At 75.0% G+C, this 110,510-nt stretch carries 117 protein-coding genes, 1 tRNA gene, 1 pseudogene and 1 riboswitch (2 of these 120 cut by a window edge); of the genes and pseudogenes, 54 read left to right on the forward strand and 65 right to left on the reverse strand.

Going from position 1 to position 110,510, the window contains the following annotated elements; translation table 11 throughout:
- The 3 genes in view from ACGBYP_RS08975 to ACGBYP_RS08985 are tightly spaced (each overlapping or abutting the next) and all read right to left on the reverse strand, a layout consistent with a single transcriptional unit that may run on beyond the window.
- Nucleotides 1-797, reverse strand: the 5' portion of a protein-coding gene (locus tag ACGBYP_RS08975) for an amidohydrolase family protein (protein ID WP_411583170.1). It extends 442 nt beyond the left edge of the window; 797 of the gene's 1,239 nt are visible here — the first part of the coding sequence; its start codon is at nt 795-797; the stop codon falls past the left edge of the window.
- The gene (locus tag ACGBYP_RS08980; RefSeq protein ID WP_411583173.1) at nt 794-1,321 is read right to left on the reverse strand and encodes a GAF domain-containing protein; all 528 of its coding nucleotides are present in this window, start codon (nt 1,319-1,321) and stop codon (nt 794-796) included. The genes ACGBYP_RS08975 and ACGBYP_RS08980 overlap by 4 nt, the downstream gene beginning before the upstream one ends.
- Nucleotides 1,318-2,760, reverse strand: coding sequence for an MFS transporter (locus tag ACGBYP_RS08985; RefSeq protein ID WP_411583175.1), 1,443 nt, complete (start codon nt 2,758-2,760; stop codon nt 1,318-1,320). The genes ACGBYP_RS08980 and ACGBYP_RS08985 overlap by 4 nt, the downstream gene beginning before the upstream one ends.
- A 106-nt stretch (nt 2,761-2,866) precedes the next feature.
- Between ACGBYP_RS08985 and ACGBYP_RS08990 the strand changes: the two genes are divergently transcribed.
- Nucleotides 2,867-3,790, forward strand: a complete 924-nt coding sequence (locus tag ACGBYP_RS08990) for a MurR/RpiR family transcriptional regulator (protein WP_411583177.1) — start codon at nt 2,867-2,869, stop codon at nt 3,788-3,790.
- A gap of 7 nt (nt 3,791-3,797) precedes the next feature.
- Here ACGBYP_RS08990 and ACGBYP_RS08995 read toward each other — a convergent pair whose 3' ends face one another.
- Both ACGBYP_RS08995 and purB read right to left on the reverse strand, forming a co-directional pair.
- Nucleotides 3,798-4,676: a phosphoribosylaminoimidazolesuccinocarboxamide synthase gene (locus tag ACGBYP_RS08995; protein ID WP_411583179.1), complete on the reverse strand. Its 879-nt coding sequence runs from the start codon at nt 4,674-4,676 to the stop codon at nt 3,798-3,800.
- On the reverse strand, nt 4,673-5,980 hold the full coding sequence (purB, locus tag ACGBYP_RS09000; RefSeq protein WP_411583181.1) for an adenylosuccinate lyase: 1,308 nt from the start codon (nt 5,978-5,980) through the stop codon (nt 4,673-4,675). Before purB ends, ACGBYP_RS08995 begins: the two co-directional genes overlap by 4 nt.
- Before the next feature lie 93 nt (nt 5,981-6,073).
- On the opposite strand from purB, the gene ACGBYP_RS09005 reads away from it, so the two are divergent.
- Nucleotides 6,074-7,534, forward strand: coding sequence for an AI-2E family transporter (locus ACGBYP_RS09005; RefSeq protein ID WP_411583183.1), 1,461 nt, complete (start codon nt 6,074-6,076; stop codon nt 7,532-7,534).
- Nucleotides 7,535-7,540: 6 nt separating this feature from the next.
- Here the strand turns inward: ACGBYP_RS09005 and ACGBYP_RS09010 are convergent, their stop codons facing one another.
- Complete coding sequence (locus tag ACGBYP_RS09010) at nt 7,541-7,951, reverse strand: hypothetical protein (RefSeq protein ID WP_411583185.1); 411 nt, start codon at nt 7,949-7,951, stop codon at nt 7,541-7,543.
- On the reverse strand, nt 7,944-9,206 hold the full coding sequence (purD, locus tag ACGBYP_RS09015) for a phosphoribosylamine--glycine ligase (RefSeq protein ID WP_411583187.1): 1,263 nt from the start codon (nt 9,204-9,206) through the stop codon (nt 7,944-7,946). Before purD ends, ACGBYP_RS09010 begins: the two co-directional genes overlap by 8 nt.
- Before the next feature lie 193 nt (nt 9,207-9,399).
- On the opposite strand from purD, the gene ACGBYP_RS09020 reads away from it, so the two are divergent.
- Nucleotides 9,400-10,446: a glycerophosphodiester phosphodiesterase family protein gene (locus tag ACGBYP_RS09020; protein WP_411583189.1), complete on the forward strand. Its 1,047-nt coding sequence runs from the start codon at nt 9,400-9,402 to the stop codon at nt 10,444-10,446.
- A gap of 77 nt (nt 10,447-10,523) precedes the next feature.
- Here ACGBYP_RS09020 and ACGBYP_RS09025 read toward each other — a convergent pair whose 3' ends face one another.
- Nucleotides 10,524-11,810, reverse strand: coding sequence for an adenylosuccinate synthase (locus ACGBYP_RS09025; protein WP_411583191.1), 1,287 nt, complete (start codon nt 11,808-11,810; stop codon nt 10,524-10,526).
- A gap of 66 nt (nt 11,811-11,876) precedes the next feature.
- On the opposite strand from ACGBYP_RS09025, the gene ACGBYP_RS09030 reads away from it, so the two are divergent.
- From ACGBYP_RS09030 to ACGBYP_RS09040, 3 genes are all read left to right on the forward strand, one after another.
- On the forward strand, nt 11,877-12,494 hold the full coding sequence (locus tag ACGBYP_RS09030) for a hypothetical protein (protein ID WP_411583194.1): 618 nt from the start codon (nt 11,877-11,879) through the stop codon (nt 12,492-12,494).
- A 142-nt stretch (nt 12,495-12,636) separates the two neighbouring features.
- The gene (locus ACGBYP_RS09035) at nt 12,637-13,692 is read left to right on the forward strand and encodes an ABC transporter permease (RefSeq protein ID WP_411583196.1); all 1,056 of its coding nucleotides are present in this window, start codon (nt 12,637-12,639) and stop codon (nt 13,690-13,692) included.
- Entirely contained in the window at nt 13,689-14,510 is an 822-nt protein-coding gene (locus ACGBYP_RS09040; RefSeq protein ID WP_411583199.1) for an ATP-binding cassette domain-containing protein, read from the forward strand. Before ACGBYP_RS09035 ends, ACGBYP_RS09040 begins: the two co-directional genes overlap by 4 nt.
- Before the next feature lie 33 nt (nt 14,511-14,543).
- Here the strand turns inward: ACGBYP_RS09040 and ACGBYP_RS09045 are convergent, their stop codons facing one another.
- The 5 genes from ACGBYP_RS09045 to ACGBYP_RS09065 form a co-directional block, all read right to left on the reverse strand.
- Entirely contained in the window at nt 14,544-14,690 is a 147-nt protein-coding gene (locus ACGBYP_RS09045) for a GPGG-motif small membrane protein (RefSeq protein ID WP_411583202.1), read from the reverse strand.
- 172 nt (nt 14,691-14,862) lie between these two features.
- On the reverse strand, nt 14,863-15,264 hold the full coding sequence (locus tag ACGBYP_RS09050) for a DUF3151 domain-containing protein (protein WP_411583205.1): 402 nt from the start codon (nt 15,262-15,264) through the stop codon (nt 14,863-14,865).
- A 3-nt stretch (nt 15,265-15,267) separates the two neighbouring features.
- Nucleotides 15,268-16,296: a class II fructose-bisphosphate aldolase gene (gene fbaA / locus ACGBYP_RS09055; protein WP_411583207.1), complete on the reverse strand. Its 1,029-nt coding sequence runs from the start codon at nt 16,294-16,296 to the stop codon at nt 15,268-15,270.
- A 110-nt stretch (nt 16,297-16,406) separates the two neighbouring features.
- Nucleotides 16,407-16,964 carry an orotate phosphoribosyltransferase gene (pyrE, locus tag ACGBYP_RS09060; protein ID WP_411583209.1) on the reverse strand — a complete coding sequence of 186 codons (558 nt, stop codon included), beginning with the start codon at nt 16,962-16,964 and terminating at the stop codon, nt 16,407-16,409.
- A gap of 50 nt (nt 16,965-17,014) precedes the next feature.
- Nucleotides 17,015-17,686: a fasciclin domain-containing protein gene (locus tag ACGBYP_RS09065; protein WP_411583212.1), complete on the reverse strand. Its 672-nt coding sequence runs from the start codon at nt 17,684-17,686 to the stop codon at nt 17,015-17,017.
- A 119-nt stretch (nt 17,687-17,805) separates the two neighbouring features.
- Between ACGBYP_RS09065 and ACGBYP_RS09070 the strand changes: the two genes are divergently transcribed.
- Nucleotides 17,806-18,285 (forward strand): hypothetical protein, encoded by a 480-nt coding sequence (locus ACGBYP_RS09070; RefSeq protein ID WP_411583214.1) that lies wholly within the window; start codon nt 17,806-17,808, stop codon nt 18,283-18,285.
- Between the two features lie 2 nt (nt 18,286-18,287).
- Here the strand turns inward: ACGBYP_RS09070 and ACGBYP_RS09075 are convergent, their stop codons facing one another.
- Together ACGBYP_RS09075 and ACGBYP_RS09080 are read right to left on the reverse strand one after the other, a co-directional pair.
- Nucleotides 18,288-19,073, reverse strand: coding sequence for a hypothetical protein (locus ACGBYP_RS09075; RefSeq protein ID WP_411583216.1), 786 nt, complete (start codon nt 19,071-19,073; stop codon nt 18,288-18,290).
- On the reverse strand, nt 19,070-19,558 hold the full coding sequence (locus ACGBYP_RS09080; protein ID WP_411583219.1) for a hypothetical protein: 489 nt from the start codon (nt 19,556-19,558) through the stop codon (nt 19,070-19,072). Before ACGBYP_RS09080 ends, ACGBYP_RS09075 begins: the two co-directional genes overlap by 4 nt.
- Nucleotides 19,559-19,772: 214 nt before the next feature.
- Here ACGBYP_RS09080 and ACGBYP_RS09085 point away from each other — a divergent pair, with 214 nt between their 5' ends.
- Nucleotides 19,773-20,426, forward strand: a complete 654-nt coding sequence (locus tag ACGBYP_RS09085) for a DUF4190 domain-containing protein (protein ID WP_411583222.1) — start codon at nt 19,773-19,775, stop codon at nt 20,424-20,426.
- A 63-nt stretch (nt 20,427-20,489) separates the two neighbouring features.
- Here ACGBYP_RS09085 and clpB read toward each other — a convergent pair whose 3' ends face one another.
- Complete coding sequence (gene clpB / locus ACGBYP_RS09090) at nt 20,490-23,084, reverse strand: ATP-dependent chaperone ClpB (protein ID WP_411583223.1); 2,595 nt, start codon at nt 23,082-23,084, stop codon at nt 20,490-20,492.
- A gap of 221 nt (nt 23,085-23,305) precedes the next feature.
- Between clpB and ACGBYP_RS09095 the strand changes: the two genes are divergently transcribed.
- The gene (locus ACGBYP_RS09095) at nt 23,306-23,764 is read left to right on the forward strand and encodes a MarR family winged helix-turn-helix transcriptional regulator (RefSeq protein WP_411583226.1); all 459 of its coding nucleotides are present in this window, start codon (nt 23,306-23,308) and stop codon (nt 23,762-23,764) included.
- A 119-nt stretch (nt 23,765-23,883) separates the two neighbouring features.
- Nucleotides 23,884-24,324, forward strand: coding sequence for an OsmC family protein (locus ACGBYP_RS09100; RefSeq protein WP_411583228.1), 441 nt, complete (start codon nt 23,884-23,886; stop codon nt 24,322-24,324).
- A 90-nt stretch (nt 24,325-24,414) separates the two neighbouring features.
- Here the strand turns inward: ACGBYP_RS09100 and ACGBYP_RS09105 are convergent, their stop codons facing one another.
- Nucleotides 24,415-26,073: an MFS transporter gene (locus ACGBYP_RS09105; RefSeq protein ID WP_411583230.1), complete on the reverse strand. Its 1,659-nt coding sequence runs from the start codon at nt 26,071-26,073 to the stop codon at nt 24,415-24,417.
- A gap of 68 nt (nt 26,074-26,141) precedes the next feature.
- Nucleotides 26,142-26,612, reverse strand: coding sequence for a MarR family winged helix-turn-helix transcriptional regulator (locus ACGBYP_RS09110; RefSeq protein ID WP_411583232.1), 471 nt, complete (start codon nt 26,610-26,612; stop codon nt 26,142-26,144).
- Between the two features lie 204 nt (nt 26,613-26,816).
- On the opposite strand from ACGBYP_RS09110, the gene aceB reads away from it, so the two are divergent.
- Complete coding sequence (gene aceB / locus ACGBYP_RS09115) at nt 26,817-28,418, forward strand: malate synthase A (protein WP_411583234.1); 1,602 nt, start codon at nt 26,817-26,819, stop codon at nt 28,416-28,418.
- A gap of 13 nt (nt 28,419-28,431) precedes the next feature.
- Here the strand turns inward: aceB and ACGBYP_RS09120 are convergent, their stop codons facing one another.
- The 5 genes from ACGBYP_RS09120 to dnaK form a co-directional block, all read right to left on the reverse strand.
- A complete protein-coding gene (locus tag ACGBYP_RS09120) occupies nt 28,432-28,974 on the reverse strand; it encodes a MarR family winged helix-turn-helix transcriptional regulator (RefSeq protein ID WP_411583236.1) in 543 nt (180 codons plus the stop codon).
- Between the two features lie 44 nt (nt 28,975-29,018).
- Nucleotides 29,019-29,369 (reverse strand): heat shock protein transcriptional repressor HspR, encoded by a 351-nt coding sequence (locus ACGBYP_RS09125; RefSeq protein WP_411583702.1) that lies wholly within the window; start codon nt 29,367-29,369, stop codon nt 29,019-29,021.
- Between the two features lie 77 nt (nt 29,370-29,446).
- Nucleotides 29,447-30,688 carry a molecular chaperone DnaJ gene (gene dnaJ / locus ACGBYP_RS09130; RefSeq protein WP_411583238.1) on the reverse strand — a complete coding sequence of 414 codons (1,242 nt, stop codon included), beginning with the start codon at nt 30,686-30,688 and terminating at the stop codon, nt 29,447-29,449.
- Nucleotides 30,689-30,767: 79 nt separating this feature from the next.
- Nucleotides 30,768-31,550 carry a nucleotide exchange factor GrpE gene (grpE, locus tag ACGBYP_RS09135; RefSeq protein WP_411583704.1) on the reverse strand — a complete coding sequence of 261 codons (783 nt, stop codon included), beginning with the start codon at nt 31,548-31,550 and terminating at the stop codon, nt 30,768-30,770.
- On the reverse strand, nt 31,547-33,430 hold the full coding sequence (dnaK, locus tag ACGBYP_RS09140; RefSeq protein WP_411583240.1) for a molecular chaperone DnaK: 1,884 nt from the start codon (nt 33,428-33,430) through the stop codon (nt 31,547-31,549). The genes grpE and dnaK overlap by 4 nt, the downstream gene beginning before the upstream one ends.
- A gap of 211 nt (nt 33,431-33,641) precedes the next feature.
- Here dnaK and ACGBYP_RS09145 point away from each other — a divergent pair, with 211 nt between their 5' ends.
- The 3 genes from ACGBYP_RS09145 to ACGBYP_RS09155 all read left to right on the forward strand — a co-directional run bounded on the left by ACGBYP_RS09145 (nt 33,642) and on the right by ACGBYP_RS09155 (nt 36,575).
- Nucleotides 33,642-34,202, forward strand: coding sequence for a hypothetical protein (locus ACGBYP_RS09145; RefSeq protein WP_411583242.1), 561 nt, complete (start codon nt 33,642-33,644; stop codon nt 34,200-34,202).
- Between the two features lie 67 nt (nt 34,203-34,269).
- Nucleotides 34,270-35,235, forward strand: a complete 966-nt coding sequence (locus ACGBYP_RS09150; RefSeq protein ID WP_411583244.1) for a DUF389 domain-containing protein — start codon at nt 34,270-34,272, stop codon at nt 35,233-35,235.
- 50 nt (nt 35,236-35,285) lie between these two features.
- Nucleotides 35,286-36,575 carry a CynX/NimT family MFS transporter gene (locus ACGBYP_RS09155; RefSeq protein ID WP_411583245.1) on the forward strand — a complete coding sequence of 430 codons (1,290 nt, stop codon included), beginning with the start codon at nt 35,286-35,288 and terminating at the stop codon, nt 36,573-36,575.
- On the opposite strand, the gene ACGBYP_RS09160 is transcribed toward ACGBYP_RS09155, so the two are convergent.
- Nucleotides 36,572-37,345 carry a methylase gene (locus tag ACGBYP_RS09160; protein ID WP_411583247.1) on the reverse strand — a complete coding sequence of 258 codons (774 nt, stop codon included), beginning with the start codon at nt 37,343-37,345 and terminating at the stop codon, nt 36,572-36,574. The genes ACGBYP_RS09155 and ACGBYP_RS09160 overlap by 4 nt on opposite strands.
- 94 nt (nt 37,346-37,439) lie before the next feature.
- Nucleotides 37,440-38,024, reverse strand: coding sequence for a dCTP deaminase (gene dcd, locus ACGBYP_RS09165; protein WP_411583249.1), 585 nt, complete (start codon nt 38,022-38,024; stop codon nt 37,440-37,442).
- Between the two features lie 92 nt (nt 38,025-38,116).
- Here dcd and ACGBYP_RS09170 point away from each other — a divergent pair, with 92 nt between their 5' ends.
- The 3 genes from ACGBYP_RS09170 (at nt 38,117) to ACGBYP_RS09180 (ending at nt 39,820) form a co-directional block, all read left to right on the forward strand.
- The gene (locus tag ACGBYP_RS09170) at nt 38,117-38,695 is read left to right on the forward strand and encodes a PAS domain-containing protein (RefSeq protein WP_411583251.1); all 579 of its coding nucleotides are present in this window, start codon (nt 38,117-38,119) and stop codon (nt 38,693-38,695) included.
- Nucleotides 38,692-39,651 (forward strand): methyl-accepting chemotaxis protein, encoded by a 960-nt coding sequence (locus ACGBYP_RS09175; protein WP_411583253.1) that lies wholly within the window; start codon nt 38,692-38,694, stop codon nt 39,649-39,651. Before ACGBYP_RS09170 ends, ACGBYP_RS09175 begins: the two co-directional genes overlap by 4 nt.
- A 98-nt stretch (nt 39,652-39,749) precedes the next feature.
- A tRNA-Gly gene (locus tag ACGBYP_RS09180) sits at nt 39,750-39,820 on the forward strand.
- Between the two features lie 15 nt (nt 39,821-39,835).
- On the opposite strand, the gene ACGBYP_RS09185 is transcribed toward ACGBYP_RS09180, so the two are convergent.
- Genes ACGBYP_RS09185 through ACGBYP_RS09205 form a run of 5 tightly spaced genes read right to left on the reverse strand, consistent with a single transcriptional unit; the run spans nt 39,836 to nt 45,376 of the window.
- Complete coding sequence (locus ACGBYP_RS09185) at nt 39,836-40,903, reverse strand: CDP-glycerol glycerophosphotransferase family protein (protein ID WP_411583255.1); 1,068 nt, start codon at nt 40,901-40,903, stop codon at nt 39,836-39,838.
- Nucleotides 40,900-42,546, reverse strand: a complete 1,647-nt coding sequence (locus ACGBYP_RS09190) for a glycoside hydrolase family 13 protein (RefSeq protein WP_411583257.1) — start codon at nt 42,544-42,546, stop codon at nt 40,900-40,902. Before ACGBYP_RS09190 ends, ACGBYP_RS09185 begins: the two co-directional genes overlap by 4 nt.
- A gap of 1 nt (nt 42,547) precedes the next feature.
- Complete coding sequence (locus ACGBYP_RS09195; RefSeq protein WP_411583258.1) at nt 42,548-43,534, reverse strand: ABC transporter substrate-binding protein; 987 nt, start codon at nt 43,532-43,534, stop codon at nt 42,548-42,550.
- Between the two features lie 37 nt (nt 43,535-43,571).
- Entirely contained in the window at nt 43,572-44,600 is a 1,029-nt protein-coding gene (locus ACGBYP_RS09200) for an ABC transporter permease (protein ID WP_411583260.1), read from the reverse strand.
- The gene (locus ACGBYP_RS09205; RefSeq protein ID WP_411583262.1) at nt 44,597-45,376 is read right to left on the reverse strand and encodes an ATP-binding cassette domain-containing protein; all 780 of its coding nucleotides are present in this window, start codon (nt 45,374-45,376) and stop codon (nt 44,597-44,599) included. Before ACGBYP_RS09205 ends, ACGBYP_RS09200 begins: the two co-directional genes overlap by 4 nt.
- Nucleotides 45,377-45,675: 299 nt before the next feature.
- On the opposite strand from ACGBYP_RS09205, the gene ACGBYP_RS09210 reads away from it, so the two are divergent.
- Entirely contained in the window at nt 45,676-46,221 is a 546-nt protein-coding gene (locus ACGBYP_RS09210; protein ID WP_411583264.1) for a GNAT family N-acetyltransferase, read from the forward strand.
- Between the two features lie 45 nt (nt 46,222-46,266).
- Here the strand turns inward: ACGBYP_RS09210 and fdhA are convergent, their stop codons facing one another.
- A complete protein-coding gene (gene fdhA / locus ACGBYP_RS09215) occupies nt 46,267-47,490 on the reverse strand; it encodes a formaldehyde dehydrogenase, glutathione-independent (protein ID WP_411583266.1) in 1,224 nt (407 codons plus the stop codon).
- A gap of 271 nt (nt 47,491-47,761) precedes the next feature.
- Between fdhA and ACGBYP_RS09220 the strand changes: the two genes are divergently transcribed.
- Genes ACGBYP_RS09220 through dhaM form a run of 4 tightly spaced genes read left to right on the forward strand, consistent with a single transcriptional unit; the run spans nt 47,762 to nt 50,737 of the window.
- Entirely contained in the window at nt 47,762-48,694 is a 933-nt protein-coding gene (locus tag ACGBYP_RS09220; protein WP_411583268.1) for an MIP/aquaporin family protein, read from the forward strand.
- Nucleotides 48,691-49,692 (forward strand): dihydroxyacetone kinase subunit DhaK, encoded by a 1,002-nt coding sequence (gene dhaK, locus ACGBYP_RS09225; protein WP_411583270.1) that lies wholly within the window; start codon nt 48,691-48,693, stop codon nt 49,690-49,692. The genes ACGBYP_RS09220 and dhaK overlap by 4 nt, the downstream gene beginning before the upstream one ends.
- On the forward strand, nt 49,689-50,327 hold the full coding sequence (gene dhaL, locus ACGBYP_RS09230; RefSeq protein WP_411583272.1) for a dihydroxyacetone kinase subunit DhaL: 639 nt from the start codon (nt 49,689-49,691) through the stop codon (nt 50,325-50,327). Before dhaK ends, dhaL begins: the two co-directional genes overlap by 4 nt.
- On the forward strand, nt 50,327-50,737 hold the full coding sequence (dhaM, locus tag ACGBYP_RS09235) for a dihydroxyacetone kinase phosphoryl donor subunit DhaM (RefSeq protein WP_411583273.1): 411 nt from the start codon (nt 50,327-50,329) through the stop codon (nt 50,735-50,737). The genes dhaL and dhaM overlap by 1 nt, the downstream gene beginning before the upstream one ends.
- Before the next feature lie 29 nt (nt 50,738-50,766).
- Here dhaM and ACGBYP_RS09240 read toward each other — a convergent pair whose 3' ends face one another.
- From ACGBYP_RS09240 to ACGBYP_RS09250, 3 genes are read right to left on the reverse strand one after another with little or no spacing between them, the layout of a single operon-like run.
- Nucleotides 50,767-51,798 (reverse strand): type III polyketide synthase, encoded by a 1,032-nt coding sequence (locus ACGBYP_RS09240; protein ID WP_411583275.1) that lies wholly within the window; start codon nt 51,796-51,798, stop codon nt 50,767-50,769.
- Nucleotides 51,795-52,535 carry a methyltransferase domain-containing protein gene (locus ACGBYP_RS09245; RefSeq protein WP_411583277.1) on the reverse strand — a complete coding sequence of 247 codons (741 nt, stop codon included), beginning with the start codon at nt 52,533-52,535 and terminating at the stop codon, nt 51,795-51,797. Before ACGBYP_RS09245 ends, ACGBYP_RS09240 begins: the two co-directional genes overlap by 4 nt.
- A gap of 10 nt (nt 52,536-52,545) precedes the next feature.
- Nucleotides 52,546-52,896: a DUF3140 domain-containing protein gene (locus tag ACGBYP_RS09250; protein WP_411583279.1), complete on the reverse strand. Its 351-nt coding sequence runs from the start codon at nt 52,894-52,896 to the stop codon at nt 52,546-52,548.
- A gap of 109 nt (nt 52,897-53,005) precedes the next feature.
- Here ACGBYP_RS09250 and ACGBYP_RS09255 point away from each other — a divergent pair, with 109 nt between their 5' ends.
- The 8 genes from ACGBYP_RS09255 (at nt 53,006) to ACGBYP_RS09290 (ending at nt 58,523) form a co-directional block, all read left to right on the forward strand.
- Nucleotides 53,006-53,515 carry a DUF6328 family protein gene (locus ACGBYP_RS09255; protein WP_411583281.1) on the forward strand — a complete coding sequence of 170 codons (510 nt, stop codon included), beginning with the start codon at nt 53,006-53,008 and terminating at the stop codon, nt 53,513-53,515.
- A gap of 34 nt (nt 53,516-53,549) precedes the next feature.
- The gene (locus tag ACGBYP_RS09260; RefSeq protein ID WP_411583282.1) at nt 53,550-54,467 is read left to right on the forward strand and encodes a ribokinase; all 918 of its coding nucleotides are present in this window, start codon (nt 53,550-53,552) and stop codon (nt 54,465-54,467) included.
- Nucleotides 54,468-54,504: 37 nt separating this feature from the next.
- The gene (locus ACGBYP_RS09265; protein ID WP_411583284.1) at nt 54,505-54,675 is read left to right on the forward strand and encodes a hypothetical protein; all 171 of its coding nucleotides are present in this window, start codon (nt 54,505-54,507) and stop codon (nt 54,673-54,675) included.
- Nucleotides 54,676-55,380: 705 nt separating this feature from the next.
- Complete coding sequence (locus ACGBYP_RS09270; RefSeq protein WP_411583286.1) at nt 55,381-56,004, forward strand: TetR/AcrR family transcriptional regulator; 624 nt, start codon at nt 55,381-55,383, stop codon at nt 56,002-56,004.
- Between the two features lie 49 nt (nt 56,005-56,053).
- Nucleotides 56,054-56,473 (forward strand): hypothetical protein, encoded by a 420-nt coding sequence (locus ACGBYP_RS09275; RefSeq protein ID WP_411583288.1) that lies wholly within the window; start codon nt 56,054-56,056, stop codon nt 56,471-56,473.
- A 66-nt stretch (nt 56,474-56,539) separates the two neighbouring features.
- Complete coding sequence (locus ACGBYP_RS09280) at nt 56,540-56,731, forward strand: hypothetical protein (RefSeq protein WP_411583289.1); 192 nt, start codon at nt 56,540-56,542, stop codon at nt 56,729-56,731.
- A 34-nt stretch (nt 56,732-56,765) separates the two neighbouring features.
- The gene (locus ACGBYP_RS09285; RefSeq protein ID WP_411583291.1) at nt 56,766-57,677 is read left to right on the forward strand and encodes a 3-methyladenine DNA glycosylase; all 912 of its coding nucleotides are present in this window, start codon (nt 56,766-56,768) and stop codon (nt 57,675-57,677) included.
- Between the two features lie 18 nt (nt 57,678-57,695).
- Nucleotides 57,696-58,523: a tyrosine-protein phosphatase gene (locus tag ACGBYP_RS09290; protein WP_411583293.1), complete on the forward strand. Its 828-nt coding sequence runs from the start codon at nt 57,696-57,698 to the stop codon at nt 58,521-58,523.
- A 91-nt stretch (nt 58,524-58,614) separates the two neighbouring features.
- Here the strand turns inward: ACGBYP_RS09290 and ACGBYP_RS09295 are convergent, their stop codons facing one another.
- Together ACGBYP_RS09295 and ACGBYP_RS09300 are read right to left on the reverse strand one after the other, a co-directional pair.
- The gene (locus ACGBYP_RS09295; protein ID WP_411583295.1) at nt 58,615-58,770 is read right to left on the reverse strand and encodes a hypothetical protein; all 156 of its coding nucleotides are present in this window, start codon (nt 58,768-58,770) and stop codon (nt 58,615-58,617) included.
- A 289-nt stretch (nt 58,771-59,059) separates the two neighbouring features.
- A complete protein-coding gene (locus ACGBYP_RS09300) occupies nt 59,060-60,772 on the reverse strand; it encodes a phosphoenolpyruvate--protein phosphotransferase (RefSeq protein WP_411583296.1) in 1,713 nt (570 codons plus the stop codon).
- A 242-nt stretch (nt 60,773-61,014) separates the two neighbouring features.
- On the opposite strand from ACGBYP_RS09300, the gene ACGBYP_RS09305 reads away from it, so the two are divergent.
- The 4 genes from ACGBYP_RS09305 (at nt 61,015) to ACGBYP_RS09320 (ending at nt 65,245) form a co-directional block, all read left to right on the forward strand.
- A complete protein-coding gene (locus tag ACGBYP_RS09305) occupies nt 61,015-61,782 on the forward strand; it encodes a DeoR/GlpR family DNA-binding transcription regulator (protein ID WP_411583298.1) in 768 nt (255 codons plus the stop codon).
- On the forward strand, nt 61,779-62,744 hold the full coding sequence (locus tag ACGBYP_RS09310) for a 1-phosphofructokinase family hexose kinase (protein WP_411583300.1): 966 nt from the start codon (nt 61,779-61,781) through the stop codon (nt 62,742-62,744). The genes ACGBYP_RS09305 and ACGBYP_RS09310 overlap by 4 nt, the downstream gene beginning before the upstream one ends.
- Before the next feature lie 68 nt (nt 62,745-62,812).
- The gene (locus ACGBYP_RS09315; RefSeq protein ID WP_411583302.1) at nt 62,813-64,942 is read left to right on the forward strand and encodes a fructose-specific PTS transporter subunit EIIC; all 2,130 of its coding nucleotides are present in this window, start codon (nt 62,813-62,815) and stop codon (nt 64,940-64,942) included.
- A gap of 42 nt (nt 64,943-64,984) precedes the next feature.
- Entirely contained in the window at nt 64,985-65,245 is a 261-nt protein-coding gene (locus ACGBYP_RS09320; protein WP_411583304.1) for an HPr family phosphocarrier protein, read from the forward strand.
- A 159-nt stretch (nt 65,246-65,404) separates the two neighbouring features.
- Here the strand turns inward: ACGBYP_RS09320 and ACGBYP_RS09325 are convergent, their stop codons facing one another.
- The 4 genes from ACGBYP_RS09325 to pdhA are packed head-to-tail and all read right to left on the reverse strand — an operon-like array spanning nt 65,405 to nt 70,101.
- Nucleotides 65,405-66,586, reverse strand: coding sequence for an AGE family epimerase/isomerase (locus ACGBYP_RS09325; protein WP_411583306.1), 1,182 nt, complete (start codon nt 66,584-66,586; stop codon nt 65,405-65,407).
- Nucleotides 66,587-66,588: 2 nt separating this feature from the next.
- Nucleotides 66,589-67,989 carry a dihydrolipoamide acetyltransferase family protein gene (locus ACGBYP_RS09330; protein WP_411583308.1) on the reverse strand — a complete coding sequence of 467 codons (1,401 nt, stop codon included), beginning with the start codon at nt 67,987-67,989 and terminating at the stop codon, nt 66,589-66,591.
- A complete protein-coding gene (locus tag ACGBYP_RS09335) occupies nt 67,989-68,966 on the reverse strand; it encodes an alpha-ketoacid dehydrogenase subunit beta (protein WP_411583310.1) in 978 nt (325 codons plus the stop codon). The genes ACGBYP_RS09330 and ACGBYP_RS09335 overlap by 1 nt, the downstream gene beginning before the upstream one ends.
- Before the next feature lies 1 nt (nt 68,967).
- Complete coding sequence (gene pdhA, locus ACGBYP_RS09340) at nt 68,968-70,101, reverse strand: pyruvate dehydrogenase (acetyl-transferring) E1 component subunit alpha (RefSeq protein WP_411583312.1); 1,134 nt, start codon at nt 70,099-70,101, stop codon at nt 68,968-68,970.
- Nucleotides 70,102-70,312: 211 nt separating this feature from the next.
- Between pdhA and ACGBYP_RS09345 the strand changes: the two genes are divergently transcribed.
- On the forward strand, nt 70,313-70,801 hold the full coding sequence (locus tag ACGBYP_RS09345) for an Lrp/AsnC family transcriptional regulator (protein WP_411583314.1): 489 nt from the start codon (nt 70,313-70,315) through the stop codon (nt 70,799-70,801).
- A 2-nt stretch (nt 70,802-70,803) separates the two neighbouring features.
- On the opposite strand, the gene ACGBYP_RS09350 is transcribed toward ACGBYP_RS09345, so the two are convergent.
- Nucleotides 70,804-71,055 carry a DUF3253 domain-containing protein gene (locus ACGBYP_RS09350; protein ID WP_411583316.1) on the reverse strand — a complete coding sequence of 84 codons (252 nt, stop codon included), beginning with the start codon at nt 71,053-71,055 and terminating at the stop codon, nt 70,804-70,806.
- Between the two features lie 79 nt (nt 71,056-71,134).
- Here ACGBYP_RS09350 and ACGBYP_RS09355 point away from each other — a divergent pair, with 79 nt between their 5' ends.
- On the forward strand, nt 71,135-71,761 hold the full coding sequence (locus ACGBYP_RS09355; RefSeq protein ID WP_411583318.1) for a hypothetical protein: 627 nt from the start codon (nt 71,135-71,137) through the stop codon (nt 71,759-71,761).
- Nucleotides 71,762-71,804: 43 nt separating this feature from the next.
- A complete protein-coding gene (locus ACGBYP_RS09360; RefSeq protein ID WP_411583320.1) occupies nt 71,805-72,323 on the forward strand; it encodes a hypothetical protein in 519 nt (172 codons plus the stop codon).
- A gap of 317 nt (nt 72,324-72,640) precedes the next feature.
- On the opposite strand, the gene ACGBYP_RS09365 is transcribed toward ACGBYP_RS09360, so the two are convergent.
- The 4 genes from ACGBYP_RS09365 to ACGBYP_RS09380 all read right to left on the reverse strand — a co-directional run bounded on the left by ACGBYP_RS09365 (nt 72,641) and on the right by ACGBYP_RS09380 (nt 76,415).
- On the reverse strand, nt 72,641-73,357 hold the full coding sequence (locus ACGBYP_RS09365) for an aspartate/glutamate racemase family protein (protein ID WP_411583322.1): 717 nt from the start codon (nt 73,355-73,357) through the stop codon (nt 72,641-72,643).
- 7 nt (nt 73,358-73,364) lie between these two features.
- On the reverse strand, nt 73,365-74,693 hold the full coding sequence (locus ACGBYP_RS09370; protein ID WP_411583324.1) for a serine hydrolase domain-containing protein: 1,329 nt from the start codon (nt 74,691-74,693) through the stop codon (nt 73,365-73,367).
- A gap of 9 nt (nt 74,694-74,702) precedes the next feature.
- The gene (locus ACGBYP_RS09375; protein WP_411583326.1) at nt 74,703-75,050 is read right to left on the reverse strand and encodes a DUF3817 domain-containing protein; all 348 of its coding nucleotides are present in this window, start codon (nt 75,048-75,050) and stop codon (nt 74,703-74,705) included.
- Nucleotides 75,051-75,185: 135 nt separating this feature from the next.
- On the reverse strand, nt 75,186-76,415 hold the full coding sequence (locus ACGBYP_RS09380) for a C40 family peptidase (protein ID WP_411583328.1): 1,230 nt from the start codon (nt 76,413-76,415) through the stop codon (nt 75,186-75,188).
- A 16-nt stretch (nt 76,416-76,431) separates the two neighbouring features.
- Nucleotides 76,432-76,602, reverse strand: a riboswitch (cyclic di-AMP (ydaO/yuaA leader).
- A gap of 152 nt (nt 76,603-76,754) precedes the next feature.
- Between ACGBYP_RS09380 and ACGBYP_RS09385 the strand changes: the two genes are divergently transcribed.
- The 3 genes from ACGBYP_RS09385 to ACGBYP_RS09395 are packed head-to-tail and all read left to right on the forward strand — an operon-like array spanning nt 76,755 to nt 78,645.
- Nucleotides 76,755-77,294, forward strand: coding sequence for a hypothetical protein (locus ACGBYP_RS09385; RefSeq protein ID WP_411583330.1), 540 nt, complete (start codon nt 76,755-76,757; stop codon nt 77,292-77,294).
- An 8-nt stretch (nt 77,295-77,302) separates the two neighbouring features.
- Entirely contained in the window at nt 77,303-77,761 is a 459-nt protein-coding gene (locus ACGBYP_RS09390) for a GNAT family N-acetyltransferase (RefSeq protein ID WP_411583332.1), read from the forward strand.
- Between the two features lie 47 nt (nt 77,762-77,808).
- Nucleotides 77,809-78,645 carry a YhjD/YihY/BrkB family envelope integrity protein gene (locus ACGBYP_RS09395; RefSeq protein ID WP_411583334.1) on the forward strand — a complete coding sequence of 279 codons (837 nt, stop codon included), beginning with the start codon at nt 77,809-77,811 and terminating at the stop codon, nt 78,643-78,645.
- Here the strand turns inward: ACGBYP_RS09395 and ACGBYP_RS09400 are convergent.
- The 3 genes from ACGBYP_RS09400 to ACGBYP_RS09410 are packed head-to-tail and all read right to left on the reverse strand — an operon-like array spanning nt 78,635 to nt 81,942.
- Nucleotides 78,635-79,489 carry a PPK2 family polyphosphate kinase gene (locus ACGBYP_RS09400; protein ID WP_411583336.1) on the reverse strand — a complete coding sequence of 285 codons (855 nt, stop codon included), beginning with the start codon at nt 79,487-79,489 and terminating at the stop codon, nt 78,635-78,637. The two genes, ACGBYP_RS09395 and ACGBYP_RS09400, sit on opposite strands and share 11 nt — an antisense overlap.
- 9 nt (nt 79,490-79,498) lie before the next feature.
- A complete protein-coding gene (locus tag ACGBYP_RS09405; protein ID WP_411583338.1) occupies nt 79,499-79,864 on the reverse strand; it encodes a YrdB family protein in 366 nt (121 codons plus the stop codon).
- Nucleotides 79,865-79,881: 17 nt separating this feature from the next.
- Entirely contained in the window at nt 79,882-81,942 is a 2,061-nt protein-coding gene (locus ACGBYP_RS09410) for a HelD family protein (RefSeq protein ID WP_411583340.1), read from the reverse strand.
- 100 nt (nt 81,943-82,042) lie between these two features.
- On the opposite strand from ACGBYP_RS09410, the gene ACGBYP_RS09415 reads away from it, so the two are divergent.
- A complete protein-coding gene (locus ACGBYP_RS09415) occupies nt 82,043-82,837 on the forward strand; it encodes a YsnF/AvaK domain-containing protein (RefSeq protein ID WP_411583342.1) in 795 nt (264 codons plus the stop codon).
- A gap of 54 nt (nt 82,838-82,891) precedes the next feature.
- Here the strand turns inward: ACGBYP_RS09415 and ACGBYP_RS09420 are convergent, their stop codons facing one another.
- The 6 genes from ACGBYP_RS09420 to ACGBYP_RS09445 all read right to left on the reverse strand — a co-directional run bounded on the left by ACGBYP_RS09420 (nt 82,892) and on the right by ACGBYP_RS09445 (nt 89,785).
- A complete protein-coding gene (locus tag ACGBYP_RS09420; protein WP_411583344.1) occupies nt 82,892-83,908 on the reverse strand; it encodes an SDR family oxidoreductase in 1,017 nt (338 codons plus the stop codon).
- 95 nt (nt 83,909-84,003) lie between these two features.
- Nucleotides 84,004-84,609, reverse strand: coding sequence for an alpha/beta hydrolase (locus ACGBYP_RS09425; RefSeq protein ID WP_411583346.1), 606 nt, complete (start codon nt 84,607-84,609; stop codon nt 84,004-84,006).
- A 142-nt stretch (nt 84,610-84,751) separates the two neighbouring features.
- Nucleotides 84,752-85,414, reverse strand: coding sequence for an acVLRF1 family peptidyl-tRNA hydrolase (locus tag ACGBYP_RS09430; protein ID WP_411583348.1), 663 nt, complete (start codon nt 85,412-85,414; stop codon nt 84,752-84,754).
- The gene (locus ACGBYP_RS09435) at nt 85,411-86,664 is read right to left on the reverse strand and encodes an alpha/beta fold hydrolase (RefSeq protein WP_411583350.1); all 1,254 of its coding nucleotides are present in this window, start codon (nt 86,662-86,664) and stop codon (nt 85,411-85,413) included. The genes ACGBYP_RS09430 and ACGBYP_RS09435 overlap by 4 nt, the downstream gene beginning before the upstream one ends.
- Nucleotides 86,661-87,875: an MFS transporter gene (locus ACGBYP_RS09440; RefSeq protein ID WP_411583352.1), complete on the reverse strand. Its 1,215-nt coding sequence runs from the start codon at nt 87,873-87,875 to the stop codon at nt 86,661-86,663. Before ACGBYP_RS09440 ends, ACGBYP_RS09435 begins: the two co-directional genes overlap by 4 nt.
- A 95-nt stretch (nt 87,876-87,970) precedes the next feature.
- Nucleotides 87,971-89,785 carry a phosphoenolpyruvate carboxykinase (GTP) gene (locus ACGBYP_RS09445; protein WP_411583354.1) on the reverse strand — a complete coding sequence of 605 codons (1,815 nt, stop codon included), beginning with the start codon at nt 89,783-89,785 and terminating at the stop codon, nt 87,971-87,973.
- 180 nt (nt 89,786-89,965) lie between these two features.
- Between ACGBYP_RS09445 and ACGBYP_RS09450 the strand changes: the two genes are divergently transcribed.
- Nucleotides 89,966-91,135 (forward strand): NADH:flavin oxidoreductase/NADH oxidase, encoded by a 1,170-nt coding sequence (locus ACGBYP_RS09450; protein ID WP_411583356.1) that lies wholly within the window; start codon nt 89,966-89,968, stop codon nt 91,133-91,135.
- Nucleotides 91,136-91,197: 62 nt separating this feature from the next.
- On the opposite strand, the gene ACGBYP_RS09455 is transcribed toward ACGBYP_RS09450, so the two are convergent.
- Nucleotides 91,198-91,689, reverse strand: a complete 492-nt coding sequence (locus ACGBYP_RS09455) for an SRPBCC family protein (protein ID WP_411583358.1) — start codon at nt 91,687-91,689, stop codon at nt 91,198-91,200.
- Between the two features lie 83 nt (nt 91,690-91,772).
- Between ACGBYP_RS09455 and ACGBYP_RS09460 the strand changes: the two genes are divergently transcribed.
- From ACGBYP_RS09460 to ACGBYP_RS09480, 5 genes and pseudogenes are all read left to right on the forward strand, one after another.
- Entirely contained in the window at nt 91,773-92,012 is a 240-nt protein-coding gene (locus ACGBYP_RS09460; protein ID WP_411583360.1) for a hypothetical protein, read from the forward strand.
- 103 nt (nt 92,013-92,115) lie between these two features.
- Nucleotides 92,116-92,358 (forward strand): acyl carrier protein, encoded by a 243-nt coding sequence (locus ACGBYP_RS09465; RefSeq protein ID WP_411583362.1) that lies wholly within the window; start codon nt 92,116-92,118, stop codon nt 92,356-92,358.
- Nucleotides 92,359-92,544: 186 nt separating this feature from the next.
- Nucleotides 92,545-92,595 (forward strand): annotated as a pseudogene (locus ACGBYP_RS09470) (hypothetical protein); the annotation flags it as partial.
- Between the two features lie 77 nt (nt 92,596-92,672).
- Nucleotides 92,673-93,011: an FBP domain-containing protein gene (locus ACGBYP_RS09475; protein ID WP_411583706.1), complete on the forward strand. Its 339-nt coding sequence runs from the start codon at nt 92,673-92,675 to the stop codon at nt 93,009-93,011.
- 37 nt (nt 93,012-93,048) lie between these two features.
- A complete protein-coding gene (locus tag ACGBYP_RS09480) occupies nt 93,049-94,011 on the forward strand; it encodes an NAD(P)H-dependent flavin oxidoreductase (RefSeq protein WP_411583708.1) in 963 nt (320 codons plus the stop codon).
- Here ACGBYP_RS09480 and ACGBYP_RS09485 read toward each other — a convergent pair.
- The 3 genes from ACGBYP_RS09485 to ACGBYP_RS09495 form a co-directional block, all read right to left on the reverse strand.
- On the reverse strand, nt 94,008-94,700 hold the full coding sequence (locus tag ACGBYP_RS09485) for a DsbA family oxidoreductase (RefSeq protein ID WP_411583364.1): 693 nt from the start codon (nt 94,698-94,700) through the stop codon (nt 94,008-94,010). The genes ACGBYP_RS09480 and ACGBYP_RS09485 overlap by 4 nt on opposite strands.
- Nucleotides 94,701-94,729: 29 nt before the next feature.
- Entirely contained in the window at nt 94,730-95,779 is a 1,050-nt protein-coding gene (locus tag ACGBYP_RS09490) for a cation diffusion facilitator family transporter (protein ID WP_411583366.1), read from the reverse strand.
- 67 nt (nt 95,780-95,846) lie between these two features.
- Complete coding sequence (locus ACGBYP_RS09495) at nt 95,847-96,215, reverse strand: MerR family transcriptional regulator (RefSeq protein WP_411583368.1); 369 nt, start codon at nt 96,213-96,215, stop codon at nt 95,847-95,849.
- A 98-nt stretch (nt 96,216-96,313) separates the two neighbouring features.
- Between ACGBYP_RS09495 and ACGBYP_RS09500 the strand changes: the two genes are divergently transcribed.
- Nucleotides 96,314-97,024 (forward strand): SDR family oxidoreductase, encoded by a 711-nt coding sequence (locus ACGBYP_RS09500; RefSeq protein WP_411583370.1) that lies wholly within the window; start codon nt 96,314-96,316, stop codon nt 97,022-97,024.
- 98 nt (nt 97,025-97,122) lie between these two features.
- Here ACGBYP_RS09500 and ACGBYP_RS09505 read toward each other — a convergent pair whose 3' ends face one another.
- Nucleotides 97,123-97,500 carry an FKBP-type peptidyl-prolyl cis-trans isomerase gene (locus tag ACGBYP_RS09505; RefSeq protein WP_411583372.1) on the reverse strand — a complete coding sequence of 126 codons (378 nt, stop codon included), beginning with the start codon at nt 97,498-97,500 and terminating at the stop codon, nt 97,123-97,125.
- 1,242 nt (nt 97,501-98,742) lie between these two features.
- On the opposite strand from ACGBYP_RS09505, the gene ACGBYP_RS09510 reads away from it, so the two are divergent.
- The gene (locus ACGBYP_RS09510) at nt 98,743-100,368 is read left to right on the forward strand and encodes an ATP-binding protein (protein WP_411583709.1); all 1,626 of its coding nucleotides are present in this window, start codon (nt 98,743-98,745) and stop codon (nt 100,366-100,368) included.
- Nucleotides 100,369-100,371: 3 nt separating this feature from the next.
- Here the strand turns inward: ACGBYP_RS09510 and ACGBYP_RS09515 are convergent, their stop codons facing one another.
- Genes ACGBYP_RS09515 through ACGBYP_RS09525 form a run of 3 tightly spaced genes read right to left on the reverse strand, consistent with a single transcriptional unit; the run spans nt 100,372 to nt 103,409 of the window.
- Entirely contained in the window at nt 100,372-101,637 is a 1,266-nt protein-coding gene (locus ACGBYP_RS09515; RefSeq protein ID WP_411583374.1) for an amidase, read from the reverse strand.
- A gap of 57 nt (nt 101,638-101,694) precedes the next feature.
- On the reverse strand, nt 101,695-102,489 hold the full coding sequence (locus ACGBYP_RS09520) for a lysostaphin resistance A-like protein (protein WP_411583376.1): 795 nt from the start codon (nt 102,487-102,489) through the stop codon (nt 101,695-101,697).
- On the reverse strand, nt 102,486-103,409 hold the full coding sequence (locus ACGBYP_RS09525) for an NAD(P)H-binding protein (RefSeq protein WP_411583378.1): 924 nt from the start codon (nt 103,407-103,409) through the stop codon (nt 102,486-102,488). The genes ACGBYP_RS09520 and ACGBYP_RS09525 overlap by 4 nt, the downstream gene beginning before the upstream one ends.
- A gap of 102 nt (nt 103,410-103,511) precedes the next feature.
- Between ACGBYP_RS09525 and ACGBYP_RS09530 the strand changes: the two genes are divergently transcribed.
- From ACGBYP_RS09530 to ACGBYP_RS09540, 3 genes are all read left to right on the forward strand, one after another.
- Complete coding sequence (locus ACGBYP_RS09530) at nt 103,512-103,937, forward strand: DUF2237 family protein (RefSeq protein ID WP_411583379.1); 426 nt, start codon at nt 103,512-103,514, stop codon at nt 103,935-103,937.
- Between the two features lie 34 nt (nt 103,938-103,971).
- The gene (locus ACGBYP_RS09535; RefSeq protein WP_411583381.1) at nt 103,972-104,466 is read left to right on the forward strand and encodes a glutathione peroxidase; all 495 of its coding nucleotides are present in this window, start codon (nt 103,972-103,974) and stop codon (nt 104,464-104,466) included.
- 81 nt (nt 104,467-104,547) lie between these two features.
- On the forward strand, nt 104,548-105,000 hold the full coding sequence (locus ACGBYP_RS09540; protein ID WP_411583383.1) for a nuclear transport factor 2 family protein: 453 nt from the start codon (nt 104,548-104,550) through the stop codon (nt 104,998-105,000).
- 18 nt (nt 105,001-105,018) lie between these two features.
- On the opposite strand, the gene ACGBYP_RS09545 is transcribed toward ACGBYP_RS09540, so the two are convergent.
- Nucleotides 105,019-105,420: a VOC family protein gene (locus ACGBYP_RS09545; protein WP_411583385.1), complete on the reverse strand. Its 402-nt coding sequence runs from the start codon at nt 105,418-105,420 to the stop codon at nt 105,019-105,021.
- A gap of 271 nt (nt 105,421-105,691) precedes the next feature.
- Here ACGBYP_RS09545 and ACGBYP_RS09550 point away from each other — a divergent pair, with 271 nt between their 5' ends.
- Nucleotides 105,692-106,120: a hypothetical protein gene (locus ACGBYP_RS09550; RefSeq protein ID WP_411583387.1), complete on the forward strand. Its 429-nt coding sequence runs from the start codon at nt 105,692-105,694 to the stop codon at nt 106,118-106,120.
- Nucleotides 106,117-107,379 (forward strand): glutathionylspermidine synthase family protein, encoded by a 1,263-nt coding sequence (locus tag ACGBYP_RS09555; protein ID WP_411583389.1) that lies wholly within the window; start codon nt 106,117-106,119, stop codon nt 107,377-107,379. Before ACGBYP_RS09550 ends, ACGBYP_RS09555 begins: the two co-directional genes overlap by 4 nt.
- Before the next feature lie 74 nt (nt 107,380-107,453).
- On the opposite strand, the gene ACGBYP_RS09560 is transcribed toward ACGBYP_RS09555, so the two are convergent.
- Nucleotides 107,454-108,455: a DUF2332 family protein gene (locus ACGBYP_RS09560; protein WP_411583391.1), complete on the reverse strand. Its 1,002-nt coding sequence runs from the start codon at nt 108,453-108,455 to the stop codon at nt 107,454-107,456.
- 10 nt (nt 108,456-108,465) lie between these two features.
- Nucleotides 108,466-110,510, reverse strand: the 3' portion of a protein-coding gene (nhaA, locus tag ACGBYP_RS09565; protein ID WP_411583393.1) for a Na+/H+ antiporter NhaA. The gene runs 601 nt beyond the window's last position; 2,045 of the gene's 2,646 nt are visible here — the last part of the coding sequence; its start codon lies off the right edge, out of view — the gene reads right to left on this strand; its stop codon occupies nt 108,466-108,468.

The raw sequence follows: 110,510 nt of genomic DNA on the forward strand, positions 1-110,510 counted from the left end.
TTCTCGCGGAGGAGCTCGACGCTGCGGTCGTCGATCAGGTTGCCGTGCTCGATCGACCGGATGCCGACCTCCAGCGCCCGGTTCACCGACCGCGCGGTGTAGGCGTGCGCGGCCACGTACCGGTTCGCCGCCTCGGCCTCCTCGACCACCGCGCGCAGCTCGTCCAGCGAGTACTGGGTGGAGTCGATCCGGTCCGTCGGCGAGGAGACCCCGCCACCGGCCATCACCTTCAGGTGGTGGGCGCCGGTGCGCAGCTGGTCGCGGGCGGCGATGCGCAGGGCCTCCACGCCGTCGACCACCCGGCCCATGCTCACGCAGCAGCCGGGCTCCTCCGACGCGCTCTGACCCGGCCCCCGGACGTCGCCGTGCCCGCCGGTCTGGCTCAGCGCCTTGCCGCCGAACACCAGCCGCGGGCCGCTGATCAGCCCCTCGGCCTGCGCGCGGGCCATGCCGAAGTCGGCGCCCCCGGTGTCGCGGACGGTGGTGAAGCCGCGGGCCAGCATGGCGCCCATCAGCCGGCCGACGTGCGCGGCCACGTAGCTGGGCGCCCAGGTGGGCAGCGCGGCCAGGTCCGCGGTCGCCGCGGTCACGTGCACGTGCCCGTCGACCAGCCCGGGCAGCACCCGGCGCCCGGCGGCGTCCAGGACCCGGGCGCCCTCCGGCGCGGTCAGCCCGCGGCCGACCTCGGCGATGCGGCCGTCCACGGCGAGCACGTCGGTGCCCTCGAGGTACTCCCCGGCCGCGACGTCCAGGACGTCGGCGCCGCGGACCAGCAGGGCGGGGGTGGGGGTGCTCAACGGTTCTCCTCCGGGGTGGGGACGGCGGTGCGGGCGGCGTGCCAGGCCAGCAGCGGGGCCACCGCCAGCGCGGCGACCGGGGCCGCCCGGTCGACCGAGCCCTCGTCGTAGGTGCCCTCGGCGTCCAGCAGGCTCAGCGCGCCGATGGTGCGCCCGTCGGCGACGACCGGCAGGTTCAGGGTGGCCCCGCAGCCGAGCGCCTCGATCGTCGGCCAGTCGGCGAAGACCGCCGCCACCGACGCGGGGTCGACACCCAGGTACGGCTGCTGGCGCACCAGCACCTGCTGCGGCCAGGGCGCGTCCCGGGGCATGGTCTTCTCCCCGCCGACCGGGTACTCGGCGGGGTGCGAGGTGTGCACCCGCGCCAGGACGCCGCGGTCGTCGTCCCAGGCGAGCACGGTGAACAGCCGGGCGCCGACCAGCCGGCGTGCCTCGGCCTGCACCGGGTCGAGACCGGGCGCGTTGGCGGCGGGTGGCCCGTCGGGCCGGGTGATCAGGGTGTCGGGTGCGGACGGGGTGGTCATCGCTCTCCTCCTGCGGCGGGGCGCGGGAGGGACCCGCCGGCGTGCGCCGCGGTCTCCTGCGCCCGGTGGACGTCGTCGGTCTCGGTGAGCTCCTCCAGCGACCGTCCGGACGTGGACAGGCCGAACACCAGCACCGCGGCCACGCCGACCGCCAGCACGACGGTGATCATCGTGAACACGCCACCGAAGCCCAGCGAGGCCGAGGTGAAGCCGATGATCGCCGGCGCCGAGATGCTGCCGATCCGGCCGAAGGCGCTGGACAGCCCGGTGCCGGTGGCCCGGATCCAGGTCGGGAAGACCTCGGGGGTGTAGGCGTAGAGCCCGGAGTACACGCCGTTGAGGAAGAACGACAGCACCGCACCGGAGACGACGATGCCCAGCGAGGAGTCCATCTGGCTCAGCGCGAAGGCGCTGACCGCCGACCCCACCAGGTAGAGCGCGATCGTGCGCCGGCGGTCGAACCGCTCGTTGCACCAGGCCGCGGAGAAGTAGCCCGGGATCTGCGCCAGGTAGATGACGATGGAGAAGGTGAAGCTCTTGGACACCGTCAGGCCGCGGTCGACCAGCAGCGTCGGGATCCAGGAGAAGAAGCCGTAGTAGGCGAAGGTGATGACGAACCAGACCGTCCACACGACGGCGGTCCGGCGGGCCATCGCGGGGCTCCAGAGGAAGCGGAGCGCGGAGAACAGCGTGGGGCTGGCCTGCTCGACGACCGGGGCGGGTGGGCCGGTCGGTGCGGGCAGGGGCGGCAGCGCACGGCCGGTGGCCGCCTCGACCCGGCGCTCGAAGTCGACGACCACCACCTCGGCCTCGGCCGTGCGCCCCTTGAGCAGCAGGAAGCGCGGGGACTCCGGCAGCGAGCGCCGCCACCACAGCAGCATCAGCACGGGCACGGCGGTGATCACCTGCGCCCAGCGCCAGCCCTCGTCCAGCCCGGGGACGACGAACCGGCCGATCAGCGCGGCCCCGACGTAGCCGAAGGAGAAGAAGCCGGCCAGCGCGCCGATGAACCAGCCGCGCCGCTTGGCCGGCACGAACTCGGCCAGGAAGGGGGCGATGATCGCGCTCTCGGCGCCGGTGCCGATGCCGGCGACGACCCGGGCGACGACGAAGAACTCGAAGTTCGGCGACACGGCCGCGACCAGGGTGAAGGCGGCGTAGAAGGCCAGCGACCACATCATCACCCGGCGCCGGCCGATGCGGTCGGCGAGCAGCCCCGCCACGGTGGCGCCGATCAGGTAGCCCAGCGGGGTGGCGGAGCCGATGATGCCGGCCTGCCCGGAGCTCAGGCCCCACTCCTCGCGCACCGAGGGCAGCAGGAAGGCGACGATCGCGCCGTCCATGCCGTCGAAGGTGTACCCCAGGCCGCCGATCAGCAGCAGCAGGTGGTGCGGCCGGCTGAGCGGCAGCCGGTCCAGGCGTTCCAGCAACTGCGACATCGCATCTCCTCTGACCGGTCGGGCGACCGCGTCGCTGCAACGTATGACGCAGAACACCATCATTGCAACGGTTCTTGCAGAGTTGACGCCGACGTAACGTGCAGCCGTGCCCTCTCGCCCCACCCCGGCGTCGCCTCCCGGTCCGCAGGAGGACGACGGGCGGTCGGCCGAGCCGCTCGCCGCCTGGCTGGAGTCCCGCGGTCCGGCCGGCGGCCTGTCGACCAAGTCGAGCGCCGTGGTCCACGTGCTGCGGACGATGCCGCGCACCGCCTCCTACGGCGGGGCGGGCGAGATCGCCGCCGCCGCCGGCGTCAACGTCGCCACCGTGACCCGGACGGCACAGGCGCTCGGCTTCCCCGGCTGGCCCGCCCTCCAGCAGGAGCTGCGGGCCCGGTACCTGTCCTCGCTGAGCGCCCCGCAGGTCGCGGCCGAGCACGGGCCGCTCACCGACGCCCCCGGGGCCGCCTCGCTGCGCCGTGACATCGACGACCTGGCCGTGCTGTCGCGCGGCACCGACCTGGCCGCGCTGCGGTCGCTGGCGCAGGCCATCGCCGGCGCGCGGCGCACCCTGGTCGTCGCCTCCGGCAGCTACACCGCGGTCGGCCAGGCGCTCGCCCACAACGCGACGCTGGCCGGCTACGACGTGCACCTGCACGACGGGTCCACCGCTGCGATGGTCAACGCGCTGGCCGCCACGGAGCCGGGCGACGTCGTGCTGTCCATCAGCTTCTGGCGGCTCTACGCCAGCGCGGTGCAGGCCGCCCGGGTCGCCGGCCGGCAAGGCGCGACCGTCTGGGCGCTGACCGACAGCGCCAGCGGTCCGCTGGCTGCCGCCGCCCAGCACGTGCTGGTCGTGCCCGCCGAGGGGGTCTCCTTCTTCCCCTCGCTCACCCCGGCGCTCGCCGTCGTCCAGGCGCTGTGCGCCGAACTGGCCGCCGTCGACCCCGCGCGCACCCGGGCGCGGGTGGCGGCCGCGGACGCGATGTGGGACGAGTTCGGCCTGCTCGACCGCGCCCCGCACCGCCGGTGAGCGGGGGTCAGCTCCAGCTGCGGCCGGTGAGCTTCTCGTAGGCGGTCACGTAGCGCTCGCGGGTGGCCGCGACGACGGCCTCGGGCAGCTCGGGCGGGGTCGAGACGCGGTCCCAGCCGGAGGTGGTCAGCCAGTCGCGGACGTACTGCTTGTCGAACGAGGGCTGCGGCGCCCCCGGCGACCAGGTGATCGCCGGCCAGAACCGCGAGGAGTCCGGGGTGAGCACCTCGTCGCCCAGGACGAGCGTGCCGTGCGCCGTCCCGAACTCGAACTTGGTGTCGGCCAGCACGATGCCGGCCTCCTCGGCGATCCCCGCGCCGCGGCGGTACAGCGCCAGCGTGAGCGCGCGCAGCGCCTCGGCCCGCTCGGTGCCCACGGCGTCGACGACCTGCGCGAAGCCGATCGCCTCGTCGTGCTCGCCCACCTCGGCCTTGGTGGAGGGGGTGAAGACCGGCTCGGGCAGCTTCGAGCCCTCGACCAGCCCGGCGGGCAGCTCGACGTCGACGATCGCGCCGGTGTGCTGGTACTCGACCGTGCCCGAGCCGGAGAGGTAGCCGCGGGCCACGCACTCGACCGGCAGCATCTCCAGCCGGCGCACCAGCATCGACCGGCCGGCGAGCTCGGCGGGCACGCCCTCGGCCAGCAGCGCGTCGCCGGTGGCCAGCAGGTGGTGCTCAGCGCCGTGCGCGGCCAGCACCGGCGCGAGCTGCTCGAACCACCACACCGACAGCGCGGTGAGCACCCGGCCCTTGTCCGGGACGGGCGTGGGCAGGACGACGTCGTAAGCGGAGATGCGGTCGCTGGCGACCAGCAGCAGCCGGTCGGCGTCGACGGCGTACACCTCGCGGACCTTGCCGCGGGCGACGAGCTCGAACGGGACCGTCACGACAGCGCGGCGAGCCGGTCGAAGAGCGGGCCGAGGTTGGCCACGTACCGCTCGGGCCGGCAGATCTCGTCCAGCCGGGCCTCGTCCAGCGCCACGCCGTCGGCATCCGCCCGCTCGCGCAGGGTCTGCCGGAACGGCGTCCCGTCCTGCCACGTGCGCATGGCCGCGGACTGCACCAGCGCGTAGGCCTGCTCGCGGCTCATCCCGCCCTCGACCAGCTCCAGCAGCACCGAGGAGGTGTAGATCAGCCCGCCGGTGGACTCGAGGTTCGCCCGCATCCGCTCGGCGTCCACGACCAGGTTCTCGACCAGCCCCGCCGTCAGGTCCAGCAGGTAGTCGGTGGTGATCGCGGCGTCGGGGAGGAACACCCGCTCGGTGGAGGAGTGCGAGATGTCGCGCTCGTGCCACAGCGGGATGCCCTCCATGACCGGCACGATCGCCGCGCGCACGACCCGGGCCAGGCCGGCGATCCGCTCGGAGCGGATCGGGTTCTTCTTGTGCGGCATGGCGGAGGAGCCCTTCTGGCCCGCGCCGAAGGCCTCCGAGAGCTCGCGCACCTCGGTGCGCTGGCCGTGCCGCACCTCCAGGGCGATCGCCTCGCAGACGGTGGCGATGATCGCCAGCGCCGAGACCCACTCGCTGATGCCGTCGCGCAGCACCACCTGGGTGGAGGCGTCGGCGGCGCGCAGGTGCAGCGCCTCGGCGACGGTGACCTCGACCGAGGGGTCGATCAGCGAGTACGTGCCGACCGCACCGGAGATGGCGACGACGCCGACGGCCTCGCGGGCGCGGCGCAGCCGGTCGCGGGAGCGCGCGGCGGCGAAGGCGAGGTCGGCGACCCGGTGGCCCCAGACGTCGGGCTCGGCGTGCACGCCGTGCGTGCGGCCGACCTTGATGGTGTCCCGGTGGGCCAGCCCGTGGTCGCGCAGCGCGGCGACCAGCCGGTCGGCCTTGGCCAGCAGCACGTCGGTGGCGTCGGTGAGCTGGACGGCGAGGGCGGTGTCCAGCAGGTCGGACGACGTCATGCCGTGGTGGACGTAGGCCGCGGCCGAGCGGGGCTCGGTGTTGTCGGCCCACGCGGTGAGGAAGGCGATGACGTCGTGCTGCGTCGTCTGCTCGATCTCCGCGACCCGCTCGGGGGTGGGCGGCGGGGCGTTGCGCACCGGCTCGACGACGTCGGCGGGCACCCGCCCGGCGGCCGCGTGCGCCTCGAGGACGAGTGTCTCCACCCGGCACCACAGCTCGTACTTGTGCTGATCGCTCCAGACCCGCCCCATCTCGGGCAGGGTGTACCTGTCGATCATGCGGGTACCGCCTCGGACCGCTCAGCTCGTCGCGCCACGGCCCCATCCTCTCGCACCGCTGCGGGCGGGCCCCCATCCCCTCGGAGGACGTCGATGTTGCACCGGGCCACCCATGCGGCCCGCCGGGCCCGGGAGCGGATCAGGGCGGCGCGCGAGCACGACCCGCACGCCTGGCCCGAGGGCACCGTGCTGGTGCTCGAGGACGGCAGCCGCGCCGTCGTCGACCACGTCGAGGAGGCCGGGTCGGCGGCCCGGCCGAGCACTCCCCGCACCTTCGCCGTCCCCCCGGCCGGCGACGCCTCCGGCGGCGACCACCCGGTCGGCAGCCCGCACCCGGCGGCCGGCGACGCCCCGGACGGCGTGAGCGGGCCGCCCGCGCCGGGCGGGCGACCGCCGGCCGGCGGTCGCGACCCCAGCAGCGGCAGCCTGCTGGGCCCCGACGGGGCGCTGCGGTCGGCCGAGCGCGACGTCCCCAACGGGCTGCGGATCGCCGCCGCCTGGTCGTGGCGGTCGATCGCGGTGCTGGCCGCGCTGTACCTGCTGCTGCGGGCGGCCGGCTACGTGGCCGTGGTCGTCGTCCCGGTGATCGTGGCGCTGCTGCTGGCCGCGCTGCTGCAGCCCGGCGCGGCCTACCTGTACCGGCGCGGCTGGCCGGCGTCGCTGGCCGCGCTGACCATGCTGGTCGTCGGGGTCGGGGTGGTCGCCGGCATCGTCACGCTGGTCGTGGAGGAGTTCGCCGCCGGCTACGACGACCTGGCCTCCCAGGTCGACGAGGGCCTCACGCAGGTGCAGGACTTCGTCACCCGCACCTTCCCGATCACCGACGGCCAGATCACCGACGCCGTCGAGAGCGCGAACCAGGCCGTCGTCGAGAACCGGGACCTGCTCACCTCCGGCGCGCTGACCACCGCCGCCACCGTCGGCGAGGTGCTCACCGGCACCCTGCTGACCCTGTTCACGCTGTTCTTCTTCCTGATGGACGGCCGGCAGATCTGGCTGTGGGTCGTCGGCCTGACCCCGGCCAACTCCCAGGCCCACCTCGACGAGGCCGCCCGCCGCTCCTGGCGCACGCTCATCTCCTACGTGCGGGCCACGGTCGGGGTGGCCGCCTTCGACGCGGTCGTCATCGGCATCGGCCTGCTGTTCCTCGGGACGCCGCTGGTGGTGCCGCTCGCGGCGCTGGTGTTCCTCGGCGCGTTCATCCCGATCATCGGGTCGTTCCTGGCCGGCACGGTGTCGGTGCTGGTGACCCTGGTGGCGGTCGGGCCGGTGCGGGCGCTGATCGCGCTGGGCATCATCGTGCTGGTCATGCAGCTGGAGAGCCACGTGCTGCAGCCGCTGCTGCTGGGCCGCGCGGTCTCGGTGCACCCGCTGGCCGTGGTGCTGGGCATCGCCGGCGGCCTGCTGGTCGGCGGCATCTTCGGCGCGCTGATCGCGGTGCCGGTCATCGCCTGCGCCAACGTCGCGGGCACCTACCTGTCCCGGCGCAACGAGGGGCCCCGCCCCCCGCAGCCGGACACCCGCCGGGCGAAGCGGCTGGTCTCGGCGGGCTGAGCCCGCTCAACCGCCGATCGGTGCGTACGCCTCCGGGTTGCGCTCGAGGTGGCTGCGGAAGGCCCGGTCGATCGTCTCGTCCCCTTCGGCGAGCGCCGCCCGGTAGAGCCGGTCGGCCTCCTCCTCCAGCTGCTCGCCGGCCTCGCCCAGGTCGCCGGCCAGCGCGTCGGCCCGCCGGGCGACCTCGGCCACCGCCTCGGCGGCGTCGTCCAGGCCGAGCAGGCGGAAGCCGGCGACCGCGGCGGCACGCTGGTCGGGCTCCAGCGCCTCGCACGCCTGCAACAGGCCGCCGTTCATCGCCATCCCGTGACAGAGCAGGACGGCGACCATCGCCGCGTCCCCCGGGTACGTCGTCGGGGCGTCGGGGTCGCAGAAGCGGTCCCAGATGACGTCCGCCGCCGAGGGCGCCTCAGCCACCGGCCACCTCGATGCGGCCCTCGACGGCGGCCAGGGCGATGTCGGTGCGCCAGTGCGCGCCGGCCAGCCGCACGGACGCCAGCCGCTCGTAGACGGCCTGGCGGGCCGCGGCCAGGTCCTCGCCCACCGCGGTCACCGACAGCACCCGGCCACCGGCGGAGTGGACCAGCCCGTCGGCGCCCACGGCGGTGCCGGCGTGCAGCACGCCGGCACCGTCGGCACCGGTGACCGGGTCGCCGGTGCGCGGGCGCTCCGGGTAGCCCGCGGCGGCGACGACGACCGTCACGGCCGCGCCGTCGCGCCAGCGCAGCGGCGGGTGCTCGGCGAGCGTGCCCGTCGCCGCGGCGTGCAGCAGGCCGGCCAACGGCGTCTCCAGCAGCGGCAGGACGACCTGGGTCTCGGGGTCACCGAAGCGCGCGTTGAACTCGACCACCCGGACCCCGGCCGAGGTCAGCGCCAGGCCCGCGTAGAGCAGCCCGCTGAACGGCTCACCGCGGCGGCGCATCTCGTCGACGGTGGGCTGCAGGACGGTGGCCAGCACCTCCTCGACCAGGCCGGCCGGCGCCCACGGCAGCGGCGCGTAGGCGCCCATGCCGCCGGTGTTGGGGCCGCCGTCGCCGTCGTCGCGGCGCTTGGCGTCCTGCGCGGGCAGCAGCGGCACGACCGTCGTCCCGTCGGTGAGCGCGAACAGCGACACCTCGGGCCCGTCGAGGAACTCCTCGACCAGCACGGAGTGGCCGGCGTCCAGCACCGCCTGGCCGTGGGCGAGGGCGGCGTCGTGGTCGGTGGTGACCAGCACGCCCTTGCCGGCGGCCAGGCCGTCGTCCTTGACCACGTAGGGGGCGCCGGACTCGGCCAGCACGGTGTGCAGCTCGGCCGACCCCCCGACCGCCCAGGACCGGGCGGTGGGCACCCCGGCGGCGGTCATCACGTGCTTGGCGAAGGCCTTCGAGCCCTCGAGCTGCGCGGCCTGCGCCGACGGGCCGAAGCAGGCGATGCCCGCCTCGCGCACCGCGTCGGCGGCGCCGGCGACCAGCGGCACCTCGGGGCCGACGACGACCAGGTCGGCCTGCCACTCGACGGCCAGCGCCGCGACGGCGACCGGGTCGGTGGCGTCGAGCGGGAACGGCGCGGCGACCGCCGCCGTCCCCGCGTTGCCCGGCGCGCACGCCAGCGCGGTGACCGCGGGGTCGGACTGCAGAGCCACGCACAGGGCGTGCTCCCGGGCACCGGAGCCGATCACGAGGACGCGCACGCCGGAGAACGTACCGAGGCCGGCCGGTGCCCGGCCGACCGACGGCGACGGGCGGGCCTCGTCCCACGGGTAACAGTGACATCCCTCACACGGGTGGGACGAGTCTCCAGGTGAGGCGGCTGTCCTCCGATCCGACTCCATGACGTCGGCGCGCGTTCACGACACGGACAGGGAACTGGCGTTCCCTGGAGTCATGCAGGAGACCGGCCTGAAGGCCGTTCGCTCGCCCAGCCTGGAGCGCTCGCCGCTCGTCATCGGGCACCGCGGCGCACCGAGCTACCGCCCCGAGCACACCCGCGCCAGCTACGAGCTGGCCATCGACCTGGGTGCCGACCTCATCGAGCCCGACCTGGTGCTCACCCGTGACCTCCAGCTGGTCGCGCGGCACGAGAACGAGCTGTCGCGGTCGACCGACGTCGCCACCCACCCGGAGTTCGCCGACCGCCGGCGCACCCAGGAGGTCGACGGCGAGGAGATGACCGGCTGGTTCGCCGAGGACTTCACCCTCGCCGAGCTGCGCGCCCTGCGCGCCGTCGAGCGCACCCCGGGGATGCGCCCGATGAACACCTCCTACGACGGCCGCTTCGGCGTCCTCACCCTCGCCGAGGTGGTGGACGTGGTGCGCAGCCGCTCCACCCCCGGCCGCGAGGTGCGCGTGCAGGCCGAGCTGAAGTGCCCGTCCTGGTACGCGGCCCAGGGGCTGCCGATGATCGAGCTGGTCGCCGCCGAGCTGCGCCGGCTCGACGCCGCCCACCTGGGCGGCTCGGTGGTGGTGCAGGCCTTCGACTCGGCCGCGCTGCGCGAGCTGCACGCCGACCTCGGCCCGTCGGGCCCCAAGCTGGTCCAGCTGATCGAGGAGGAGGGCGTCCAGGACGCCCTGGTCACCCCCTCGGGCCTGCGCGAGATCTCGACCTACGCGCAGGGCATCGCCCCGCACAAGGGGCGGATCCTGCTGCACGGCGCCGACGGCGGGCTGGTGGGCGTCTCCGACCTCATCACCCAGGCGCACCGCGCCGGGCTGACGGTGGAGCCGTGGACGCTGCGGCCGGAGAACGTGTTCCTGCCCGCGCACCTGCGCCGCGGCAGCGACCCCCGCGGCCTGGGCGACGCCCAGACCGAGGCCCGGCTGCTGTTCGCCCTCGGCGTCGACGGCGTCATCACCGACGCCCCGGAGACCGCCTTCCGCGCCCGCTCCGAGCTCTCCGCCGCCGCCATGGCCCCGGTCCGCCCCCGGGTCTGACCCCCCTCCGCCCACTGCGCACCTGCCGGGGTGTCAGCCCGCGCTGACACCCCGGCGGGTGCGCACCCGCGTCCGGGCTAGATGAGGTCGTGCAGGACGACGTTCTCGTCGCGGCCGGGGCCGACGCCGATGACGCTCACCCGGGCTCCGGAGAGCTCCTCCAGCCGGCGCACGTAGGCCTGGGCGTTGGCCGGCAGGTCCTCGAAGCGGCGGCACGCGGTGATGTCCTCGGACCAGCCGGGCATCTCCTCGTAGACCGGCGTCGCGTGGTGGAAGTCGGTCTGCGTCATCGGCATCTCGTCGTGCCGGACGCCGTCGACGTCGTAGGCCACGCAGATCGGCACCGTCTCCAGCCCGGAGAGGACGTCGAGCTTGGTGAGGAAGAAGTCGGTGATGCCGTTGACCCGGCTGGCGTAGCGGGCGACGACGGCGTCGAACCAGCCGCAGCGGCGGTCGCGGCCGGTGGTGACGCCGACCTCACCGCCCTGCTTGCGCAGGTACTCGCCCCACTGGTCGTGCAGCTCGGTCGGGAAGGGACCGGAGCCGACGCGGGTCGTGTAGGCCTTGAGGATGCCGACCACGCGGGTGATCCGGGTGGGGCCGACGCCGGCGCCCACGGCCGCGCCGCCGGCGGTCGGGTTGGACGACGTCACGAACGGATAGGTGCCGTGGTCGACGTCGAGCAGGGTGCCCTGGGAGCCCTCCAGGAGGACCCACTCCCCCGCGTCGAGGGCCTTGCCCAGCAGCAGCCGGGTGTCGACGATGCGGTGCTTGAGCGCCTCGGCGTAGCCGGCGTACTCCTCGACCACCTCGTCGACGTCGATGGCCTTGCGGTTGTAGACCTTGACCAGGACCTGGTTCTTCTCCTGCAGCGTGCCCTCGAGCTTCTGGCGCAGGATCGACAGGTCGAGCAGGTCCTGCACGCGGATGCCGGTGCGGGCGACCTTGTCGCCGTAGGCCGGGCCGATGCCGCGGCCGGTGGTGCCGATCTTGCGCTGGCCGAGGAACCGCTCGGTGACCCGGTCCAGGGCCCGGTGGTGCGGCATGATCAGGTGCGCGTCGGAGGAGATCACCAGGCGTGAGGTGTCGACGCCGCGCTCCTCCAGGCCGGCCAGCTCGCCGATCAGCACCTCGGGGTCGATGACCACGCCGTTGCCGATGACCGGCGTGCAGCCCGGGGTCAGGATGCCGCTGGGGATCAGGTGCAGCGCGTACTTCTCGCCGTCCGGGGTGATCACGGTGTGCCCGGCGTTGTTGCCGCCCTGGTAACGGACGACGTAGGGGATCCGGCCGCCGAGGAGGTCAGTGGCCTTGCCCTTGCCCTCGTCGCCCCACTGGGCGCCGATCAGCACGACTGCGGGCATGGGGGTCTCTCCTCGTCCACGAACTGCACCGGGGGACCCCGGTCGGCCAGGTGGCAGGGTATCCGCATGCCTGCGACGCACCTCGACCTGCGCGGCCTGGCGGCGTTCCAGCCGCCGTCCCGCCGGCACGTGGCCTCGGTGGTGGACGGCGCCGAGGAGGTGCACGTGCTGGGCCCGGTGCCGGCTCTGTCGGCCGTGCTCGCCCGGCTCTGGAAGACCGATCGGCTGCCCGCCGTGCCGGTGGGCTGGGAGCCGGCGGACGAGAAGAACTCGCTCGCGCTGGCCCGGTCGCTGGGCGTGGGCGGCGGTGGTGAGCGGGAGCTGCCCCTGGTCCGCGACGACCACGGCGGGGTGCTGCTGCACAGCGGCCGCGTCGCCGCCCTCGGCGAGCCGCGCCGCGCGCTGGGTCGCCGGTTCGGCGCGCAGGCGTACTGCGACGACACCCGGGTCGCCGACGGCCTGGTCACCCGGATCGACGTGCGCCCGGACTGGACCGCGGTCGACCGGCTCGCCGTCGCGGTCACCACGCTGCCGCTGCGCCGGGTGGGGCGCACCGGGGGCCGGGCGCTGCAGCTGGCGTGCGAGCCGGCCCAGGTCACCCGGGACGGCGTCCCGTTCGACCGCGAGGTCACGAAGTGGACCTGGTACGCCGACGACCGCGTGCGCTGGCGGCTGCGCGCCTGAGGGGGCTCCGCCGCCCCCACCACCGGCGCGCCGGCGGCGGGACCCTGCGGCGGGGTCGACGGGCACGTGGACACTGGTGGACACCGCCCGAGCCCGAGGAGGTCGCGCTGCTGTCGTCCCGTCGTGCCCGGAGCACCCCCCGGTGATCGCCGAGCGGCTGTCCCACGCCGCCACGGCACCGCGCCGGTCGGCCGGACGCCGGCTGCTGGACCGCCTGCTGGCCCGCCCCAGCGTCGGCGCCCTGCTCGGCGTCGGTCTGGTCCTGCTGATCTTCGCCCCGCAGGCGCCCGGGCTGCTGAGCACCGGCGGGCTGGCCACCGTGCTCGACGTCGCCGCCCCGCTGGGCATCGGCGGCGTCGCCGTGGCCCTGCTCCTCGTCGCCGGCCAGTTCGACCTGTCGATCGGCGTGGTGGCCGTCTCGAGCAGCCTGCTCACCGCGCTGCTGGTCACCGAGCTCGGCCTGGGCATCTGGCCGGCGCTGGCCGTCTCACTGGTCGCGGCGCTGGGGGTCGGCGCGGTCAACGGGCTGCTCGTCGTCATCACCGAGCTGCCCAGCTTCCTGGTCACCCTGGCCACCTTCCTGGTGCTGCAGGGCGGCTCGCTGGCGGTCGCGACGGCGGTCGCGGGGTCCTCGCGGGTCACCGGGCTCGCGCAGGCCCCGGGCTGGGAGTCGGCGGTGGCCGTCTTCGGCGCCACCGCGCAGCTGGGCGAGGGCCGGTTCCGCGTCTCGCTGGTCTGGTGGGTGCTGGCCACCGCGCTGACCAGCTGGCTGCTGTGGCGCACCCGCTTCGGCAGCTCGGTGTTCGCCACCGGCGGCGCCGGGCGGGCCGCCCGCGAGCTCGGTGTCCCGGTGTGGCGCACCACCGTGCTGCTGTTCCTGGGCACCGCGGCCGCCGGCTGGCTCATCGGCACGCTGGGGCTGGTCCGGCTGGGCGGGGTGCAGGTCGACCCGGCGCTGGGCGCGGAGATCGAGTTCATCATCGTGGCGGTCATCGGCGGCTGCCTGCTCACCGGCGGCTACGGCTCGACGGTCGGCGCCGCGCTGGGCGCCCTGCTCTACGGCATCGCCCGTGAGGGCATCGCGCTGGCCGGCTGGGACCCGCGCTGGTTCCAGGCCTTCCTCGGGTCCCTGCTGCTGGTGGCGCTGCTGCTCAACGGCGTCGTGCGCCGCCGGCTGGGCCGGGTGCCGCTGTCGTGAGCACCGCGGCAGGGCCCACCCGACAGGACGGCGCGGCACCGGTGCTGGAGCTGCGCGGGGCGACGGTGCGCTTGGGCAGCGTGGCCGCGCTGTCGTCGGTGTCCCTCGCCGTGCGCGGCGGGCAGGTCACCTGCCTGCTGGGCGAGAACGGCTCGGGCAAGTCGACGCTGGTCGCCGTGCTGTCCGGCATGCAGCGGCTGTCGGAGGGCGAGCTGCTGCTCGACGGCCGCCCGGCGCGCTTCCGCTCCCCGCGGCAGGCGCGGGCCGCGGGCATCGCCACCGTCTGGCAGGACCTGGCGATCGCGCCCCTGATGTCGGTGTGGCGCAACTTCTTCCTCGGCGCGGAGCCCACCCGCGGGCCGTGGCCGTTCCGCCGGCTGGACGTCGCCCGGGCGCAGCAGGTCACCACGGCCGCGATGGCCGGGGTCGGCGTCGTCGGGCTGGACGCCGACCAGCCGGCCAGCGCGCTGCAGGCCGGTGAGCGGCAGAGCCTGGCGATCGCCCGGGCGCTGCACTTCGGCGCGCGGGTGCTCGTGCTCGACGAGCCCACCGCGCCGATGACGGTGGCCCAGCGCGCACTGGTGCTGCAGTCGGTGGTGGCCGCACGCGAGGCCGGGCTGGCCGTGGTGTTCGTGACCCACAGCCCCCAGTACGCTCACCTGGTCGGCGACCGGTTCGTGCTGCTGGGCGGCGGCCGGGTGGCCGGCGACCTGACCGCGGAGGACGTCGACGTGCACGACCTGACGCGGCTGGTCGCCGGCGGTGACGAGCTGTCGCGGCTGACCGACGCGCTGCGCACGGCCCGCCGCGACCACTGAGCGGCCCCTCACCACGCTGGGAGGGGCCGCTGGTCAGTTGGTGAAGACGCTCACGCCACCCGGGCCGACGAGCAGGCCGACGACGATGAGGACGATGCCCCACAGCAGCTGCTTGCGGATGATCGCGAAGATGCCGGACACCACGAGGATGACGGCGAGGATCCACAGGATCGTGGCCATGGAAGTACCCCCTTGTTCGGGGCGACGCCCCACTGGCGTCGACCGGCGGCTGACGCTAGCGGGTGATCAACAACTCGGCATCTCGAAGATCCCGGGCCGCTGACCTGTGCAGACACCCGTCGGCCCCGCTGCCCGGGGTGCGGGCGACGGGGCCGACGGGGTCAGCTCCGGCTCAGGGGGCCAGGGTGGGGTCGCAGTCGCGCAGCAGCTGGGTGCACCGCTCCTGCTCGTCGACCTCGCCGATGCGCTCCGCCGCCTTGGCCAGCACCGTGACGCAGCGCAGGAAGCCGCGGTTGGGCTCGTGCGACCACGGGACCGGACCGAAGCCCTTCCAGCCGTTGCGGCGCAGCGCGTCCAGGCCGCGGTGGTAGCCGGTGCGGGCGTAGGCGTAGGCCTCGATCGTGCGGCCGGCGTCCAGCGCCTGCTCGGCGAGGGCCGCCCACGCGGCGCTGGAGGTCGGGGTGGCCGCGGCCACCTCGGCCGGGTCGGTGCCGGCCGCGAGCGCCGCCGTCCCGGGGTCGACCGGGAGCAGCGTGGCCGGCGGCTCGCCGAGCAGGTTGAGACCGTGGGTCACCGGTCAGCCCGCCTGGGACTGTCCGGCGGACAGCAGGTCCTCGCAGACCTGCACCACGCGGTCGGCCATCGCACCCTCGGCGGCCTTCATGTAGGTGCGCGGGTCGTAGACCTTCTTGACACCGACCTCGCCGTCGACCTTGAGCACGCCGTCGTAGTTGCTGAACATGTGACCGGCGATGGACCGGGTCAGCGCGTACTGGGTGTCGGTGTCGACGTTCATCTTCACGACGCCGTAGCTGATGGCCTCGCGGATGTCGGACAGGTCGGAGCCCGAGCCACCGTGGAAGACCAGGTTGAACGGCTTCTCGGCGGTGCCGAACTGCTCGGCGACGACCTCCTGGCCGCGCTTGAGCACCTCCGGCCGCAGCTTGACGTTGCCCGGCTTGTAGACGCCGTGCACGTTGCCGAACGTGGCGGCCAGCAGGTAGACGCCCTTGTCGCCGAACCCGAGGGCCTCGGCGGTGCGCACGAAGTCGCCGTCGGCGGTGTAGAGCTTCTCGTTGATCTCGTGGGCGACGCCGTCCTCCTCGCCCCCGACGACGCCGATCTCCAGCTCGAGCACGATCTTGGCCTTGGCCGCCTCGGCCAGCAGCTCCTGGGCGATCTCCAGGTTCTCGGTGAGCTCGATCGCCGAGCCGTCCCACATGTGCGACTGGAACAGCGGCTCCTGCCCGGCGGCGACGCGGTCCTGGGAGATGGCGATCAGCGGACGGACGTAGGTGTCCAGCTTGTCCTTGGGGCAGTGGTCGGTGTGCAGCGCGACCTGGATCGGGTAGCGCTCAGCGACGACGTGGGCGAACTCGGCCAGCGCGACCGCGCCGGTGACCATGTCCTTCACCCGGGTGCCCGAGCCGAACTCGGCGCCGCCGGTGGAGAACTGGATGATCCCGTCACTGCCGGCGTCGGCGAAACCGCGCAGGGCTGCGTTGATCGTCTCCGAGGACGTGCAGTTGATCGCCGGGTAGGCGAACCCGCCCTCCTTCGCCCGGGTGATCATGTCGGCGTAGACCTCGGGGGTCGCGATGGGCATGCGGTGCACTCCTGATGTCGGGACCAGCGGTGGCGCTCTGCTCGGGGCAGTATCCCGTCGGGTCGTCCACGCGCGCCCGCCCGGGGTCCCGCTGCGTGGACCCGACCGGCCTAGGAGAGCCCGAGGTCCTCGAGGGTGAAGGCGGCCCGGTACTCGAGGCCGGCGGCCTCGACCGCGGCGCGGGCGCCACGGTCGACGATGACGGCGACGGCCACCACCTCGGCGCCGGCCTCCTGGAGCGCCTCGACGGCGGTCAGCGGGCTGCTGCCGGTGGTGGACACGTCCTCGACCACGAGGACGGCGCGGCCGGCGACGTCCGGCCCCTCGATCCGGCGCTGCATGCCGTGGGCCTTGGTCTGCTTGCGCACCACGCACGCGTCGAGGAAGCCCTGGCCGTCGGCGGCCGCGTGCAGCATCGCGGTGGCCACCGGGTCCGCGCCCAGGGTGAGCCCGCCGACGACGTCGTAGCGGAGGTCGCCGGTGAGCTGGCGCATCACCCGGCCGACCAGCGGCGCCGCCTCGTGGTGCAGCGTCACCCGGCGCAGGTCGATGTACCAGTCGGCCTCCTGGCCGGAGGACAGCGTGACCTGCCCGTGCACGACGGCCAGCTCGACGATGAGCTCGAGCAGCCGGTCGCGGTCGGGGTGGGCCGGGGCGTGGGCGTCCATGCGCACGACCCTACTGAGCGGTTCCCGGCCCCGCCCGGTCCCCGGAGGCCTCAGGCGGCGGGGGTGAGGACCTGGTCGATGACGTAGACCGTGGCGTTGGCGGTGGGCACGTCGCCGCACACGAGGGCGGCCGGCGCCGACCCGGTCAACGTCTGCTCGGCGGCGACGGTCGGGGCGTCCGCCGGGCCGGCCACGGTCACGGTGTCGCCGTTGAGCGTGCGGTGCTGCCCCGGCAGCTGGTCGGGGGTCAGCCGCCCGGCGATCACGTGGTGGGTGAGCACGGTGGTCAACCGCGGGACGTCGGCCAGCAGGGCGGGCAGCGCGTCGGTGCCCAGGGCGTCGAAGGCGGCGTTCGAGGGCGCCAGCACGGTGATGTCCTGCCGGCTGTTGACCGCGTCGACCAGGTTCGCGGCGAGCACGGCGGAGGTGAGCGTGCTCAGCTGCGGGTTGGTGCCCACGGCACCGGCGACCGGCGTCGTCGCCAGCGCGGCGGGGCTGCCGGGTCCGTCGGCGGGGAACATCGCGCAGCCGGGCCCCACCGGCCCGGTGCGTGCCGGTGGGGTGGGTGCGGCCGACGCGGTGGCGCTCCTGCCCGCGGCCGCGGCGGCCGGGTCGTCGCCGGAGCCGGTGCACCCGGCCAGCCCGGCCAGCAGGACCGGCACGGCGGCCGCTCCGACGACGCGGGACCAGGCGGTGGCTCGGGGCAGCCGGGGGGCCTTCACGGTGCTCTCCTGCTCGTGGGTCGGACGACGCCGCGGCGGGCGGCTGCTGGCCGTCGCAGCATCGCATCCCCGGCGCGGCAGCCACCCGCGCCGCCGTCCGGGCGTGCCACCCTGGGCCGGTGAGCGCCACCCCGTCGTCGTCCCGTCCGGCCGGCTCCGCGCCGGGCACCCCCGGCATGCCCGCATCGGCCCGGGTCGCGGTCGGCGTGCTGGCGCTGCTCGGGGTGCTGCTGCTGCTCAACGCGCTGTTCACCGCGCTGGCCTTCGACACGGTCGTCGACGTCTACGCCGACGCCCAGCCGGGCTCGCCACGGTCGGACGCCGTGCGGTCGGTGCAGCTGACCCTGGTGCAGGGCGTCGTGTTCGGCGGCCTGGGCGTGGCCGCCGCCGCCGGGCTGGCGCGACGGCGCGGCTGGGCCCGGTTCACCGGGGTGGCCGTCGGCGCCGGCCTGGGCCTGGTGACCCTGCTCGGCGCCGTGGTCGCCGGGGTGGCCGTCACGTCGCTGCTGGTCCTGGTGCTGTGCGTCGCGGCCGTGACCAGCCTGCTCGCCCCGACCACGGCCGCGTGGGCGCCGAAGGGCCCACGCGGCCCGGCCTGAGCTCACCAGCGCGCCCGGCGCTGCCCCTCCGCCCGGTACCAGTCCGAGGACGGCCGGAGCGCGAGCAGCACGACCCCGGCGGCCTGCAGCAGCAGTCCGAGGACGCTGAGGAAGCCGCTGCCGGGAGCACCCGTGGCGCCTCCGACGGCCAGTCCGACCACCCCGAAGAGCAGGCTCAGCCCGGCGAGCACCCAGATGGTGATGCGCGCCCAGTTGCGGCCGGTCCAGGCGAACCACAGGACCACGAGGTAGCCCGCGAGGAACAGCAGGCCGATCACCGCACCGATGACGGCGCCGGTCTCCGCGAGCTCCCGGACCGACTCGGAGTCCACGTCCTGCTGGCCCGCGGCCTGGTCGATGACCTCGTCCCAGTTGGCGAAGGTGAGCAGCGACGAGACCAGGCCGACCAGGACGTTGAGCACGAAGGCCGCGATGCCCGCCTTGACCGTGGTCGGGCGGGGCGTCGGCGGCAGCTGGCTCTGCTGCTGCCCCGGGGCCGCCGGGTAGCCCCAACCCTGCTGGCCGTAGGGCGGCTGCCCGTACTGACCCTGCTGCCCGTACGCGGGCTGCTGCCCGTACTGACCCTGCTGCCCGTACGGGGACTGCTGCCCGTACTGACCCTGCTGCCCGTACGGGGACTGCTGGCCGTACGGGGACTGCTGGCCGTACGAGGGCTGGCCGTACGAGGGCTGCTGTCCGTACGGGGACTGGCCGGGCGGCGGCTGCTGCCCCGGGGGCGGCTGCTCGCCGGGCCCGCCCTGCTGCGGGTCCTGCGGTCCTGACGTCATGGGAGCTCCTCGGTGACCTGCACGTGCGGACGCCGGTGATCATGGGGCATCCCGGCCGTCCCCGGCGAGTGCACCGGGCCGCCGCGGGAAGACGCCGGACCCGGTGGCCGGGCCACCCAGTCCCGGCTGTCGGGGTGCAGCAGCAGCCCGAGCAGGACGACGTCGAGCAGGCCGCCGAGCAGGTCCGGCGCGCCCACGCCCCCGCCCGGCAGCGCCCCACCGAGGCGGGCGAGGGCATCTGCGGCCGACCACGCCAGCAGCGCCGTCCACGCCCCCCGGCCGTGCCGCTCGAAGGCCGTCAGCAGGGCGTGCCAGCCGGCGGCCAGGCCCGCGGACAGCGCGGTGAGCAGCAGCGGCGCAGCCGACCAGCTCCCCCACGCGGCGAGCGCCGCGCCCACCGCGCCGACCACGAGCAGCGCCGTGGTCACCCGCCCGAGCACGAGCACCCAGCGGGCCGCCTGGACGCGCACCCGACCCTCGACCATCGACGGGCCCCCTCCCAGCGGCCCCCGGTGCGCCGCGACCGGAGGACCGTACGACCGGGCCGAGGCCCTCCGACGTCGTCGTCCACAGGCTGTGGACGACGGCGTCGGCCGGGCGCGGCGGGGTACGGAGCGCACGCGCAGGTGACCGCACCGTGACCTCGAACGGGTGCGTGACAGTGGGCCGGGGGTGCGTGGAGGCCCTACGCTCCCGCCCGTGACGACTCCCTCAGGTCAGCAGCCGGAGTACCCCCGCCCCGACGACCAGCCGTCGGGCCCGCACGGCGGCGGCTCGTCGAGCTACGGCCAGCCCGCGGGCTCCGGCCAGCCGTGGGACGCCAAGCCCCCGCAGGACCACACGCAGCAGTTCCCCGCGCAGGGCGCCCCGCAGCAGGGCTACGGCCAGCAGGGGTACGGCCAGCAGCCGTACGGCCAGCAGGGGTACGGCCAGCAGCCGTACGGCCAGCAGGGGTATGGCCAGCAGCCCTACGGCCAGCCGGGGTACCAGGACGCCCCGGGCGGCTACGGCCAGGGCGCGCCCGCGAAGGCGAACGGCTTCGGCATCACCGCGCTGGTCCTGGGCATCCTGTCCGTCCCGGCGGCGTTCTTCACCTTCCCGGGGACGATCCTCGGCCTGCTGGCGATCGTCTTCGGCATCCTCGGTCTGCGCCGGGTCAAGGCCCGCCGGGCCGACAACAAGGGCATGGCCATCGCCGGCCTGGTCACCGGCATCATCGGCTTCCTGCTCGGCACGATCCTGCTGATCGCCGCGATCGCCTTCGTCTCGACGGCCCAGGACTGCATCACCGAGTTCAACTCGACGGGCGACCAGGCCCAGTACCAGCAGTGCGTGGAGGACAGCGTCGGCTGACCCCGGACGCACCGAGGGCCCGCCCACCGCAGCTGCGGTGGGCGGGCCCTCGTCGTCCGGGGGTCAGCCGCGGGTCACGCTGAGCCCGCCGTCACCGGCGGTGACGTCGGCCGCCCAGTCGACCAGCACCCGGTCGCCGTCCCGGATCTCACCGGAGAGCAGCGCGCGGGCCAGCTGGTCGCCGATCGCGGACTGCACCAGCCGGCGCAGCGGGCGGGCGCCGTAGACCGGGTCGAGGCCGTTGAGCGCCAGCCACTCGCGGGCCGCGTCGCTGACCTGCAGGGTGAGCCGGCGCGAGGCCAGCCGCCGGGCCAGGACGCCGACCTGGATGTCGACGATGCCGGCCAGCTCGTCGGTGCCGAGCGCCCGGAAGGTGACCACGTCGTCGAGCCGGTTGAGGAACTCGGGCTTGAAGTGCGCGCGGACGACGTCCTGCACCGCCCGCCGCTTCTGCTCCTCCGGGATCGACTGGTCGGCGATGACCTGCGAGCCGAGGTTGGACGTCAGCACCAGGATCGTGCTGCGGAAGTCGACCGTGCGGCCCTGCCCGTCGGTGAGCCGGCCGTCGTCGAGCACCTGCAGCAGCACGTCGAACACGTCCGGGTGCGCCTTCTCGACCTCGTCGAGCAGCACGACCGTGTAGGGCCGCCGCCGCACCGCCTCGGTGAGCTGGCCACCGGCCTCGTAGCCGACGTAGCCGGGCGGGGCCCCGACCAGCCGGGCCACCGAGTGCTTCTCGGAGTACTCGCTCATGTCGATGCGGACCATCGCCCGCTCGTCGTCGAAGAGGAACTCCGCCAGCGCCTTGGCCAGCTCGGTCTTGCCCACGCCGGTGGGGCCGAGGAACAGGAACGAGCCGGTCGGCCGGTCGGGGTCGGCCACCCCGGAGCGGGCCCGGCGGACGGCGTCGGCCACGGCGCGGACGGCGTCGGGCTGCCCGACGACCCGCTTGGTCAGCTCGTCCTCCATGCGCAGCAGCTTCTGCGTCTCGCCCTCCAGCAGCCGCCCGGCCGGGATCCCGGTCCACGCCTGCACGACCTCGGCGATGTCGTCGGCGCCGACCTCCTCCTTGAGCATCGAGTCGCTGGCCGCGACCGACGCCTCGGCGGCGCGCAGCTCCTTCTCGATCGCCGGCATCCGGCCGTAGCGGAGCTCGGCGACCCGGGCCAGGTCGCCGTCGCGCTCGGCTCGCTCGGCGTCGGTGCGGACCGCCTCCAACTCCTCCTTGGTGCGCTGGATGCGGTCGATGGCGGTCTTGTCCTGCTGCCAGCGCGCGGTCAGCTCGCCGAGGGCCTCGCGGCGGTCGGCCAGCTCCTCCCGCAGGGTGTCCAGCCGGGCCAGGGAGGCAGGGTCGTCCTCCTTGGCCAGCGCCATCTCCTCGATCTCCAACCGGCGCACGACCCGCTCGACCTCGTCGACCTCGACCGGGCGGCTGTCGATCTCCATCCGCAGCCGGCTGGCGGCCTCGTCGACCAGGTCGATCGCCTTGTCGGGCAGGAACCGGGCGGTCACGTAGCGGTCGGAGAGCGTGGCGGCCGCGACGATGGCGCCGTCGGTGATCCGGACGCCGTGGTGGACCTCGTAGCGCTCCTTGAGGCCGCGCAGGATGCCGATCGTGTCCTCGACCGAGGGCTCGCCGACGAAGACCTGCTGGAAGCGGCGCTCCAGCGCCGGGTCCTTCTCGATGTGCTGACGGAACTCGTCGAGGGTGGTGGCCCCGACCATCCGCAGCTCACCGCGCGCCAGCATCGGCTTGATCATGTTGCCGGCGTCCATCGCGGAGTCGCCGCTCGCGCCGGCCCCGACGATGGTGTGCAGCTCGTCGATGAAGGTCACGATCTGACCGGCGGCGTCGGTGATCTCCTGCAGGACGGCCTTGAGGCGCTCCTCGAACTCACCGCGGAACTTGGCCCCGGCGACCATCGCGCCCAGGTCGAGCGCCATCAGGCGCTTGCCCTTGAGGCTCTCCGGGACGTCCCCGGCGACCATCCGCTGGGCCAGGCCCTCGACGATCGCGGTCTTGCCGACGCCGGGCTCGCCGATGAGCACCGGGTTGTTCTTGGTGCGCCGGGACAGCACCTGCACGACCCGGCGGATCTCGGTGTCGCGGCCGATCACCGGGTCCATCCGGCCCTCGCGGGCGCGCTCGGTGAGGTCGACGGCGTACTTCTCCAACGCCTGGTACGTGTTCTCCGGGTCGGGGCTGGTGACCTTGCGGTTGCCCCGGACCGAGCGGAAGGCGGCGACCAGCGCCTCGCGCCCGGCGCCGACGCTGGTCAGCACCGCGCCGGCGTCGCCGTCGGTGGACGCGAGCCCGACCAGCAGGTGCTCGGTGGAGACGTACTCGTCGCCGAGGGCGCCGGCCTGCTCCCCCGCCGCGTTCACGGCGCGGAGGAACTCCCGGGACGGCGACGGCGGCGCGACGTTGGCGCCGGAGACGCTCGGCATCCGGCGCAGCGCCGCGTCGGCCTTCGCCCGGACGTCCGCCGGGTCCGCGCCGGTGGCCTGCAGCAGCGGCCCGGCGATGCCGTCGGACTGCTCGAGCAGCGCGATCAGCAGGTGCAGGGGCTCCAGTGCGGCCTGACCACGGTCGACCGCAAGTCGCTGCGCGGCAGCGACGGCCTCCTGCGCACGGGTCGTGAGCTTGTCCTGCGCCATACGGGTGGTCCTTCCTCGCTCGTCCGGGACGGTTCAGGGAGTCCAACGGAGCAGGACTTGAGTCTGTTCCGCTCAACCTCAGGCCGGCTCCACGCGGGTCCGCGGGAGCCCTTGCACGGCAGACTGTGGCGGACGACAGGTCACGTCTCACAACGACACGACGTGCCGAGACCCAACGGCGCCCTACTCTGGAGTACATGACGGATTCACCGTCGCCGAGCGTGGCTCTCGACGACCAGCTCTGTTTCGCCCTGTACGCCGCCTCGCGGGCGGTCACCGCCCGTTACCGGCCCATGCTGGACCAGCTCGGGATCACCTATCCCCAGTACCTGGTCCTCATGCTGCTGTGGGAGGAGGACGGGCAGACCGTCGGCCAGCTGGGCAGCCGCCTGGCGCTGGACTCCGGCACGCTGTCCCCCCTCCTCAAGCGGCTCACCGCCGCGGGCCTGGTGACCCGGCACCGCCGGACCGACGACGAGCGGTCGGTGTCGGTCTGCCTCACCGACGCCGGCAGGGCGCTGCACGAGCCGGCCTTCGCGGTCAACGCGGCGATGATCGACGCCCTGGAACTCGACGACCAGCAGTTCACCGAGCTCCGCAACCAGCTGCGCATCGTCACCGAGCGGGTCAGCCAGCCCCGCAGCGACGCCCGCGCCGGAGGGCTCTCCTCCCACTCCTGAGCACGCCCTTCCGCGGTGGCGGGAACACCACCACCGCGGAACGGTTGTGCCCGACGAGCACGGTGACCGACCGGGACGCACCCCCGCGCCCCGGGGTCACCTCGTCACGAGGAGGTCCGATGCCCACCCGCACCGCACGCACCGCATGGAACGGTTCGCTCCAGGAGGGCTCCGGCCAGGTCGAGCTGTCCAGCTCCAAGGTCGGCACCTACGACGTCAGCTTCCCCAAGCGCGCCGCTGACGAGGCCGGGGGCACCACCAGCCCCGAGGAGCTCATCGCCGCGGCCCACTCGGCCTGCTTCGCGATGCAGCTGTCCGCGATCATCGGCGAGGCCGGTGGCACCGTCGAGAGCCTCGAGGTCTCCGCCGACGTCTCCCTGGGGCCGGACAAGGACAAGGGCGGCTTCAAGCTGACCGGCATCAAGCTCACCGTCCGCGGCGAGGTCGACGGCCTGGACGCCGACGGCTTCAGCAAGGCCGCCCAGGACGCCAAGGTCGGCTGCCCGGTGAGCAAGGCCCTGACCGGCGTCGACATCACCCTGGACGCCGCACTCGCCTGATCCTGCGCACCCGCCTCCCGGCGGGGTCCCGGACACGACGAAGGCCCGCCTCCCCACCGGGGAGACGGGCCTTCGTCGTGTGGCCCCGGACTAGCCCCGCGACGTCCGGGCGCCGGCCAGTTCGGCGTCGACGGCGGCGGTGCTGTCACCGGCGCCCTGCAGCCGCTCGTCACCGGACTCGGTCCGCAGGGCGACCTCGCGGATGAACAGGATGGCCAGGATCGTGACGACCGACAGCAGCGCGGAGATCAGGAAGATCCGGCCGGTCGCGTCGCCGTAGGCGACCCGGATCAGCGCCTGCACCGGCGCCGGGGCGTCCGACAGGTCGGCCAGCCCCACGTTCCCGGACCCGGCCGCGGCACCGGCACCACCCGGGACGTCGGCGAGCCCGGCCTGGATGAGGGTGCCGACCCGGCTGGAGAGCACGGCGCCGAGGACCGAGACGCCGATCGTGCCGCCGAGGCTGCGGAAGAACGCCACCGCGGAGCTGGCCGCACCCAGGTCGGTGGCGGCCACGGTGTTCTGCACCGCCAGCACCAGGTTCTGCATGGTCATCCCGATGCCGATGCCGAGCACCGCGAGGAAGACCCCGAGCAGGACCATGTTCGTGGCGTGGTCGATGGTCGCGAGCAGGCCGAACCCACCGGCGACCAGCAGCGAGCCGGCCACCAGGAACCGCTTCCACTTCCCGGTGCGGGTGATCAGCAGGCCCGAGACGGTCGAGGAGACGAGCAGCCCGCCGACCATCGGGATGGTCAGCAGTCCGGCGGCGGTGGGCGAGTAACCGCGGGAGATCTGCAGGTACTGGCCGAGGAACACCGTCGAGCCGAACATCGCGACACCGATGGCCACGCTGGCCACGATCGCCAGCGTCGTCGTCCGGTCGCGGAAGAGCCGCAGCGGGACGATCGGCTCGGTGGCGCGCAGCTCGGTGACGATGAAGGCCGCGATGGCCAGCACGCCGCCACCGACGAACAGCGCGGTCTCCAGTGAGGCCCAGGCGAAGCTGTCGCCGGCCAGGGTCACCCAGATCAGCAGCGCGGAGACGCCCGCGGTCAGGAAGGTCGCACCGAGGTAGTCGATGGAGACGTCGCGCTTGGTCACCGGCAGGTGCAGCGTGCGCTGCAGCAGGACCAGCGCAGCGACGGCGAAGGGCACGCCGACGTAGAAGCACCACCGCCAGCCGAGCCAGCTGGTGTCGACCAGCACCCCACCGATGAGCGGGCCGCCCACGGTGGCCACGGCCATGGTGCCGCCGAGGAGGCCGGAGTACCGGCCGCGCTCACGCGGGCTGATCATCGCCGCCATGGCGATCTGCACCAGCGCCTGCAGGCCGCCGAGGCCGAGGCCCTGGAGCACCCGCCAGCCGATCAGCGTGGGCACCGACCCCGACAGCCCGGCCAGCATCGAGCCGACGATGAAGACGACGATCGCGATCTGGATGAGCAGCTTCTTGCTGAACAGGTCGGCGAGCTTGCCCCAGATCGGGGTGGAGGCCGTCGAGGCCAGCAGGGTGGCGGTGACCACCCAGGTGTACTGGCTCTGTGAGCCGCGCAGGTCGGTGATGATCGTCGGCAGCGCGTTCGACACGACGGTCGAGGAGAGGAACGCGACGAACATCGCCAGCAACATCCCCGACAGGGCGCTGAGGATCTGCTGGTGGGTCATCCGGCCCTGTTGCTGGGCCGGCGCCTCGGCCGCGGGTGCGGCGGGGCCGGCCGCGGGCCGGACGGGTGCGGGGGTGCTCATCTGCGTCTCTCCTGGGAGTGGATCCGGTGGTGCGGGATCGGCGGCCCGCCGGGCGGGCGCCGGGTGGTTCAGGCGGCCGGCCGCGAGGGCCGGCGGGCGGCCCGGTCGAGGCCGTCGGCGAGCCGCGCCAGCTGGGTGCTGAGCTGGCGGGCCTCCTCCTCGGACCAGTCGTCGAGGGCGTCGAGCGTCCAGTGGCTGCGGACGTCGCGGGTGTGGGCCAGCGCGGCGGCCCCGGCCGCGCTGAGGGTGATGAGGCTGGCCCGGCCGTCGACCGGGTCGGGGCTGCGCTCGACGTACCCGGCGCGCTCCAGCGCCGACACCTGCCGGCTGGCCACCGAGACGTCGATGCCCGCGGCTCCGGCCAGCGCGCTGCACCGCTGGGGCCCGTGCTGCTCCAGCGGCGCGAGCAGCGCCCAGCCGTAGGAGGGCAGGTCGCCGTACAGGTCGGCGGCCACCCGGTGGCCCAGCTGCTTGGCCGTGCGGACCAGCCGGGCGAGGCCGGCGCTGAGCTGCTCGGAGGTCTCCTGGGTCAGGCTCACGACGCCGCCCTCCGCTCGGTCGGTCCCGGGCCCTCCGCCCGGTACATGCAGACAGCAACCATCTTGACCCTGTCCGTTGTTCCGTGCAACCAATGGCCGTGGTGAGTCGTGCCTCAGCGCGGACCGTCGCCTCGGGCCGGGAGACCCGCTACCTTCCGCAGCACAGCCGCCGGCGAAGCCCGGCGCCAGGCACCGGGGAGCGCGATGAGCACGGTCGACGGCGTGGAGGTCACCGGCCCGATGGGGCCGCGGTTCGACGAGGTGCTCACCCCCCGGGCGCTGGAGCTCATCGCCCTGCTGCACCGCGAGCTGGAGGGACGCCGTCAGGAGCGGCTGCGCGCGCGCCGGGACCGGGTGGCCACGCTGGCGGCCGGCGGCACGCTGGACTTCCTGCCCGAGACCGCCGCCGTCCGCGCGGACGACTCCTGGCGGGTGGCACCACCGGCGCCCGGGCTGGTCGACCGCCGGGTGGAGATGACCGGCCCCACCGACCGGAAGATGACCGTCAACGCGCTCAACTCCGGCGCCCGGTGCTGGCTGGCCGACCAGGAGGACGCCAACTCCCCGCTGTGGGAGAACGTCGTCAACGGCCCGCTGAACCTGATGGACGCGATCGACCGCACCATCGACTTCACCTCACCCGCCGGCAAGCGGTACGAGCTGCGGCCCGATGACGAGCTGCCCACGATCATCGTGCGCCCGCGCGGCTGGCACCTGCCGGAGAAGCACCTCACCGTCGACGGCGGACCGACCTCGGGCAGCCTGGTCGACTTCGCGCTCTACCTCGCCGCCTGCGGGCAGAAGCAGGTCGACCGGGGGCAGGGGCCGTACTTCTACCTGCCGAAGATGGAGAGCCACCTCGAGGCACGGCTGTGGAACGACGCCTTCGTCCTGGCCCAGGACCACCTCGGCATCCCGCGCGGCACCATCCGGGCCACCTGCCTGATCGAGACCTACCCGGCGGCGTTCGAGATGGAGGAGATCCTCTACGAGCTGCGCGAGCACTCCGCCGGGCTCAACGCCGGACGCTGGGACTACCTGTTCAGCGTCATCAAGACCTTCCGCACCCGGGGCGCGGACTTCACGCTGCCCGACCGCAACTCGATCTCGATGACGGTGCCGTTCATGCGGGCCTACACCGAGCTGCTGGTGCGCACCTGCCACAAGCGGGGCGCGCACGCGATGGGCGGCATGTCGGCCTTCATCCCCAGCAAGGACCCGGCCCGCAACGAGTTCGCCTACGGCAAGATCACCGAGGACAAGACCCGCGAGGCCGAGGACGGCTTCGACGGCTCCTGGGTCGCCCACCCCGGCATGGTCGCGACCGCGATGGCCGTGTTCGACCGGGTGCTCGGTGACCGCCCGAACCAGCTCGACCGGCTCCGCGAGGACGTCGCGGTGACCGCCGCGCAGCTGCTGGACGTGCGCTCGACGCCGGGCCAGGCCACCGAGGCAGGGCTACGGGCCAACGTGAGCGTCGGCATCCAGTACGTGGAGTCGTGGCTGCGCGGGGCCGGCGCCGCGGGGATCAACGGCCTGATGGAGGACGCCGCCACCGCCGAGATCAGCCGCAGCCAGGTCTGGCAGTGGCTGCACAACGACGTCACGCTGGCCGACGGGCAGCAGGTCACCACCGCACTGGTGCAGCGGGTGGTCGAGGAGGAGATGGCCGCCATCGCCGCCGCCCGGGGCGACGCGTTCGCCGCCGGTCGCTGGGACGAGGCGCGGGAGCTGTTCACCCAGCTCGCCCTGGCCGACGAGTACTCCGACTTCCTGACCGTGCCCGCCTACGAGCGGATGCCGTAGCGGCCGCCCCGAGCTACGAGGGGCGGGGAGCGGGGAGGTCCTTCAGCTCCGCCTCGCGGGCCTCGCCGAGCCGGTTGAGCCGACCGAGCAGCTGGGCCAGCGTGGCGACGTCGGTGGTCTCCCAGCCGGAGAGGTCGGCCTCCCAGCGGGCGCGGCGCGCGTCGCGCAGCTCGCTGAGCCGGGCGTGCCCCTCCTCCGACGTCGACAGCACCTGCGCCCGGCCGTCGTCGGGGTCGGCGGCGCGGTCGACCAGCCCGAGGTCGACCAGCGAGGCCACCTGCCGGCTGACCGTGCTCTTGTCCAGCCCCAGGCGGGCCACGACGTCGCTGGCCCGCAGCGGGCCGGCGTCGTCGAGGAGCACCAGCAGGCCGTAGGCGGCGCCGTCGAGCTCGTGGTGCAGCTGCCCGGCGAGCCGGGCCTGGATCGCCCGACCGCGGCGCAGCAGCAGGGCCACCTCGCGCTCGAGGGCGACGAAGGCCGCATGGCTGTCACCGGCCGGGAGGTCCGGGCCGGGGGTGGTCTCAGCGGTGCCGGGCGCTGCACTGTCGACGGTCACGTCGTTCTCGACGCTCGGGGCGGACCGTTGGTTCCCGGAACTGGTCACCGGCGGCCCCCCGGCCGCCACACCACCAGCGCGGAGCTGGACGTGCGGGGCACCAGGTCGCGCCGGTAGGTCGCCGAGACGGCGGCCTCGGCGGCGATCCGGCCGGTCTCGGCGACCTCCAGCTCGTGCAGCAGCTCGGCCACCCGGGCCTGCAGCGCCTCCACCCGCGACTCGAGCTCGATGATCCGCTTGATGCCGGCCAGGTTGACGCCGTCCTCCTGGCTCAGCCGCTGGACCTCACGCAGCAGCGCGACGTCCCGCGGGCTGTACCGGCGGCCGCCGCCGGGCGTGCGGCCCGGGCTCACCAGGCCGAGCCGGTCGTACTGCCGCAGCGTCTGGGCGTGCATGCCGGCCAGCTCGGCGGCCACCGAGATGACGAAGACGGGTGCGTCCTCGGCGAAGGACCGCCCCGCGTCGGGCAGGGTCACCGGGCACCTCCGTTCCTCAGCATCTCGGTGATCTCCGGCCGCGGGTCGTCGGGCAGCTCCGCGGCGAGCTCCTCGATCGCCTGGCGGGCGCCGGGGGTCAGCCGGGCCGGGACGGCGACCTCGACGGTGACCAGCAGGTCGCCGACGGAGGCCTTGCCGACCACGCCGCGCCCGCGCACTCGGAAGGTGCGGCCACTGGCGGTGCCGGCCGGGACCTTCAGCGACACCGACCCGTCCAGGGTGGGCACGGTCAGCGTCGTCCCGAGCGCGGCCTCGGCGAAGGAGACCGGCACGGTGAGGGTGAGGTCGTCGCCGCTGCGACCGAAGAGCTCCGAGCCGGTGACGTGGACGACGACGAAGAGGTCGCCGGCCGGCCCACCGCGCCGCCCCGGCGCGCCCTTGCCGGCCAGCCGGATGCGCTGCCCGTCCTTGACGCCGGCCGGGATGCGCACGGTGATGGTGCGGGTCTGGCTGGTGACGCCACTGCCCTTGCACTCCGGGCACGGGTCGTCGACCACCGAGCCGGTGCCGCGGCACTCCTTGCAGGGCTCGGAGAAGGCGAAGGCGCCCTGGCTGCGGCTGGTGACCCCGGCGCCGTGGCACACCGGGCAGGTGTGCGGGCTGGTGCCCGGGCGGGCGCCGTTGCCGTGGCAGGTCCCGCAGGTGCCCGGGCTCTGCATCCGCAGCGGGACGGTCACGCCCAGGACGGCCTCGTCGAAGGCCAGCGTCGCCTCGGTCTCGACGTCCTGGCCGCGGGCCGGGCCGGTCGCCGTGGCGCGGCCGCGGGTGCCCCCGGCACCACCGGGGGCGCCGGCACCGCCGGTGAACAGGCCGCCGAAGAGGTCCCCGAGGCCACCGGCGCGGCCGCCGGCTCCGGGGGCACCGGCGCCGCCGAAGATGTCGCCGAGGTCGAACGCCTGGCCGCCGCCCGCGCCGCCGCCGGGGAACCCACCGGGGAAGCCGCCGCCCGCGCCGCCCCCCGGCCGGAACCCGCCGGAGCCGAACAGCCGCCGCGCCTCGTCGTACTCCGACCGCCGCTTGGGGTCGGAGAGGACGTCGTAGGCCTCGGAGACCTCCTTGAAGCGGGTCTCGGCCGCGGCGTTGTCCGGGTTCTTGTCCGGGTGGAGCTCACGGGCCAGCTGCCGGTAGGCCTTCTTGATGGCCGCGGCGTCGGCGTTCTTGGCGACGCCCAGGGCCGCGTAGTAGTCCTTCTCGATGAAGTCCCGGGTGCTGCTCATCGGGCGCCTCCTCTCTGCAGTGCTGACGGGCGGACCCGGTCCCCGGGCACCGGGGGCCGGGTCCGCCGGGTGGTCGTGCTCAGCCGGCGGACGGGCCGGGCTGGTCGGTCTCGCCGTCGACGACGACAGCGGCCGGCTCGGCGGGGGCCGCGGCCGGGGTCTCCGGCTCGGTCACCCCGACCATCGCGGTGCGCAGCACGCGGTCACCGCGCCGGAAGCCCGGGCGCAGCACCGTGGTGGCGGTCGGCACGGTCACCTCCGGGGAGGTGTCGCTGAGCACCGCCTCGTGCAGCGCGGGGTCGAACGGGTCGCCGGGAACGCCGTAGGCGACCACGCCGAGCCCGTCCAGCAGCCCCAGCACGCGGTCGGCGACCACCTTGAAGGCGCCGGTCAGGTCGCCGTGGTCGCGGGCGCGCTCGATGTCGTCGACGACCGGGAACAGCTGCGCGGCGAAGCGCTCGGCTGCCTGGTCGACGACGACGGTGCGGTCGCGCTCGACCCGCCGCCGGTAGTTGGCGTACTCGGCGGTGACCCGCTGCAGGTCCTCGGTGCGCTCGGCCAGCTGACGCGTGGCGTCGTCGGCCCCGGCCGGGGCCGGCTGCTCACCGGACCGGGCCAGCGCCTCGTCGAAGCCGCTCATGTCGATCTCGTGCTCGTGCTCGCTCATGTGTTCTCCCTGGTCGGGCGGGGCGCCGGCCGCGCGGGTGCCGGCCGGCACCGGGGCCGGGCCGCTGGTCGGGTCGCGGCGCCGGTGCGTCCGGGTGGACGGCGGCGCCGCGTCCTGCTGGCTCATGGTCTCCCGCGCCTCCCACCGGCCCGGGGACCCGGGCCGGTGGGAGGAGGGGCGGACCGCAGAGGTCAGCGCTTGTCGGAGTCGTCGTCCACGATCTCGGCGTCGACGACGTCGTCGTCGGAGCCGGCAGCGGACGGGTCGGCCGCGGTCGCGCCGGTGGCGCCGCCGAAGCCGGCCTCACCCGCGGGACCGGACGCGCCGTCGGCCTGCGCCTGCGCGTAGAGCGCACCGCCGACCTCCTGCGAGACCCGGGCGACCTTCTCCTGCGCGGCCTTGATGGCCGCGATGTCGGAGCCACCGAGGGCGCCGCGCAGCTCACCGAGGGCCTCGCCCAGCTCGGTCTTCTTGTCCTCGGGGATCTTGTCGCCGTTCTCCGCGAGGAACTTCTCCGTCTGGTACTGCAGCGACTCGGCGAGGTTGCGGGTCTCGGCGTCGTCGCGGCGCTTCTTGTCCTCCTCGGCGTGCGCCTCGGCGTCGGCCATCATCCGCGCGATGTCGTCCTTGGGCAGGGCCGAGCCGCCGGTGATGGTCATCGACTGCTCCTTGCCGGTGCCCAGGTCCTTGGCGTGGACGTGCACGATGCCGTTGGCGTCGATGTCGAAGGCCACCTCGATCTGCGGGACGCCGCGGGGCGCCGGCGGCAGACCGGTCAGCTCGAACATGCCGAGCTTCTTGTTGTAGGCGGCCATCTCGCGCTCGCCCTGGAAGACCTGGATCTGCACGGAGGGCTGGTTGTCGTCGGCCGTCGTGAAGATCTCGCTGCGCTTGGTCGGGATCGTGGTGTTGCGCTCGATGAGCTTGGTCATGATCCCGCCCTTGGTCTCGATGCCCAGGGACAGCGGGGTGACGTCGAGGAGCAGGACGTCCTTGACCTCACCGCGCAGGACACCGGCCTGCAGCGCGGCACCCACGGCGACGACCTCGTCGGGGTTGACGCCCTTGTTGGGCTCCTTGCCCCCGGTGAGCTCGCGGACCAGCTCGGACACGGCCGGCATGCGGGTCGAGCCACCGACGAGGACGACGTGGTCGATGTCGCCGACCTTGATGCCCGCGTCGCGGATCGCCTGGTTGAACGGGGCCTTGGTGCGGTCCAGGAGGTCCTGGGTCAGCCGCTGGAACTCCGCGCGGGTGATCGTGACGTCCAGGTGCATCGGGCCCTCGGCACCGGCGGTGATGTAGGGCAGGTTCACGTTGGTCGACTGCGCGCCGGACAGCTCGATCTTGGCCTTCTCGGCGGCCTCGCGGAGGCGCTGCATGGCCAGCTTGTCCTTGGACAGGTCGACGCCGCTGGAGACGTTGAAGGTCTGCACCAGGTGCTTGACGACCCGCTCGTCCCAGTCGTCGCCACCGAGCTTGTTGTCACCGGCGGTGGACTTGACCTCGATGACGCCGTCACCGATCTCGAGCAGGGACACGTCGAAGGTGCCACCACCGAGGTCGAAGACCAGGATGGTCTGCTCGGTCTCGCCCTTGTCCAGGCCGTAGGCCAGCGCGGCCGCGGTGGGCTCGTTGACGATGCGCAGCACCTTCAGGCCGGCGATCTCACCGGCCTCCTTGGTGGCCTGGCGCTGGGCGTCCTCGAAGTAGGCCGGGACGGTGATGACGGCCTCGGTGACCGGCTCGCCCAGGTAGGTCTCGGCGTCGCGCTTGAGCTTCTGCAGCACCCGGGCGCTGATCTCCTGCGGGGTGTACTGCTTGCCGTCGATGTCGCCGGTCTTCCAGCTGGTGCCGATCTCGCGCTTGACGCTGCGGATCGTGCGGTCGACGTTGGTGACGGCCTGGTTCTTGGCCGACTGACCGACGAGGACCTCGCCGTTGCGGGCGAAGGCCACGACCGAGGGGGTGGTGCGCGCACCCTCGGCGTTGGCGATGACGGTGGGCTCGCCGCCCTCGAGGACCGCGACGACCGAGTTCGTGGTGCCGAGGTCGATTCCGACTGCTCGTGCCATGGAAGGCCTCTCCTGTGGTTGCGAGTGGGTGGTGCTGGTCGAGGAGCCGAGGGACCACCGCGCGCTCACCAGAGCCCTGCGCCGGGTCCGCTCAACTTTCCTGCCCAGCCTAACGGCAGACCCCGCTGCGGTGTTCCCGAGGTGCGGGTGGCGCCGGACGCCGGGACGACGGGGGCGACACTGGGGAGGTGACCGACCGACCGGGGCCCCGATGACCTCGCCGTACGGCGGGGCCCGCCGTCGCGGGGACGCCGAGCGCGCCGCCGCCGACCGCAGCACCCGCATGCACTACGCCCGCGACGTCAACGACGAGCGGGCGCTGGCCGACGACCGCCCGGTGATCCGCCGCAGCCGCAACTGGACGTGGCTGGCCGTCGCGGTGGTGGTGTTCGCCGTGCTCGCCTTCGCCAACACCCGCGGGCCGGGCGACGTCCCGATCACCGCCGACTGCGCGGACCCCCGGATCGCCGTGGAGACCAGCCAGGTGGTCGCCGGCGCGCCGCTGCGCTTCCGGCTCACCGGCCCCGACGACACCGCCTACGTCGTCACCCTCGACGGCGCGCCGGTGCGCGGCGACGCCGGCAACACCGTGACCTACACCCAGACCGACGCCGGGCCCGCGCTGCGGCTGCAGCAGTGCCTCAGCCCGACGCTGCTGCTCGCCACCCCCGCCGGCGACGGCCCGCACGAGCTGGCCCTGCTGCGGCTGGCCGCCGACGGCACGACGACGCCCGCCGCCGCGGTGACGCTCACGGTGACCGGCACCCGCTGACCCTCCGGAGGGAGCGGTCCCGCCCCGCCTCTCGCACCGGGGCCGCGCCACCCAGCAGAGTGGCCTGGTGCTCCTCCACCTGCGGGTGACGGTGCCGGCCGACCGCTCGGCCGCCGTCCACGACCTGCTCGCCGACTCCCCCGGCGTCGCCCACCTGGCCGTCCTCCCCGGGGCAGCGCTGCGCCCGGCGGGCGACCTGTTCCTCGTCGACGTCGCCCGCGAGTCCGCCGACTCGCTGGTCGACGGCCTGCGCGACCTGGGCGTCGACGCCGACGGCGGCATCGCGATGGAGACGGTGGACGCCGCGGTCTCGCGCAGCGCGGAGGACGCCGAGGAGCGGGCGCCCGGCGACGGCTCGGACGCCGTGGTGTGGGAGCAGGTGGTCCGGACGACGGCGACGGACGCGGCGCTGTCGGTGTCCTTCCTCGCCTTCCTGACCATCGCGACCCTGCTGGCCACGGTCGCGATCGTCACCGACTCGGCGGTCCTGGTGATCGGGGCGATGGTGCTGGGCCCGGAGTTCGGCCCGCTGGCCGCGCTCGCCGTGGGCCTGGTGCACCGGCGGCGGGCGATGACCCGCCGGGCACTGACCACGCTGACCGTCGGCTTCGCGGTGGCGATCGCGGTGACCGCGCTGGTCGCCCTGCTCGGCCGCGCGCTGGGCTGGTACGGCCCCGAGCTGCTCACGCAGGACCGCCCGGCCACCTACTTCATCACCCACCCCGACCGCTGGTCGCTGGTCGTCGCGGTGCTCGCGGGGGTGGCCGGGGTGCTCTCGCTGACCTCGGCCCGCTCGGGCGCGCTGGTCGGCGTCTTCATCTCCGTCACCACGGTGCCCGCCGCCGGCGCCATGGCGCTGGGCCTCGCCCTGGGCGACGCCCGTGAGTTCGGGGAGGCCACCGCGCAGCTGGCGATCAACGTCGCCGGCATCCTGGCCGCCGCCCTGGTCACGCTGGCGCTGCAGCGGGCGGTCTGGCACCGGGTGCCGCAGGCCACGCCGCGCATGCAGTCGGTGGGGCACGCCCGGTCCTGACCCGGACCCGCGCTCGGCGTCCTGCTCCCCGGGGAGCAGGATGACCGGACGTGACCCGCTCCGCCGCACCGCCGTCCCGCTCGTCCCGGCGGGGGCTGCTCCTGGTCGGGACGGCGATCGTGCTGACCGGCTTCAACCTGCGGACGGCGGTCAACAGCGTCGGCCCGGTGCTCGAGGAGATCGAGCGCGGCCTGGGCATCTCCTCGGGGCTGGCCGGGCTCATCACGAGCATGCCGCTGATCTGCTTCGCGCTGATCGGCTTCGCCGGCCCGCCGCTGGCCGCCCGCTTCCGGGACGGGCACGTGCTGGCCGCGGCGCTGCTGGTGATGACCGTCGGCCTGCTCGCCCGGGTCTCGGTGCCGAACGTGGGGGTGTTCCTGCTGGGCACCGTGGCCACCATGGTCGGCGGGGCGCTGGGCAACGTGCTGCTGCCCGGCCTGGTCAAGCGCTGGTTCCCCGACCGGACCGGGCTGCTCGTGGGGGCCTACAGCACCGCCCTGGCCATCGGCGGCGCGGTCGCGAGCGTGTCCACCGCGCCGATCGCCGAGGCGGCCGGGGTCGACGGCTGGCGCTGGGCGCTGGGCGTCTGGGCGGCGTTCGCGCTGGTCGCCGCGCTGCCGTGGCTCGCGGTCCCGGTGCGGCCGGGCGCCTCGCGCGGGACGCACGTCGCCGTCCGGCTGCGGTCGCTCACCGCCAGCCGGCTGGCCTGGCTGATGGCCGCGTTCTTCGGTCTGCAGGCGATGCAGGCCTACGTGATCGTCGGCTGGACGGCGCAGTACCTGCGCGACGAGGGCATGTCGGCGCACGCGGCCGGCTTCCTGGTGGGGCTGAACGCGCTGATCGTGATTCCGCTCAACGCCGTCGTGCCGCTCGGGGCGGTGCGCCAGCACTGGCAGCGACCGATGCTGCTGGGCTTCATCGCCTGCTACCTGGCCGGCTGGACCGGGCTGCTGCTCGCGCCGCTGACGCTGACCTGGCTGTGGGTGTGCCTGCTCGGGCTGGGCATGGGCACCTTCGCGATGATCCTGGCGCTGTTCGGCCTGCGCGGGCGCACGCCCGAGTCGGTGAGCGCGCTGTCGACCGTCGCCCAGGGCTGGGGCTACGCCCTCGCGGGGGTCGGGCCGCTGCTGGTGGGCCTGCTGCGCGGCCTCACCGGCGGGTACACCGGCATGTTCGTGCTGGTCTACGCCGGCGTCGCCCTGCTGCTGGTGACCGGCTGGAGCATCTGCCGCGAGCGCTACGTCGACGACGAGGTGCCCGGCCTGCCCGGCCGCTCCGCACCGGAGCCGGTGACCGAGGCCGCCGGCGTGGACGCCCCGGTCGTCCTCCCGCCGCGCTAGACGGTCAGCTGGAGCGCGCGGAGCAGCTCGGTCGACCGGTCACGGGAGAGCTCCGGGGACCGGGTGAGCAGGGCGACGGCGACGACGTAGGAGTCGTCCCCGGCCCAGCCGTGCCCGTCGGCGGTCAGCGCGGCGATGTGCCGGGCGACCTTGGGCTCGCGGCTGTAGGCACCGAACTCCAGCCCCATGGCCAGGAAGTTCGCGACCCGGTAGCCGAGGTCGGCGGCGGTGGCCAGCGTGGCCGCCGGGTCGGAGTAGCTGGGCAGGGCGACCAGGAGGTGGTCGAAGCCGGCCTTGAGCAGCCGGAGCACCAGGTCGTTGCCGTACCAGCCGCCCCACAGCTCGGGCATCCGGATGTCGCCGTCGGGCGCGGGGATGTAGGGCGGGTTGGCGATCACCGTGGACACGTCGCGGCCGGCCGGGGAGTCGGCCCAGGTGAAGAAGTCGCCGAGCTCGACGTCGTACCGGTCGGCCACCTCCAGGCCGGTGATGGTCGTGCGGGCACGCTCGACCGAGGTCGGGCTGATGTCGGTGCCGTGCACGCGCAGACCCGGCACCGCGCGCACCACGTGCGCGATCGCCCGGGCGTCGCCGCTGCCCAGCTCGGCCACGCCCTCGGTCTGCCACGGCACCACCGAGGCGTACTGGGTGAGCAGCAGCTGCACCGAGAAGGCGTAGTGCGCCGACTCCTCCGCGCAGTCGAAGTAGCCGTGGTCGGCGGGGGCTGCAGGCGGCGGGGGCAGCAGAACGGCGGTGTCCCGGGGGTCCATGGAGAGCGCTCTACCCGCTGTCGCGCCCGTCACCCGGCTTCGCACGACTGTTCACCGTCGCGCGGCGGCTCAGGACGCCGGACCGTCCCGGCGGTCAGGCCCGGCGGGTCTCGGCGCGGGAGAAGTTGCGGTACGAGCGGGACGGCGTCGGGCCGCGCTGGTCCTGGTAGCGGGAGCCGTAGACGGCCGAGCCGTACGGGTGCTCGGCGGGCGAGCTGAGCTGGAACAGGCACAGCTGGCCGATCTTCATCCCCGGCCACAGCGTGATCGGCAGGTTGGCCACGTTGGACAGCTCGAGGGTGATGTGGCCGGAGAACCCGGGGTCGACGAAGCCGGCCGTGGAGTGGGTCAGCAGCCCGAGCCGGCCCAGCGAGGACTTGCCCTCCAGCCGGGCGGCCAGGTCGTCGGGGACGTGCACGACCTCGAGCGTGGAGCCGAGCACGAACTCGCCGGGGTGGAGCACGAAGGGCTCGTCACCCTCGGGCTCGACCGCGGTGGTCAGGTCGTCCTGCTGCAGCGCCGGGTCGATGTGGGTGTACCGGGCGTTGTTGAACACCCGGAAGTACCGGTCCAGCCGGACGTCGATGCTCGAGGGCTGCACCATCGCCGGCTCGTAGGGCTCGATGCCGAGCCGGCCGTCGGCCAGCGCGGCCCGGATGTCGCGGTCGGACAGCAGCATGGCGCGGAGTCTAGGGACCTTGTCCCCTCCCGTCCCGGCCCGGACCTGCCGAGAGAGGGGGGGGTGAGGACGCGACGAGAGGAGGGGGCGACGTGCTGACGACGACGGCAGCGCCCGGAGGGACCCGCCAGCGGCGGCAGGCCGCAGCACCCAGCGGGGTGGAGCGGCGGTTCGCCGCCGATGAGCTGATCGTGTCCAAGACCGACCTGCGCGGGGTGATCACCTACGCCAACGACGTCTTCCTGCGGGTCAGCGGCTACGACCTCGACGAGGTGATCGGCCAGCCGCACAACCTGATCCGGCACCCCGACATGCCCAAGGCCGTGTTCAAGCTGCTCTGGGACACCCTCGCCTCCGGGCACGAGATCTTCGCCTACATCGACAACCTCGCCGCCGACGGCGCCAACTACTGGGTGCTGGCGCACGTGACGCCGTCCTACGGCCCCGACGGCACGGTCGTCGGCTACCACTCCAACCGGCGCAGCCCGTCGCCGCGCGCGGTCGCGGCCGTGCGGCCGCTGTACGCCCAGCTGGTCGCCGAGGAGCGCCGCCACCCCAACGGCCGTGCCGCGGTCGAGGCCTCGAGCCGGCTGCTGGCCGAGCTGGTCGCCTCCCGCGCCGCCAGCTACGAGGAGTTCGTGTGGTCGGTCATCGGGGGTGAGGAGCTGTGAGCGTGCGTCGTCGCGGTGCCGGGGGGCACTCCCCGGCCGAGGAGCTGGAGGTCTACCGGTCCTTCGTGCGGCAGCTGACGGCTGCGTGCGAGCGGGCCGCCGCCGGCGACCTGGAGGCGCGCAGCCGGCCGGTCCCGGGTTCCTGCGACGTCCCCGAGCTGGTCGCGTTGCACGACAGCGTCAACCACGTGCTCGACGTCTCCGACGCGTTCGTGCGCGAGGCCGGCGCGGCGCTGACCTCGGCCGCGGAGGGCAGGTTCCACCGGCGGCTGTTGCTCACCGGGCTGTGCGGCGCCTACCGGCGCGGCGCGGAGGTCATCAACGCCGCCCGCGCGGCCATGCACTCCTCGGCCGACCGGGTCGCCGAGGCGCAGGGCGCGCGGCTGCGGCTGGCCGACGAGTTCGAGACGGCCGTCATGGGGATGAGCGAGCAGGTCGCCACCGCCTCCACCGAGCTGTCGGCGTCGGCCGCCGGGCTGACCGAGGCCGCGAACGCGGCGCGCACCGAGGTGCAGGCCGCCCGCGGCACGATCGAGTCGCTGACCCGGTCCTCGGCGGAGATCAAGGGCATCGTCGCGATGATCGACTCGGTCGCGGCGCAGACCCGGCTGCTGGCGCTCAACGCGACCATCGAGGCCGCCCGGGCCGGCGAGGCGGGCAAGGGCTTCGCCGTCGTCGCCTCCGAGGTCAAGGACCTCGCCGACGAGACCGCCCGGGCCACCGACCGGATCACCACCCAGGTCGAGTCCATGCGCACCGCCTGCGACGACGTCGCCTCCGGCATGAGCACCGTCGGGACGACGGTCGACGAGATGAACGGCCTGGTCGACGGGATCGCCGCCGCCGTGGACGGCTCGGCCTCGCTGGGGGGAGCCGGCGACACGACCGGCCTGTCCCGGATGGCGGAGCAGCTGCGCACCGAGATGACCGGCTTCCTCGCCGAGATGCGGAGCTGAGCGGGGCCGCCCGCCCCGCCGGCGGGGCGGGCGGAGGAGGGACCTCCCGGGGACGAGCAGCGGCTTGCTAGGCTGTTCGTCGCGGGCGAGAGCCCGACGCGGGTGTAGTTCAATGGTAGAACATCAGCTTCCCAAGCTGACAGTGCGAGTTCGATTCTCGTCACCCGCTCCCCCGGCCGCCTGCTCAGGCCGGCCAGACCGCCGCCAGCACCCGGTCGCTCGCGTGGCCGTCCTCCTGCGCGCACCAGCGCGCGACGAAGCGGGCATGGTCGTCCGCGTGCGCCGCGGCCACCGCCGGCAGGTCGAGCAGCGCCTCGGTCAGCGCGGCCTGGTCCCGCACGACCGGCCCGGGCGCCCCGGTGCGCAGGTCGAAGGTGAAGCCGCGCAGCCGGCCCTCGTAGTGCGCCAGGTCGTAGGCGAACAGCACGATCGGCTTCCCCGTCACCGCGAAGTCGAACATCGACGACGAGTAGTCGGTGACCAGCACGTCGGCGGCCAGGTACAGGTCGGCGATGTCCGGGTGCCCGGACACGTCCCGCACCCGCCGGTCGCCGGCCGGGCGCTGCTGGTGGCCCATGTAGTGGTGCAGCCGCAGCAGCAGGACGGCGCCGTCCCCGAGCCGGCCGGCCAGTGCGGCGACGTCCAGCCCGAGCCGGGCGTCGACCCCGGGTCGCGCCTCGTCGTCCCGGTAGGTGGGGGCGTAGAGCACGGCGGTCACGCCGTCGGCGATGCCGAGGACCTCGCGCACCCGGGCCCGGCGCGCGTCCCGGTCGGGGGCGAGCAGGACGTCGTTGCGCGGGTAGCCGGTCTCCAGCAACGGACCGGGGTACCGGAAGGCCGAGCGCAGCAGCCGGGTGCCCTCGCCGCCGGGGGTGACCAGCCAGTCCCAGCGGGCGATGTCCTCGTCGAGGGTGGCCAGCACGGCGTCGGGGGGCAGCGACGTGGCGTCGCGGTGGATCCGCTTGAGCGGGGTGCCGTGCCAGGTCTGCAGGTACCGCGCGCCCGGCGGCTTGCGCCACCGGTCGAGCTGGATGTGCGTGTTGGCCACCAGCACGTCGGCGGACTCCAGCGCCGCCACGGCGGCCGGCGTCCCGATCGGCACGGTCACCGCGTCGGCGGGGAAGGCCGCGGCCTGGCGCGGGTCGGCGAGCCAGACGTGCTCCTCGCCGCCGCCGCGGGCCAGCAGCGCCTCGTACAGCGCCCGTGGGTTGTCGGAGTACCGGCCGTTGAACGAGTTCCAGACGACCCTCACCGGAGCCCGTCCCCGTCGGGCACGAGCCAGGCGGCGGTGTCGACCGGCAGCACGCCGTCGGGCGCGGGCCCGGAGGCGAGCACGACGCGCCGCCCGGCCGGCAGCGGCACGTCGTCCGGGCCGAAGTTCACCCACACGACCGTCGTCCCCCGGGCGAAGGCGAGCACCCCCTCGGGGGCCTCGTGCCACACCAGCGGACCGGTCATCAGCTCGCGGCGCAGACCGAGGGCGCAGCGGTACAGCGCCAGCGTCGAGTCCGGGTCCTGCTCCTGCGCGGCCACGGTGAGCGGTCCCCAGTCCGGCGGCTGCGGCAGGAAGGGCTCCGCGGCACCGGGCGGGGAGAAACCGTACGGCGGGGAGTCACCGGCCCAGGGCAGCGGCACGCGGGAGCCGTCCCGTCCGGGGTCGCGGCCACCGGAGCGGGCGTGGATCGGGTCGATCCGGCGGCCTGCGGGGATGTCCTCGACCTCCGGCAGGCCGAGCTCCTCGCCCTCGTAGACGTAGACGAGCCCGGGCAGCGCGGTCGTCAGCAGCGCGGCCGCGCGGGCCCGGGTGCGGCCGAGCCCGAGGTCGGGCACCTCACTGCCCCAGCGGGCCCGCTCGGCCTCGTTGGACCCGCGCTCGGGCCACTGCGAGCGCGCGTAGCGCGTCACCTGCCGCACCACGTCGTGGTTGGTCAGCGCCCACGCGCTCGGCGCACCGGTGAGCGCGGCGGTGGCCAGCCCGCGCTCGACGACGCGGCGCCACGGGCCCTCCCGCCAGGTGACGTGCAGCGGCTCGAACTCGAAGGCCATGTGCAGCTCGTCGGGCCGCAGGTACAGCGGCAGCCGCTCCGGGCGGGCGACCCACGCCTCGGCCACGAAGACCCGCGGCGGGTCGTAGGCGTCGGCCACCGCACGCCACGCGCGGTAGACCTCGTGCACCTCGTCCTGGTCCCAGCCGGGGTGCTCCTCGGTGCGCCGGTCACGGCCCAGCCCGTCGGGCAGCCCCTCCTCCTTGACCAGCCCGTGCGCGACGTCGACCCGGAAGCCGTCGACCCCGCGGTCGAACCAGAACCGCAGGACGTCGACGAACTCGGCTCGGACCTCGGGGTTGCGCCAGTCCAGGTCGGGCTGCTCGGGGGCGAAGGAGTGCAGGTACCACTCCCCCGGGCGCCCGTCCGGGTCGGTCGTGCGGGTCCACGACGGCCCGCCGAAGCAGCTCTCCCAGTCGTTGGGCGGCAGCGCGCCGTCCGCGCCCCGGCCGGGGCGGAACAGGTAGCGGGCGCGGGCCCGCGCGTCGCCGGCGAGCGCGGCCCGGAACCAGACGTGGGCGTCCGAGGTGTGGTTGGGCACGATGTCGACCAGCACCCGCAGGCCCAGCTCGTGCGCCTCGCCGATGAACGCCTCGGCCTGCGCGAGACCGCCGAGCGCGGCGTCGACGTCCCGGTAGTCGGCGACGTCGTAGCCGTTGTCGACCATCGGCGAGGGGTACCAGGGGGTCACCCAGACCGCGTCGACGCCGAGCGCGGCCAGGTACGGCAGCCGCGCCCGCAGACCGGCGAGGTCGCCGACCCCGTCCCCGTTGCCGTCCGCGAAGCTGCGCGGCAGGACCTGGTAGACCGCGGCGGTCCGCCACCAGGGGGCAGGGGTCGGCGACGTCACGTCAGCAGTCGACCTTGTAGAGGTACTCCTGGACCTCGTCGGTGGCGACGTTCTCGGGCGTCGCGAAGACGAACGGCACCGTCTGGTTGCGCTCGACCTGCTCGCCCTTCGACAGGGCCACCGCGGCGTCGACGCCGAGGGCGCCCTCGCGGTACGGGTACTGCACGACGATGCCGTCGACCGCGCCGTCCTCCAAGGCCTGGATGATCGGCTCGGAGGTGTCGTAGCCGACGACCTTCACGTCGCCGGTGCGGCCGGCCTCGCGCACACCGGTGATCGCGCCCTCGGTGCTGTTGGTGGCCATCGTGTAGATGCCCTTGAGGTTCGGGTTCGACGACGCGGCACCGGAGGCGATGGACGCCGCGGTGGCGGTGGCGTTCTCGTCGTACTGCACGCCCAGGTAGGTGATGCCCGGGTAGGCCTTGAGCGCCTCGGCGAAGCCCTGCTCGCGCAGCTCACCGATCGGGTTGCCCGGCGTCTGGTTGATGGCCAGGACCTCGCCCTGCCCGCCGATCAGCTCGGCGAGGTTCTCGGCGGCCAGCTTCCCGCCCTCGAGGTTGTCGGACTGGATGTTCGCGCTGCCGATCGAGGTGTCCTCGAGGTCGCCGTCGATGGTGATGATGTCGACGCCGGCGTCCTTGGCCTCGGTCAGCGGCACGGCCATCGCCGTCGCGTCGGTCACCGAGATCATCAGCGCGTCGGGGGCGTCGGCGACGATGGCGTTGACCACCGACGTCTGCGCGGCCACGTCGAAGGTCGGCGAGCCCTGGACGCTGAAGTCGACGCCGAGCTCCTCCGCGCGGTCACGGCCGCCGCAGCCGACGGTGCTGTAGAAGGGGTTGCCGGTCAGACCGGGCACGTAGACGACGGAGAGCTGCTCGTCGCCACCGTCTCCGGCGGCGGCGCCGGTCTCCTCGCCACCACCACCACAGGCGGCGAGGAGGAGCGCGGACGCGGCGAGGACGGCGGCCATGGGACTGCGGTGCACGGGGGCTCCAGGTGTTCGAAGGGGACGTGCGGAGAGGTCAGGCCTGGTTGCGCCGACGGCGCTTGAGCTGGTCGAGGTAGACGGCCACCACCAGGACGATGCCGATGGCGACCTCCTGCCAGAACGGCTGGACGTTGAGCTGGATGAAGCCGTTGTTGAGCACGGTCGGGATGGCCATGCCGATCACCGTGCCGATCACCGTGCCGACCCCGCCGAAGAGGCTGGTGCCGCCCAGGACGACGCCGGTGATGACCTCGAGACCGTCGCTGGTGTGGCCGCTGATCGTCGTGGTGGCGAAGCGGGTGAGGGAGAGCAGACCGGCCAGGCCGGCCAGCGTGCCGTTGGCGGTGTAGAGCCAGAAGGTGTGCCGGTCGACGTCGACGCCGGCCCGCCGGGCGGACTCCTCGTTGCTGCCGATGAGCTGGGTGTGCCGCCCGAAACGGGTCTGCGACAGCACGAAGCCGCCGATCAGCGCGACGAGCGCGGCGACCCAGACCAGCCAGCTCACGCCCAGCGGGCGGTCGGTGGCGACGCTGATCATCGCCTTGGGCACGGTGCGCACGTCGGTGCCGTTGCTGATCAGCAGCGCAGCCCCCAGGGCCGCGCCCATCGAGCCCAGCGTGGTGATCAGCGCGGGCACCTTGAGCTTGGAGATGACCAGCCCGTTGACCGCGCCCCACGCCGCGCCGGCGAGCAGCGCGGTGACCGCGCCGAGCACCACGGTGCCGGCGCCGTCGCCGCCCTGGCTCTCCATCACCTTGGCCGCACACACGCCGGAGAACACGAGCACCGAGCCGATCGAGATGTCGAACCCGGCAGCCACCAGCACGAACGTGGCCCCGACGGCCATGACGAGCAGCACCGCCATGTCGGTGAGCACGTTGCGCAGCGTCACCGGTGTCGGGAAGGAGTCGGGCGCGGCGAAGGCGAACACCAGCACGAGCACCAGCAGGACGGCGGTCATGTAGGCCGGCGAGGAGTTGAGCAGGCGCCGCCCGCGCCGGCTCCGCGCGGTGGTGCCGGTGCGCTCGGCGTCCGGGGCCTTGGCCGGGTCGATCGCGGTCACTGGTGGTCCCCCGGGGTGTCGGGCCGTACGTCCAGTGCGCCGGTCATGGCACCGACGAGCTGCTCGACGGTGGCGGTCCGGGCCTCCAGGTCGGCGACCCGCCGGCCCAGGCGCAGCACCTGCACACGGTCGGCCGCCTCGAGCACCTCGGGCATGTTGTGGGTGATCAGGACGACGGCGACGCCGGTGCTGGCGACCCGGCGCACCAGCTCGATGACCTTGCCCGTCTGGCGCACGCCGAGCGCGGCGGTGGGCTCGTCCATGATCACGACCCGGCGGGCCCACATGACCGCCCGGCAGATGGCCACGCTCTGCCGCTGGCCACCGGAGAGCGCGCCGACCGGTGCGTCGAGGTCCTTGACGTCGGTGCCCATGGAGGTGAAGGCCTCCTCGGCGCGGGCCCGCATCGTCTTCTTGTCCAGCACCCCGAGCCGGCCGGCCAGCCCGGGCCGCAGCAGCTCCCGGCCGGCGAAGGCGTTCTCGGCCGGCCCGAGCTCGGGCGCGAGCGCCAGGTCCTGGTAGACGGTCTCGATGCCGAGCTCGCGGGCCCGGGTCGGGGAGGCCATCTGCACCGGCTCGCCGTCGATGAGCACCTCGCCGCCGTCGCGCTGCAGCGCACCGGACAGGATCTTGATCAGCGTGCTCTTGCCGGCGCCGTTGTCGCCGATCAGCGCGGTGACCTCGCCCGCGCGGGCGGCGAAGTCGACCTCGCGCAGCACGTCGACGTGGCCGAAGGACTTGACCACGCCGCGCGCCTCCAGGACGGGGGCGGTCACGCGAGGTGCCCGGGGGCGGGGTCGAGCGGTGTCACAGGGCCTCCAGCAGGGCGTCGTACGTGTTCGGTGGCACCGGTCAGCCGACCGTAGCGGGTCACCGGTGCCCGAGCGCAGCCGTGAACCGGGTCCGCGGACCGGCGGGAGAAGTATGTCGTAGACAACCCAATGGGGCCGCCCGGAGTCGGCGAGCGGTGTGCCGGGACCCCGGCGGCGGGCGCGCCGCCCCGCTGCGTCCGGGGCGTCGACGCGGGTCGGCGGGCTGCGCTGCACGCCGTCCCGTCGTAGGCGAGGGTGGCCCGGTGACCTCTTCCCCCCACGTCCGGTCCGCACCGACGGCCGACCTGGACGCCGACGCACGGACGGCGCTGCGCGCGTTCCTCGACGCCGCCTACGACGGCCGGTTCGGTGACGAGGACTGGTCGCACGCCCTCGGCGGGGTGCACGTGCTCGCCACGGTCGACGGCCGGCTCGCCGGGCACGCGGCCGTCGTCCAGCGACAGCTGGTCGCCGGCGCCCGCACCGTGCGCGCGGGGTTCGTCGAGGCGGTGGCCACGGCCGCCACGCTGCGCCGCCGGGGCGTGGGCTCCGCGGTGATGGCCGAGGTGGAGCGGCTGGTGACCGGCGGCCACGAGCTCGGGGCGCTGTCGGCCAGCGACGAGGGCGCCGCGCTGTACGCGGCACGGGGCTGGCTGCCGTGGGCCGGTCCGCTGGCCGCGCTCACCCCGGACGGCGTCGTCCCGACCCCGGACGAGGCGGTGTTCGTGCTGCCCACGCCGGCCACCCCGCCCGGGCTGGACACCTCCGCCCGGCTGGTCTGCGACTGGCGCCGCGGCGACCTCTGGTGACGCGGGCCGCCCACGCGCCGGCCGGCACGTGGGCGACCCGGTGCATCAGGCCGCCTTCGAGACCATGCCGTGGGGGTCGATGACGTACTTCTTGGCCGCGCCCGAGTCGAAGTCCGCGTAGCCCTGCGGCGCCTCGTCCAGCGAGATGGGGGTGGCGTTGACCGCCTTCGCGATCTGCACCTTGTCGTGCAGGATCGCCATCATCAGGCCGCGGTTGTAGCGCATGACCGGGCACTGGCCGGTGGTGAAGGAGATCGACTTCGCCCACCCGGTGCCCAGCGACAGCGACAGGGCGCCCACCTTGGCCGCCTCGTCGATGCCGCCCGGGTCGCCGGTGACGTAGAGCCCGGGGATGCCGATCGAACCGCCGGCCGCGGTGATCTCCATCAGCGAGTTGAGCACCGTCGCCGGGGCCTCCCGGCTGGAGTCCGCGCCGTGGCCGCGCGCCTCGAAGCCGACCGCGTCGACGCCGGCGTCCACCTCGGGCACCCCGAGGATCTGCTCGACCTGGTCCTGCGGAGCGCCCTTGCTCACGTCGACGGTCTCGCAGCCGAAGCTGCGCGCCTGCGCCAGCCGCTCCTCGACCAGGTCGGCCACGATGACCACCGCCGCCCCCAGCAGCTGGGCGCCGGCGGCAGCGGCCAGCCCGACCGGCCCCGCACCGGCGATGTAGACCGTCGACCCGGGCTTGACGCCGGCGGTGACCGCACCGTGGAAGCCGGTGGGGAAGATGTCGGACAGCATCGTCAGGTCCAGGATCTTCTCCATCGCCTGGTCGCGGTCGGGGAACCTGAGCAGGTTCCAGTCCGCGTAGGGCACCGTGACGTACTCGGCCTGCCCGCCGACCCAGCCGCCCATGTCGACGTAGCCGTAGGCGGCGCCGGGACGCGCCGGGTTCACGTTGAGGCAGATGCCGGTCTTGCCCTCCTTGCAGTTGCGACAGCGCCCGCAGGCGATGTTGAAGGGCACGGAGCAGATGTCGCCGACGTCGATGAACTCGACGTCGCGGCCCTTCTCGACGACCTCGCCGAGGATCTCGTGCCCGAGCACGAGGTTCGGCGGTGCCGTGGTGCGGCCGCGGACCATGTGCTGGTCGCTGCCGCAGATGTTGGTGGTGACCACCTTGAGGATCACGCCGTGCTCCAGCTTGCGGCCCACGTTCGCCGGGTTCACGCCCGGGCCGTCCCGCAGTTCCAGTTTCGGGTAGTCGATGGTCTGCACCTCGACCTTGCCCGGCTCGATGTACGCAACGCCTCTGTTGCCCGTCATCTGTCCCGCCCCTCCATGGATGTGCCGTCACCTTCCGCACGAGTCCGCGGTCCCGGCCCCTGCCCCCGACGCCGGGCTGGACTCGGCCTGATTGTGCCCCGGATCACATGCCGCGGGGGCGATGTGACCACGCCCGAACAGGTCAGGACGAAGGACCCCGGCGTCCGGGACCTTCGCCGCGCGCCGACCCGTTGATCTGTGATCGGGGTCACTCCTACCGTGTCGCTCGCCGGGACGGACCCGCGTCCCACCACTCCTGGAGGAGGACACCGTGGCCGCGACACTCCGTGCACGTCTGAGGCCCCGCACGCTGGCCGGGGAACTGGCCGCCGAGTTCGCCGGGACGCTGATCCTCATCCTCTTCGGCGTCGGGGTGGTGGCGCAGGTGGTGGCCGGCGGCCTCGGCGACCACGACAGCATCGCCTGGGCGTGGGGCCTGGGGGTCGTCCTCGGCGTCTACACCGCCGCCCGGATCAGCGGCGCCCACCTCAACCCCGCCGTCACCCTGGCGCTGGCGGTCTTCCGGGGCTTCTCCTGGAGCAAGGTGCTGCCGTACTCGCTGGCCCAGTTCCTCGGCGCGGCCACGGCGGCGCTCATCGTGCGCTGGAACTACAGCGAGGCGCTGGCCCTGTTCGACCCCGGGAACACCATCAAGTCCCAGGGCGTGTTCTCCACCCTGCCGGGCAACGGCGCGCTCGACGTCAGCACCCTGGGCGCCCTCCGCGACCAGGTCATCGGCACGGCGATCCTGCTGTTCCTGATCCTGGCCGTCACCGATGCCCGCAACACCGCCCCCGGGGCCAACCTCGCCCCCTGGATCATCGGGCTGATCGTCGTCGCCATCGGGATGGCCTGGGGCACCAACGCCGGGTACGCCATCAACCCCGCCCGCGACCTCGGTCCCCGGCTCGTGTCGTTCCTCACCGGCTACGGCGAGGCGTGGCGGGACCAGAACGGCGACCTCTACTTCTGGGTGCCGATCCTCGGTCCGCTCGTCGGCGGGCTGATCGGTGCCGCGCTCTACGACCTGCTGATCGGGCGCAACCTCCCGCTGGACGACGACGACCGGGAGCCGGGCCGGTTGCCCGACGAGCCGACCGACCGGGCCGACGCCGGCGACGGGTCCCGGTCGCGCGACCACAGCGCCGAGGAGGCCGCGGGCGACCGCGAGTCGGTCGGCCCGTCCGGACGGGAAGGACGATGAAGAAGCTGATCAACCAGCCGTCCGACGTCGTGGCGGAGGCGCTGCGCGGCCTGGCGCTCGCCCACCCCGAGCTGCGGGTGGACCACGAGAACCGCGTGGTGTTCCGCGGCGGTGCACCGGTACAGGGCAAGGTGGGCCTGGTCTCCGGCGGTGGCTCCGGGCACGAGCCGCTGCACGGCGGTCTCGTCGGCCCCGGGATGCTCGACGCCGCCTGCGCCGGCGAGGTGTTCACCTCACCGGTCCCCGACCAGATGGTGGCCGCCACCAAGGGCGTCGACGGCGGGGCCGGCGTCCTGCACATCGTGAAGAACTACACCGGGGACGTCATCAACTTCGAGATGGCCGCCGAGCTGGTGGCCGCCGAGTCCGGCACCCAGGTCGAGTCGGTGGTCATCGACGACGACGTCGCCGTCCAGGACAGCCTGTACACGGCCGGACGGCGGGGCGTCGGGCTCACCGTGCTGGTGGAGAAGATCGCCGGCGCGGCCGCCGAGCAGGGCCGTCCGCTCGCCGAGGTCGCCGACCTGGCCCGCAAGGTCGACGCCGGCGGCCGCAGCATGGGGGTGGCGCTCACCTCGTGCACGGTGCCGACCGCGGGGAAGCCGACCTTCGACCTGCCCGAGGACCAGATGGAGGTCGGCATCGGCATCCACGGCGAGCCCGGCCGGCGCCGGGTGCCGCTGGCCCCGGCCCGCGAGGTCGCCGAGATGCTGGTCGAGCCGGTGCTCGCCGACCTGGACTTCACCGGCGGGGACGGCGTCCTGGCGTTCGTCAACGGCATGGGCGGCACACCGCTGATCGAGCTCTACCTGATGTACGGCGAGATCGCGGCCGTCCTGGAGAAGGCCGGCGTGACCGTGGCCAGGTCGCTGGTGGGCAACTACATCACCAGCCTGGACATGGCCGGCTGCTCCGTCACCCTGCTCAAGGTCGACGAGGACCTGCTGCGGCTGTGGGACGCCCCGGTGCGGACCCCGGCGCTGCGGTGGGGCACGTGAGCACGGCCGACGCGTTCGACCTGCCCGCCGCCGACCGCTGGGTCCGCGGGTTCGGCGCGGTGGTGCACGCCCACCGCGACGAGCTCACGGAGCTGGACTCCCCGATCGGCGACGCCGACCACGGCACGAACATGGACCGGGGGACGACCGCCGCGCTCGAGGGCCTCGACGCCACCCCGCCGGCGGACGCCGCGGCGCTGCTCAAGGGCGTGGCGATGGCCATGATCAGCAAGGTCGGCGGCACCAGCGGGCCGCTGTACGGCACGTTCTTCCTGCGGATGTCCGGGGCGTTGGCCGACGGCTCGCCGGCCGCCTTCACCGCGGCCTTCCGGGCCGGGGTGGACGGCGTGGTCGCGCGGGGGAAGGCCGAGCCGGGCGACAAGACCATGGTCGACGCGCTGCTGCCGGCCGCCGCGGCGCTCGAGGAGCAGGTGGCGGCGGACAGGCCGCTGGCCGAGGCGCTCCGCGCGGCGGCCGACGCCGCCGCCGGGGGACGGGACGCCACCACCCCGATGCTGGCCCGCCGGGGACGCGCCAGCTACCTCGGCGAGCGCAGCGTGGGACACCAGGACCCGGGGGCCACCTCGGCCGCCCTGCTGGTGCAGGCGCTCGCGACCGCGCTGGACGGACGCTGATGGCGCGCGTGGGACTGGTCGTGGTCTCGCACAGCCGGCCGCTGGCGGAGGCTGCGGTGGAGCTGGCCCGGCAGATGGTCCCGGGAGCCGCCGTCGCGATCGAGGTGGCGGCCGGGACCGGTGACGGCGGCCTGGGCACCGACGCGGTCGCGGTCGCCGCTGCGGTGACCGCGGCCGACGGCGGCGACGGCGTCGTCGTCCTGATGGACCTGGGCAGCGCCGTGCTCTCGGCGGAGACGGCCATGGACCTCCTGGACGACGACGTGCGCGCGCGGGTGCTGCTCAGCCCCGCACCGCTGGTCGAGGGGCTGGTCGGTGCGGCGGTGGTGGCCGCCGGCGGAGCCGACCGCGATCGGGTCGCCGCGGAGGCGTTGCGCGGCCTGGCCCCCAAGCAGGCCCAGCTGGCCTGACCCGCCCGGTGCCCCGGGCGGGGAGGCGGTCAGCCGGCGGGCAGCAGCAGGGTGGCGTAGAGCGTGAGGCCGGGACCGAAGGCCAGCGCGACGACCGGACCGTCGACGTCGCCGAGCTCCTCCAGCACGAGCAGCACGGTCGCCGAGGAGCAGTTGCCGTGCTCGGCGAGCACCCGGCGCGAGGCGCGCATCTGCTCCTCGGCCAGCCCCAGGGTGTCGCGGACGACGTCGAGGATGCGCGGCCCGCCCGGGTGCACGGCCCAGCCGGCGACGTCCTCGGCGCGCAGGCCGGCGGTGGCCAGCAGCTCGTCGACCACGCCACCGACGTGCCGGCCGAGCACGTCGGGCACCCGCGGCGACAGCCCCATCAGGAACCCGAGGTCGGTGACGTCCCAGGTCATGTGGTCGGCGGTGGCCGGGTCGGTGCGCGCGACGGTGGCCGCGATCCGGCGTCCGCGCCCGGCGCCGGGCTCGATGACGACGGCGGCGGAGGCGTCGCTGAACAGCGAGTGGGTCACGACCTGCTCGAGCTCGGGCAGCGCCGGCTGCACGTGCAGGCTGGTGAGCTCCAGGCACAGCAGCACCGCCGGCCGGGAACGCGCGGCCACGTAGTCGCCGACCGCACCGAGCCCGGGCAGCGCGGCGTAGCAGCCCATGTGCCCGATCAGCAGCCGCTGCGTGTCCAGCGACATGCCCAGGTCGCTGGCCAGCCGGATGTCGAGCCCCGGGGTGGCGTAGCCGGTGCAGGTGGCCACCGCGAACAGGCCCACGTCGCCGGGCGCCAGCCCCGCGCCGTCCAGCGCCCCGGCGACGGCCTGCTTGCCCAGCGGCACCGCCTCGGTGATGTAGCGCTGCATCCGGGCACCGGTGCCCCACCGGGTGAGGTCCTCGTCGACCGGGTAGGCGACCGCGTGCCGGCGCTCGACGCCGGCGGCCATGAACACGCGTTCGGCCGCGCGGACGCCGGCGTACTGCCCGGCGAAGAAGCCGTCCCAGACGTCGCGCTGCTCGTAGGTGGCCGGGAGCGCGTGCCCCGCGCCAGTGATCACCGCTCCGCTCATGCGCCGACCGTACGTGCGGTCCCGGCGGCGTGCCGCTCGGTCGTGCCCCGCTTGCTGCCGTACCCGGCGAAGAGGATCCCGGTCCAGGGCATCGTCCGCATGCGGACGCCGTCGCGCCGGCCGCGCCGCCAGGCCACCAGGTCCCGCACGGAGGGGCGCAGCCCGACCAGCCGCAGGTCCAGCCCCACCCGGTCGGCGGTGGCCAGCAGCGCGCGTCGGTCGACGAAGAGCGCGGGGTCGTGGATGCCCGGGGGCGGGCCGCCCGGCAGCCGCTCGGCGATGCGCACCGCCACCAGCCCGGCCAGCGGGGTGTCGGCGATGGAGTCGATCACCAGCACGCCCCCGGGCCGCAGCAGCCGGGCGCACTCGGCGAGCACCTGCCCGGGGTCCTCGACGTGCTCGAGGATCTCGCCGGCGGTGACCACGTCGGCGCACCCGTCGGCGAGCGGGACGGCGAGCACCGACCCCCGGACGACGGTCACCCCGTGCTCCCGTGCCGTCGCCAGCCCGGCCTGCCCGATGTCCACGCCGACGTGCCGGTAACCCAGCCGGACGACGTGCGGCGCCATCAGCCCGCCGCCGCAGGCCAGGTCGACGAGCAGCGCGCCCGGCCGGTCCGCCGGGGGCACGTGCCCGGCCCGCGAGGCCGCGATCCACTGCAGCATCGCGAACCCGCCGCGGGGGTCCCACCACTGGTCGGCCAGCTGGTCGTACTGCGCCGGGTCGTTGAGCCGCACCCGGTGCCCGCTACTTCTTCTTCAGCGGGTCGTGGCCCCAGTTCATCAGGCTGTACCGCCACTTCGAGGTCGCGACGTCCTCGTGCTCGGGCTCCTGCGCCAGGTGCCGCTGCACGTAGCCGTGCACCTTGCGCATGTGCGCCAGGTCGTCGTCGGTGAGGTCGGCCTTCTTCGTGTGCAGCAGCTCGACGATCCGGCGTCCGGACTCGTGCCCGGTGGACTCCGAGGACCCGTCCTTCTTCTGGCCGACCGACTGCGACTCGTCGGTGGCCAGCCACTCCTCCAGCTCACCGGCGGTCATGTTCACCGCCTCGCCGAACTCGCGGCGGATCGTGTCGCTGTCGGTGTCCGCTCCGGACATGTCCGTCCTCCGTGTGTCGGGTCGTGTCGTGTCCGGGTACCGCGGGGAGGTGCTCGGGAAACCGGCGGCCGCGGGCCGCGCGCCGCAGGGCCACCGGCACGGTGCGCGCGTGCAGCGCACCGCCGAGCTGCGCGGCGAGACCGCCGACCAGGTGCTCGACCGCAACCTCAACGAGCTGCTGCAGGAGCTCCGGGTCGCCTTCACCGGCGTGCAGCTGCTGTTCGCCTTCCTGCTGACCCTGCCCTTCCAGGCCCGCTTCGACCGACTCGACGACGTCGGGCTGACCGTCTACACCGTCACCCTGCTGTCGACGGCGCTGGCGACGCTGACCCTCGTCGCGCCGGTGTCCTTCCACCGCCTGGTGTTCCGGCGGCGGCAGAAGGCCGCGCTGGTCGCGGTGGCCGACCGGCTGCTGCTGACCGGGCTGGCGCTGCTCCTGCTGGCGATCACCAGCGCCACGCTGCTGGTCCTCGACGTCGCGCTGGGCCGTCCTCCGGCGGTGGTCGGCGCCGTGGTCGTCGCGGCGTTCGGCGTCGTCCTCTGGTACGTCCTGCCGATCCGGCAGCGCCGGCACGGCCCGGGCACCGACGCCGGCGAGGACGACGGAGACCGCCCGTAGGCTCGGCTCCCGTGGTGATCACCAGGAGGCCCTCGTGTCCGTGACCGTGGTCGGCAGCCTCAACGAGGACGTCGTGGTGACCGTGGACCGCCTCCCCGGGCGCGGGGAGACCGTGATCGGCTCGGCCGTCGCCGTGCTGCCCGGCGGCAAGGGCGCCAACCAGGCCGCCGCCGCGGGCCGGCTGGGCGCCGGCGTGCACATGGTCGGCCGGGTGGGTGCCGACCCCGCCGCCGGCCGGCAGCTGGCCGCGCTCGCCGACGCCGGCGTCAACGTGGGCCGGGTGCAGCGCACCGACGGCGCCCCCACCGGGACGGCGACGATCCCGGTGGAGGCCGCGGGCGGCGAGAACCTGATCGTGGTGGTGCCCGGCGCCAACGCCCGGCTCACCGCGGGCGACGTCGACGTGGAGTCGGTGCACCGGGCCGGGGTGCTGCTGCTGCAGCTGGAGGTGCCGCTGGCCACCGTGCAGGCCGCGGCCGCGGCGACGAGGGGCACCGTGGTGCTCAACCCGGCGCCGCCCCAGTCGCTGCCGGGCGAGCTGCTGGCCCAGGTCGACGTCCTGGTCCCCAACGAGCACGAGCTGGTGCGCCTGGCCGGTGCCGAGCCCGGTGCGCGGACCCCGGCCGAGCTGGCCGGCCTGGCGCGCGGCCTGGCGCCGTCGGTCGTCGTCACCCTCGGCGAGCGCGGCGCGCTGGTCGTCACCGGCGACGAGGCGCTCCTGCAGGCGCCGCCGCCGGTCTCCCCGGTCGACACCACCGGCGCCGGCGACTGCTTCTGCGGCGCGCTGAGCAGCGCCCTGGACCGGGGGAGGTCGCTGGCCGACGCGGTCCACTACGCGGTCACCGCGGCCGCGCTGTCGACCACCGGCCCCGGCGCCCGCGGCGCCCTGCCCGACGACGACGCGGTGTGCGCGCTGCTGCCCCGCACCCCCGCGGCGGTCGCCGTCGGCTGATGGTTGCCGGTCGGCGGCCCGGGGCACGGGATCGGACATGACCGAGACCACAGGACGCACCCCGCACCCCGAAGAGCCCGCCGAGGGCCAGCCGACCTCCGACGACGTCCAGGAGACCGGGCGCACGCCGCACCCGGGTCAGCCGGCCGAGGGCGCCGAGGCCGCCGCCGAGGGCGTCGACTCCGACAGCCGGATCACCGGCGCCTGACCGTCAGTCCTCCGCCGGGCCCGGCGTCCCCGATGCCGGGCCCGCGGGCTCCGGCACGTCCGCGGTCCGCTCGGCCGGTGCCGGCACCGGGCGCCCCGGGCGATGGCGCGGCGGGGCGGTCGGCGGGCGCACGGCCGTACGGCCGGAGCCGGGCTGTGTGCGCGGCAGCCGCGCCGGGTCGACGTCCCGGCCGGTGGGCGGTCGCTGGTCCTGCCCGGGCGTGGTCACGTCCCGACGGTCCCACGCGTCGGGAGGAGGAGCGAGATGACCCGCGCTCCACCGTCGGGCAGCTGCGGACGATTCGTGATAGACGTCTCCTCACCCGATGGGGTGCAGCGACCACGAACGGTGTCGCTCACGGTGACGACCAGGAAAGGTGGACCTCATGCCACAGGACCAGGACCGGACCGACGAGACCACGAGCCGCCCCGCCGAGGCCGAGCAGCCGACCGCGGGAGCGGTGTCGCGGATGCTGGCCAACCCGCGTCGCACGCGTCGCGCCTGACCCACCCGCCCGACCCGCCGCAGGGGCGCCGTCCGCCCCGCGACCCCGGGCGGGCCGGCGGTCGGCGGGCAGTCACAGCTGCCCCACTGAGCGCCGGAAACCCCAGGTCACACCACCTGTACCGAGGACGGTGCGCAGTCGGCCGGGCACGTCGGCGTGCCGCGAACCGCTCCGTCACGAGGTGCTGCACGATCGCCTGCGTGACTGCCGCTGCACTGCCTCTGCACCTGTCCGAGGACGCCGCCCCGGCCCGACGTTCGCGCGCCGAGCGGCAGGAGATCGTCCTGGACACCGCCGAGCGCCTGTTCTCCGCGCGCAGCTCGCGCAGCGTCGGCATGGACGAGCTGGTCCGGGAGACCGGGCTGGGCAAGATGACCGTCTACCGGCTCTTCAAGAGCAAGGACGAGCTGGTCGGCGCCTACCTCTCGCGCAAGGCCGCCGCGGTGCTGTCCGAGATCGACGCCGAGCTCATCCGGCTGCAGGGCGACCCCCGCGCCGCGCTGCTGTCGGTGGTCGACACGGTCGAGCGCGACGTCACCCGCGCCGGCTTCCGCGGCTGCCCGTTCACCAACGTCAGCAGCGAGTACGACGACCCGCAGCACCCGGCCCGCAGCGCCGCCGCCGACTACAAGTACGAGCTGCACATGCGACTGCTCGCCCTGGCCGGCGAGCTGGTGCCGGACGCCGCCGAGGACCTCGCCGCGCAGGTGCACCTGATCATCGACGGGATGCAGCTCTCCGGTGGACTGCTGGGTCCCGACGGCCCGGCCGCCCACGGCCGCCGGCTCGCCGAGCGGCTCGTCGACGCCGCCGTCGCCGGCTGACCGACCCCGCTGCCGTGCGGGACGACGGCACGGCCCGCACGATGGGCGCGTGACCGACCGCTCCCGCCCCGACCTCGACGACGACGTCGTCACCGCCCTCGGCAAGCTCTCCGAGTCGCTGGAGACCGTCGAGCAGGCCCGCGGCCTGCTGTACGGGTTCCACCAGCTGACCGGCAAGGCCGACCGCCTGCTGCAGGAGGCGGTCGAGCAGTTCCGCGCCGCCGGGCAGACCGAGCTCGCCGACACCCTCGAGCGCGACCTCGTCGGCCGCAACGTGATCGCCGACCGGTGGACCTTCCAGGTCGTCGAGGACTTCGACGCCAGCTACTGGTCGGCGTTCCGCGAGGCCGACCAGCGGGCCCGCGACCAGCTCTCCGGCGGCGACCGGCACGTGCTCGAGGCGCGGATGAAGCAGCGTGAGCGCACCGTCGGCCACCCCCGGCACGAGGCCGGCCCCGCGCTCGACTGACCGCCCGCGCATGGCCGGCTGGCTCCGCGGGCAAGGCAGGGACGACGTCCACCTGGAGGAGCGACCATGACCGAAGGCAGCAACACCGGCTACGGCGAGTCCGCCGACACCGCCGACGCGCCGTCCGGCGCGGACCTCATCGACGGCACGCCCGGCAACGACCGGCCCGACGGTGGCGAGCAGGACACCGTCCTGGTCACCGACGACGAGGCCCAGCGGGACGACGACGTCACCCGCCCGGGCAACTCCGCGGGCTGACCGGGGCGCCGCCCGCCGCGGTTAGGCTCGTCGGGTGCTCGTGACCGCTGCCCCGACGGTCCTGGCCGAGGCGGAGTGGACGGCGCGCGAGGCCGCCCACCACCGGCGGATGGACACCTGGGTCGTCCCGCACCAGGAGCGGCGCCGCACCGGCACCGCGCACCCGGTGCTGGACTTCCTCTTCACCTACTACTCCGAGACGCCCGGCCGGCTGCGGCGCTGGCACCCCGGCGCCGGCACGGTGCTGATCGGCGAGGCGGCACGGGACCGGCTGACCTGGCCGCTGTACACCGAGGTCGACGTCCGCACCGGCGACGGCGACGTCGTCCGGGGCGTCGGGCTCGACCGGCCGGCTTTCCTGGCCAAGCGGCGGGCCGCAGCCGGGTGGGTCGAGGGCCTGCTGAGCGCCACCGCGGGCCGGGCCGGCCAGTTCGGCTGCTTCGGCATGCACGAGTGGGCGATGCTCTACCGCCCCGAGGACGGCGAGGTGCGGCACGCGCTGCCGCTGCGGCTGGGGCAGGCCGGCACCGACGCCGTGGTGGAGGCGCACCGGGTGCAGTGCAGCCACATCGACGCGTTCCGCTTCTTCACCCGGGCCGGCGTCCCCCGCAACAACCTGCAGCCCACCCGCGAGACGCAGCAGCAGCTGGAGCAGCCGGGCTGCCTGCACGCCACGATGGACCTCTACAAGTGGGCCTACAAGCTCAGCCCGGCGACGCCCGGCGAGCTGCTGGCCGACTGCTTCGCCCTCGCCGCCGACGTCCGTGAGCTGGACATGCGCGCCTCCCCCTACGACCTCTCGGGCCACGGGTACGCACCGGTCGCGGTGGAGACGCCCGAGGGCAAGGCCGCCTACGTGGCCGCGCAGCGCGGGTTCGCCGCCCGCGGCGCCGTCCTGCGGCAGCGGCTGCTCGCCGTCTGCCGCGACCTGCTCGACGAGGGCTGAGGCCCTACCGTCGGTCGGGTGAGCACCGACCGCTGGCTGCACCTGGACGGCACCGCCAACACCCGCGACCTGGGCGGACTGCCCACCACCGACGGCGGGACGACGGCGTCCGGCCGGGTGCTGCGCAGCGACAACCTGCAGGACCTCAGCCCCGCCGACGTGCGGACGCTGGTCGCGGAGCTCGGGCTCACCGAGGTGGTCGACCTGCGCACCACCGCCGAGATCCTGATGGAGGGCCGCGGCCCGCTGCGGGAGGTCCCCTCGGTCACCCACCGGCACTTGGGCCTGCTGCCCGAGCGCGGGCTGCGCACCGACGTCTTCGCCGCCGAGCTCGACGACGCCGAGCTGCGGGCCCGGCTGCCCGCCGGCTGGGGCGAGTCGGTGCTGCCCCGCCAGGTCGGCCTCGGCGACGAGGTCGAGCCGCCCGCGGTCCGCTCGTACCTGGGCTACCTCACCGACAGCCCGGACCAGGTGGTGGCCGCGCTGCGGTCACTGGCCACCGGCGGGCCGGGTGCGACGGTCGTGCACTGCGCCGCGGGCAAGGACCGCACCGGCGTCGTCTGCGCCCTGGCCCTGGCGGTGGCCGGGGTCGGGCACGAGGCGATCGTCGCCGACTACGCGATGACGGCGGAGGTCATCGACGCGATCGTGGCCCGCCTGGCCGCCACCGCGACCTACGCCGAGGACATGGCCCGGCCGCGGGAGCAGCACACCCCACGGGCGGAGACGATGCGCCGGGTGCTGGAGCTGGTCGACCAGCGCTGGGACGGCCCGCTGGGCTGGCTCGAGCAGCACGGCTTCGGCCCCGACGAGCAGGCCGCCCTCCGCGCCCGCCTGCGCTCCTGACCGGGCCCGGACAGCAGAGGACCCCGGCTCCCTGAGGAGTCCGGGGTCGCGGTGCGTTGCTGCGCTCGCCCTCAGCGGGAGGGCGACGGCGTCAGCGCAGGATGTTGGTGAACTGGGTGCTGTTCGCGATGGTCAGCAGCTCGTCGCGCATCGCGGGGCTGCTGGTGCGTGCGACGGCCTGGGCCAGGGCGCGGCGCGTACGCGACGCCTGCCGACGCTGACGCCAGCTGGAGGTCACGCTGCTCATGTCACTGCCTTCTTCCGGTGGTCCCGAGTGGTTGTTACACCTGCATTAAAGCAGGCGCAGCGGCTTCTATTCCAACGGTTCGTAGGGCGTGTCGCTGAAGTCACCGATGGATCGTTCACCCCAAGGGGTGACGGCCGTCGATCCGTCACCCGGTGGTCACCTGCGCCACCCGCCGGCCACGCGCACGACGCACAGAGCCCCGCCGGTCGTGTCGACCGACGGGGCCCTGCGCTGGAGCGGCTGTCCTCCCCCACCACCGGACGGCGCCGGCCGGGGGTGAGGGAGGGGTTCAGGAGCCGGCGAGCGCCTCCCGGGCCGCGGCCCGGGCCGACTGCGGGTCGGCGGCGGCCAGGGCGGCCTCCGCGGCACGCCGGCAGTCGGCGAGGTCGACGGTGGCGAGCCGGGCGCCGACCCCGGCGATCGACGGCGTGGCGCAGGACAGCGAGCTGATGCCCATGCCGACGAGCACGCAGGCCAGCAGCGGGTCGGCGGCCGCCTCGCCGCAGACACCGACCGGCTTGCCCGCACGCTGCCCGGCCGCGGCGGTGGCCGCGACGAGCGCCAGCAGGGCCGGCTGCCAGGGATCGGTGAGGTCGGCCAGGTCGGCGCTGAGCCGGTCGGCGGCCAGCGTGTACTGCGAGAGATCGTTGGTCCCGATGGACAGGAAGTCCAGGTGCTCGAGGAAACGGTCGGCGAGCACGGCGACCGAGGGCACCTCGACCATCACACCGGGCTTGAGCCCCCGCTCCCGCACCTGCGCGGCGAACTCGGCGGCCTCGGTCACGGTGGCGACCATCGGGGCCATGACCCACGGGCTGGAGCCGGTCTCCCGCGCGGCCTGGGCGATGGCGTCGAGCTGCCGGACGAGCATCCCGGGGTCGCGGCGGGCGGTGCGCAGCCCGCGCACGCCGAGCGCCGGGTTGGCCTCGTCCGGCGGGGTGGCGAAGGGCAGCGGCTTGTCGGAGCCGGCGTCCAGGGTGCGGACGACGACCTTGCCGCCGGGGAAGGCGGCGAAGACCCCGGAGTAGATCTCCACCTGGTCGGGCACCGAGGGCTCCTCGGTGCGCCCGAAGAAGGCCAGCTCGGTGCGCAGCAGCCCCACGCCCTCGGCGGCCGCCGCGGCGGAGGCGCGCGCCCCGGCACCGTCCTGGACGTTGGCCAGCACCTGCACCGGGTGGCCGTCGCGGGTGGCGCCCGGGCCGCGGTACTCCGCCAGTGCGAGGGCGGCGGTGCGGGCGGCCGCCACCTGCTGCTCCGCCTCGGCCGGGTCGGGGTCGACGGTCACGGTGCCGTGGTCGCCGTCGACCAGCACCAGCGCGCCCTCCGGGACGTCGTCCAGGCCGCCGACCGCCACGACGCAGGGCAGCCCGAGCTGGCGGGCGATGATCGCCGTGTGGCTGGTGGCCCCGCCGAAGCGGGTGGCCAGCGCGATGACCTTGGTCGGGTCCAGCCCGGCGGTGTCGGCGGGGGCCAGGTCGTCGGCCAGGAGCACCGACGGGGTGTCCGGTGCGGGCACGCCGGGCTCGCCCTGCCCGGTCAGCTCCGCCACGATGCGGTCGCGGATGTCGCGCACGTCGGTGGCCCGCTCGGCCATGACGCCGCCCAGCCCGGAGAACAGCTCCACGAACTGCTCGGCCGCCCCCACGGTGGCGACCTCCGCGGTGGCCCCGGTGAGGATGCGCTGCTCGACGGTCGAGAGCAGCCCCCGGTCGCGGGCCAGCTGCGCGGTGGTGTTCAGCACCTCGGCGCTCACCCCGGTGGCCGCCGCGGCCCGCTCGGCCAGCCGCTCCGCGACCGCCCCGGCCGCAGCGCTGAACCGTTCGCGCTCGGCGGCCCGGTCGGCCTCCCCCACCTCGGGCCCGGGAGTGGCCGGCAGCTCGACGGTGCCGACCGGGCGCACGACCGGACCGAGGGCGACCCCGGGGACCACGGGGGTGCCGGTCAGTACGGTCGGGCCACCGAGCACCGGCCCGGCGGTCGCGGTGGAGGAGAGGGACGACATCAGGGACCTCGCGTTCGAGTCGGGAGCCACGGGGCGGGCTGTCGCGGCGGGACTCGCTCCCGAGCGGCCCCCGGGCCTGCTGGTGACCAGGCTCACGCCCTGGCCTTGACTTGTCAACTGATCACAGATAAAACAACGTACAACCAGCGCGAAGGCCACACGATCGGGCATGACCCGACCTCGGTGCCCGCCCGACGATCCCACCAGCCGACCTCATGACGACGCCACCCGGGGAGGTGCCCGTGTACGCAGAGGAACGCCAGCAGGCCATCGTCGGGATGGTCACCCAGCGCGGCCGCGTCGCGGTGACCGCTGTCGCCGAGCGCTTCGGGGTGACCACCGAGACGGTGCGCCGCGACCTCGCCGTCCTCGAGCAGGTCGGCATGCTCCGCCGCGTGCACGGTGGCGCCGTCCCGGTGGGCGCGCTGACCGTCGTCGAGCCCGGCCTGGGCGAGCGCCGCAACACCCGCACCGAGGCCAAGCGGCGGATCGCGGCGTGCGCGCTCGAGTTCGTCCCCGGCGGGCACGGCAGCCTGGTCCTGGACGGCGGCAGCACCACCGCCGCGCTGGCCGAGGTGCTGCCCGGCGACCGCGACCTGCTCGCCGTCACCAACTCCGTGCCGATCGCCGCGCGGCTGGCCGGGGTCGCCGGCATCTCGCTGCACCTGCTGGGCGGTCGGGTGCGGGGCGTCACCCAGTCGGCGGTCGGCGAGTCCACCGTCCACGCGCTCGCCGACCTGCGCGCCGACGTGGTCTTCCTCGGCGCCAACGGGATCAGCGCGCAGCACGGCTGCTCCACCCCCGACGAGGCCGAGGCCTCGGTGAAGCGGGCCATGGCCCGGGCCGGCCAGCGCGTGGTCGTCCTGGCCGACAGCACCAAGCTCGGCCGCGAGCACCTCGTGCGGTTCGTCGGACTGGAGGACGTGGACGTGCTGGTGACCGACGACGAGGCCGACCCCGCCGTGGTCTCCGACCTCCAGGCCCAGGGCGTCGAGGTCCTGCAGGCGTGACGCCTCCCTCCGGCCCGCAGGTGGTCACGCTGACCGCCAACCCGAGCCTCGACCGCACGCTGACCCTGCCCGGCCCCCTGCAGCGGGGCGGGGTGGTCCGGCTCGCGCCGAGCACCACCGAGCCCGGCGGCAAGGGCGTCAACGTGGCCCGCGCGGTGGCCGCCGCGGGGGTCCCGGTCCTCGCGGTGCTGCCCGCGGCGGTCGACGACCCGTTCGTGCGGGCGCTGACCGCCATCGGCCTGCCCCCGGCGGTGGTCCCGGTGCCCTCCCCGGTGCGCACCAACTACACGCTGACCGAGCCCGACGGCACCACCACCAAGCTCAACGAACCCGGCGCCGCCCTGGACGACGAGGTCCGGGCGGCGCTGGCCGACGTGCTGCACACAGCCGCCGGCACCGCACCCTGGGTGGCGCTGTCCGGGTCGTTGCCGCGCGGCACCCCGGTCGACTGGTACGCCGAGCTGGTCTGCCGGCTGCGCGGCACCGGCGCCCGGATCGCCGTCGACACCTCGGAGGCACCGTTGCTCGCCCTGCTGGCGTCCGGTCCCGAGGCGGCTCCCGACCTGGTGAAGCCCAACACCGAGGAGCTGGCCCAGCTGGCCGGGACGACCGAGGCCGCGCTGCTCGCCGAACCCGGCGCCGTCCGGGCCGCCGTCGACGACCTGCACCGCCGCGGGGTCGCCGAGGTGCTGCTGACCCTGGGCGGCGACGGCGCGATGCTGTCCACCGCCGACGGGTGCTGGTCGGCCGCGCCACCCCCGACCACGGTGCGCAGCACGGTGGGGGCGGGCGACTCGAGCCTCGCCGGGTACCTGCTCGCCGACCTGGCCGGCGCGCCACCGGCACAGCGGCTGGCCACGGCCGTCGCGTACGGCTCGGCGTGCGCCGGCCTGCCCGGGTCGGCGGTGCCGCGGCCCGACCAGGCCGACCCGGGCGCCGTCGTGGTCCGGCCGCGCGCCTGACCCGAGCGCACACTCAGACCACCACGTCCTGTCACCAGCTCAGCACCGAGCGCCCGGAGGTACGTCCGATGTCCACGCTCATCACACCCGACCTGGTGGCGCTCGACGCCGACCTGGGCGGCGACAAGACGGCGGTCGTGCACCGGCTGGCCGCACGCGTCGCCGGAGCCGGCCGGGCCACCGGTGCCGACGCGCTCGCCGAGGACGCCCTGGCGCGGGAGGCGAAGGCGCCGACCGGCCTGGCCGGGGGCATCGCCATCCCGCACTGCCGGTCCGCAGCCGTCACGCAGGCCTCGCTGGCCTTCGCCCGGCTGGCGCCGCGGGTGGACTTCGGTGCGCCGGACGGCCCGGCGGACCTGGTCTTCCTCATCGCCGCCCCCGAGCACGGCGACGCGGACCACCTGACGCTGCTCACGGCGCTGGCCCGGGCCCTGGTGCGGCCGGAGTTCGTCGCCGCGCTGCGCGCGGCCCGCACGCCGGCGGAGGTGGTCGACCTGGTGCAGGAGGTGGTCTCCCCGGCCGGGCCGCCCGGCACCTCCGCCGGGGCCACCGCCACGACCGCGGGCGCCACCCCGCCGGCCGCCGCCCCGCCGGCCGCCGCCAGCGGCCCCGCGCGCACGCTGGTGGCGGTGAGCGCCTGCCCGACCGGCATCGCGCACACCTACATGGCGGCCGACAAGCTCGCGGCCGCGGCGAAGGAGATGGGCGTCGAGCTGCAGGTCGAGACCCAGGGATCGTCGGGCTCCACCCCGCTCGACCCGGCCGTGATCGACCGGGCCGCCGCGGTCATCTTCGCCGTCGACGTGGGCGTACGGGACCGGGACCGCTTCGCCGGCAAGCCGCTCGTGCAGTCGGGCACCAAGCGCGCGATGAACGAGCCGGAGGTGATGATCCGCGAGGCGCTCGCGGCCGCCGACGACCCGGACGCGCGGCGGGTGCCCGGCACCGCCGGCGAGGGCCGGACGGCGTCGGACGGCGGCGACCGCCCCGGCGCCGGCTCGGAGGTGCGCCGCTGGCTGCTCACCGGGGTCAGCTACATGATCCCGTTCGTCGCGGCCGGCGGGCTGCTGATCGCCCTGGGCTTCCTGCTCGGTGGCTACCGGATCGTCACCGGCAACCCGGCGTCGGCCACGGGCCAGAGCTATGCGTTGTCCTGGGCGCTGGACAACAGCTTCCTCGACCTGCCCAGCATCGACCCGACCGAGGGGCTGCGGGGCGGCCTGGCGGGCTACCTCGGGGCGCTGTGCACCGTGCTCGGGCAGGCCGCGTTCGGGTTCCTGGTCCCGGCGCTGGCCGGCTACATCGCCTACGCGATCGCCGACCGCCCCGGCATCGTGCCCGGCTTCGTCGTGGGCGCGGTCTCGGTGACCATGGGCGCGGGGTTCCTCGGCGGCGTCGTCGGCGGCATCATCGCCGGCTTCGCGGCCCGCTGGATCGCCGGCTGGGCGCTGCCGGCCTTCGCCCGCGGGCTGCAGCCGGTGGTGATCATCCCGCTGCTGGCCACGCTGATCTCCAGCGGTCTGATGGTCGCCCTGCTCGGCCAGCCGCTGGCCGCCGCGCTGACCGGCCTCGGCGACTTCCTCACCGGGCTCAGCGGCGGGTCGATCGTGCTGCTGGGCGTGATCCTCGGCCTGATGATGTGCTTCGACCTGGGCGGCCCGGTGAACAAGGCCGCCTACGTCTTCGCCACCACCGGCATCGGCGTGGCCGAGCCCAGCCCGGCGAACCTGCAGATCATGGCGATGGTCATGGGTGCGGGCATGGTCCCGCCGCTGGCGATGGCGATGTCCACCGCCATCCGCTCGCGGCTCTACACCCCGGCCGAACGGGACAACGGCAAGGCGGCCTGGCTGCTCGGCGCCGCGTTCATCTCCGAGGGTGCGATCCCGTTCGCCGCCGCGGACCCGCTGCGCGTCATCCCGTCGATGATGCTCGGCGGCGCCACCACCGGCGCGCTCGTCGGCGCGTTCGGCACCGAGCTGCGCGCCCCGCACGGCGGCGTGTTCGTCTTCTTCGCGATGACGCAGGCCGCGCTCTTCGTGGTCGCCGTGCTGGTCGGCGCGGTGGTCGGGGCGCTGGCCGTCACGGTGGCCAAGAGCATCGGCCGGCAGCCCGGCGGCACCCCCGGCGCCGCGTCGGAGAAGGCCATGGCCGGTGCAGCCACGCCGACCGGCTCTGCCGCCCGCGCCTCGTCCTGAGACGATGGAACTCAGCTCGCCCTCTCCAGAAAGCAGGCACCGATGCCCTCGAAGACCGTGACCGTCGGCTCCGCCGTCGGCCTGCACGCCCGTCCGGCCGCTCTCATCGCCGAGGCCGTCGGCCAGTCCGGGGTGCCTGTGACGCTGGCGACGCCCGGTGGCAACGCGGTCGACGCCGGCTCGCCCCTGATGATCATGACCCTGGGTGCCAAGCAGGGCACCGAGGTCGTGGTCAGCTCCGATGACGAGGCCGTGCTGACCCGCATCGCCGACATGGTGGCCCGCGACCTCGACGCCGACTGAGGAAGGACCCTCTCCCTCCCCGGGAGGGGGCCGACGACAGCGCCCGTCCCCCGCATGGAGGACGGGCGCTGTCGTGTGGGTGGGCGCTGCGGGTCAGCCCCGCGCCGGCCGCCGGCGCGAGCCGTCCCGTCGAGCACCCGGAGGACGACGCACGGGCGGTCAGCGCGCGGCGCGGAGGGCGGCGGCGAGGCTGCCGCGCACCGGGAGCCCGGGCAGCAGCAGCATCTGCGCCAGGTGGTACGCGTCCGGCTTGCCGACCCAGGTGGCCGAGCTCGGGGCGCCCTCCGGCGTGAGCTCGTGGTGCCAGCTGCCCGTGGCGGGGTCCAGGAAGAGCCGGTCGCCCAGCTCCTGCCAGGTGCGCTGCAGCGTCGCGGCCCGCGGGTCGCCGGTGACGGCGTACCGCACGGCCGCGGCGGCCACCGCCTCGCAGACCACCCAGTGCATCCGGGCGCCGACCACCGGGGCGTCGTCCCAGTCCAGCGTGTACGGGAAGCCCTCGTGCCCGTCGGCGGCCCAGCCCCGCTCGGCGGCGGCGACGAAGAGCCGGTCGGCATCGACGGACAGCCAGCCCGGGGCGTGCTCGCCGAGGGCGGCGGCCAGGTGCAGGCACAGCCGCGACCACTCGAACTGGTGCCCGACGGTGATCCCGTAGGGCCGGAACGGGTCGGCCGGGCGGTCCCGGTTGAGCTCCGGCAGCGGCTCCCAGGCCGCGGTGTAGTGCTCGGGCAGCCGCCAGTCGCGCTCCCGGGTCCAGCCGTGCACGACCCGCTCGACCGCCCGCAGGGTGTGGGTGCGCAGCCGGGCCGCCGTCCCCGGGTCGGTGGCGGCGAGCGCGTCGGCCGCGGCCAGCATCGCCTCGACCCCGTGCATGTTGGCGTTGGCGCCCCGGTAGTCCTCGCCGACGGCCCAGGTGCGGTCGAAGGACTCCCGGGCCAGGCCCTGCTCGTCGTCCCAGAACCGGCCCTCCCACACGGCCAGCGCCTCGTCGAGCAGCTCGCGGCCACCCGCGACGCCGGCGGCGGTGGCGCTGGCCCCGGCGAGCACCACGAAGGCGTGCACGTAGGCGGCCTTCGCGTCGTCGTCCGTGCTGGAGCGCCAGCCGCCGTGCTCGGCGTCGTGCAGCGGCCCCTCGCGCAGCGCGGTGACGCCGTGGGCCGCCAGCCCGGCCGCGCCGGGGTGGTCGAGCAGCGACCCCAGCGCGAAGACGTGGGTCATCCGGGCGCTGATCCAGGTCTCGACCGGCCGGTCCAGCACCTCGCCGCCGTCGCCCAGCCAGCCGAAGCCGTCGGGGACCGCGGAACCGGCGGCGAAGGCGAGCAGCGGCTCGAGCTGGGTCTGCATGGTCAGAACGTAAGAGCAGTGCCCGGGTCGTGCAGGAGGGCGCCCACGTCGGCGAGGAACTTCGAGCCCAGCTCGCCGTCGATGATCCGGTGGTCGAAGGACAGCGCCAGCGTGGTCACCTGCCGCGGCACGACCTTCCCCTTGTGCACCCACGGCTGCTCGCGGATCGCACCGAAGGCCAGGATCGCCGACTCGCCGGGGTTGAGCAGCGGCGTCCCGGTGTCGACGCCGAAGACCCCGACGTTGGTGATGGTGATCGTGCCGCCGCTCATGTCGGCGGGCGGGGTGCGCCCGGCCCGCGCGGTGGCGGTCAGGTCGGCCAGCGCACCGGCGAGCTCGGGCAGGGTGAGCGCACCGGCGTCCTTGACGTTGGGCACCACCAGGCCGCGCGGGGTGGCCGCGGCGATGCCCAGGTTCACGCGGCTCTTCACCACGATCTCCTGCGCGGCCTCGTCCCAGGAGCTGTTGACCATCGGGTGGCGCCGCACGGCCAGCAGCAGCGCCTTGGCCACGAACAGCAGCGGGCTGACCTTGACGCCGGCGAGCTCGGGGCGGGCCATCAGCCGCTGCCGCAGCCGCATCGTGCGGGTGACGTCGACGGTGTGGAAGACGGTGACGTGCGGCGCGGTGAACGCGCTGGCCACCATCGCCGCGGCGGTGTGCTTGCGGACGCCCTTGACCGGGATCCGCGTCTCGTCCAGGGCCACCTCGGTGCGCAGGGTCGCGCTGCCCATCGGGTGGTCGGTCATGGCCCGCACGGCGTCGACGTCGGCGCGGGTGATGACGCCGCCCTCGCCGGTGCCGGTCACCGTGGTCAGGTCGACCCCGACGTCCTTGGCGTACTTGCGCACCGGTGGCTTGGCCAGCGGGCGCAGCGGCCCCGAGCCGGGCACCGGCGAGGTCGGCGCCGCGGCCTGGGTGTCGGCGACGGTGGCGTGCGCCTCGGCGGCCCGCCCGGCCTCCAGACCGCCGTGCCGGACCGGCTTGACCGTCACGTCCGGGGCGGTGGACAGCAGCGGCGGGCGGTCGGTGCCGGTGCCGTGGTCGGCCTCCGGGAGCACCGGCGTCCTCCGGCGGGGACGGCGGGTCGCCTCGGTGGTGCGCGGCCCGTAGCCCACCAGGACGGCGGTGCGCCCCTCGGCCGGCGCGGGTGCATCGCCACCGACGTCGATCGTGATGATCGGGGCGCCGACGTCGACCGTGGTGCCGGCGTCGAAGAGCAGCTCGGTGACCGTGCCGGCGTACGGGCTGGGCAGCTCGACGGCGGCCTTGGCCGTCTCGACCTCGCACAGCGGCTGGTTCACCGTGACGGTGTCGCCCACCGCGACCAGCCAGGTGAGGATCTCGCCCTCGGTGAGCCCCTCCCCGACGTCCGGGAGCTTGAACTGGCGCAGGTCGGCCATCAGAACCCCAGCGATCGGTCGACGGCGTCGAGCACGCGGTCGAGGTCGGGGAGGTACTCCTCCTCCAGCTTGGCCGGCGGGTACGGGGTGTCGTAACCGCCCACCCGCAGCACCGGCGCCTCCAGGGAGTGGAAGCAGGTCTCGGTCACCCGGGCGGCGATCTCCGCGCCCAGGCCCAGGGTCACCGGCGCCTCGTGGACGACGACGCAGCGCCCGGTGCGGCGCACGGAGGCGTAGACCGGCTCCAGGTCCAGCGGCGACAGCGTGCGCAGGTCGATGACCTCCAGCGACCGGCCTGCCTCCGCCGCGGCCTCGGCGGCCTGCAGCGCCGTCTTCACCATCGGGCCGTAGGCCAGCACGGTGACGTCGTCGCCGCCGCGGAGCACCCGCGAGCCGAACAGCGGGCCGGGCGTCGCGTCGGTGTCGACGGCGCCCTTCTCCCAGTACCGCCGCTTGGGCTCGAGGAAGACGACCGGGTCGGGATGGGCCACGGCCTGCTGGATGCCCCAGTAGGCGTCGGCCGGGGTGCTCACCGCGACCACCTTCAGGCCCGCGGTGTGCGCGAAGTACGCCTCGGGGCTCTCGCTGTGGTGCTCGACCGCGCCGATGCCGCCGCCGAAGGGGATGCGGATGACGATCGGCATCGGCAGCCGGCCGCGGGACCGGGCGTGCAGCTTGGCGACCTGGGTGACGATCTGGTTGTAGGCGGGGAACACGAACCCGTCGAACTGGATCTCGCAGACCGGCCGGTAGCCCCGCATGGCCAGCCCGACGGCGGTGCCGAGGATCCCGGCCTCGCCCAGCGGGGTGTCGACCACGCGCTGCTCGCCGAAGTCCTTCTGCAGGCCGTCGGTGATCCGGAAGACCCCACCGAGCCGGCCGATGTCCTCGCCCATCAGCACGACCTTGGCGTCGTCCTCCATGGCGCGGCGCAGGCCGAGGTTGAGCGCCTTGCCGATGGTCAGCGTCTCGGCCATCTCAGGCCCCCTCGAACGACGCGTGGTACTCGACGAACTCCGCGCGCTGCTGCGCCAGCTCGGGCGTGGTCTCGGCGTAGACGTGGTCGAAGATCTCCGTCCCGGTCGGCTCGGGCATCTCCCGGGTGCCGGTGCGGATGCGCGCCGCCAGCTCGTCGCCCTCGGCGTCCACGGCCTCGAAGAAGGCGCGGTCGGCCGTGCCGGTGCGCGACAGGTGCGCCTTGAGCCGGGCGATCGGGTCGCGCAGCTGCCACTCCTCCAGCTCGCTGGCCAGCCGGTAGCGGGTCGGGTCGTCGGAGGTGGTGTGCGCGCCCATCCGGTAGGTGAACGCCTCGATGAAGGTCGGGCCGGAGCCCTCGCGGGCGGCGGCGAGCGCGGCGCGGGTCACGGCCAGGACGGCGAGGACGTCGTTGCCGTCGACCCGCACGCCGGGGAACCCGAAGCCCGACGCGCGCTGGAACAGCGGCACGCGGGACTGCCGCTCGATCGGCGCGCTGATGGCGTACTGGTTGTTCTGGCAGAAGAAGACGACGGGGGCGGAGAAGGTGGCCGCCCAGACCATCGCCTCGTTGACCTCGCCCTGGCTGGTCGCGCCGTCGCCCAGGAAGGCCAGGGCCGCGGCGTCGGCGCCGTCGCGCTGCAGCCCCATCGCGTAGCCGGTGGCGTGCAGGGTCTGCGCGCCGATGACCACCGTGTAGAGGTTGAAGCCGGTGGCCACCGGGTCCCAGCCGCCCTGGTCGACGCCGCGGAACATGCTGATCACGTGCAGCGGGTCGACCCCGCGGGTCCAGGCCACGCCGTGCTCGCGGTAGGTCGGGAAGGCCATGTCGCCCTCGGCCATCGCCCGGCCGGCGCCGACCTGCGCCGCCTCCTGGCCCTGCAGCGAGGCCCACAGCCCCAGCTCGCCCTGCCGCTGGAGCGCGGTGGCCTCGACGTCCCAGCGCCGCACCAGCGTCAGGTCGCGGTACAGCGCGCGGAGCTCGTCGGCGGAGACCTCGAGGGAGTAGTCGGGGTGCTCGACCCGCTCCCCCTCCGGCGTGAGCAGCTGCACCAGGTCCGGCTGGGCGGGGAGGTGGGGGGCGCCGGCCCCCGGTACCGGGTCGACCATCTCCGTCGTCTCCGACAGCACGCTCACAGGCCCATCTCCTCGCAGTCTCGCGCTCCAGGGGGCACCGGGGTGCCCGTCTCTGGGAGCCCGTACCGCGCTGGATGTGGCGCCGCTCACCATGGTGGCACGCCGGTCCACCGGTCAGCAGATCATCATCCGGTCGTTCTGCGCAACCACCTGCCCCGACGGTGCGCACGGTGTCGTTACTAGGACGTCCTCGCATGCCAGACTGAGCAACGTGACCGCCCGACTGGACGCCACCGACGCCCGACTGGTCCTCGCGCTGTCGGAGGAGCCGCGGTCCACGGTCCTGGCGCTGGCGCAGCGGCTGGGTCTGGCCCGCAACACCGTGCAGGCCCGGCTGGCCCGGCTGGAGTCCGCCGGGGTGCTCGACCCCTTCGACCGGCGGGTCCGCCCGGAGGCCCTGGGCTACCGGCTCAGCGCCTACGTCACCGTCCAGGTGGTGCAGCGGAGCCTGGACGACGTCGCGGCGTCCCTGGCCGCCGTCCCCGAGGTGCTCGAGGTCGTCGGGCTCTCCGGCGTCACCGACCTGCTGGTCCAGGTGGTGGCCGTCGACGCCGACGACCTGTGGCGCATCACCGAGCAGGTGCTCGCCGTGCCTGGCGTCCAGCGCACCGACACCAACCTGGCGCTGCGCCGCTTCGTCGACCACCGGATGACCCCGCTGCTCGAGCGCGCCGCCCGCAACGGCCGCACCGAGGACTGAGCTCAGCGCGGCCGGCGGATGCGCACCGGGCCGCGGGCGGTGGCGACGTCGACGACCTCGCCGCGCTGGGTGACCTCGGCCTGCCCGGCCGCCACCAGCCGGCCCGCCGCGGCCCGCGCCGCCGGCATCAGCTCCCGCCAGCCCTCGGCGTCCACCGCCCGGGCGGCCTCGGACGGGCAGATGGTGGCGCCCGGACGACGCTGGTCGAGCAGCTCGTCGATGGTCCGCTCCAGCACCCGGTCGACGTCGTCCACACCGGCAGCCTCCTCCGCCGGACGACGCCGCGCGCGAGGTGCTGGCGCGGGAGCGCCCCGGAGGAGGAGGCTGCGCCGCGTGCGCCGTCTGCTGGTCCTCCTGCTCGGTGCGTCCGTGCTGCTCACGGCCGGCTGGGTGCTGGCCCCTCCGGCGTCGGCGTGCAGTTGCGCACTGCAGTCGTCGGCCGAGCAGGTCGAGCGCGCCGACGTCGTCTTCACCGGCACGCTGGTGTCCCGCGAGGTGGTGCACCCCGTGCCCGGGGTGGTCGGCAGCGACGACCCGGCGGTGCACGTGTTCGCCGTCGACACCGTCCTCAAGGGGACGGCGTCGGCGCAGCAGGAGGTCGTCTCCGCCGACTCCTCGGCGTCCTGCGGGCTCGCGCTGAGCGGGGACGGACCGTTCCTGGTCCACGCCTCCGACCCGCCGGGCGGCCCGGAGGGGCAGCTGACCGCGAGCCTGTGCGGCGGCACCGCGCCCGCCGACGCCGAGCTGGTCGCCCAGGTGCAGGTGCTGGTCAGCGGTGGGGTGCCCCGCGGGCCGGTCGGCCCACTGATGCCCGAGGCCGCGAGCTCCTCGGCGGCCACCGTGTACTGGCTGGTCGGCGGGCTGGTCGGGCTGACCCTGCTCGTCGGGGGCCTGGCCGCGCTCGCCGGGCGGCGCGCCGACCGCCGGACGCTCACCGTCGCCGTCCTCACCCGCGACTGACCTCACCGTTTGCCCGGCGTGACGGCCCGGGTAGGCGGCGCACATGGCGAAGAGCACCCCGATCGGGACGATCGGCAAGGGCAGGCGCGGGATCAGCACGCTGGGGTGGGTGCTGCGCGGCGCGGCGGCCGGTGCGGCCGGCACGACGGCGCTCAACGCCGTCACCTACCTGGACATGACGTTCCGCGGCCGGGGCACCAGCTCCACCCCCGAGCAGACCGTCGAAGCGCTCGCCGAGAAGGCGCACGTGCAGATCCCCGGTGACGAGGAGACCCGGTCCAACCGGGTGCAGGGGCTCGGCCCGCTGACCGGCCTGGCCGCCGGCATCGGCGCCGGGGTGCTCGCCGGGCTGCTGCGCGCCGCCGGGTTCCGGCCCACGCTGCTGGTCGGCACGCTGCAGAGCACGCTCACCGTGCTCATCGGGTCGAACGGGCCGATGACCGCGCTGGGCATCACCGACCCGCGCACCTGGTCGACCACCGACTGGGTCAGCGACGTCGTCCCGCACGCGGCCTACGGCGTCGTCACGCACGCCACCCTCGCCGCCTTCGACCGCGACTAGTCCGGTCATGGAGTCCCAGAGGTGCGTTTCCGGCGCGCTGGGACTCCATGAGCGGCCAGACCGACGGCGTGGACGAGATCACGACCGAGGCCGAGGTCGTCTGCGGCAACCGCCCGCTGCTCGCGCTGGTCGTCGAGCTCGAGTCGGTGTTCCACCACTGCGCCAAGGCCTTCATGCGGTCCCAGCTGTGGGCCCCCGCGACCTGGGACGCCGGCGACGTGCCGACCCGGCCGCAGATCGCCCAGCGGCAGGAGCGCCCCGACGCCTCGCTGGAGATGCTGGAGCGCTCCCACGGCGAGAGCTACCGGCGGGGGCCTCTACCCCGCCGGCTGACCGTCCAGCGCGGCGGTGACCGCCGCCTCGACGTGCAACCGGGTGGTGGGGAAGACCGGGACCGGGCTGTCGGCCTCGCCGATGAGCAGCTCGATCTCGGTGCAGCCCAGCACCACGCCGTGCGCACCGGCGTCGACGAGCCGCCGGACGACCCCGCGGTAGGCCTCCCGCGACTCCTCCCGGACGACGCCGAGACACAGCTCGTCGTAGATGACCCGGTGCACCAGGGCCCGGTCCTCGGCCGGCGGGACGAGCACCCGCAACCCGTGCCCGGCCAGCCGGTCGCGGTAGAAGTCCTGCTCCATCGTGAACGCGGTGCCCAGCAGCCCGACCGTGTCGAGGCCCGCTGCGGTCACCGCCTCCGCGGTGGCGTCGGCCAGGTGCAGCAGCGGGATGCCGACGGCGGCCTGCACCTGGTCGGCGACCTTGTGCATGGTGTTCGTGCAGATCAGCAGGAGCTCCGCGCCGGCGGACTCCAGTCCGCGCGCCGCCCCGGCGAGCAGGTCGCCGGCCTGCGCCCACTCCCCGGCGACCTGCAGCCGCTCGACCTCGGCGAAGTCCAGCGAGGCGAGGACGCACCGGGCCGAGTGCAGGCCGCCGAGCCGTTCCCGCACCAGCTCGTTGACCAGCCGGTAGTACTGGGCGCTGGACTCCCAGCTCATCCCGCCGAGCATCCCGATCACCTGCATCGGCACCGTCATGGGGCCATCACAGCGGCTGCCAGCCCCGCTCGTCCACCCCTCCCGGTACCGGCGCCTCGGGGTCGTAGGGGGTGCGGGTGAAGACGAAAGTGGCCAGGTCGAGGTGGTCGGGGGCGATCCGGAGCGTCTCGCCGGCGTAGTAGCCGTCCAGGCCGACCCAGGTGCCGTCGGGGCGCGGGGCGAACCGGCTCGCCCGCCCGGCCCGTCCGGGCAGCGGCCCCAGGTGCAGCAGCCCGCCGGCCTGCGCGCGCAGCACGTGCGGCGCCGGCCCCCAGAACCAGACGCCGAGCAGGTCCAGCGGCACCGCCGGCTCCGACGGCGTCCAGGCGTCGACCACGCGGGGCTCGGCGGCGCGCAGGTCGGCCAGCAGCCCGGGCACCAGCGGGTCGAGCCCGCTGGTGGTGTTGGCCAGCGTCACCGCGCCGGCCTGCTCGAGCCGGTCGACGAACACCCCGGCCAGGAACCCGGGCATCGACCCGCCGTGCCCGACCAGGACGTGCCCGTCGACCCGCAGCACCTGCAGGCCCAGCCCGTAGGCCGACCAGCCGGCGGCCGAGGAGTCGACGCCCGCGGGCACCGTCATCTCCTCCAGCGTCGCCGCCGACAGCACGTCGCCGGTGTCGCCGATCAGGAAGGCGCCCAACCGGGCGAGGTCGGCCAGCGTCGCCCACAGCTGCCCGGCCGCGGCCATCACCCCGGCGTCGTGCTCGGGCTCGGGCAGGACCACGTCGGCCCACGGGTGCACCGCGGACCCCGCCGCCGCGCGGCCGCTGGGCCGGGGCGTGGTGCGGGTCATGCCCAGGGGGAGCAGCACCTCGTCCCGGACGACGTCCTCCCACGGGCGCCGCCGGTGCCGGGCGACGAGCTCACCGAGCAGGCCGTAGCCGAGGTTGGAGTAGTGGAACCGCCGGGCGGCACCCAGCACGACGTCGTCCGCGCCCAGCCGGAGGTCCTCCAGCGGACCGCCGGGGACCCGCTCCCACCAGCCGCCGGGGCTCTCGGACCCGGCCCCGGTCAGGTGCGACAGCAGCTGGCCCACGGTGCGCTCGCCGAGCGGGGTGCCGGGGAGGTGCTGCTCGAGCCGGTCGTCGAGGCCCAGCCGCCCCTCGTCACGCAGCCGCATGACCACCAGCGCGGTGACCGTCTTGCTGATCGAGCCGAGCCGGTACTGCACGTCGTCGTGCGGCTCGGCGACGTCGCCGCGCCCGGTCGACCAGGCCAGCCCGCCGTCCCGGACGACGCCGGCCACCAGGCTGGGCGCCCGGCCCTCGCGCTGCACCCGGGCGGTGCGGGCCAGCAGGGCACGGGCGGTGGACGGGAGCACCGGTTCGACCATGCCCGGAGGCTAGCCAGCCGGGGTGGGTGCGGTCTCCCCCACGGGCAGCCGGCCGGTGCGCTGCGCCCACCGCTCGAACCAGACCGTGCACAGCGGCGGGATCGAGGCCAGCAGCGCCAGGAACGCCGTGCCCGGCGACCAGCGCAGCACCCGCCAGGCCAGCAGGGTGACCGCGACGTAGACCACGAAGACCGCGCCGTGCACCGGGCCGGCCAGCTGGACGCCCACCTCGGAGGTCCGGAGCACCCACTTGACGAACATCCCGGCCAGCAGGAGCACCCAGGTCACGGCCTCGGCGACCGCGACGACGCGGAAGGCGCGGGCGACGGTGCGCGGATCGGTCAGTACGGCGGGCACGGAGCTCCTCGGGTCGTGCGGTCGGTGGCGCTCATCCTGCCCGGGCTCCCTGTGTGCCCGGACCGGCCCACCCCGGACGCACCGGTGCCCCGGACGCCGTGTGGCGGCCGGGGCACCGGGGTCGTGCGATCTGCGTCAGCCGACGCGGCGCATGGCGGTGATGGCGCCCACCGCGTCGATGGGGGCGACCTTCACCACGTCACCGCTCGTCGGGGCGTGCACCATCTGCCCGTTCCCGATGTAGATGCCGATGTGGTAGACGGGGCTGCCGAAGGCGATCAGGTCGCCGGGCTGCAGGTCGCCGCGGGAGACCGCGCGGCCGACCGTCGCCTGCTGGCTGCTGCTGCGCGGGAGGCTGACCCCGGCGGCGGCGTAGGCGTACTTCACCAGGCCGGAGCAGTCGAAGGAGCCGGGACCGTTCCCGCCCCACACGTAGGGCTTGCCGCGCTGGGCCATCGCGGTGGCGACGGCAGCCTGGCCGGAACCACTGCCGCCGCCGGCGGGCGCCGCAGCCGCGACCGGGGCGGGCGCCGCGGCAGGGGCGGAGGCAGCGGCCGGCACCGGGGCCGGGGCCGGCTCGGTGGCGGACCGGGTGGCACGGGAGGCAGCCGGGGTCCGGCGCTCGGCCGGTGCGCTCGAGGCGCTGGAGCTGGCTGCGGCGGCCTGCTCGGCGGCAGCGGCCTCGGCGGCGGCCTGCTGCGCGCGGGCGGCCGCGGCGGCTGCTGCGGCCTGCTCCTCGGCGAGCCGGCGGGCCCGCTCCTGCTCCTCGGCGGTCAGCCGCTCGAAGTCGGCCTGGTAGGCGGCGATCTGCGCCTCGAGGTCGGCCTGCTGGCGGGCGACCTGCTCGACCTGCGCCTGGGCGGCGGCGGCGGCCTGGTCGGCGGTGGCCTTGGCCTGGGCGGCCGTCTGGGTCGCCTGCTCGGCTGCCCCCAGGACCTCGTTGTTGTGGTCGGCGATGGTGTCCAGCGTGCCGACGCGGTCGATCATCTCGTCGGCGGAGGTGCTGGTCAGCATGGCCTGCAGGGTGTCCAGCCGGTCACCGGTGTAGGCGCTGCGGGCCACCTCGGTGACCTTCTCGCGCGCGGTGCCCACGGCTGCGTCGGCGTCGACGACGGCGGCGGCTGCCTGTGCGGCGGCCTGCTGCTGCGCCGTCAGTGCGTCGGTGGCGGCGTGGAACTGCTCGGTGACGACCTCGAGGTCGTTGCCACGGGCGGCGATGAGGGCCGCGGCCTCCTGCGAGTTCGCCGGCGTTTCGGGAGCGGCCGACGCGGGAAGGGAGGTGAGGGAGACGACGCCGGCGGCGGCCAGCGAGATCAGGACGGCGGTCGTGGACCGACGGCGCGCAGAGTTGAGCGAACTCGCCATGTGAGGCGGGTGTTTCCTTTCTTCCACTCGCCGCCTACCGAGTTAGCTGACGGGTTCGGGCGGGAAGACGCCCGGCACCACGCGGCCCGTACGGGTCGCGAGGAGCTTCACCCCAGTGCTGCGGTGGGTCCCCGGTCCACTGGCCCGCCGTGCTGCACGGGCCGCTGTGGTTCGGCGGCGGTCCAGGCGGTCGCTCCCCGGGAGGGGGCTGAGGTGCCCGTCCGGACCGTCGCCCACCGTAAGCGTGTGACCGGGAGATGACAAACGGTCGGGCGCAATTTGTGCAGAAACTCCTGGCGTGTGCCAGGACACGCTCACCAAGCGTGACAGGCTCGCCGGATGCGCGGCCTGGGACGGCGGGAGTTCTGTCTCGTGCTGCTCCGCCGGATGGCAGATCTGCGGCCTGACCTGGTCATCGACGCCCTGCCGCGGCTGTCCGCGGACCGTGCCGAGGCCCGCGAGGCGCACCGCCGCTGGCAGTCGCTGCAGCACTCGGCGAACGGGCCGCACGGCGTGTCGCGGTACGCCGCCGTCCTCGGTCCGCCCGAGGAGTGTGAGGAGCGCCGCTCCGGCGACGCGGTCCTCGACGTCCGCCGGTGGCCGCTGCCGCTGTGGCCGCACCTGCGCTGGGAGGTGGTCACCGTCCGCGGCGGCCCGGTCCTGGACGGGCAACTGGTGCGCGCACCCGGCTCCCCGGTGCCGCCCGCGGCGCCCGGGGACCTGCGGGTGTGGGCGCACGTGGTCGGTGACGTGGCCGGACTGCCCGGCGCGCAGGTCGTCGACCCCCGCGTGCCCACCCGCTGGGAGGTGCACCTGCCCGGAGCGCGGGCGCAGTTCGTCTGGGGGCTGCTGCAGCAGGTGCAGCCCGGACCGCCATGATCGGGGACGTGCCGAGCCTCTCCCCCGCCGCCTGGGACGACCCGGTCGTGCAGCAGCTGACCACCGCCCAGCAGGACGAGCGGCGGGCCCGCTACGACGGCAAGGGCGAGCCCGGCGTCCCGCCCTCGGCCGACGACGTCGCCGTCGTCCTCGTCGCCCGCGACGACGACGGGACGCCGCTGGGCTGCGGGGCGCTGCGGGCGCTGGAGCCCGGCGCCGCCGAGGTCAAGCGGATGTACGTCGTCCCGGCGGCCCGGGGGCGCGGGGTGTCCCGGCTGGTCCTGGCCGGGCTGGAGGCCGAGGCGCTGGCCCGCGGCTGGACCACGCTGCGCCTGGAGACCGGGCCCCGGCAGCCGGAGGCCATCGGGCTGTACACGGCGGCCGGCTACACCCCGGTCGGCGCCTTCGGCCACTACCTCGGCGAGGACGCCGCGGGATCGCTCTTCTTCGCCCGGTCGCTGACCTGACCGACCCCGCCCGGGCGCGACCGGGCCGGACCTGGTCACATGGGCGCGTGCAGGTGGCGAGAGAGGCACGCGGCCTGCTGGCCACCATGCGCGACCGGCTGCGCGGCCGCGACACCGCGCTGATCGCCGCCGGGCTCACCTTCTACGCCGGGATCGCCGTCGTCCCGGCGCTGGTGCTGTCCCTGGGCCTGACCAGCTGGGTGGCCGGTGCCGACCAGGTGCGCACCCTCACCGGGCGGCTGGCGTCGGTGCTGCCGGCCGAGCTGGGCGCCCCCGCCGCGGTCGCCCGGCTGGCCGAGGCGGGCACCGGGCTCAGCGTGGTCGGGGCGCTGCTGACCCTGCTGCCGATCTCGCTCTACGGCGAGGGGGTGCGCCGGGCGCTGCTCCGCTTCAGCCCGGCGCACGACCGGTTCACCGCCTGGCGCGGCCGGCTGGCGTCGCTGCCGCTGCTGGTGCTGGCGCCGCTGCTGCTCTACCCGTTGCTGCTGGTGGGGCGGCTGCTGGCCCGGTTGGCCGAGACCCCCGGCTTCGCGGCCGGGCTGGGTGGCTTCGCGGCCGGCTACTACTCCGTGCTGTTCGCCCTCACCCTGCCGCTGATCTGGGTGTTCCGGGTCGTCGCGGCCGGCCGGCTGCGGTGGCGGGCGGTGGTGGTCGGCGCGCTGTTCACCGCGGGCTCGCTCTCAGGGTTCCTGCAGGGGTTCGTGCTGTTCCTGGCCCTGCCGCTGGACCTCGGCGCCCCCTTCGGCGGGCTCACCGTCGTCGGCGGGGTGGTCGCCGTCGGCTTCTGGCTGTTCATGCTGCAGTTCGTGCTGATCGCCGGGTGGCTGTTCACCGAGGCGGTCGACGAGCGGCTGCGCCGGGGGGCGCCCGCGCTCAGTCGCTGACCGGGTGCTCCTCGATCAGCCGGTCGCGCTGCTCGGCGACGTCGTAGGTGGGCTCGGGCAGCCGCGGGTCGAGCTCGGTGAGCGTCTCCAGCAGCAGCCGGCCCACCGCCCAGTTGCGGTACCACTTGCGGTCGGCCGGGACGACGTACCAGGGCGCGGTGTCGGTGCCGGTGCGCTCCAGCGCCGTCTCGTACGCGCGCTGGTAGTCCGGCCACAGGGCGCGGTCGTCGAGGTCGGAGGGGTCGAACTTCCAGCGCTTGGCCGAGTCGTCGAGCCGGGCGAGCAGCCGCTGCTTCTGCTCCCACGCCGAGATGTGCAGCAGCACCTTCACCAGGGTCACGCCGTCGTCGGCCAGCTGCTGCTCGAACCGCACGATCTCGCGGTACCGGCGCTCGATGACCGGCATCGGCGCCAGCTCCCGCACCCGGCCGGCCAGCACGTCCTCGTAGTGCGAGCGGTCGAACACGCCGAGCTTGCCGGGCCCGGGGACGGCGCGCCGCACCCGCCACAGGAACCCGTGCCGCAGCTCCTCGGGAGTCGGCCGGCCGAAGCCGGTGACCGACACGCCCTGCGGCTGCACGGCGCCGACGACGTGCCGGACGACACCGCCCTTGCCGCTGGTGTCCATGCCCTGGAGCACGAGCAGCACCCGCCGCCGCCCGCCGGTGACCCCCTCGGCGTAGAGCCGCTCCTGCAGCTCGGCCAGCCGGCGGCCCTCGGCCGCGGCCACCTCGCGGGTGTGCTCCTTGTCCCCGGGGACCAGCGGGGTCGAGCGCGGGTCGACCCCGCGCAGCCGGACCGGGGCAGCGGGGGCACGCAGCGTCTCGCGCAGGGAGGGGGCCATGCACGGAGCCTAGGGACGCCGCTCCGGCGGAGCGTGCACGGACGGGAGCAGGGCGGCGGCGACCAGGTTGAGCACCACCACGCCGCCGAGCAGGCCTGCCCAGCCCGGAGCGCCCTGCAGGCCGAGCAGCACCGCGGCGCCGCCGAGCACGAGCAGCTGCACGGCCAGCCGGCGGCCCGTCGACGTCCGGCCGGCCCGGGGTGCGGCGAACCGGGCCCACAGCACCGCCGCCACCACGGGCAGCGCGACCGCCGGCGCGACACCGGGGAGACCTCCACCGCCCAGCCGGTGCCCGGCCCGCGCGAGCACCGCGAGGGCGACCAGCTCCAGGACGAACGCCAGCGCGGCGTCGGCCCACGCCAGCCCGGTCCGCACGGTGGCCGCCGCCCGGCTCAGCCGGCCAGCTCGGTGGGCAGCGGCTCGGCGTGCAGGACGACGAGGCTGCTCACCGCCCGGGTGAGGACGACGTAGAGCCGGTGCAGCCCGCGCGGTTCGGCGGACACGATCGCGGCGGGCTCGACCACCACGACGTGGTCGAACTCCAGCCCCTTGACCAGCGTCGCCGGCACGACCGCCACCCGGGCCGGCTCGGTGCCGTCGTCGGCCAGCGCGGCGACGTCCAGCCCGGCCGCGGCCAGCACCGCGACCACGTCGGGGACCGCGGTGTCGGCGCAGACGACGCCGGTCGACCCCTCGGTCGCCGCCAGCTCCGCCACCACCGCGGCCAGCGTCCCGGCGACCGTCGGGACCGGCCGCAGCTGCAGCGCACCGGGGTCCCGGCGGACGGCGGTGGCCGCGCCCAGCCCCGGCGCGATCGTGGGCAGCAGCCGGTTGGCCAGGTCGAGCACCTCGCCGGGCACCCGGTAGCCGCGGGTGAGCGGGCGCACCGAGGTCTCCGGCCGGCCCAGCGCGACGAGCGTCTGCGCCCAGCTCTCGGCCGACCACGGGCTGGTGGCCTGCGCGAGATCGCCCAGCACGGTCAGCGACCCGGCGCCCAGCCGGCGGGCCACCGCACGGCACTCCATCGGCGAGAGGTCCTGCGCCTCGTCGACCATCACGTGCCCGTAGCCGGGGGTGCGCTCCAGCATCCCGGCGACCTCGTCGACCAGGACGGCGTCGGCGAGGGTCCAGCGGGCGCTCCTCGCCGAGCGCGGCGCGGTGGACCACACCAGCAGCGCCTGCTCCTCCTCGGTGAGCACCCCGCGCGCGGCCCGGGCCAGCAGCGCGGGGTCGGTGAGCAGCGCCGCGACCAGCCCGGCGGCGTCCACGGCCGGCCAGACCGCGTCGCAGAACGCGCGCACCTCGGCGCTGCGGGCGCACCGGCGGGTCTCGGCGTCCGACGGGCTGCCGCCGCCGGCCTCCTTGAGCCGGCGGGCGTACTCGGCCAGCGACATCGCCAGCCGCTCCCGGCCGGCGGCGTAGTGCACCAGCCGGTCGGCGTCGACGCCGCTGGTGCCGGCCCGCCGCAGGTCGTCGACGAACCGCTTGAGCCGCTCCTCGCCGATCCGGTACTTCTTCCCGGACAGGGTCACCTGCACCGAGTCGATGGGCTTGCTGATGCCGCTCCACAGCGCCCGGCGCAGCACCTCGGCCATCCGCGGGTCGCCCTTGAGGACGGCGACGTCCGGCCGGTCCTGGGCGCGGACGGTCACCCGGGCGGTCAGGTCGGCGACGGTGGCCTGGTCGACCGCGACCTCCCCGAGCGCCGGGAGCACCTGCTCGATGTAGCGCAGGAACGCCCGGTTGGGGCCGACGACGAGCACGCCGGTGCGGGCCAGCTGGTCGCCGTGCGTGTAGAGCAGGTACGCCGCGCGGTGCAGCCCGACGGCGGTCTTGCCGGTGCCCGGGGCGCCCTGGACGCAGATCGACTCGGTCAGCGGTGCCCGGACGATGTCGTCCTGGTCGGGCTGGATGGTGGCGACGATGTCGCGCATCGGGCCGCTGCGCGGGCGCTCGATCTCGGCCCGCAGCAGCTCCCCGGTCCCGGATTCCCCCTCGGCCAGCCGCTCGTCCTCGTAGCTGGTGAGCTCGCCGGCCGCGAAGCCGAACCGGCGGCGGCGGGCCACGCCCTGGGGGTCGGCGGCGCTGGCCTGGTAGAACGGCCGGCTCATCGGCGCCCGCCAGTCGATGACCACCGGGTCGCCGGCGGCGTCGCGGACGTGTCGGCGGCCGATGTGGAAGGTCTCCGGGGCGCCGTCCGGCCCGGCCTCGGCGGTGCCGTCGGTGCGGCCGAAGAACACCGGCACGCCGGGGTCGGCGGCCAGGGACAGCAGCCGCTGCGCGCGGGCGGCGCCGAGCCGCTCGGAGGCCCAGGCGTCGACGCCGGCGTCGGTCACCGAGACCGCGGCGGTGCGCATCCGGGCCAGGCAGTCGGCCGCCCGGGAGAGGTGCCGGCGCTCGGCGGTGAGGACGGGGTCGGGGGCGGTGGTCTCGGGCGCGGCGGGAGGAGACACGGTCGGAGGACGCTACGCGCGCCCACCGGGGGACGTCGAGCGGCGAGCCGGCGACGCGCCCGGGATGTGTAAAGAGCGCGTTTCTGGATCATCCACAGGCATGGCCAGTGACCCGACTCCGCCCCCCGTCATCGGGGCCAGTGCAGACGACCTGAACGGCAGGCCGGTGGGCACGATCACCACGGTCTTCCTCGACGACGTGACCGGCGAGCCCACGTGGGTGGGCCTGACCAGCGGTCAGCACGCCGCCCCACAGACCGACGAGGTGCCGGTGATCGCGCCGGTCACCGGCAGCCGGCTCACCGACGGGCGCCTGCAGCTGACCGTGTCGGCCGACGCGGTCAGCTCCGCGCCCCGGATCGCCCGGCCCGACCGGCTCTCCCCGGCCGAGGAGACCACGCTGCGCGAGCACTACCGCAGCGCCTCGGCCGGCCGCTCCGGCGCGCTGGACGACACCTCGCCGGAGCACACCGGGCTCGGCGACCGCGCGACGTCCGGCCGGACGTCGGACGACGGCGCGATGACCCGCTCCGAGGAGCAGCTGCGGGTCGACACGGTCGTCGAGCCCTGGACCCGCGCCGTCCTGCGGATCGAGGAGTTCACCGAGGAGGTCATGGTCCCGGTGACGGTGACCCGGCAGCGCGCCCGGGTCGAGCACCTGCCCGTGTCCACACCCGCCGTCGGGCACGACACCGTCGGGGCCGGCACGACCGGCGAGCGCACCACCAGCAGCACCGGCTGGGTGACCCTCTACACCGAGGAGCCCCGGGTGACGCTGGAGCGCGTCCCGGTCGAGCGGGTGCGGCTGGCCACCTCGTGGGTCACCGAGGACACCGCCGTCACCGGCCAGGTGCGCCGCGAGCAGATCGAGCTGACCACCTCCGACACCGTCTGAACCGAGGCGGGCCGCTCCGGGGCCCGGCGTGAGCCGGGCCCCGGGGTCGGTGTGTCAGCGGCGGAGCAGCCGCGGCGTGAGCAGCCCCACGGCCGCGGTCGCCGCTCCGCCGACCAGGGCACGCACCGGGTGGATGGTCGCGGCGACGGTCCAGCTGCCCTTCCGGTGCCAGCCCACGTGCGACCCGCGCTCCTGCCCGCCGTACCCGGCGTGCCAGAGGGCGCTGTCCTCGCGCGGGACGGCCCGCCGGTCGAGGTCGAGCTGGGTGGGCCACATGTACCAGGACATGATCGCGTCGACGGTGCGCGGGAGCAGGGCACCGGCCAGCTGCACGACCTTCGCCTGCGAGCCCACGTAGACGTCGCGGACGGGGTGCTCGGCGGCCCCCAGGACGGCGTCGGCCACCGCCTCGGGCGGGTAGACCATCCCGCGGTGCGCGGGCTGCGCCTCGGTGTAGGCCTGGGCGTGCTCGTTGTACGGGGTGTCGATCCGCCCGGGGTGCACGAGCGTCACCGAGATCGGGTCCTCCTCGTGCGCGAGCTCGACGCGCAGCGCGTCGGTGAAGCCGTGCACCGCGTGCTTGGCGCTGGCGTAGGTCGACTGGATCGGGGTCGACCGGTCACCGAAGAGGCTGCCGACGTTGACGATCGCCCCGGCCCCGCCGCGGGCCCGGTAGTGCTCGACAGCCTGCAGGCAGCCGTAGACGACGCCCCAGTAGACGGTGTCGAACACCCGGTGCATGTCCTCGATCGAGACCTGCGGGATCTCGCCGAAGATCGAGACGCCGGCGTTGTTCACCCAGGTGTCGAAGCGGCCGAACTCGGCGAGGGCGGCCGCGGCGATCCGGGCGACGTCCTCCTGGCGGCCGACGTCGGCCACCACCGGCAGCGCGCGCCCACCGGCGGCGCGGATCTCCTCGGCGAGCTGGTCGAGGGCCTCGGCGTTGCGGGCGGCGACGACCACGGCGGCGCCCCGCTGCGCGGCGCGCCGGGCGGTGACGAGCCCGATGCCGCTGGAGGCACCGGTGATGACGACGACCTGCTGGTCGAGCGGGCGGAGGGGGACGGACACGGGCAGCTCCCGGTGGCTCGCCGGCCGGGCCGGCGGCGGGGCGCCGGGACTGGGCGCCGGTCCTCTGGCTGCCCTGGCGCGCGGCGGGCGACACATCAGCCGGGCGTGGGCGCGCCCAGCCACCAGTCCAGCGCCCCGGTCACCAGGTCCGGGGTGACCACGTGGCCGCCGTCGAACTCGGTCCAGGCGACGTCGTACCCGTCCTGGCGCAGCTGGGTGGCCACCCGGCGGCCGCAGCGGGCGACCGGGAGCACGCGGTCGTCGGTGCCGTGGCCGATCCAGAAGTGCGCGCGCCCGAAGCGGCCCGGCGCGGCGACGAAGCCCGGTGAGAAGGCCAGCACGGAGTCGGCCAGGTCGCCGTTGGCCACACCGAGGCTCAGCGCGTAGGAGGCCCCGTCGGAGAACCCGCCGAGGGCGACCCGGCTGACCGCGCAGCGGGCGAACACCGCGCCCAGCGCCGCGTCCAGGACGGCGACGTCACGGCCCAGCCCGCCGGCGATGAGGTCCCAGGTGGCGGCGGCCGAGGTGGGCGCCAGCACCAGCGCCCCGCGGGCGGTGGCCAGGTCGCCGACGGCCTGCAGCCCGTCGGCGGCCGAGCCGCCGGCGCCGTGGAAGAAGACCAGCAGCGGTCGGGGTCCCGGGTCGCCGGGCGGGACGGCGAGCAGCGCCTCGGCGCCGGGGCCGAGGTCGAGCCGGGTCACCCCAGGTCCGGGCGGGGCCCCGGTCGGGACGTCGAGGGGGCGGCTGTCGAGGCGGCCGTCCGCCGCGCGGGAGGTGGACATGCCTGCCCCCTACCCAGCTGATGGAGTCCCAGCGCTGCAGGGACCGAGCGCTGGGACTCCATCAGGCGCGGTCGGCGGGCTCCACGATGTGCACGCGGACGGCGCGGAACTGCTGCGGTGTCCCCAGCAGCACCGCCTTGGTGGGCTCGCCGACGTCCAGGGCGGGCAGTTGGCGCAGGACGGCGAGCGGGCGCAGCCGCGGGTCGGTGAGCACCTCGGCGACCAGCCCGCGGTCGCCGCCGGGCGCGAGGGCGACCAGCTCGGCGGCGTGCGGCAGCAGCACCCGGGCGGCGGTGTCCGCGGCGTGGCTGACGACGGCGTCGGTCTGGTTGCCCCGCCGGCGGGCGAACCGCTGCTGCGACCAGCCGCCGGCCGCGGTGCGCCCCTGCACCTGCCGGGCGTCGACCTTGGACACCACCAGCTCGGGTCCGTCGAACACCCCCACCGCCCACCGCCCGCGCCGGACCAGCAGCACGGCGGTCCGCCGGGGAGCCCGGGCGGCGGCGGTGAACGCGGTCAGCGGCACCGGGCCGGGCGTCCAGCCGTAGGGCGCGGTCAGCCGCACCGTGGTGGTGTCGGCGCAGGTGAGCAGCAGCTCCTCGCCGTCCACCCGGACGTCGAGGGCGCCGTGCCGGTCGGCCACGCCGTCCAACCACCGGCCCAGCCGCTCCGGGACGACGGAGAGCACGCGCCCCCCGCCGGGGGCGGGCCGGGGGCGGGTCACCGGTCGCGCAGGGTCAGCAGCCGGTCCAGGACGTCGCCGGTGCGCAACCCGTCGTGCTCGAACTCGTTGGTGACCCAGGCGCGCACGTTGCCCACCGCCGCCGCCGTCTCCAGCGACAGGCCGGCGTCGACGTACATGTCGTCGAAGTAGACCGCGGCGTCGACCGGGACGTCGTTGGCGGCCAGCCGCGCCGGGTCGTGGAGGGCGGGGAAGTGCTCGACCTCGGCCAGTGCCCGGGCGGCGGGGCCGAACGCCCGCAGCGACGCGATCTCGTCGAACATCCAGGGGAAGACCATCTCGCCGGTGAACGGCAGCGGCCGGACTCCCCCGTCGAACTCCGGCGTCCGCTCGGCCTCGGCCGCCCAGGCCGTCGCGCCGGGACCGCTCGCGTAGATGCTCTCGTGCAGCGCGACGTACAGCGGGCCGTCCCAGTACGAGGTGCGGCGGGCGACCTCGTCGAGGAACCCGTCGGCCGGCTCCCCGTCGTCGTCGAGGGCCTCGTCGACCAGCCAGTGCAGCTCCTCGGCCCCGGACTGGGTGCCGAGGGCGTGGCCGAGGGTCTGCAGCCGTCGCACGGTCAGCCGGTCGCCGTCGGGCAGCATCACCGGGGCGGCGTCCAGCCGGTCGGCCACCGCCGCGAGCCGGACCGCGTCGTCGGGGTACCGCGCGTGGAACCGGCGCGTCTTCTCGGCCACCCGCGGCCAGGTGCGCCGGTAGACCTCCCGGGCGTCGGCGTGCAGCCCGGGCAGCCCGCCGGTGACCAGGCACCGCTCCAGCCCCTCGGGGGCCTGCGACAGGTAGGTCATCGTCACGAACCCGCCGTAGCTCTGGCCCAACGTCGTCCAGCGCCGGCCGCCGTAGACCGTCCGCCGCAGGTGCTCGGCGTCGGCGACGATCGAGTCGGCGCGGAAGGCCAGCAGGTGCCGGGCCGCGGCGGCGGGGTCGGCGAACCGGCTGATCGACCGGCCGGTGACGCGGGTGCTGCGGCCGGTGCCGCGCTGGTCGAGCAGCACGACCCGGAAGTCGCGCAGCGCCCGGGCGACCCAGCCGCCGCGGGTGGGCCGGGGCGACTTCCCGCCCGGGCCGCCCTGCAGGAACAGCAGCAGCGGCAGGTCGTCGTCCCGGCGGTCGCGGGCGACCAGCTCGCGGGCGAAGACGGTGATCGTGCCGGCGTCCGGGTCGGCCCAGTGCAGCGGCACCGTGACCTCGTGCTCCCGGACGACGGCGCCGGGCACCTCGTAGGTGGTCACCGGGCCAGCGCGGGGGTGGCCGCGTGCTCGGCCGGGACGTGCAGCACCCGCTGCCCCAGGGCGACCGCGACGGCGGCCACCCCCGCGGCGACCGTGGCGACGGCGAAGCTGGCGTTCGCCCCGACGGCGTCGACGATCTTCCCGGCGGCCGAGGCGCCGACGGCGACCCCGAGGGCCAGGGCGGTGCCGATCCAGGTGAACGCCTCGGTGACCGCGGTCCGCGGCACCAGCACCTCGGCCAGGGTGAACGCGCTGATCAGCGCCGGGGAGACCGCGACCCCGGCGACGACGACCAGCGGCAGCATCAGCCAGTAGCTGCCGGCGAACAGCAGCGGCACGGTCAGCAGGGTGAGCAGGGTCAGGACGGCGACCAGCCGGTGCCGCAGCGGCACCTGCCAGTGCACGGTGCCCCAGCCGATGCCCGCGGCCATCGACCCCGCGGCGAGACCGGCGATGAGCAGGCCGGACAGCGAGCGCGCGCCGACCTCGTCGGCGAAGGCGACCAGTGAGATCTCCAGCGTGCCGAGGATGGCGCCGACCGCGGCGCCGACGACGAACAGCACTCGCAGCCCCTGCACGCGCATCGCCGAGGGGCCCCGGCGGTGCTCGCGCTCGACCGGCGGGGGCTCGGTGCGCCGCTGGGCGACGAACAGCAGGGTCCCGACGGCGGCCAGCGTGAAGGCGGTGACGACGCCGGAGGTCGTGTGCCCGGTGGTCGCCAGGAAGGTGACCAGGACTGGGCCGACGATGAAGACGAACTCGTCGACCACCGACTCCATGGCCAGCGCGGTGGGCAGCCGGGGCGTGCCGCGCAGCAGGTGGGTCCAGCGCACCCGGATCATCGAGGAGACCGGCGGCAGGCTCGCCCCCGTGACCGCGGCGGTGGCGAACACCGTCCACAGCGGCCAGTCCTCCTTGACCGCCACCAGGAACCCGGTGCCGGCCAGCACGAAGACCACCAGCACCGACAGCAGCACCCGTCGCTGGGCGTGGGTGTCGGCCATCCGCCCGATCACCGGACCGGAGATCGCCGTCGCGACGGCCCCCGCGGCGGCCACCGAGCCGCCCAGCCCGTAGGACCCGGTCTCGGACTGCACCAGGAGGACGCTGCCCAGGCCCACCATCGACAGCGGCAGCCGGCCGATGAAGGCCGCCAGCACCATGGGCAGGGCGTGCGGCGTCCGCAGCACGTGCAGGTACGGGTTGGGCACGAGCGGACTGGCCTCCGTCAGCAGGATGGACGCCTCGTCACGCTAACCGAACGATCTGTGACCCGCGGGGCGAACGGCGGGTCACGCGACGCCGGTCAGCCCGCGCCGAGCCGGCTGCGCAGCGTCTCCAGCTCGTCGGACATGACGCTGGGGAGCTTGTCGCCGAAGGTGGCGAACCACTCGGCGATCTGCGGCAGCTCGGCGCGCCACTCCTCCGGGTCCACCGCCAGCGCCTGCTCGACCTGCTCGCGGCCCAGCTGCAGGCCGGAGACGTCGAGGGAGTCGGGGGTGGGCACGTGCCCGATCGGGGTCTCCTCGGCCGCGGCCGAGCCCTCGAGCCGCCCGACGACCCACTTGAGCACCCGGCTGTTCTCGCCGAAGCCGGGCCACAGGAACCCGCCGTCGGCGTCCCGGCGGAACCAGTTGACGTAGAAGACGCGCGGCAGCCGGGCGGCGTCGTGCGCCTTGCCGGTCTCGACCCAGTGGCCCACGTAGTCGCCGGCGTGGTAGCCGATGAAGGGCAGCATCGCGAAGGGGTCGCGGCGGACGACGCCGACCTCGCCGGTGGCCGCCGCCGTGGTCTCCGACGACAGCGTGGCGCCCATGAAGACGCCGTGGTTCCAGTCCCGGGCCTCGGTGACCAGCGGGACCGTCGTCTTCCGGCGGCCGCCGAACAGGATCGCCGAGATCGGCACGCCCCGCGGGTCGTCGTACTCCGGCGCCAGCACCGGACACTGGGTGATCGGCGTGCAGAACCGGCTGTTCGGGTGGCTGGACAGCTCGCCGGAGTCCGGCGTCCAGTCCCGGCCGCGCCAGTCGGTGAGATGGGCGGGGGGCTCCGCGGTCATCCCCTCCCACCAGACGTCACCGTCGTCGGTGCGGGCGACGTTGGTGAAGACCGAGTTGCCGTGCTCGATGGTGCGCATGGCGTTGGGGTTGGTGTCCCAGCCGGTGCCCGGGGCCACGCCGAACAGGCCGTGCTCGGGGTTGAGGGCGTAGAGCCGGCCGTCCTCGCCGAAGCGCATCCAGGCGATGTCGTCACCGAGGGTCTGCACCTCCCAGCCCGGGATCGTCGGCTCGAGCATGGCCAGGTTCGTCTTGCCGCAGGCGCTGGGGAAGGCCGCGGCGACGTAGTGGGTACGGCCCTCCGGGTTGGTGAGCTTGAGGATCAGCATGTGCTCGGCCAGCCACCCCTCGTCGCGGGCCATGACCGAGGCGATGCGCAGCGAGTAGCACTTCTTGCCCAGCAGGGCGTTGCCGCCGTACCCGGAGCCGTAGGACCAGATGGCCCGCTCCTCGGGGAACTGCACGATGTACTTGGTGTCGCTGCACGGCCACGGGACGTCGGCCTGGCCCGGCTCCAGCGGCGCGCCGAGGGAGTGCAGCGCCGGGACGAACGGACGGTCGGTGCCCATCGCGGCCAGCACGGCGCTGCCGATCCGGGCCATGACCCGCATGGAGACCACGACGTACTCGGAGTCGGTGATCTCGACGCCGAACATCGGGTCGGCCGCCTCGACCGGCCCCATGCAGAACGGGATGACGTACATCGTCCGGCCGCGCATGCAGCCCCGGTACAGCTCGGTCATCACCGCCTTCATCTCGCCCGGCTCCCGCCAGTTGTTGGTGGGCCCGGCGTCGGACTCCTCGACCGAGCAGATGAACGTGCGGTCCTCGACCCGGGCGACGTCGCGGGGGTCGGAGTTGCAGGAGAAGGAGTTCGGCCGGGCCGTCAGCCGGGTGAAGGTGCCGGCGTCGACGAGGCGCGTGGTGAGCCGGTCCCACTCCTCGTCGCTGCCGTCGACCCAGACCACCTGGTCCGGCGTGGTCAGCGCGGCCACCTCCTCGACCCAGGCGTTCAGCCGGGCGTGGGCGGTGGGGGTGACGGGGGCGGTGGGAGCGGGGATCACGGCGTCTCCTCGGGAGCGGCAGCGCGACGGGCACCGGCGGGTGGGTCCCCCGGCCGCCACGCTGCGGTCGGGGGATCGCGTCAATCTACCGACGCGCAGGCGTACGTCTAGGACGTCTTGCCGGAATGTGACGCAGGTCGCCCGGGGAAGCCGGGCCCGCACCGGCCCGTTGACCGGGGCGTGACCGCTCCCTCCCTGCTCCAGCCCCTGACCCTGCGCGGGGTCACCCTCCCCAACCGCCTCGCGGTCGCCCCGATGTGCCAGTACTGCGTCACCGACGGGGTCGTCGGCGACTACCACCTGGTGCACCTCGGGCGCTTCGCCCTCGGCGGCTTCGGCCTGGTGATGGTCGAGGCGACCGGCGTCACCGCCGACGGGCGGATCAGCCCCGGGGACGTCGGCCTGTGGGACGACGCGCAGGTCCCGGGCCTGGCCCGGGTGGCGGCCTTCCTGACCGCGCACGGCAGCGTGCCGGCCGTCCAGCTGGCCCACGCCGGCGGCAAGGCCAACACGCTGCGCCCCTGGGACGGCTCCGGTCAGGTGACCCCGGAGAACGCCCGGCCCGGCGACGAGCCGTGGACCCCGGTCGCCCCCAGCGCCGTGCCGATGGGCGAGGGCTGGACCGCACCCCACCCGCTCACCGTCGCGGAGATGGCCGGCGTCCGCGCGGCCTTCGTCGCCGCCGCGCAGCGCGCGCTCACCGCCGGGTTCCGGGTGGTCGAGGTGCACGCCGCGCACGGCTACCTGCTCAACCAGTTCCTCTCCCCGCTCACCAACCGCCGCGACGACGAGTACGGCGGCTCGCTGCAGAACCGGATGCGCTTCCCGCTGGAGGTCGTCGCCGCCGTCCGCGCGGTGTGGCCGGAGGACCTGCCGCTGGTCGTCCGCGTCTCCGCCGTCGACGCCACCACGGAGGGGACGACGCTGGAGGACACCGTCGCCTTCGCCCGGGAGCTGAAGGCGCTGGGCGTGGACGCGATCGACGTCTCCGGCGGCGGCATCGGCGCGGGCTGGGAGCACCCGATCGGCTACGGGTACCAGGTGCCCTTCGCCGCGGCGATCCGCGCGCAGGCCGGCATCCCGACCATGGCCGTCGGGCTCGTGGTCGACGCCGAGCAGGCCGAGGCGGTGCTCGCCACCGGGCAGGCCGACCTGGTCGCCGTCGCCCGCGAGGCCCAGGACGACCCGAACTTCGCCGTCCACGCGGCGCGGGCGCTGACCGGCGGCTACGACACCTACCCCGTGCAGGCCGGCCCGCGGCTGGCCTCCCGCGACCGGCTCCTCCGGCGACTGGGCCCGTGGACCGGTCCGGACCCGGTCCGCGTCGAGCAGCCCGCCGCGCAGGCCTGACCACCTGCCCGACCGTCCCGCCGCGCCGCGCCGCGCCGCGGCGGGACGGTCGGACGGGCGGCTCAGCCCCGCCCGTAGGCCGGGCCGGTGGCGGCCAGGAAGGCGTCCCAGGCCGGCGGCGGCGGCCCGCCGGTGACCTCGGCGTCCAGCTTGTCCAGGTACCAGTGCCAGCCCAGGGCGTAGTCCACGACGTCGGTGCCGGGGGCGAAGAGCTGGGTGAAGGTGAGCACGGCGCCACCACCGTCGCCGTCGAGGTCCAGCTCGACCCGCCAGCCGCCCTCGGTGTCCCACTCGACCACCAGCCGGACCGGGGCGGCGCACGCGACCACCCGCAGCGGCTCCCCCGCCGCCCCGTCCTCGTGCGTCATGGTGAAGGTGCCGGCGCCGCCGGGCTCCCGCACCCCGTCGTAGGTGCCGATCCACCGGGCCAGCCGGTCGGGTTCCGTGAGCGCGGCCCAGACGTCGTCGACCGGGTGCGGCCACCGGCGCCGGAACCGCAGCCGCACCCCCTCGGCCAGTACGTCGACCTCGCCCGTCCGCCCGTCGTCCGTCATCGCGCCGTCCTCCTCTGCCGGGGGCACCAGCGTGGCCGTCGGCGACGCGGTTCACCAGGGGTCCGGGCGGGCAACGTGCGCGCATGACCGTCACCGACCCCGACACCCCGGACCCGCTGAACGACCCCCGCACCCTGCAGGCCGACCCCGGCGCGCTCGGCGAGGGTGAGGACCTGGCCTCGACCGAGGACGACGAGGTCGCCACCGGCGAGGACGAGCTGGCCAGCTCCCAGACCGAGGCCGACGAGGCCGGCGGCGGCGACGTCACCGGCGGGTCGTTCGCCGGCGCCGTCGGCGAGGCGCCGACCGCCGACCAGACCTGAGACGGACCGGTCCGTTTCCGACCCACCGCCGCCGGGAACGTGACCGGGCACACGCGTCCGGGCCCAGCCACGGCCCGGCGGCGCACCGTCGTGAGGAGGACCTATGGCCACCGGTGAGACCGGCTTCGCCGACGTCACGTTCGACCTGATCTCCGTCCAGTACCACTCGCTCAAGGCCGGGCACGACTACGGCCAGTACGTCCGGGACGCCGAGAACGCCGGCCTGGACGACGTCGCCTCGTTCTTCCGCGAGGTGATGGAGCAGGACTCCCAGCGCGCCCAGCGGGCCCACGACCTGCTGCGCGAGCTGGCCGGCACCGAGGCCGGCGGCCCGGCCACCAGCTGAGCCGCGGTCGGGAGGACACCCGCGCCACGGTCGAGGGCTGCTCACGGGTGGGGGCAGCCCTCGACCCCGCGGGACACCGGTCGCGCCGTCCGGGGCGGGGCACGTAGCGTCGTCGGCCGCCCGTGCCCGACGCACCACCGGAGTCCCACCGTGCGCCCCCTCACCGAGGCGGCCCTGCGCCGCTCGATGGTCAACTGCTCCCGTAGCGAGGCCACCACCCTCACCCCGCCACCGGGGCTGGACGAGCTCGACTGGGCGTCGCTGGACGTGCTGGGCTGGCGCGACCCGAGGGCCGAGCTGCGCGGCTATACCTCGTGTTCGAGGCCGACGACGCCGTTGTCGGCCTCGCCGTGCGCGCCGCCGACTCGAGGATGTCGAGCCGCCGAGGCGCCATGTGCCTGCTGTGCCACACGGTGCAGCCGGCCGACCGGATCTCGCTGTTCACCGCGCGACGGGTGGGCGAGGCCGGGCGCAACGGCAACACCGTGGGCACCTACGTCTGCGCCGACCTCGACTGCGCGCACCGGGTGCTCGCCGTGCCGCCGTCGGCGCTGTCGCTGCCCGAGGAGCTGCAGCTGCTCGCCGTCGCCGAGCAGGCCGAGGGCCTGCGCCGGCGGCTGCGCGGGTTCGCCGCCGACGTGCTCCGCCGCTGACCGCGCTGCCCCGTCCGGCGCGGGGCACGATGGCCCGGTGATCACGACCGCCCTCACCCGCTGGTTCGACCTCGACGCGCCCGTGTTCGGCGCTCCGATGGCGGGGGCGGCCGGTGGCGAACTGGCCCGCGCGGTCGGCCTGGGCGGCGGGCTGGGGATGATCGGCGTCGGGGCGGACACCGACCCGGACTGGGTCGTCGCGCAGGGTCGGCTGCCCGCGGAGGCCGACGTCTCGCACGGCGTCGGGCTGATGGCTTGGGTGCTGGAGCGGCGTCCGGAACTGCTGGCCGCCGCCATCGCCACCGAGCCGGTGCTGGTCTCGGTCTCCTTCGGCGACCCCGGCCCGTACGTGGGCCCGCTGCACGACGCCGGGATCGCGGTCGCCACCGCGGTCAACTCCCTGGCCGACCTGGACCGGGCGCATGCCGCCGGAGCCGACGTGGTCGTCGCCCAGGGCACCGAGGCCGGCGGGCACACCGGCCGGCGCGCGCTGCTGCCGCTGCTGCAGGAGGTCCTGGCCGCGACCGACCGGCCGGTGCTCGCCGCCGGCGGGGTCGCCACCGGCGCGGGGTTGGCCGCCGTCCTGGTCGCCGGCGCCGCGGGCGGCTGGATCGGCACCCCGCTGCTCGCCTGCCCCGAGGCGACCAACACCCCGGCCGTCCGGGCGCGGCTGCGCGCCGCGGGCGGCGACGAGACCGTGCTCACCAGCGCCTTCGACATCGCCCAGGGGCTGGCCTGGCCGGCGCGCTGGCCCGGGCGCGCACTGGTCAACGCGTTCACCGAGACCTGGCACGGCCGGGAGGACGAGCTGCGCGGCGACACGGCGGCCGCAGACCAGGTGCGCCGCGCTCGCGCCGAGGGCGACCTGGAGCACGCGCCGGTCTACGCCGGGGAGTCCGTCGGTCTCCTCACCGCCGAGCGGTCGGCCACCGACGTCGTCCGCACGCTGGTGGCCGACGCCGAGACGGCCCTGCAGCGCGCCGCCCGCATGGTGCGTTAGACGGCGCAGCTGCCGTCGTCACACCCGTCGGCGGCGGGGACGGTGACCAGCGGGTGGCTGTCGGACCAGGCGCGCTCGAGCAGCTGCAGCAGGGTCTCGGCCGGCTGCGCACCGGCGGCGCCGTAGGTGCGGTCGACGACGAAGAACGGGACGCCGGTCGCGCCGAGGGCCCGGGCGGTGTCGATGTCCTCGCGGACGGCGGGCAGGAACCGGCGGTCGGCCAGCGCGGCGCGCACCTCGGACTTGTCGAGGCCGACCTCGACGGCGAGCGCGACCAGCGCGTCGACGTCGAACACCGAGCGCTGCTCCTCGAAGTGGGCGTGCAGCAACCGCTCCTTCATCGCCCCGCCCAGGCCGTGCCCGGCGGCGAGGTGGATGAGCTCGTGCGCGCGCAGGGTGTTGCCGCTGACGCCCTCCGCGAGGTGGTAGTCCAGCCCCTCACCAGCGGCGATGTCCTCGACCCGCTTCATCTGGCCGGCCATCTGCTCCACGGTGCTGCCGTACTTGGCGGCCAGCGCCGGCAGGGTGGGCTCGGTGTGGCCCTCCGGGATGCTCGGGTCGAGCTGGAACGACCGCCAGACGACCTCGACCTGGTCGGCGTGCGGGAAGCGGGAGAGCGCCGTCTCCAGCTTCCGCTTGCCGATGTAGCACCACGGGCACACGACGTCGGACCACACCTCGACCTGCATGAACCGACCGAACCGCGCGCGGGGTCAGCTCATTCCCCGGCCTCCGGCGCCCGCACCTGCGCCCGCCCGTCACCGGGCGTCGGGTCGAGGAAGACGTACTTCACGCCCGAGTGCTTCGCGACCAGCCGGCGCTCGGCCTCGTCGGAGGCGCGCTCGATGTCGGCCACCGTGGCCCGGTCGGAGAAGTCGACCTTGGCCGCGACCAGCAGCTGGCCGGGGCCGATCACCGTGGTCAGCAGGAACGGGACGTCGTCGACCACGTCCATCGCGGCCAGCTCGGCCTTCAGGTCCTGCTGGGTGGTGCCGGGCACCGCCTGGCCGATCAGCAGCGAGACGTTGGCCCGGGCGAGGGAGCCGGCGACCAGGACGAGCAGCAGGCCGATGAGGATGGCGCAGATGCCGTCCCACAGCGGGTCACCGGTCACCTGCTCGAGGAACAGCCCGAGGGCGGCCAGCACCAGGCCGACCAGCGCGGCGCTGTCCTCGAAGGTCACCGCCTTGACCGTGGTGTCGGTGGTCGTCCGCAGGTACTGCCGCGGGCTGATCCCCCGCTGCCGCGCCTCCCCGCGCACCTGCCGGACCGCCTTGAGCAGCGAGCTGCCCTCCAGCACGAACGAGACCGCCAGCACGACGTAGGAGATGGTCGGCGAGCCGGCCTCCTCGCCCTTGCGGATGGTCTCGACGCCCTGCCAGATCGAGAACATGGCGCCGACGCCGAAGGTGCACAGCGCGGCGAGGAACGCCCAGAAGTAGGTGGCCCGGCCGTAGCCGAACGGGTGCCGGGGATCGGGGGCCTTGTTGCCGCGCTTGAGCGCGATGAACAGCAGCACCTCGGTGATGGTGTCGGCGAACGAGTGCGCCGCCTCGCTCATCATCGCCGAAGAGTGGCTGATCAGGCCGCCGACCAGCTTGGCGACCGCGATGGCCAGGTTGGCCGCCCCGGCCACGATCACCGTGCCGGTGGACTCACCGCCGCCCTTCTCCCCGCCGCCCTTCTCCCCGCCACCCTTCTCCCCGCCACCCTGCTGGGTGGCCTCCTCCACGAGGGCGTGCCCGCGCGCCGGTGCCGGTTGCGTCATGCACCGGCCGGTGCCCCGGCCCGGTGATCGACAATCCCGTCACCCGGAGCGGACTGCGCCACACCGCTCAGGACGCGGCGGCGGCCTCGGGCACGTACTGCTCGCCGATCCGGATGATCTCGGCCAGCCGCTCGCGGGCTGCGGTCAGCTCGGCGATCTGCCGGTCGATGCCGTCGCGCTGCTCGGCCAGCCGGGCCAGCATCTCCGGGGTGGCGACCCCGGTGTGCACGCACGGCAGCACCTCCAGCACGTCCGCGCTGCCCAGCCCCGCGGCGTACATCTGCTGGATGAAGCGGACCCGGCCCACGGCGCTCTCCGCGTACCGCCGCTGCCCGCTGGGGGTGCGCTCGGCCTCCAGCAGCCCCTGCTCCTCGTAGTAGCGGAGCGCGCGCACGCTCACACCGGCACGGGCGGCGACCTCACCGATGCGCAGCACCGGACCTCCTGGTGATCGGGTTCACACTTGACCCTGACGTCGACGTGAGGTCCTAGCGTCCACGGGAGGACACCCCGAACGCAAGGAGCAGCACCACCATGGACATCACCGGATCCGTCGCCCTCGTCACCGGCGCGAACCGCGGCCTGGGCCGTCAGTTCGCCCAGCAGCTGCTCGAGCGCGGCGCCAGGAAGGTCTACGCGACCTCCCGCCGCCCCGGGGCCGTCGACCTCCCGGGGGTCGAGGTGCTGCCGCTGGACATCACCGACCCGGAGTCGGTCGCGGCGGCCGCCGAGACCGCCGGCGACGTGACCCTGGTGGTCAACAACGCCGGCATCACCACCGGCGCGAACCTGGTCACCGGCGACCTGGCCGACATCCGGCGGGAGATGGACACGCACTTCTACGGCACGCTGGGCGTCGTCCGGGCGTTCGCGCCCGTGCTCGCCCGCAACGGCGGCGGCGGGATCGTCAACGTGCTCTCGGCGCTGTCCTGGTTCTCCACCAACGGCGCGGGTGCCTACGCCGCGGGCAAGGCGGCGGCGTGGAACCTGACCAACGGCGTCCGGCTGGAGCTCATCGGGCAGGGAACGCAGGTCACCGGCGTGGTGCTGGGTGCCGCCGACACCGACATGATGGCCGGCTACGACGGCTTCAAGACCGACGCCGCCGACGTCGTCCGGACGGCGCTGGACGGCGTCCAGGCCGGTGACTGGGAGGTCCTGGTCGACGACTGGAGCCGGGGCGTCAAGGCCTCGCTGGCCGGCGACCCGCGCGACTTCTACCGCCAGATGGGCGTCTCGGCCTGAGGAAGGACCCCGCTGCCCCCACCGCCCGCGCCTGGGCGGCCCCGTTGCAGGGGCCCGCCGCGAGCTTGCGAGCGGTGGGGGGCAACGGGGTCCTTCGACTAGCGGACGCCGACGAGGTCGACGACGAAGACCAGCGTGGCGCCGGGCTTGATGACGCCGCCGGCGCCGCGCTCGCCGTAGGCCTTGTGCGCGGGGATCGTCAGCCGGCGGCGGCCGCCGACCTTCATGCCGGCGATGCCCTCGTCCCAGCCCTGGATGACCATGCCGACGCCCAGGCGGAACTCCAGCGGGTCGCCGCGGTCCCAGGAGGCGTCGAACTGCTCGCCGCCGTCGTGGGTCACACCGACGTAGTGCGCGCTCACCAGGCTGCCGGGGGTGGCCTCGGGGCCCTCACCCACGACCAGGTCCTCGATCACGAGCTCGCTGGGGGCCGGGCCGGTGGGCGGCTCGACGTCGGGGCGGGTCAGCTCTGCCACGGGGTGCTCCTGGGGATCGGGCGCCGGGGAGGTCCCGGCGGACTGCCCACCATCCAACCCGCCCCGGCCCCGGCACGGCGACCGGGCTCCTCCCGCACGGGCAGGCGAGGGCACCGGTAAGTTCCGTCCGGAGCAGGTCGGGTGACCCGCTCCGCGCCGTGCCGCCGTCCGCGGCCCGGGCCGCCCGGACTGGAGGTGGACGTGGCCCCCGAGTTCCCTGCGGGCGCGCACACCGCCGACCTGTTCTCCGGCGGCGGAGAGGCCGGGAGGCTGATGGCCGCCCGCGACTGGGCGCAGACCGCGGTCGGCCCGGTCGAGGGCTGGCCGCAGGGCCTGCGCTTCGCCGTCCGCACCGTGCTGGCCTCGCGGTTCCCGATGGTGCTGACCTGGGGCCCGGACTTCCTGCAGTTCTACAACGACGCCTACGCCCCGTTCATCGGCGCCAAGCACCCGGCGATCGGCGAGGACATCCGGGTCACCCTGGCCGAGGGCTGGGACGCCCTGGCCGGCCCGGTCGAGCACGCGATGACGACCCGGGAAGCCTCCTGGCTGCCCCGGCTCCCGCTGCTGCTCGAGCGCGCCGGCTACCGCGAGGAGACCTACTTCACCGTCTCCCACGCCCCGGCCTTCGGCGACGACGGCGCGGTCGCCGGGATGCACGCGGTCTGCACCGAGGTCACCGGCGAGGTGCTCGGCGAGCGCCGCCAGCAGCTGCTGCACGCGCTGTCCACCGCCGAGGGCGCCCTGGGCGACGAGGCCGCGGTGCTCGACGGGCTGTGCGCGGCGCTCGCCTCCGACCCGCTCGACGTGCCCTTCGCCGCCGTCTACCTCGACGACGGCGGCCGGCTGCGGCGCGCGGCCACGATCGGCTGCGCCCCCGAGCGGCTGCCGGCGACCGTGCTCGACGCCGCCGAGCTGCCCGGCCGGGTCTCCGACCTGCGCATCGTCGGCGGCCTCTGGGAGGACCGGGTGCGCGACGCCGTCGCGCTGCCGCTGGCCGGCTCCCCCGGCGACTCCCGGGTCGGCGTCCTGGTGCTCGGGGTGAGCCCGAACCTCGCCCTGGACGAGGAGTACCGCACCTTCCTCGAGCTGGTGGCCGGCCAGTTCGTCAACGCGCTGGGCAAGGCCCGGCAGTTCGAGGCCGAGCGGCAGCGCGCGGAGTCCCTGGCCGAGCTCGACCGCGCCAAGACGGCGTTCTTCTCCGACGTCAGCCACGAGCTGCGCACCCCGCTCACCCTGCTGCTGGGGCCGATCGACGACGTCCTGACCAGCGCCGACGACCTGTCCCCGGCCGCCCGTGACCAGCTGACCCTGGCCATGCGCAACGGCCAGCGCCTGCAGCGGCTGGTCAACGACCTGATGGACGTCGCCAGCATCGAGGCCGGCCGGGCCAGCGCGGTGCGGGTGGCCACCGACCTCCCGGCGTTCACCGCCGAGCTGGCCGGGGTGCTGCGCGCCGCGGCCGAGCGCGCCGGGCTGCACCTCACGGTCGACTGCCCGCCGCTGCCGCACCCGGCCGCCGTCGACCCGCGGATGTGGGAGAAGGTCGTCCTCAACCTGCTGTCCAACGCGGTGAAGTACACCTTCGTCGGCGGCATCGAGGTGCGGCTGCGCGGCACGGACGACGCCGCGGTGCTCACCGTCGCCGACACCGGCATCGGCATCCCCGCCGCGGAGCTGCCGCTGGTCTTCGACCGGTTCCACCGGGTGCCGGGCTCGCTGGCCCGCAACCGCGAGGGCACCGGCATCGGCCTGGCCCTGGTGCGCGAGCTGGTCGCCCTGCACGGGGGCACCGTGCACGTCGACAGCGAACCGGGCCGCGGCAGCACGTTCACCGTCACCCTCCCCTACGGCACCCCGGATGCCGAGGGGGACGCGGCACACCCCTCGGACGCCGCCCGCGGCACCGCCGACGCCTGGGAGACCGAGGCCGCCCCGCACGAGCAGCCCGCGGCGCCGGCCGATCCCTCGGCGACCGTGCTCGTGGTCGACGACAACGCCGACATGCGCACGTACCTGACCCGCCTGCTGGCGCCGATCTGGCGGGTGGTCACCTGCGCCGACGGCGAGGAGGCGCTCGCCGCGGTCGCAGAGCACCGGCCCGACGTCGTGGTGACCGACGTGATGATGCCGCGCGTCGACGGGTTCGAGCTGCTCCAGCGGCTGCGCGCCGACCCGGCCACCCGCGCCGTGCCGGTGCTCATGCTCACCGCCCGGGCGGGGCAGGAGGCCGCGGTCGAGGGCTTCGCCGCCGGGGTCGACGACTACCTGGCCAAGCCGTTCCAGGCCGCGGAGCTGGTCGCCCGGTTGCGGGTGGCCATCGACCGGTCCGCCGGCGCGCGGACCGCCGCCCCGGGTGCAGCTCCCGAGGCCACGCGCCCGACCGCCGCCCCGGGTGGCCGGGCCGACGTGCGCGCCCTGGTGCCGGCCAGCCGGCAGCCCGCCACCCCGGCCGCGCCGCCACCGCCGCCGCCCGCGCCGCCGGCGCCCCCGGTGCACTTCGACGCGTGGCGGTTCCCCGCCTCACCCCGGGCCGTCCCGGCGCTGCGGCGGGCGCTGCGCCGGCTGCTGGAGTCCGCCGGACTCGACGAGGACCAGGGCTACGACCTGCTGCTGGCCGCCTGCGAGGCGGCGACCAACGCCGTCGAGCACGCCCAGGACCCCATCGAGCCCTTCATCGACGTCACGGTCGAGGCCTCGGCCACCGGCGTGGTGATCACCGTGCGCGACTACGGGCAGTGGCGGGAGCGCGGCGCGAGCATGGACCGCGGCCGCGGGTCGACGCTGATGAGCGCGTTCGCCGACATCAGCGCCGTCCCCAGCCCCGAGGGCACCACCGTGACCATCCGGGCCCAGCGGGCCGGCTGAGGGTCAGTCCACCGAGCAGGGCGGGGTGGCCCGGTGCCACTCCGTGCGCTCCTGGAACCAGGCGCCGGCGTCGAGCAGGGCGTCCTCGCCGCCGACCGGGGCGGTGAGCTGGGCGCCGACCGGCATCCCCGAGACCGGGTGCCGGCCCACCGGCAGCGCCAGCGTCGGCCCGGCGTGCAGCGACCAGGGCGCGGTCAGCAGCGCCAGCCGGCGGGTGAGGGCCAGCACGTCCTCGTCGGTGTCGACCGTCGGGACGTCGACCGGCAGCGTCGGGGTGAGCAGGACGTCGACGGAGGCGAAGACCTCCTCCAGGGCGCGCTGGAACTCCGCCCGGGCCTCCAGCGCCTCGGCCCGGTGACCGTCGCTGAGCCCCTCCCCCACCCGCACCCGGGTCAGCGTCTCGGGCTGGAAGAGGTCCGGGGAGGCGAGCCGCTCGACGTGCAGGTCGGCGACGTCGGCGTAGACCAGCGTGTAGAGCACGTCCAGCGCCGACCCGGTGCCGGGCACGCGCACCGGCACCAGCTCCGCGCCCCCACCGGCGAACACCTGGGCGGCCGCGGCGACGACCGCGGCGACCCCGGGGTCCAGCGGGTGCGTCCAGGACTCCGGGACGCCGATCCGCACCGGCGGGGCGGGCACCAGCGCCCGCACCGGCCGACCGGCCAGCACCCCGAACGCCCGGGCGACCAGCGGGACGTCGCGGGCGATCGGGCCGACGGTGTCGACCAGCTCGCACACCGGGAACGTGCCGGCGTCGGGCACCACGGAGACGCCCGGCCGCAGCCCGGTCACCCCGCAGGCGGCGGCCGGCACCCGCACCGAGCCCCCGGTGTCGGTGCCCAGGGCGAGGTCGACCAGCCCGGCGGCGACGGCGGCCGCCGACCCGCTGCTGGAGCCACCCGGGACGCGGCCGGCGTCCCAGGGGTTGCGGGTGGGCCCGGCGAGGGAGTTGAGCCCGGTCAGCCCGAGGGCGAACTCGCTGAGGTTGAGCTTGGCCACGACCTGCGCGCCGGCGGCGGTCAGCCGGGCGACCACCTCGGCGTCGGCGTCGGGCACCCGGTCGGCGAAGTACGCCGAGCCGCAGGTGGTGCGCACCCCGGCGGTGTCGATGCTGTCCTTCAGCCCCACCCGGACGCCGGCCAGCGGGCCCTCGCCGGCGTGCGGCAACGGCGGGTCGATGACCGTGACGACGGCGTTGGTGGCCGTCGTGACCTCGGCGGTGCGGAGCGCCCGGTCACCGGCCGGCGGGGCGGGGGTCTGCGCGGTCACGGGCGGAGCCTGCCACCCGCCGGGCCCGCGCGGGAGGCAGGGCGCCCCACGTGCAGGTCAGAGGGCCTCCGCCGCGCGCGTGTCGTGCACCGAGGGGTCGTCGGCGAACAGCGGCGGCAGGTACCTCAGCATCAGGATCGACCAGGTGAGGTGGGTGAGCGCCGGGGCCTGGATGCCGCCGGTGACCCGCCGCTGCAGCGCGAACAGCAGCCCCATCGGCACCGAGGCCAGCACCAGCGCCGGGTTGCGGGTGGCCACGGTGGCCAGCGTGTAGACGGCAGAGGACTTCAGCACCGGGTGGTCGACGCCGACCGCGGCGTACAGCGCCCCGCGGAAGAAGACCTCCTCGGCGACCCCGTTGGCCAGCGTGGTGGTGGTGACCAGCGCCGGGTTGCCCTGCTGGGCGTACCGCAGCACCCGGGTGATGGCGGCGTCCAGCGGGGGGATGCGCTTGGCGACCAGCGCCGCACCGTAGAAGAGCCCGAACGCGGCGACCCCGCCGGCGACGGGGGTGAGCAGCGGGCGGCGCAGCGTGGCCCTGGGCGTCTGCATCCAGCCCAGGTGCAGCGGGCCGGAGGCGACCCCGCCGGCCACCCAGGTGGCGGCCACCCCGAGCGTGAGCGCATAGAACGACGGCGAGTCCGGCTTGCGCGACAGCGACACCCCGAGCAGCCCCGCACCGGCCAGCGACACCCCGGCGGTGACCCGGCGGCGGCGGCGGAACGCGGCGTCGGACTCGCGGTGGTCGCGCGGGACCTTGTCGATCAGCCAGGGCGGGAGCCGGTCCAGCAGCCGGGTGAGGCCGGCGTCGGAGATCAGCGATTCCCCGAGACGGCGCCGCGCGCGGGTCACCGGACCCGCCCGATCCCCGACGCGGTCTTGCCGTGCCGGGCCTCCCGCCGGGCCTTGGCGCGTTCACCGAGCGCGGCGAGGACGGCCTCGTCGTAGGTCATCGGCTCGAAGGGCACGATCCGGCGGATCGAGTCGTCGCGCACCACGACCTCGTTGCTCATCGAGTCGATCAGCGACCGGCCGGTCTGCAGGTCGACGTCGGTGACCAGCGACAGCCAGCGCGAGGACAGCTGCGGCGTCAGCAGCGGCACCGGCACGATCAGCAGCCGGCGTCCCTGGATCTCCGCGACCCGGGTGAGCATCTCCAGGTACTCGAGCACCTCGGGCCCGCCGACGTCGAAGGCCCGGCCCTCGGCCTCGGGGGCCTCCAGCACGCCGACCAGGTACCGGACGACGTCGCCGACCGCGATGGGCTGCGTCCGCGTGTGCACCCAGCGGGGGGTGATCATCGCCGGCAGGTGGGCCACCAGCTGCCGGGTCATCTCCCAGGAGACGCCACCGTGGCCGACGACGATGCCCGCGCGCAGCACGGTGACCGGCACCCCGCCCTCGGCCAGCAGCCTCTCGACCTGTCGGCGGCTGCGCAGGTGCGCGGAGAGGTCGTCGGCGTCGTCACCCAGCCCGCCCAGGTAGATGATCCGGCGCACCCCGGCGTCGGCGGCGGCGCGGGCGAAGGAGCGGGCGGCCTCGGCGTCCTTCTCCTGGAAGTCCGGGGAGTCCAGCGAGTGCACGAGGTAGTAGGCGGCCTCGCAGCCCTCGAGCGCGGTCCGCAGCGAGGCCTCGTCGCCGACGTCCCCGGCCACCGGTGTGCCGGCGCCGCGGTAGCTCTCCGGGTGGCGGGTCATCGCCCGCACCTCGTGCCCGGCCTCCTCCAGGGCAGGCGCCAGCCTGCCGCCCACGAAACCCGACGCTCCGGTCACCAGTACTCGCACCCGTCCAGAGTGTCGCCACCCGACCTCCCGCGCGATTCGGGAGTGCACGACGGATCGGCGCGGGCCGGCGACCGGGCGCATGATCAGGAGGTGGACGACCCCGGCACCGAGCGCAACGTCCTGGGCGGGGCCCTGGAGCCCTGCGGCACCGACCCGATGACCGGCTTCACCCGCGACGGCTCCTGCCGCACCGGCCCGGAGGACCTCGGCAGCCACACCGTGTGCGCCGTCGTGTCCGCCGAGTTCCTCGCGCTGCAGCGCCGGCTGGGCAACGACCTGAGCACGCCGCGCCCCCAGTACGGCTTCCCCGGGCTGCGGCCGGGCGACCGCTGGTGCGTCGTCGCCGTGCGCTGGCGGCAGGCCGCCGAGGCGGGGGCACCGGCCGGGGTGGTGCTGGCCGCGACCAACGCCCGGGCCCTGGAGGTGGTCCCGCTGGAGCTGCTGCGCGCCCACGCCGTCGACGTCCCCGACGACGCCTCCTCCCTGGGGGAACAGCCTCCCGGCAGCGCCGGTTGACCCGCAGCGACCGTCCCCGCGACCAGGAGCTGCCGTGAGCGACCTGCTGGACCTGCCCCTGACCACCCTGCAGGGCGAGCCGACCACCTTGGGCGCGCTCACCGCGGGCTCGGCGGCGCTGGTGGTCAACGTCGCCAGCCGCTGCGGCCTGACCCCGCAGTACGCGCAGCTCGAGGCGCTGCAGCGGGAGTACGCCGACCGCGGCTTCACCGTGCTGGGCGTGCCGTGCAACCAGTTCGCCGGCCAGGAGCCCGGGACGGCGGAGGAGATCGCCACGTTCTGCTCGGGCACCTACGGCGTCACCTTCCCGATGACCGGCAAGCTCGAGGTCAACGGCGCGGGCGCCCACCCGCTGTTCCAGGAGCTCACCGCCGTCCCGGACGCCACCGGCGAGGCCGGGCCGGTCTCCTGGAACTTCGAGAAGTGGGTCCTGGACCCGCACGGCGCGGTCGTCGCCCGGTTCCGGCCGTCGACGACGCCCGACGCCCCCGAGGTCCGCGCCGCCGTGGAGTCCGTGCTCCACCCCTGACACCGTGCGGGCAGTGCCCGGACCTGTGCGTGCCGGGCGCCCACCGCACACCGTCGTCCCGTCCCGACCCGAGGAGGACCCATGGCCGACCGGCCGCCGTTGCCGCCGTTCACCGCCGAGACCGCCGCGCAGAAGGTGCAGGCCGCCGAGGACGGCTGGAACAGCCGCGACCCCGAGCGGGTGGCGCTGGCCTACACCGAGGACTCGGTGTGGCGGAACCGGGACACCTTCCTCACCGGCCGCGCGGCGATCGTCGCGTTCCTGACCGCCAAGTGGGAGCGCGAGCAGGACTACGTGCTGCGCAAGGCGCTGTGGGCGTTCACCGACGACCGGATCGCCGTCCGCTTCCAGTACGAGTGGCACGACGCCGCCGGCCAGTGGTGGCGGTCCTACGGCAACGAGAACTGGGAGTTCGACGCCTCCGGGCTGATGAGCCGCCGCGAGGCGAGCATCAACGACCTCCCGATCACCGAGGCCGAGCGCCGGATCACCGGCCCGCGTCAGCCGGGCGAACCGGAGATCCCGCTGCACTGAGCCGCCGGGACCGGTGCCTCAGCCCTGCATCGCCGCCGGGTCCATCCACACCGTCTCCCAGACGTTGCCGTCAGGGTCGGTGAAGCTGGTCGAGTACATGAAGCCGAGGTCGTCCGTCGACCGCCACGGCTTGCCGCCCGCGGCCAGCGCCCGGGCCAGCAGGTCGTCGACCTCGGCGCGGCTGTCGGCGGAGAGCGCGTTGATCGCCGAGGTGGCCTGCGCGGGGTCGCCGACCTGGCCGGTCACGAAGGTGCCGAACTTCTCGCGGGTCAGCAGCATGACCCAGATGTTCTCCTCGATGATCATGGCGGCGGCCGTCTCGTCGCTGAACTGGGCGTTGTTCTCCAAGCCCAGCCCGGCGTAGAACGCCTTGGCCCGCTCCAGGTCGGTGACGGGCAGGTTCACGAAGATCGTGCGCACGGTGGTCTCCTCGGTCGGGCCGGTGGGCGGGGCCCCTGCGGCCCCGTCGGAGGTGGAGACCTCTCGGCCGGCGGGAACTCATCGGTCGTCCGCAGGTCGGCGGGGACGACGCCGGACGGGCCGGCCGTGCGCGGCACCCCCCACGGCCGGAGGCGGGCTGTGAAGATGGCGGTCCCCGCCCGAGGGGCCGGGTGATCGGCTCGCGGGCAGGTCCGAGAGCATGTGCGGGTCCGCGGGGACACGGGGCGACGCCAGGTGAGGAGCGCAGACGGTGAGCACGACCAGGAGCAACCGCGCGAAGGCCGCGATCACCACCGTCAGCCTGACCGGCGCCGCCATGGGCTTCCTCACCGCCTGCGGTGGCGGCGGGGGCGAGGACGACACCGAGGCCCGCGAGGTCTACTGCGTCGACGAGCAGGACAACGTCGTCGACGAGGACCAGTGCGAGGAGGCCGAGCGCAACGGCGGCTTCATCGGCGGGCTGCCGTTCTTCTTCCTGCTCGGCAACTTCGGCGGCAACCGCTACTCGGTCGGCCAGCGCATCCCCTCGCAGTACACCTCGACCGGCACCCGGGTGAACCCCTCGGACACTGCCGCGCGGTCCCGCAGCGGGCTGCCCAGCAGCGGCAAGGTCACCTCGGGCACCCGCGTCTCCGGCGGCATCGGCTCCGGCGGCGCCGGGGGGAGCAGCGGCTCGTGAGGCGGCTGTACGGCAAGGCCCGGCTCGGCTGGGAGGCCGAGATCGAGAGCCAGGGGCTGGTCTACAACAAGACCACCGTCCCCGACGGCGAGACCCGCTCCTACTGGCGCGAGGACGTGTTCTACGACTTCACCGCCGCCGAGGTCGACCGGCTGGCCGAGGTCACCGACCAGCTGTTCGCCGCCTGCGTCGAGGCCGGTGAGGTGGCGCTGGCCGACGAGCGGCTGCTGGACCGGATGCGCATCCCGCGCGACGCCCGCGACGTCATCCGCGCCACCTGGGAGTACGAGCCGCCGAGCATCTACGGCCGCTTCGACCTGTGGTGGGACGGCAAGGCCGCGCCCCGGCTGCTGGAGTTCAACGCCGACACCCCCACCTCGCTGGTCGAGGCCGCGGTCGTGCAGTGGGCCTGGCACCTGGAGACCGGGCAGGGCACCGACCAGTGGAACCAGCTCGACGATCGGCTGGTGGCGGCCTGGCAGCGCAACCTGTCGCGCTGGGAGGCCCACTACGGACGCCGTCCGCGGGTGCACCTGGCCTGGACGTCGGGCGACACCAGCGGCGAGGACTGGATGACCGTCGCCTACATGGCCGACTGCGTGCAGCGCGCCGGCTACGAGACGACCGTCCTCACCACCGAGGAGCTCGCCCTCGACACCGGCGACGCCCGGTTCTACGACCCCAAGGGCAACCGGATCGACGTCGTCTTTAAGCTCTACCCCTGGGAGTGGCTGGTCGCCGACGAGTACGGCCCCTCGGTGATCGCCGACCTCCGGGTGCCCGGCGGGACGACGTGGGTCGAGCCGATCTGGAAGATGCTCTGGTCGAACAAGGGCCTGCTGCCGGTGCTGTGGCAGCGGTACGCCGACGACCCGGTGATCTCCCGGTACCTGCTGCCCGCCTACTTCGGCGACGACCCGCGGGCCGCCGAGCTGCAGCAGACCGGCTTCGCCCGCAAGCCGCTGCTGGGCCGCGAGGGCAACAACGTCGAGCTGATCGCCCCCGGCGGGGAGACGATCGCCTCGCTCGGCGGCCGCTACGGCGCCGAGGGCTGGATCGTGCAGCAGCTGTGCGCGCTCCCGGACTTCCCCGGCCCCGACGGCCCGCACCACCCGGTGCTGGGCGCCTGGGTCGTCGACGGCGAGGCGGCGGGCCTGGGCATCCGCGAGTCCGACGGCCTGATCACCGACGACCTGAGCTTCTTCGTCCCGCACACCATCGACTACAAGAAGCCCCCGAACACCACCTGGTCCGCCTGACGCGCCTGTTGATCATGGGCGTCGTGCCCGCCGACGCACCGGTGGACGGCGTGTCGGTGGCCAGACGCCCATGATCAACGCCGGAGGGCCGCGGCGGCGGGGAGCCAGTCGATCCTGCCGCCGTGCGGGGCGGTGTAGGCCAGCGGTTCGCCGTCCAGGGCCAGCAGGAAGCGCGACTCCTCGGCGGCCGGCGGCTCGGGGAGGCGGTCGCGGACGCCCGCCAGCACGGGTACGCCCTCCTGCGACAGCCACCGCACCGGCAGCCCGCTGACCGTCTCCACGAACGCCTCCCGGGCGGCGGCGTCCAGGTAGGCCAGCACCGCGGTGTGGAACACGACGACCGTCGCCCCGGCCGGCATCCGCGCGACCAGCGCGGGCAGCTGCTCGACCAGGTCGCCGCGGACGACCTCGGCGGGCTCCCGGGCGGCGATCGCGGCCGCGGCGGCGAGCCGGTCGCGGCGCTCCTCCATCCCGGGCCAGATCAGCGCCTGCAGCCAGGCGACGTCGTCGGGGTCGGCCGGGTCCAGCGGGTCCAGGTCGATGCCGGCGCGGGCGGCCACCTGGGGCACGCGGGTCGGAACCGGTCCGTCACCGGTCACCGTGCACCGCAGCTGGACCGCGCTGCCGGCGTCCCCGACCCGGCCGGTGGGGTACGCGTAGCCGTACCGGTCGGGGTACAGGCACAGGCCGGCCGAGGCGCCGACCTCGACCAGCGCCAGCGGTCCGGGCAGCGTCGACAGCACCGGGAGCAGGGCCGCGCAGCGGGCGGCCTCGTTGGTCTGGGTGGCGCGGGCGAGCATCGTGGCCCGCAGCCGGTCGGCGTCGCCGACGACCCACTCACGCAGCTCGGCGCCGTCGGCCGGCGGGCCCCCGTGCAGGAACGTCAGCGCCCCGAGCAGCAGGTTCGCCTGTCGCTTGGGCGCCGGCAGCATGCCGAGGAAGCCCAGGACGTCGGCGTCGCCGGCCACCGCCGCGGCCAGCTCGGCGTACCGCGGGGAGACCCCGGCGGCCTCGACCTCGGCGAAGCGCCGGTAGTGGCCGGCGAGGTCGGTCAGTTCGTCGTCCAGCGCCCTCATGGCAGCGTCCTCATGTGGTCGTCAGGTCCCGGGTGGCCGAGCCGGCGGCCCGAAGCAGGTCCTCGCGGGTCGGGTCGACCAGCACCCGGCCGTCGGGGCGGATCACGAGCGGCCGGTCGGTGTCGGGCAGCCCCGCCTCGGCCAGCAGCCGGCGGGCGGCGTCGTCCTCGGCGGGGTCCAGCCACTGGTGGGCGATGCCGTCGTCGGCCAGCCGCTCGCGCAGCTCGACGCTGGCCGGCCACCGGCGGTCACCGACCACCCGCAGCCCGCTGGCCTGGCCGATCAGCATCGCCCGGCGGAGCAGGAACGACCGGGTGACCAGGTCGTTGATCTCCCGGTTGCGGGCCAGCAGGGAGCGCAGCCGCTCCAGCGTCAGCACGATGACCTCGCCGGCCTCGGCGACCACCAGCGAGCGCACCGGCCGCTGGCCGGCCAGCTGGTTGAGCCCACCCAGGAAGCGGCCGGGGCCGTGGACCGCGATCACCCGCGGAGCGGCGCCGTCGACGCCCTCCAGCGGACCCTCGACGATCGCGACCGACCCGGACACGATGACGAAGAAGTCGTACTCGGCCGCCCCGGAGCGCAGCAGCACCTGCTTGTGCTCGGTGCGCACCCGCCGGCCGACCCGCTGGAACTCCCGGCAGTGCTCCGGGGTCAGCCGGGGCGTGGACCCGTCGTCCGGCGTCTCCTCGAAGTGGCCGCCGGGCACCTTCATCAGGCCGGGCAGCTGGGCCGTCGGCGACAGCGTCACGGTGGGCACCGCCTGCGTCGGGGCGGGCAGTTCCCGGCGCTGCGGGCCGCGGGGGTCGGAGTCCAGCAGGGCTGCGGCCAGTGCGTCGGTGACGGTCGGGCCCTCGTGCCGGACACCGTTGACGAAGAAGGTCGGCGTGCCGGCGACCCCACTGGCCTCGGCGGAGGCGACGTCCTCGCGCACCCGGGCGGCGAAGGCGCCGTCCCCGAGGTCCTGCGCGAACCGGCCCAGGTCCAGGCCGAGCGCGGCGGCGTGGTCGAGCAGCTCGCCGGCCTCCAGCTGGTCCTGGTGGGCGAACAGCCGGTCGTGCATCGCCCAGAACGCGCCCTGCGCACCGGCGGCCTCGACGGCCTCGGCGGCCAGCTCGGCGTGCGGGTGGACGTCGGGCAGCGGCAGGTGCCGGAAGACGTACCGCAGGTCGTCGCCGAAGCGCTGCCGCAGCTCCTCGACCACCCCGGTGGCCCGCCCGCAGAACGGGCACTCGACGTCGCCGTACTCGACCAGCTCCAGCGGGGCGTCCGGGCGGCCGCGCACGTGGTCCCGCGCGGGGTCGACCGGCGGGTCCAGCCGGGTCGGGCCGGTGGGCTGCTCGACCGGGTCGCGGCGGGCCAGCCAGCGGAACCAGCCCAGGCCCAGCGCCGCGGCGACCACGGCGGCGGCCAGGATGCCGACCATCGCCTCGTCGCGCAGGTCGGTGTCGGGGAAGGCCAGGTCGGCGACGAACAACGAGACGGTGAACCCCAGGCCCGACAGCGCGGCACCGCCCCACACGCTGCCCAGCCCCACCCCCGGCGGCAGCGCGCCCAGCCGCAGCCGCACCGCCAGGGTCGCGGCCCCGCCGACCCCGACCAGCTTGCCGACGACGAGGGCGGCGAACACCCCCAGCGTGACCGGCGAGGTGGCCGCCCGCTGCAGCAGGTCGCCGCTGACGTGCACCCCGGCGTTGGCCAGCGCGAACACCGGGACGACGACGTAGCCGCTCCAGGGCACCAGCAGCGCCCCGATCCGCTCGTTGGGCGAGATGGCCCGCTCGACCGAGAGCTTGGCCTGCCGGGCGAGGGAGACCTGCGGCGACTGCCGGAACGCCCGGGCCAGCACGCCGGCGGACTCGACCTCGGCCCGCCGCGGCGGGTAGGCGCTCACCAGCAGCCCGAGGACGACGGCGCCGATGGTGGCGTGCACCCCGGAGGCGTTCATCGCCAGCCACATCGCCGTGCCGACCGCGAAGTACGCCGGCCCGCGCCACACCTGCAGCCGGGCCAGCAGCGAGAACGCGAGGATGCACAGCGCCGCGATCGCCAGCG

Origin of the sequence: Modestobacter sp. SSW1-42 (assembly GCF_046635825.1) — a bacterium.
Taxonomy (GTDB): domain Bacteria; phylum Actinomycetota; class Actinomycetes; order Mycobacteriales; family Geodermatophilaceae; genus Modestobacter.

Coding starts and splice junctions, on each gene's coding strand:
- ACGBYP_RS08980 (WP_411583173.1), bottom strand. CDS start 1,321: ATGACCACCCCGTCCGCACCCGACACCCTGATCACCCGGCCCGACGGG.
- ACGBYP_RS08985 (WP_411583175.1), bottom strand. CDS start 2,760: ATGTCGCAGTTGCTGGAACGCCTGGACCGGCTGCCGCTCAGCCGGCCG.
- purB (WP_411583181.1), bottom strand. CDS start 5,980: ATGATCGACAGGTACACCCTGCCCGAGATGGGGCGGGTCTGGAGCGAT.
- ACGBYP_RS09005 (WP_411583183.1), top strand. CDS start 6,074: ATGTTGCACCGGGCCACCCATGCGGCCCGCCGGGCCCGGGAGCGGATC.
- ACGBYP_RS09020 (WP_411583189.1), top strand. CDS start 9,400: ATGCAGGAGACCGGCCTGAAGGCCGTTCGCTCGCCCAGCCTGGAGCGC.
- ACGBYP_RS09025 (WP_411583191.1), bottom strand. CDS start 11,810: ATGCCCGCAGTCGTGCTGATCGGCGCCCAGTGGGGCGACGAGGGCAAG.
- ACGBYP_RS09030 (WP_411583194.1), top strand. CDS start 11,877: ATGCCTGCGACGCACCTCGACCTGCGCGGCCTGGCGGCGTTCCAGCCG.
- ACGBYP_RS09045 (WP_411583202.1), bottom strand. CDS start 14,690: ATGGCCACGATCCTGTGGATCCTCGCCGTCATCCTCGTGGTGTCCGGC.
- fbaA (WP_411583207.1), bottom strand. CDS start 16,296: ATGCCCATCGCGACCCCCGAGGTCTACGCCGACATGATCACCCGGGCG.
- pyrE (WP_411583209.1), bottom strand. CDS start 16,964: ATGGACGCCCACGCCCCGGCCCACCCCGACCGCGACCGGCTGCTCGAG.
- ACGBYP_RS09075 (WP_411583216.1), bottom strand. CDS start 19,073: ATGACGTCAGGACCGCAGGACCCGCAGCAGGGCGGGCCCGGCGAGCAG.
- ACGBYP_RS09080 (WP_411583219.1), bottom strand. CDS start 19,558: ATGGTCGAGGGTCGGGTGCGCGTCCAGGCGGCCCGCTGGGTGCTCGTG.
- clpB (WP_411583223.1), bottom strand. CDS start 23,084: ATGGCGCAGGACAAGCTCACGACCCGTGCGCAGGAGGCCGTCGCTGCC.
- ACGBYP_RS09100 (WP_411583228.1), top strand. CDS start 23,884: ATGCCCACCCGCACCGCACGCACCGCATGGAACGGTTCGCTCCAGGAG.
- ACGBYP_RS09105 (WP_411583230.1), bottom strand. CDS start 26,073: ATGAGCACCCCCGCACCCGTCCGGCCCGCGGCCGGCCCCGCCGCACCC.
- aceB (WP_411583234.1), top strand. CDS start 26,817: ATGAGCACGGTCGACGGCGTGGAGGTCACCGGCCCGATGGGGCCGCGG.
- ACGBYP_RS09125 (WP_411583702.1), bottom strand. CDS start 29,369: ATGCACGCCCAGACGCTGCGGCAGTACGACCGGCTCGGCCTGGTGAGC.
- dnaJ (WP_411583238.1), bottom strand. CDS start 30,688: ATGAGCAGCACCCGGGACTTCATCGAGAAGGACTACTACGCGGCCCTG.
- dnaK (WP_411583240.1), bottom strand. CDS start 33,430: ATGGCACGAGCAGTCGGAATCGACCTCGGCACCACGAACTCGGTCGTC.
- ACGBYP_RS09145 (WP_411583242.1), top strand. CDS start 33,642: ATGACCTCGCCGTACGGCGGGGCCCGCCGTCGCGGGGACGCCGAGCGC.
- ACGBYP_RS09160 (WP_411583247.1), bottom strand. CDS start 37,345: ATGGACCCCCGGGACACCGCCGTTCTGCTGCCCCCGCCGCCTGCAGCC.
- dcd (WP_411583249.1), bottom strand. CDS start 38,024: ATGCTGCTGTCCGACCGCGACATCCGGGCCGCGCTGGCCGACGGCCGG.
- fdhA (WP_411583266.1), bottom strand. CDS start 47,490: ATGACGGGCAACAGAGGCGTTGCGTACATCGAGCCGGGCAAGGTCGAG.
- dhaK (WP_411583270.1), top strand. CDS start 48,691: ATGAAGAAGCTGATCAACCAGCCGTCCGACGTCGTGGCGGAGGCGCTG.
- dhaM (WP_411583273.1), top strand. CDS start 50,327: ATGGCGCGCGTGGGACTGGTCGTGGTCTCGCACAGCCGGCCGCTGGCG.
- ACGBYP_RS09240 (WP_411583275.1), bottom strand. CDS start 51,798: ATGAGCGGAGCGGTGATCACTGGCGCGGGGCACGCGCTCCCGGCCACC.
- ACGBYP_RS09250 (WP_411583279.1), bottom strand. CDS start 52,896: ATGTCCGGAGCGGACACCGACAGCGACACGATCCGCCGCGAGTTCGGC.
- ACGBYP_RS09265 (WP_411583284.1), top strand. CDS start 54,505: ATGACCGAGACCACAGGACGCACCCCGCACCCCGAAGAGCCCGCCGAG.
- ACGBYP_RS09280 (WP_411583289.1), top strand. CDS start 56,540: ATGACCGAAGGCAGCAACACCGGCTACGGCGAGTCCGCCGACACCGCC.
- ACGBYP_RS09295 (WP_411583295.1), bottom strand. CDS start 58,770: ATGAGCAGCGTGACCTCCAGCTGGCGTCAGCGTCGGCAGGCGTCGCGT.
- ACGBYP_RS09300 (WP_411583296.1), bottom strand. CDS start 60,772: ATGTCGTCCCTCTCCTCCACCGCGACCGCCGGGCCGGTGCTCGGTGGC.
- ACGBYP_RS09315 (WP_411583302.1), top strand. CDS start 62,813: ATGTCCACGCTCATCACACCCGACCTGGTGGCGCTCGACGCCGACCTG.
- ACGBYP_RS09320 (WP_411583304.1), top strand. CDS start 64,985: ATGCCCTCGAAGACCGTGACCGTCGGCTCCGCCGTCGGCCTGCACGCC.
- ACGBYP_RS09325 (WP_411583306.1), bottom strand. CDS start 66,586: ATGCAGACCCAGCTCGAGCCGCTGCTCGCCTTCGCCGCCGGTTCCGCG.
- ACGBYP_RS09330 (WP_411583308.1), bottom strand. CDS start 67,989: ATGGCCGACCTGCGCCAGTTCAAGCTCCCGGACGTCGGGGAGGGGCTC.
- ACGBYP_RS09335 (WP_411583310.1), bottom strand. CDS start 68,966: ATGGCCGAGACGCTGACCATCGGCAAGGCGCTCAACCTCGGCCTGCGC.
- ACGBYP_RS09360 (WP_411583320.1), top strand. CDS start 71,805: ATGGCGAAGAGCACCCCGATCGGGACGATCGGCAAGGGCAGGCGCGGG.
- ACGBYP_RS09365 (WP_411583322.1), bottom strand. CDS start 73,357: ATGACGGTGCCGATGCAGGTGATCGGGATGCTCGGCGGGATGAGCTGG.
- ACGBYP_RS09370 (WP_411583324.1), bottom strand. CDS start 74,693: ATGGTCGAACCGGTGCTCCCGTCCACCGCCCGTGCCCTGCTGGCCCGC.
- ACGBYP_RS09380 (WP_411583328.1), bottom strand. CDS start 76,415: ATGGCGAGTTCGCTCAACTCTGCGCGCCGTCGGTCCACGACCGCCGTC.
- ACGBYP_RS09385 (WP_411583330.1), top strand. CDS start 76,755: ATGCGCGGCCTGGGACGGCGGGAGTTCTGTCTCGTGCTGCTCCGCCGG.
- ACGBYP_RS09400 (WP_411583336.1), bottom strand. CDS start 79,489: ATGGCCCCCTCCCTGCGCGAGACGCTGCGTGCCCCCGCTGCCCCGGTC.
- ACGBYP_RS09415 (WP_411583342.1), top strand. CDS start 82,043: ATGGCCAGTGACCCGACTCCGCCCCCCGTCATCGGGGCCAGTGCAGAC.
- ACGBYP_RS09455 (WP_411583358.1), bottom strand. CDS start 91,689: ATGACGGACGACGGGCGGACGGGCGAGGTCGACGTACTGGCCGAGGGG.
- ACGBYP_RS09460 (WP_411583360.1), top strand. CDS start 91,773: ATGACCGTCACCGACCCCGACACCCCGGACCCGCTGAACGACCCCCGC.
- ACGBYP_RS09465 (WP_411583362.1), top strand. CDS start 92,116: ATGGCCACCGGTGAGACCGGCTTCGCCGACGTCACGTTCGACCTGATC.
- ACGBYP_RS09485 (WP_411583364.1), bottom strand. CDS start 94,700: ATGCAGGTCGAGGTGTGGTCCGACGTCGTGTGCCCGTGGTGCTACATC.
- ACGBYP_RS09490 (WP_411583366.1), bottom strand. CDS start 95,779: ATGACGCAACCGGCACCGGCGCGCGGGCACGCCCTCGTGGAGGAGGCC.
- ACGBYP_RS09500 (WP_411583370.1), top strand. CDS start 96,314: ATGGACATCACCGGATCCGTCGCCCTCGTCACCGGCGCGAACCGCGGC.
- ACGBYP_RS09540 (WP_411583383.1), top strand. CDS start 104,548: ATGGCCGACCGGCCGCCGTTGCCGCCGTTCACCGCCGAGACCGCCGCG.
- ACGBYP_RS09560 (WP_411583391.1), bottom strand. CDS start 108,455: ATGAGGGCGCTGGACGACGAACTGACCGACCTCGCCGGCCACTACCGG.